This is a genomic window from Barnesiella sp. WM24, assembly GCF_004570975.1.
In the GTDB taxonomy this organism is placed as follows: domain Bacteria; phylum Bacteroidota; class Bacteroidia; order Bacteroidales; family Muribaculaceae; genus Muribaculum.
The window spans coordinates 1-91752 of record NZ_SPPC01000014.1 but is presented as its reverse complement, the minus strand read 5'-3'; the positions used below and the strand labels follow the sequence as shown (position 1 = coordinate 91752).

The 91752-nt window shown below is 50.9% G+C and carries 70 protein-coding genes, 3 tRNA genes and 2 pseudogenes; 26 read left to right on the top strand and 49 right to left on the bottom strand.

The features are described from left to right. The first annotated feature begins 162 nt into the window (after window positions 1–162). From E4T81_RS13880 to E4T81_RS13815, 14 genes are all read left to right on the top strand, one after another. Window positions 163–1470 (top strand): hypothetical protein, encoded by a 1308-nt coding sequence (locus tag E4T81_RS13880; protein WP_135045617.1) that lies wholly within the window; start codon window positions 163–165, stop codon window positions 1468–1470. A 41-nt stretch (window positions 1471–1511) separates the two neighbouring features. Continuing rightward, window positions 1512–2660, top strand: a complete 1149-nt coding sequence (locus E4T81_RS13875; RefSeq protein WP_135045615.1) for an imelysin family protein — start codon at window positions 1512–1514, stop codon at window positions 2658–2660. Then, window positions 2657–4093 (top strand): di-heme oxidoredictase family protein, encoded by a 1437-nt coding sequence (locus tag E4T81_RS13870; protein ID WP_135045613.1) that lies wholly within the window; start codon window positions 2657–2659, stop codon window positions 4091–4093. The genes E4T81_RS13875 and E4T81_RS13870 overlap by 4 nt, the downstream gene beginning before the upstream one ends. A gap of 73 nt (window positions 4094–4166) precedes the next feature. Beyond that, window positions 4167–5354, top strand: a complete 1188-nt coding sequence (locus E4T81_RS13865) for a porin (RefSeq protein WP_371683057.1) — start codon at window positions 4167–4169, stop codon at window positions 5352–5354. A gap of 4 nt (window positions 5355–5358) precedes the next feature. Further along, window positions 5359–6060, top strand: coding sequence for a hypothetical protein (locus E4T81_RS13860; protein WP_135045609.1), 702 nt, complete (start codon window positions 5359–5361; stop codon window positions 6058–6060). Window positions 6061–6066: 6 nt separating this feature from the next. Then, window positions 6067–7224 carry a Rid family hydrolase gene (locus E4T81_RS13855; RefSeq protein ID WP_371683054.1) on the top strand — a complete coding sequence of 386 codons (1158 nt, stop codon included), beginning with the start codon at window positions 6067–6069 and terminating at the stop codon, window positions 7222–7224. Then, the gene (gene ccsA, locus E4T81_RS13850) at window positions 7211–8968 is read left to right on the top strand and encodes a cytochrome c biogenesis protein (protein WP_167761935.1); all 1758 of its coding nucleotides are present in this window, start codon (window positions 7211–7213) and stop codon (window positions 8966–8968) included. The genes E4T81_RS13855 and ccsA overlap by 14 nt, the downstream gene beginning before the upstream one ends. Window positions 8969–9100: 132 nt before the next feature. Continuing rightward, a complete protein-coding gene (locus E4T81_RS13845; RefSeq protein ID WP_135045605.1) occupies window positions 9101–9355 on the top strand; it encodes a hypothetical protein in 255 nt (84 codons plus the stop codon). A gap of 127 nt (window positions 9356–9482) precedes the next feature. Then, window positions 9483–10073, top strand: coding sequence for an SIS domain-containing protein (locus E4T81_RS13840; RefSeq protein ID WP_371683056.1), 591 nt, complete (start codon window positions 9483–9485; stop codon window positions 10071–10073). A 15-nt stretch (window positions 10074–10088) separates the two neighbouring features. Next, the gene (locus E4T81_RS13835; RefSeq protein ID WP_135045603.1) at window positions 10089–11105 is read left to right on the top strand and encodes a PfkB family carbohydrate kinase; all 1017 of its coding nucleotides are present in this window, start codon (window positions 10089–10091) and stop codon (window positions 11103–11105) included. Between the two features lie 5 nt (window positions 11106–11110). Beyond that, on the top strand, window positions 11111–12103 hold the full coding sequence (locus E4T81_RS13830) for a hypothetical protein (RefSeq protein ID WP_135045601.1): 993 nt from the start codon (window positions 11111–11113) through the stop codon (window positions 12101–12103). A gap of 64 nt (window positions 12104–12167) precedes the next feature. Continuing rightward, window positions 12168–12647 (top strand): 6,7-dimethyl-8-ribityllumazine synthase, encoded by a 480-nt coding sequence (gene ribH / locus E4T81_RS13825; RefSeq protein ID WP_135045598.1) that lies wholly within the window; start codon window positions 12168–12170, stop codon window positions 12645–12647. Window positions 12648–12674: 27 nt separating this feature from the next. After that, a tRNA-Tyr gene (locus E4T81_RS13820) sits at window positions 12675–12757 on the top strand. Window positions 12758–12776: 19 nt separating this feature from the next. Further along, window positions 12777–12849: transfer RNA gene (locus E4T81_RS13815), tRNA-Gly, on the top strand. Between the two features lie 110 nt (window positions 12850–12959). Here E4T81_RS13815 and E4T81_RS13810 read toward each other — a convergent pair. The 6 genes from E4T81_RS13810 to E4T81_RS13785 form a co-directional block, all read right to left on the bottom strand. Beyond that, window positions 12960–14264 (bottom strand): Fic family protein, encoded by a 1305-nt coding sequence (locus E4T81_RS13810; RefSeq protein ID WP_135045596.1) that lies wholly within the window; start codon window positions 14262–14264, stop codon window positions 12960–12962. A gap of 335 nt (window positions 14265–14599) precedes the next feature. After that, window positions 14600–14998 carry a very short patch repair endonuclease gene (locus tag E4T81_RS13805; protein ID WP_256371520.1) on the bottom strand — a complete coding sequence of 133 codons (399 nt, stop codon included), beginning with the start codon at window positions 14996–14998 and terminating at the stop codon, window positions 14600–14602. Between the two features lie 45 nt (window positions 14999–15043). Continuing rightward, complete coding sequence (locus tag E4T81_RS13800; protein WP_135045592.1) at window positions 15044–16033, bottom strand: alpha/beta hydrolase; 990 nt, start codon at window positions 16031–16033, stop codon at window positions 15044–15046. Further along, window positions 16034–18469, bottom strand: coding sequence for a glycoside hydrolase N-terminal domain-containing protein (locus tag E4T81_RS13795; RefSeq protein ID WP_135045590.1), 2436 nt, complete (start codon window positions 18467–18469; stop codon window positions 16034–16036). A 51-nt stretch (window positions 18470–18520) separates the two neighbouring features. Then, the gene (locus E4T81_RS13790; RefSeq protein WP_135045588.1) at window positions 18521–19792 is read right to left on the bottom strand and encodes a glycoside hydrolase family 28 protein; all 1272 of its coding nucleotides are present in this window, start codon (window positions 19790–19792) and stop codon (window positions 18521–18523) included. Window positions 19793–19824: 32 nt separating this feature from the next. After that, on the bottom strand, window positions 19825–20676 hold the full coding sequence (locus E4T81_RS13785; RefSeq protein ID WP_135045586.1) for a rhamnogalacturonan acetylesterase: 852 nt from the start codon (window positions 20674–20676) through the stop codon (window positions 19825–19827). A 256-nt stretch (window positions 20677–20932) separates the two neighbouring features. On the opposite strand from E4T81_RS13785, the gene E4T81_RS13780 reads away from it, so the two are divergent. Further along, entirely contained in the window at window positions 20933–23959 is a 3027-nt protein-coding gene (locus tag E4T81_RS13780) for a LamG-like jellyroll fold domain-containing protein (protein ID WP_135045584.1), read from the top strand. A 255-nt stretch (window positions 23960–24214) separates the two neighbouring features. Here E4T81_RS13780 and E4T81_RS13775 read toward each other — a convergent pair whose 3' ends face one another. From E4T81_RS13775 to E4T81_RS13680, 20 genes and pseudogenes are all read right to left on the bottom strand, one after another. Further along, window positions 24215–24886: a bifunctional 4-hydroxy-2-oxoglutarate aldolase/2-dehydro-3-deoxy-phosphogluconate aldolase gene (locus E4T81_RS13775; protein WP_135045582.1), complete on the bottom strand. Its 672-nt coding sequence runs from the start codon at window positions 24884–24886 to the stop codon at window positions 24215–24217. A 40-nt stretch (window positions 24887–24926) separates the two neighbouring features. Further along, on the bottom strand, window positions 24927–25946 hold the full coding sequence (locus E4T81_RS13770) for a sugar kinase (protein ID WP_135045580.1): 1020 nt from the start codon (window positions 25944–25946) through the stop codon (window positions 24927–24929). A gap of 39 nt (window positions 25947–25985) precedes the next feature. Further along, window positions 25986–27491 (bottom strand): NADPH-dependent glutamate synthase, encoded by a 1506-nt coding sequence (gene gltA, locus E4T81_RS13765; RefSeq protein ID WP_135045578.1) that lies wholly within the window; start codon window positions 27489–27491, stop codon window positions 25986–25988. A gap of 5 nt (window positions 27492–27496) precedes the next feature. Beyond that, window positions 27497–28255 (bottom strand): sulfide/dihydroorotate dehydrogenase-like FAD/NAD-binding protein, encoded by a 759-nt coding sequence (locus tag E4T81_RS13760; RefSeq protein ID WP_135045576.1) that lies wholly within the window; start codon window positions 28253–28255, stop codon window positions 27497–27499. A gap of 3 nt (window positions 28256–28258) precedes the next feature. Then, a complete protein-coding gene (kduI, locus tag E4T81_RS13755) occupies window positions 28259–29182 on the bottom strand; it encodes a 5-dehydro-4-deoxy-D-glucuronate isomerase (protein WP_135045574.1) in 924 nt (307 codons plus the stop codon). Window positions 29183–29258: 76 nt separating this feature from the next. Next, the gene (locus tag E4T81_RS13750) at window positions 29259–30662 is read right to left on the bottom strand and encodes a PTS galactitol transporter subunit IIC (protein WP_135045571.1); all 1404 of its coding nucleotides are present in this window, start codon (window positions 30660–30662) and stop codon (window positions 29259–29261) included. Continuing rightward, the gene (locus E4T81_RS13745) at window positions 30662–31456 is read right to left on the bottom strand and encodes a gluconate 5-dehydrogenase (protein WP_135045569.1); all 795 of its coding nucleotides are present in this window, start codon (window positions 31454–31456) and stop codon (window positions 30662–30664) included. Before E4T81_RS13745 ends, E4T81_RS13750 begins: the two co-directional genes overlap by 1 nt. A 36-nt stretch (window positions 31457–31492) precedes the next feature. Continuing rightward, complete coding sequence (locus E4T81_RS13740) at window positions 31493–32710, bottom strand: DUF4861 domain-containing protein (RefSeq protein WP_135045567.1); 1218 nt, start codon at window positions 32708–32710, stop codon at window positions 31493–31495. Window positions 32711–32738: 28 nt separating this feature from the next. Then, window positions 32739–33512: pseudogene (locus E4T81_RS13735) on the bottom strand (alpha/beta hydrolase); the annotation flags it as partial. 99 nt (window positions 33513–33611) lie between these two features. Then, window positions 33612–34826 (bottom strand): MFS transporter, encoded by a 1215-nt coding sequence (locus E4T81_RS13730; RefSeq protein WP_245207084.1) that lies wholly within the window; start codon window positions 34824–34826, stop codon window positions 33612–33614. 55 nt (window positions 34827–34881) lie between these two features. Next, window positions 34882–34958, bottom strand: a tRNA-Asp gene (locus E4T81_RS13725). Between the two features lie 315 nt (window positions 34959–35273). After that, a complete protein-coding gene (locus tag E4T81_RS13720; protein WP_135045563.1) occupies window positions 35274–36017 on the bottom strand; it encodes a hypothetical protein in 744 nt (247 codons plus the stop codon). Between the two features lie 379 nt (window positions 36018–36396). After that, the gene (gene gldN, locus E4T81_RS13715) at window positions 36397–37518 is read right to left on the bottom strand and encodes a gliding motility protein GldN (protein ID WP_135045561.1); all 1122 of its coding nucleotides are present in this window, start codon (window positions 37516–37518) and stop codon (window positions 36397–36399) included. An 18-nt stretch (window positions 37519–37536) separates the two neighbouring features. Continuing rightward, window positions 37537–39105, bottom strand: coding sequence for a gliding motility protein GldM (gene gldM / locus E4T81_RS13710; RefSeq protein ID WP_135045559.1), 1569 nt, complete (start codon window positions 39103–39105; stop codon window positions 37537–37539). Further along, window positions 39095–39976, bottom strand: coding sequence for a gliding motility protein GldL (gldL, locus tag E4T81_RS13705; protein ID WP_135045557.1), 882 nt, complete (start codon window positions 39974–39976; stop codon window positions 39095–39097). The genes gldM and gldL overlap by 11 nt, the downstream gene beginning before the upstream one ends. 30 nt (window positions 39977–40006) lie before the next feature. Further along, on the bottom strand, window positions 40007–41431 hold the full coding sequence (locus E4T81_RS13700) for an SUMF1/EgtB/PvdO family nonheme iron enzyme (RefSeq protein ID WP_371683055.1): 1425 nt from the start codon (window positions 41429–41431) through the stop codon (window positions 40007–40009). Between the two features lie 21 nt (window positions 41432–41452). After that, entirely contained in the window at window positions 41453–42433 is a 981-nt protein-coding gene (locus E4T81_RS13695) for a type IX secretion system membrane protein PorP/SprF (protein ID WP_135045553.1), read from the bottom strand. A gap of 8 nt (window positions 42434–42441) precedes the next feature. Further along, on the bottom strand, window positions 42442–43176 hold the full coding sequence (locus tag E4T81_RS13690) for a porin family protein (RefSeq protein ID WP_135045551.1): 735 nt from the start codon (window positions 43174–43176) through the stop codon (window positions 42442–42444). A 48-nt stretch (window positions 43177–43224) separates the two neighbouring features. After that, window positions 43225–44019, bottom strand: a complete 795-nt coding sequence (locus tag E4T81_RS13685) for an SDR family oxidoreductase (RefSeq protein WP_135045549.1) — start codon at window positions 44017–44019, stop codon at window positions 43225–43227. A 55-nt stretch (window positions 44020–44074) separates the two neighbouring features. Continuing rightward, window positions 44075–44401, bottom strand: coding sequence for a hypothetical protein (locus E4T81_RS13680; RefSeq protein ID WP_135045547.1), 327 nt, complete (start codon window positions 44399–44401; stop codon window positions 44075–44077). Window positions 44402–44567: 166 nt separating this feature from the next. On the opposite strand from E4T81_RS13680, the gene E4T81_RS13675 reads away from it, so the two are divergent. The 7 genes from E4T81_RS13675 to E4T81_RS13645 all read left to right on the top strand — a co-directional run bounded on the left by E4T81_RS13675 (window position 44568) and on the right by E4T81_RS13645 (window position 53170). Further along, window positions 44568–45365 (top strand): M48 family metallopeptidase, encoded by a 798-nt coding sequence (locus E4T81_RS13675; RefSeq protein WP_135045545.1) that lies wholly within the window; start codon window positions 44568–44570, stop codon window positions 45363–45365. Between the two features lie 172 nt (window positions 45366–45537). Beyond that, on the top strand, window positions 45538–47154 hold the full coding sequence (locus tag E4T81_RS13670; protein ID WP_135045543.1) for a CTP synthase: 1617 nt from the start codon (window positions 45538–45540) through the stop codon (window positions 47152–47154). Continuing rightward, window positions 47154–49256: a membrane protein insertase YidC gene (gene yidC, locus E4T81_RS13665; protein ID WP_245207083.1), complete on the top strand. Its 2103-nt coding sequence runs from the start codon at window positions 47154–47156 to the stop codon at window positions 49254–49256. Before E4T81_RS13670 ends, yidC begins: the two co-directional genes overlap by 1 nt. A gap of 80 nt (window positions 49257–49336) precedes the next feature. Then, on the top strand, window positions 49337–50512 hold the full coding sequence (locus E4T81_RS13660; protein ID WP_135045541.1) for an iron-containing alcohol dehydrogenase: 1176 nt from the start codon (window positions 49337–49339) through the stop codon (window positions 50510–50512). After that, on the top strand, window positions 50512–51453 hold the full coding sequence (locus E4T81_RS13655; RefSeq protein ID WP_135045539.1) for a GNAT family N-acetyltransferase: 942 nt from the start codon (window positions 50512–50514) through the stop codon (window positions 51451–51453). The genes E4T81_RS13660 and E4T81_RS13655 overlap by 1 nt, the downstream gene beginning before the upstream one ends. A gap of 108 nt (window positions 51454–51561) precedes the next feature. After that, window positions 51562–52509, top strand: a complete 948-nt coding sequence (gene cysK / locus E4T81_RS13650; protein ID WP_135045537.1) for a cysteine synthase A — start codon at window positions 51562–51564, stop codon at window positions 52507–52509. A 16-nt stretch (window positions 52510–52525) separates the two neighbouring features. Beyond that, a complete protein-coding gene (locus tag E4T81_RS13645; protein WP_135045535.1) occupies window positions 52526–53170 on the top strand; it encodes a response regulator transcription factor in 645 nt (214 codons plus the stop codon). 122 nt (window positions 53171–53292) lie between these two features. On the opposite strand, the gene E4T81_RS13640 is transcribed toward E4T81_RS13645, so the two are convergent. Genes E4T81_RS13640 through E4T81_RS13630 form a run of 3 tightly spaced genes read right to left on the bottom strand, consistent with a single transcriptional unit; the run spans window position 53293 to window position 60406 of the window. Next, entirely contained in the window at window positions 53293–55638 is a 2346-nt protein-coding gene (locus E4T81_RS13640; protein WP_135045533.1) for a glycoside hydrolase family 3 N-terminal domain-containing protein, read from the bottom strand. A 39-nt stretch (window positions 55639–55677) separates the two neighbouring features. Next, window positions 55678–57417 (bottom strand): hypothetical protein, encoded by a 1740-nt coding sequence (locus tag E4T81_RS13635; protein ID WP_135045531.1) that lies wholly within the window; start codon window positions 57415–57417, stop codon window positions 55678–55680. 16 nt (window positions 57418–57433) lie between these two features. After that, the gene (locus E4T81_RS13630; protein ID WP_135045529.1) at window positions 57434–60406 is read right to left on the bottom strand and encodes a tetratricopeptide repeat protein; all 2973 of its coding nucleotides are present in this window, start codon (window positions 60404–60406) and stop codon (window positions 57434–57436) included. Window positions 60407–60768: 362 nt separating this feature from the next. Here E4T81_RS13630 and E4T81_RS13625 point away from each other — a divergent pair, with 362 nt between their 5' ends. Continuing rightward, the gene (locus tag E4T81_RS13625) at window positions 60769–61770 is read left to right on the top strand and encodes a hypothetical protein (protein WP_135045527.1); all 1002 of its coding nucleotides are present in this window, start codon (window positions 60769–60771) and stop codon (window positions 61768–61770) included. 148 nt (window positions 61771–61918) lie between these two features. On the opposite strand, the gene E4T81_RS13620 is transcribed toward E4T81_RS13625, so the two are convergent. The 15 genes from E4T81_RS13620 to E4T81_RS13550 all read right to left on the bottom strand — a co-directional run bounded on the left by E4T81_RS13620 (window position 61919) and on the right by E4T81_RS13550 (window position 78531). After that, window positions 61919–63139 (bottom strand): aminotransferase class V-fold PLP-dependent enzyme, encoded by a 1221-nt coding sequence (locus E4T81_RS13620; protein ID WP_135045525.1) that lies wholly within the window; start codon window positions 63137–63139, stop codon window positions 61919–61921. A 3-nt stretch (window positions 63140–63142) separates the two neighbouring features. After that, entirely contained in the window at window positions 63143–64504 is a 1362-nt protein-coding gene (gene sufD, locus E4T81_RS13615; protein WP_135045523.1) for a Fe-S cluster assembly protein SufD, read from the bottom strand. A gap of 2 nt (window positions 64505–64506) precedes the next feature. Then, window positions 64507–65277: a Fe-S cluster assembly ATPase SufC gene (sufC, locus tag E4T81_RS13610; RefSeq protein ID WP_135045521.1), complete on the bottom strand. Its 771-nt coding sequence runs from the start codon at window positions 65275–65277 to the stop codon at window positions 64507–64509. A 51-nt stretch (window positions 65278–65328) separates the two neighbouring features. Beyond that, the gene (sufB, locus tag E4T81_RS13605) at window positions 65329–66804 is read right to left on the bottom strand and encodes a Fe-S cluster assembly protein SufB (RefSeq protein ID WP_135045519.1); all 1476 of its coding nucleotides are present in this window, start codon (window positions 66802–66804) and stop codon (window positions 65329–65331) included. A 74-nt stretch (window positions 66805–66878) separates the two neighbouring features. Beyond that, entirely contained in the window at window positions 66879–67397 is a 519-nt protein-coding gene (locus E4T81_RS13600) for a CvpA family protein (protein WP_135045517.1), read from the bottom strand. 106 nt (window positions 67398–67503) lie between these two features. Further along, entirely contained in the window at window positions 67504–68232 is a 729-nt protein-coding gene (locus tag E4T81_RS13595) for a biotin--[acetyl-CoA-carboxylase] ligase (protein WP_167761933.1), read from the bottom strand. A gap of 5 nt (window positions 68233–68237) precedes the next feature. Further along, the gene (locus tag E4T81_RS13590; RefSeq protein ID WP_135045513.1) at window positions 68238–68456 is read right to left on the bottom strand and encodes an immunity 17 family protein; all 219 of its coding nucleotides are present in this window, start codon (window positions 68454–68456) and stop codon (window positions 68238–68240) included. Between the two features lie 2 nt (window positions 68457–68458). After that, the gene (gene tsaE / locus E4T81_RS13585; RefSeq protein ID WP_135045511.1) at window positions 68459–68896 is read right to left on the bottom strand and encodes a tRNA (adenosine(37)-N6)-threonylcarbamoyltransferase complex ATPase subunit type 1 TsaE; all 438 of its coding nucleotides are present in this window, start codon (window positions 68894–68896) and stop codon (window positions 68459–68461) included. 18 nt (window positions 68897–68914) lie between these two features. Continuing rightward, entirely contained in the window at window positions 68915–70456 is a 1542-nt protein-coding gene (locus tag E4T81_RS13580; RefSeq protein ID WP_135045509.1) for a bifunctional response regulator/alkaline phosphatase family protein, read from the bottom strand. An 11-nt stretch (window positions 70457–70467) separates the two neighbouring features. Then, the gene (locus E4T81_RS13575; protein WP_209308207.1) at window positions 70468–73653 is read right to left on the bottom strand and encodes a tetratricopeptide repeat protein; all 3186 of its coding nucleotides are present in this window, start codon (window positions 73651–73653) and stop codon (window positions 70468–70470) included. Window positions 73654–73700: 47 nt separating this feature from the next. Continuing rightward, entirely contained in the window at window positions 73701–74516 is an 816-nt protein-coding gene (locus tag E4T81_RS13570; RefSeq protein ID WP_135045507.1) for a metal ABC transporter permease, read from the bottom strand. 20 nt (window positions 74517–74536) lie between these two features. Further along, the gene (locus E4T81_RS13565; protein ID WP_135045505.1) at window positions 74537–74971 is read right to left on the bottom strand and encodes a phospholipase; all 435 of its coding nucleotides are present in this window, start codon (window positions 74969–74971) and stop codon (window positions 74537–74539) included. Between the two features lie 3 nt (window positions 74972–74974). Further along, window positions 74975–76231, bottom strand: coding sequence for a 3-phosphoshikimate 1-carboxyvinyltransferase (locus E4T81_RS13560; protein ID WP_135045503.1), 1257 nt, complete (start codon window positions 76229–76231; stop codon window positions 74975–74977). Between the two features lie 27 nt (window positions 76232–76258). Then, complete coding sequence (locus tag E4T81_RS13555; RefSeq protein ID WP_135045497.1) at window positions 76259–76990, bottom strand: glycoside hydrolase family 25 protein; 732 nt, start codon at window positions 76988–76990, stop codon at window positions 76259–76261. Window positions 76991–77058: 68 nt separating this feature from the next. Further along, window positions 77059–78531: a nicotinate phosphoribosyltransferase gene (locus E4T81_RS13550; RefSeq protein WP_209308206.1), complete on the bottom strand. Its 1473-nt coding sequence runs from the start codon at window positions 78529–78531 to the stop codon at window positions 77059–77061. Window positions 78532–78616: 85 nt separating this feature from the next. Between E4T81_RS13550 and E4T81_RS13545 the strand changes: the two genes are divergently transcribed. Continuing rightward, a complete protein-coding gene (locus E4T81_RS13545) occupies window positions 78617–79171 on the top strand; it encodes an AraC family transcriptional regulator (RefSeq protein ID WP_167761931.1) in 555 nt (184 codons plus the stop codon). 1350 nt (window positions 79172–80521) lie between these two features. Here the strand turns inward: E4T81_RS13545 and E4T81_RS13540 are convergent. Then, the gene (locus E4T81_RS13540) at window positions 80522–84520 is read right to left on the bottom strand and encodes an Ig-like domain-containing protein (RefSeq protein WP_135045492.1); all 3999 of its coding nucleotides are present in this window, start codon (window positions 84518–84520) and stop codon (window positions 80522–80524) included. A gap of 1012 nt (window positions 84521–85532) precedes the next feature. Between E4T81_RS13540 and E4T81_RS13535 the strand changes: the two genes are divergently transcribed. Continuing rightward, window positions 85533–86777 carry an SO_0444 family Cu/Zn efflux transporter gene (locus tag E4T81_RS13535; RefSeq protein WP_135045489.1) on the top strand — a complete coding sequence of 415 codons (1245 nt, stop codon included), beginning with the start codon at window positions 85533–85535 and terminating at the stop codon, window positions 86775–86777. A 100-nt stretch (window positions 86778–86877) separates the two neighbouring features. Here E4T81_RS13535 and E4T81_RS13530 read toward each other — a convergent pair whose 3' ends face one another. Together E4T81_RS13530 and E4T81_RS13525 are read right to left on the bottom strand one after the other, a co-directional pair. Next, window positions 86878–87561: a TonB-dependent receptor plug domain-containing protein gene (locus tag E4T81_RS13530; RefSeq protein WP_135045487.1), complete on the bottom strand. Its 684-nt coding sequence runs from the start codon at window positions 87559–87561 to the stop codon at window positions 86878–86880. A 48-nt stretch (window positions 87562–87609) separates the two neighbouring features. Next, window positions 87610–88842 carry a site-specific integrase gene (locus tag E4T81_RS13525; protein ID WP_135045485.1) on the bottom strand — a complete coding sequence of 411 codons (1233 nt, stop codon included), beginning with the start codon at window positions 88840–88842 and terminating at the stop codon, window positions 87610–87612. Between the two features lie 140 nt (window positions 88843–88982). Between E4T81_RS13525 and E4T81_RS13520 the strand changes: the two genes are divergently transcribed. Further along, a complete protein-coding gene (locus E4T81_RS13520) occupies window positions 88983–89906 on the top strand; it encodes an ORF6N domain-containing protein (RefSeq protein WP_135045483.1) in 924 nt (307 codons plus the stop codon). Window positions 89907–90187: 281 nt separating this feature from the next. Here the strand turns inward: E4T81_RS13520 and E4T81_RS13515 are convergent, their stop codons facing one another. Both E4T81_RS13515 and E4T81_RS15950 read right to left on the bottom strand, forming a co-directional pair. Continuing rightward, window positions 90188–91561, bottom strand: coding sequence for a site-specific integrase (locus tag E4T81_RS13515; RefSeq protein ID WP_135045468.1), 1374 nt, complete (start codon window positions 91559–91561; stop codon window positions 90188–90190). An 86-nt stretch (window positions 91562–91647) separates the two neighbouring features. After that, window positions 91648–91752 (bottom strand): annotated as a pseudogene (locus tag E4T81_RS15950) (IS982 family transposase); the annotation flags it as partial.

Genomic DNA, 91752 nt, shown 5'->3' with positions numbered 1-91752 from the left:
GTTTGCGGGTGGCGGGGGGTGGTTGTTTGCCCGTGAAATGTGGCTGTTCACTATTTTTGGTTAATTGTTGTTTAGAATCGGTCTAAAAATCATCAATTTTAAGTATTTCGTGATTTTTGGGTGTGCGGTAATTTTGCAACCGATAAAATTAACCAAAATCAGATGAACGGAAAAAGTAAAATCACAGGTGCATTGCTTGCGCTGCTTGCCGCCCTTCCTGTCACGGGACAGGAGGCAGCCGACACGGCAGGCTATTCAAAATTCAGGTTTGGCGGTTACGGCGAGATGGTAGCGTCGTTCAAGGACTACGGCATCAACCGTTTTCAGAAAAACGGTGTCACCAAGGAGCGTCGCAACACAGTGGCAATACCGCGGTTTGTGCTTGCATTTGACTATAAGTTTACTCCCAAATGGATACTCGGCGCCGAGATTGAATTTGAATCGGGCGGCACCGGTATCGCCTACGAGATAGAAAACAGCGAAAATGGCGAGTATGAGACCGAAGTCGAAAAAGGCGGCGAAGTGGCACTCGAACAGTTTCACCTCACGCGACTTATCGTCCCGGCGTTCAACGTCAGGGTAGGTCACATGATAGTGCCGTTCGGGCTCACCAACACCCACCACGAGCCAATCAATTTCTTCGGGACGGTTCGCCCCGAGAGCGAGACCGTGATGCTTCCGAGCACATGGCACGAGACCGGACTCTCACTGTTCGGAACATTCGGGTCGGGACATGGCGTGTTTGACTGGCAGGCGATGGTGGTGGCTGGTCTAAACGCCAACGGATTTGACCGCGACACATGGATCGCCGGCGGCAAACAGGGATTTTTCGAGACCGACAATTTCACCTCGCCCGGCTACGTAGCCCGCATCGACTACCGCGGCGTGAAGGGACTGCGCACGGGAGTGTCATTTTACTACTGCCACAACGCCGGCGCCAACTCCGACAAGTCGCAGACCTATGCCTCCGACGGCAGAATACCGGTGACAATGGCGAGCTGGGACGGACAGTACCGCAACCGCTACGTGACGGTGAGAGCCGATGTGGTCTACGGTCACATAGGCAACACGGCATCGGTTAACGGCAAAAACAACAAGCTCCCCGGCGCGTCGCCTTACAGCCGCCTGCTCCCGGTGGCAAAAAATGCCCTCAGCTATGGCGCGGAAGTAGGGTTTAACCTCGGCAATGTGTTAGGCGTCAAGAAGATGCCTGTCATCTACCCCTTTGCCCGCTACGAGTATTTCAATCCGCAGAAGTCGGTAGAGTCGCCCGCGACCGCCGACCGCCGCCTCGAAGTGAGCAAGTGGAGCGCCGGTGTAAACTGGTATGCGCTACCCAACCTTGTTGTCAAGGCCGACTACTCCAACCGTCAGATAGGCACCTCCAACCCCTTCGGCAGCGGACCCTACAACAGCGAAAACGAGGTGTCGATAGGCATCGCCTACATAGGATGGTTCCTGCGCCGCTGACCCTCCCACGTAATGATTAAACAATAAAAAACAGTTATACAATGAACAAAAAATCTTACTCTGCAATCGCTGCCCTCGCTCTGGGCTGCACAATGGTCGCCTGCAGCAGCGACGACCCCAATAACGATAATTCAGGCGTGTCGGCAAAAGATCTTGACTATACAGCCGAAAACGCCAACGCATGGCACAACTACTCTATCCAGGTGGCAAATCTGCTGAAGGATGACGCCAACAGCCTTTATGAGGCATGGGCGGTGTCATATGACGGAGGCGACGCTTACGCCACAACATTCCGCCGCCATGACAACTCGACCTATTCCAGCGCCTTCAACTGCATCGAGGAGATACTTGACGGATGCAGCTCAATAGCCGACGAGGTGGGCAACGCCAAGATAGGCGAACCCTACAACTACTACAAGAGCGGCAAGCATGAGGAAGCTCTCTATGCCGTCGAGTCATGGTATAGCTGGCACTCACGCGAGGACTACACCAACAATATCTACTCGATACGCAACTCTTACACCTGCACCTACGGCAACAACCGCGGTCAGCACTCGATGTCGGCTCTCGTGAAGAGCATCGACCCCGCGCTTGACGCCAAGGTCAACGCGGCTATTGAGACCGCAGCGTCATCGATACTCGCCATTACCGCGCCCTTCCGCAACAATATCGACTCGCAGGAGGCACGCGACGCCATGGACGCGTGTGCGGCGCTCGACGAGGTAATCAATAATGACCTGAAGCCGTTTTTCAGCAATCTCAACGGCTATGACGCGGAGCTTGACGCGATAGTCAACGACTATGTGGACTACGTGATACTCCCCACTTACAGCGACCTCCGCGACAAGAACGCGGCCCTTCTCGCCGCTGTGCGTGAACTGAGCGACAAGCGCACCGACGCTGCATTTGAGGCGGCATGTGCGGCGTGGCTCGACGCCCGCGGACCGTGGGAGATGAGCGAGGCATTCCTCTTCGGACCTGTCGACGCACTCGGCCTTGACCCCAACATGGACAGCTGGCCCCTCGACCAGGATGCAATCGTAAATCATCTTACCTCGGGCAACCTCGGCGACCTGGAATGGAGTGACTCTGATGATGACAGTAAGGTGGAGAGCGCGCAGAACATACGCGGATTCCATACCCTCGAATACCTTCTGTTCAAGGATGGCAAGGCAAGGACAGTGAAATGATACTACGTAAGATATATCTGACAACATTCATTACAGCGATAGTCAGCCCTCTCGTGTCGTGTGACCGGGAGGGTCTTGACGTGCTTGATGTAGAAGTGCCGCAGGGATATGAGCTCTCAGCCGGCACCTCCACCATATTTCTGAACTCGTCAAAGGCGTTTGACACCCAGGCCGACTGGGTGACCGGCGCTAACTCGACCCGATTTTTCAGAGGTGACAAACTCTATGACGACATGCGCACATCGTCCAACGGCTATGGCGGCGGCCTCGGTCCGGTCTATGCCGGATATTCCTGCGGAAGCTGCCACAGCAACGCCGGACGCACCAAGCCGGCGCTCTGGGCCGACGGTGGCTCGGGCAGCTACGGATTTTCGGCGATGCTCGTGTATGTGACGCGCAAAAACGGGGCGTTTTTCAAAGACTACGGCAGGGTGCTTCACGACCAGGCTATATATGGCGTAAAGCCCGAAGGCAAGCTGAAAGTCGACTGGCATTACGAGTCGTTCACCTTCCCCGACGGCGAGCCTTACGAGCTGGCTTATCCCACTTACACGATAACCGACTGGTATGCCGAAGAGATAAGCCCCGACGACCTGTTCTGCACGGTGCGCATCCCGTTGCGTCACGTCGGCATGGGACAGATGATGGCACTCGACCCCGCCGAGATAGAGGCGCTCGCGGCAAGAAGCAATTATCCGGAATTTGGCATCTCGGGACGATGCAACTATGTCACCGAGCGCGGAGTGAAGTGTCTCGGAGTGTCGGGCAACAAGGCGCAGCATGCCGACCTCACGGTTGAACTTGGATTTTCAAGCGACATGGGTGTCACTAACAGCCGCTACCCCGAAGAGATATGCGAGGGGCAGATTCAGATGTCGCAAGGGTCCATGATGGGGCTTCTCTACGACAAGCTCGACGTGTCGACCGAGGAGATGGAAAATGTCGACCTGTACATGCAGTCGCTCGGTGTGCCGGCGCGCAGAAATGTCGATGACCCGCAGGTGAAACGCGGCGAACAGATGTTTTACGAAGCCAAGTGTCACCTCTGTCACGTGACCACGCTCCACACCCGTCCGCGCGGTTCGACACTGCTCAACGGCACTCAGCTGCCCTGGCTCGGCAATCAGACGATTCACCCTTATTCCGACTATCTCCTCCATGACATGGGGTCGGAGATAATGGGTGTCGGTCTCAACGACAATTATGTGTCAGGACTTGCCCAGGGCAACGAATGGCGCACAACGCCTCTCTGGGGCATAGGGCTTCAGGAGAAGGTCAACGGTCACACATATTTCCTTCACGACGGGCGCGCACGCAACTTCATCGAGGCTATAATGTGGCATGGCGGCGAGGGCGAGGCGTCGAAAAATCTTTTCAAAAAGATGTCGCGTGATGACCGCGAGGCTCTTGTGGCATTTTTAAAATCGTTATGACCCGTTTTTTAATTCAACATTAATCAGTAACTTTGTTATGTCAAGAATAAAATCAATCTTATCAGCAATATTGATGGTTTCGCTACTTCCGGTTGCCTCTTCGGCGCAGTATGAAGCCGATACAGAGAATGGAGTCGTGTCGCTCGCAGGGCGTGACGGCTTCTCCTGGAGTACGCGTAACGGCGATTTCCTCTTCAAGCCGTATCTTCTCGTGCAGACCTCGGCAAACTTCAACTACTACGACAGCGAAGGTCTTGACCCCGCTTACAATCAGGATAATGTGGCAAACACGGGCTTCGCCATACCCTATGCCGTGCTTGGATTCACGGGCAAGGCATTCGGCATCGTGACCTACAACCTGTCAATCAACGCGGCTGCTTCGGGAGGCGCGCTACTGCAGCAGGCATGGGCTGACGTAAAGGTGCGCGACGAGTTTGCCGTGCGTATCGGTAAATTCAAGACACCTTTCTCCCACGCTTATCTGACGACGCTCGGCGAGACGCTGTTTCCTTCGCTTCCCGTGTCGCTCACGGCACCCGTGATAATGCCTCATTCGCTCAATGCCGTCACTCCCAATATAGGCACCGGCTTTGACCTCGGAGTCGAGGTTCACGGCATGATAAACGGCAAGTGGGGCTATCAGGCGGGACTGTTCAACGGCACCGGCGCGTCAGTCAATACCGCGACAAAGACATTCAGCGACGACTGGCACATACCCTCGCTGCTTTATGCCGGAAGATTTACCTTCCAGCCCAAGGGGGTGATGCCCGCCACCCAGGGCAATCCGCGCCAGCTGAATCTTGACAAGATGCTTATCGGGGTGTCGGCATCGCTGAATGTCGAGAGCGAGAACGAGAGCACCAATGATTTCCGCGCCGGAATGGAGTTTGCATGGATAAAAAACCGTCTTTATCTCGCCGCCGAGGCTTATTATATGAGAGTGGGTTTCACAAAGCGCCAGAAGATACATGACTCCTACGACTACCTCGGAGGATATGTCCAGGCGGGATATTTCATCACCGACTGCCTCCAGGGCGCATTGCGCTATGACCTGATGGACCGTAACGGTCTTGACCGCGGAGGAATGCTCAACATGCCTTCCGTCGGAGTCAACTATTTCTTCCGTGGAGCGGGACTGAAGCTTCAGGCGATGTACCGCTATACCGGCAGGACAGGTCATGCGACACAGCTTGACCGCGACAACGACGACCTCGGGCTTGCCATGCACTCGGCGACAGTACTTCTGCAATATTCATTCTGAAGCCATGAGAGTTGACTATCTGATATTATCCTCTGTACTTGCCGTGGCTGCGGTAGCCTGCGACGACGGCAAGATATATGATGACGCGGGGACCGGCGGCGATGACGGCGTCACCTCGACAGTGAGGTTTACGGGTGAAGTCACCGGGCTGGACAGCTGGAGCGGAAGCGACTACACGGTTGTCGTGGCGGGATTTGCCGACAGCGACTATGCCGAGGTGTCGAAGCCTGTCACGGGCGGCGACATGGAGATGGGTGGCGTGACCGACGACGTGACTTCAGTCGAACTGTGTGTCATCAACCGTCTCCGCAAGCGAGTGGTCACGCTGGCGTCGACTGAGCCTGTGAAAGCAAGCGACGGATATATCCACTTCGATGCCGGAAAAGTGGACGGCGGCATGTATGGAGCCGTACAGACATCGGTGTTTGACGCGGCGTGCGTGCAGTGTCACGGCGGCAGCAACCATGCGGCGGCATCGCTTAATCTCGTCGCATCGGAATCTTACGACGCGCTCGTCAACAAAGAGTCGGTGAAATCGCCCGACATGATGCGTGTCAGTCCGGGCAACGCGCAGGAAAGTGTGCTTTGGCGCGCTCTCGCGACTGACATGTCGGATGACTGGGCTTATCGCCACCAGACAATTATTTCCAACACTACCTCTGTCGACCTGGTGAAAGCCTGGATCGATGCAGGTGCTAAAAAATGATTAGCCATGATACTTGAAGAAAAGACAGGACGTAAAATGACAACATATTATACCAACGGGGCTTCGACTACCGTGTCGGCATTTATGGACGGCAGCGACGCGGCGGAGTTTCATGCGATAATCAAGTCGACAGCCGCCGGCGAGACCTTTGCGACACAATTGGCGACTGTAATGACCGCCTACAATGCCTTGCGTGAACGGCTTGGCAAGGATGTCGTGCCGGTGTTTAAACGCTATTTCCTGAGCGATGCGGCAAATCAGCAGCCTCAGTTGCCAAGGGAAGAAGAGTGTGCGGTGTCGATTGTGGAGCAGTCGCCGCTCGACGGTACAAAGATAGCCTTGTGGGTGTATTTTCAGGAGGGTGTCGGGGTAAGCAACCTCTATAACGGACTTTACTCGGTGACCCACGGCAGCTACACCCACTTCTGGCAAGGGAGTGCTTGCACTCCCGACGTGCGCTCGGAGGTTGCCACCCGCGCATTGCTTTGCGACTATGCCCTCCGGCTTGAGGACGAGGGGTGTACGATTGCCGACAATTGTGTGCGCACATGGTTTTTTGTCCATGATGTCGACGTCAATTATGCCGGAGTGGTCAAGGGACGTAACGAGATGTTCATGACCAATAATCTTACATCCGAAACCCATTTCATCGCCAGCACCGGTATCGGCGGACGTCACGCCGACCCGCGTGTCACGGTCGAGATGGACACATATGCGGTGAAGGGTATCGAGCCGGGGCAGATGAGTTATCTTTATGCGCCGGAATATCTGAATCCCACTTATGAATACGGAGTGGCGTTTGAGCGCGGCACCTATGTGGATTATGGCGACCGCCGTCATGTGTTCATCTCAGGCACGGCAAGCATCAACAACCGTGGCGAAGTCGTGCATAAAGGCGATGTCAAGGCTCAGACAAAGAGGATGTGGGAAAATGTCGGCGCACTTCTTGACGAGGCGGAGTGTGGATGGCATGATGTGTGCCACATGATAGTCTATCTGCGCGACATCGCTGATTATGCGGCGGTCAACGCCATGTTTGAGGAGCGTTTCCCGGGAGTGCCGCGCGTGATAGTGCTTGCTCCGGTGTGTCGTCCAGAGTGGCTGATAGAGATGGAGTGTATGGCGGTGCGCCGAGTGTCGGGTAATGGTTATGCGTCTTTCTAAACCGGCGTGGCTGTTACATATAGCCTTGCTGCTGGTTGTCGCCGGCGGTGTTGTCACCTGGCTTACGGGTGACCGCGGGCAGGTGTGGCTCGGCAGCGGGGAGACGGTCTACGGCTATATGTCGGCGACGGGGAAGGAGGCGACGTTTCCTTTCAGCCTGTCGCTCGACAGTTTTAAGGTGGATTATTACCCCGGGGGAGAGGTGCCCCGTGATTTCATCAGCTATCTTGCAGTTGATGGCGAAAAAGCTGTGGTGTCGGTCAACAATATTGTTTCGGTTGACGGTTACAGACTGTGCCAGATGTCATATGACAGCGAGGGTCACACTGTGCTTGGTGTCAACCATGACCCTTATGGCATAGCGCTGACTTACACCGGTTACGCGCTTTTTGCCGTTGCCGGTCTATGGCTGATGGCAGCGCGTGGATCGCGCTTCAGAAAGAGCGTCAGGAGTCTTGCCGTGGTTGCGCTTATGATTGCCGGCGGCGGGGGCGATGTCTTTGCCGATACGATCGCGGGAGTCCCGAGGCAACAAGCCGACTCGCTCGCCTCAAAGCAGGTGATGTATAATGGCAGGGTGATGACATTTAACTCGCTTGCGCGTGACTTTACAAAAAAAATCACCGGCTCGTCGAGCTACAGAGGGCTGTCGGCGGAGCAGGTGATGGTCTCGTGGCTGCTTTATCCTGAACAGTGGCAGGGCGAACGCGCGATTCTTGTCAAGGAAGAGTCGTTGCGTCGCCGGCTTGGCGTTGAGGGAAGATATGTGTCGCTCGACGATCTGTTTTCTGATGCGGGCGATTACAGGTTGCAGTCGATGTATGGCAGCGGCGACAAGACGCTTGACCGTGCCGTAGAGGAACTGGACGAAAAGGTGGGGTTGCTGATGCAATTGCTTGGCGGCAATCTTATCGCTCCCGTGCCTGACGGTTGCCACCAGTTGTCGGAAGGTAGAGTTGAGGCCGAACTGATATACAATCGTGTGCCGTTTTCGATGCTTGTCTTTATAACCCTTTTCGCCGGTGCCGCCATGGCTTTTGTCGCGCTGCTTGGGCGGCGAGGGTTTAATGTCGCGGCACTGACGCTGCTTTGGGCTGCACTGACGCTGCAGGTGGTCGCCTACCTGCTTGAATGGTATGTGGCAGGTCACATCCCGCTTGCCAATACCGGGGAGACGATGGAGTTTCTTCTTATCATATTGCTGCCCTTGCTCCTGGCATTTCACCGGGTCTCGTCGTTGTTGCTTCCTGCCGGGATGCTTCTTGCCGGGGCTGTTGCGCTCGTCTCCCATCTTATCGGCGCCAATCCGGTCATGACCCCGTTGATGCCTGTGCTTGCCTCGCCCTGGCTGAGCATACATGTCACTCTTGTCATGACCTCTTACGCGCTCTTTGCCTTTATCGTGACATGCAGCCTTATCTCACTGTTCTTGCCCTCGGTGGCTTCGCGCATGATGGCGCTCGACAGGGTGTTGTTATATCCGGCTATATATCTGCTCGGTCTGGGCATAATCACCGGCGCTGTGTGGGCCAACATATCGTGGGGCAGATATTGGGCATGGGACCCTAAGGAGACCTGGGCGCTGGTCACATTTGTGATATATGCCGTCGCCATGCACCGTTCGATCAAGCCATTGAACCGCCCGATGGTATTTCATATTTACATGCTGTTTGCGTTTCTTGCCGTTGTCATGACCTATTTCGGAGTCAATGCACTCTCCTCGCTGCACTCATATTCAGGTTAAGGCAGTTGTTAAATATGATTAAAAAGCGGTCGTGTCGAGTGCTGCGGCTGAATGTGTGCGGTGGTTGATGGTGACTTTTATACCATGAAAGGTGTTATAGTTATTGAATGTAAAAGAAACAATGAGATGACTATGACACAAAATCGTATACATCCCGCCGATGATGTGCTTGTGGAGCTATATTTCGACGGAAAGAAGATTGACACGTATGAGGGCTCGGGCTTTCATACGATAGAGGAGGCGGTGCGCAACGCTTATGACGGGTCGGAACGCGCGAATGTAAATATCGAGGATTATGTGTTCCGCGTCACAAATCTTGCCGACAAGACCTCGGCACGCTATCGCGTCAATGCCGGAGGCAATGTGAAGATACTTCCTGAGGAGTAAGGCATCAGGCGATGGCGCGGATGGAGGAAAAGCAAGAATTTGCAATCGTGAGGCATGGTTTGCATAAAAATAACTATCTTTGTGTTTAAGAAACAATTCTGAGAATATGACAGATATACAGCAATCCATGCGCGACATCCTCGATTGTGAAAGCCGCGCGATATCCAATATACCGGTGACTCCGGCATATGACGAAGCGGTGAGGCTTATACTTGAGCATGTCCATCGCCGTGGAGGAAAGGTGGTTACGTCAGGCATGGGAAAGGCAGGGCAGATAGCTATGAATATCGCCACTACTTTCTGCTCGACCGGCACCCCGTCAGTCAACCTGCATCCCGCGGAGGCGCAGCACGGCGACCTTGGCGTGATTCAGCCAAACGACGTGATGCTGCTCATATCCAATTCCGGCAAGACGCGGGAGATTATCGACCTGGTGAGTCTTGCCCATAACCTTTATCCCGGACTTCCGCTGATTGTAATCACAGGAAATCCCGACAGCGAGCTTGCAGCAATCGCCGATGTCACCCTGTCGACCGGAGGGTCGCCAGAGGTGTGTCCGCTTGGACTGACACCTACCACCTCGACCACCATGATGACTGTGATCGGTGATGTCCTTGTAGTCAATGTCATGCGCCTTTCAGGATTTACCCGCCGGGAATATGCCTTGCGCCATCACGGCGGCTACCTTGGCTCTAAATCGCGTGCTGACGAATCATAATTAACCTTTGACGAGATGAGAAAGATTATAGCAATAGGCGAGTGTGTACTCGACATTCTGTTTGACGGCGATGTGCCCCGCGCATCATTGCCCGGAGGGCTTATCCTTAATGTCGCAGCCAATCTCGGACGCATAGGCAGGGAAGTCAGTTTTGTCGGCGAGGCTGCCCGTGACCGGGTAGGCGACATGATTATCGACTCGCTGAAATCGAGTCGTGTCTCAGTCGACCACATCGACCGCTATACGGAGGGTGTCACGCCTTCTTCATTCATATTCCGTGAAAGTGACGGGATGCCTCAGATTGTGCGCTACGGACGTTACAACAATGACAGCTTTGACGTGGTGTGGCCCCGTATCGACAAAGATGACATCCTGATATTCGGTGGTTTTTATGCCATTGACCCGAGGGTGAGGCCTCATCTTTTCGAGATAGTGAAACACGCCTCCGAACGCAAGGCTATCATCCTGTATGTGCCGGGGTTTGCTCCTGAAAAGGAACCGCGCATAACCAGGGTCATGCCGGCGATTCTTGAAAATTTTGAGATTGCCGATGTCGTGATTACCCGCAACAGGGACCTGAACACAATATTCCGCACTCCCGATGATGCCGCGGCCTATAAGAATCATATCAGCTTTTATGCCCATGACTTTATAAACATAGACCGCGACAATGCCCGATTGCGTTATTATCATGACAAGGAGATGGTCGAGACCGGAGTGGAGATGGGCGACAACCGCTTTGCATGGAGTGTAGGGGCGATTACCGGCGTTATTGACGCGATGATTAAAAACGATATAACCCGGTTTACCCTCAGCGGAGAGGGTGAGGCGGTGATGCATACACTTACCCAGCTTGCCCAGGAGACCGGACAGCCTGTAGCTCAGTTGCTTTCGCAGCTTGAGGGAAAACATGGCATGCTGAATGAACGCATAAGCCGGGAGACGATGATGGCTGTGATTGACGAGGCGTCGGAGATGGCGGCTAAGGCATCGCGGACATTTGACGGGCTGCTTCCGATAAAAGAGTCGTGACGCTTATGAAATCGACATCGCTTGAATCAGGATTTATAAACAGGGGGCTTGTCGACAGCAGCCGGCTTTGCGGTAAAAGTGTCGATGAAGCCTGCCGGCTTCTCGAATCAATGTCATTTGATGAGGCATATAACACGGTAAGTGCATATATGCGTCAGGCGATTGACGCCGGGAATGCCGATGATGCCATCGGGTTTATTACGGCAATCGCCTCAATCGACCGCAGTGGCGATGATATTGTGGTGCGTGCGGCTCTGATGCAGGTGGTTGCGGCGGCATTGATAGAGCTTGGCGACTCCGACAGGGCGCTCGCCGGCATAACCGATGCTCTCCGGCTTCTTGCCGGCGTGCAAAAAAGAAAAGACGCCGGTTTTAAGAGCGTGCTTGCCGCGCTGCTTTACGACCTCGCTTTCCTGCATGCCGCCCGAAATGAATATCGTGCCGCCGAGCGCATGCTTGACAAGGCGATGACGCTCTATGCCTCTCTTGCCGAAAACTCACCGGAGCGTTATGCGTCGGCCCATGTCAACGTGATGAACGCGGCTACATCCATCTATCGCTCGCGCATCAGGCAGGTCAATATGCTTGCCCATTATCAGGTGGCGACCTCCACTTATCTGGCAAATGCCGCCACAGGCGCGCCTGCCGCAGTGAACAGGCTTGTCGATTCGCTTGTCAAGGAGGCCGACACTTTGCTGAAACTTGACAGGTCGAGGGAGGCTGTGCGCTATCTGAGCCGTGCGCTGAAATATCTTGACAAGGTTGATGACTCATTTACGTCCCGTAAATTAAATGTGTCGGTGATGCTTGGCGATGCGTTGTCACGCAATTTCTCGACAAGGCAGAAAGGTGTGCATCTTCTCCGGTCGCTTCTTCAGAATGTGCGTAAGTCGGGCGATGAGGTTCAGATTGCGCGCATAGAGCATCTTATCGACGAAAAGACTTTTTCGCTTAACGATTTTCTTGCCGGCTGGCACAAACTGTTTTCGCGCAGCTGAGGCGGATGGATGTCGTAAAGCGTTATCGTGAATAAAAAGTAGAAAAATAAAAATTTAATAGATTATGTCAACAGCATTAGCTTCCGGCGCTCCTCATGGAGGACTGCCCGTACTGGATAAGAATACAAAGGTGGCGATAGTGACTGCCGAGTGGAACTCTCACGTTACCGAGGCGCTTACCGAGGGCGCGGTGGCGCTGCTTAAAGAAAACGGAGTTGCCTATGATTGCTATCATGTGCCGGGTGCGGTCGAACTTACCTATGGAGCAGCCGCGCTTGTCAAGGAATATGATGCCGTAATCGTGTTTGGATGCGTGATACGCGGTGGCACTCCTCACTTTGACTACGTGTGTGACAGCGTCACGCAGGGCGTGACCCGACTGAATGCGAAGGGCAAGACTCCCGTTATTTTCGGGGTGCTTACAGTTGATACAGAGCAGGATGCTATCGACCGCGCAGGTGGAAAACTCGGTAATAAAGGCACCGAAGCTGCGGAGGCTGCAATAAAAATGATAGATTTTTCTTGCAAAGTAAGAAAGTTATAACTAACTTTGCAATCCCGTTAAGGGAATGGGCGAATACCAGAGTGGCCAAATGGGGCAGACTGTAAATCTGCTGGCTTATGCCTTCGGTGGTTCGAATCCATCTTCGCCCACGCTACTACTATTATATCTGCGGAAGTAGCTCAGTTGATAGAGCATCAGCCTTCCAAGCTGAGGGTCGCGAGTTTGAGCCTCGTCTTCCGCTCAAAAAAGGTCCAGCCGAGAGGCTCGACCTTTTTTGCGTTATATACCCCGCTCCATCGCAGCCCATCTACCCTCGCTGTTTCAGATTGCAGCAAAATTTGCGATAACGCCTTATCTGATTCTACTCACCATCTGTTCAAAATTGGAAGAGCGTATATAGCCTTTTGTTCTGCCGTTCAAGCTGATTTCACTCAGATAACCTTTTTCGGTCAGGTTTCTTAAATCTGATTTCGCGGTATTGTGTGTAACCCCGAATTTACCTACAATATCAGTTGAGACAAGCACAATATCAGGGTTTTCTATATAGATACTCAAGATTTCAGCCTGACGTGCCGTAATGTTGCCAAGATGCAAAAGTTTTTCAGATTTCTTTTTCTCGTTATTTTTGCGTTTGATATATAGACTAAGTGCATCAAAAGATTTAAGAAGCACGTCTAAATTGTATTGTACGAAATATCCTATATCATTGCCATCAGATTCAGAATAAAGAAATGCCTTCTCATAAGCTCTCTTGGAGCCTTTAATAATGCGGGAAATAGATAAATATTGCACGAGCCAATAATTTGATTTCATCATATACCAATAGAACAAAGCTCTTGCGGTGCGACCATTGCCATCAGCAAAAGGGTGGTAATAGCCTACAAGGAAGTGTACTGTTATTGCCTTAATTATCGGATGAATGAAAATCTCAGTATTGTCATCATTGAAAAAAGTGCATAAATTGTTCAAGAACTCATTTAGGCACTCTGCAGCCGGGGGTGTATGTACGATTTCGCCTGTTATGCCGTTGCCAACCACAATGTTTTCATCTTCTCGTCTTAGACGACCGGCTGCATCCTGAATATCAAACGCGTTTTCTGTCATCATCCCATGGATTTGCATTATAAATGTAGGGGTCAACGATTCTTTTGCATGATCTCTAATGAAATTAATAGTATTGTAGTTGTTTAAAATCATGCGCTGACTTTTATCTTTGGGAGAAATCTTTTTACGGAGCATCTCCTTTGCTGCTTCACGTGTTGTGGCGGCACCCTCCATTTGGCTTGAGGCGATGGCCTCCTCCATAATGGAACTGATGAGATATAATTCCTGTGTTATCTTATCGTCCGGGAAAATCTTGGAAGCACCCCATGAACCGCCAAAATTCATATCAAACTCATGGCATAGCTTCTGCATTGTATTTGTCAGAGAGAAATGAATATTATTTTGAGTCCACACCTTGACATCTGTTAGATTTCTCACTGATTTAACTTTGCTCCATAATTCAATATCCGTCATGCCTGAAGGCATACGATATTTGACATCGCTCCAATATAGATATCTACTGTTGATTGAGGAAATAAGATTCTTCAATTCCTCAGATTCATTAGAAGTGTCTGTCGTATCTGTCGTAGTATGAGGAGGTTGTTCGATCATAATAACATATTTGGATGCAAATATAGCAATTTATCGCAATTTATCCAAATTTGCGATAAATGAAGGAGGATTTGTTTGATATATAAGACTTTATATGAGGCTTTGTTTCGGTTAGTCGCAAAACTAATCCGGTCACTGTTATTATGTTTCATCATTAGTCAACAATGTTTTACTTCTGCGTGACTCTGCAATCAACGATTAAGCCGAAGAATCCAAATAAAAACTGTGCGTTTCTATTTGGATTCTTCGAAAATATCGCTGATTTGGGCTGGCTGCGTTGTCTCGGGTGAATATGGAGATTTGTCGTCAGTCAGGGGTTGAGCGTGGTGAGGGGTTCAGCTGCGGTAGAGCGATTCGAGGCGCGTCGAGGCGGTGGATTGTGGGCGGATTTCACACTCCCACACTCTGATTACACGCCAGCCGAGTAGACGCAGCTCAACGTTGGCGCGGTAGTCGCGCGCGATGTTCATGTTGATTTTGTGACGCCAGAAGTCGGTGTTGCTTTTGGGTAGCTTGAATTGTCGGCATCCTTCATGTCCGTGCCAGAAACATCCGTCGATAAAGATGACTGTGCGGTATTTTTTCAGTACAATGTCGGGAGTGCCGGGCAGATTTCGGTTATTCAGCCTGTAGCGCAGACCGCGGGCGTGCAGAAACCGGCGTACGATTAATTCCGGTTTCGTGTCGCGCCCCTTTATTGCAGCCATGCATTTATGGCGCTGTTCCGGTGTCATCACGTCAGTCATGTCATGATTATAACGTGGCGGCAGGCTTGTTTGTTATTTCAGATGCCTGTCAAGGAAATCGACGGTGAGTCTTACAGTCGGTGCAAACCATCTTTCAAAAAACCAGAACGGATGGATGTCAGAGTCAAGTTCATGGGTCTCGTGGTCTATGCCGAGATTGTCGTAGATTTCGCAGAGCGGGTCGCGTCCGTCGTGGTAGCGCGGAAGCCGGCTGTTGATAAAGCATATCGGCGCGGAGCGGCGGGTGACCCATTTTATTGCCGAAGCCTCTTCCCAGTTGGCTGTGGCGTTGTCATACATGCCCCCGAGCCAGAACGCGTTTACCGGCATTTCCCCTTTCTTGCGGAGACGTTCGGCTGCATCGGCGATATTTTCAGGTGACACGAAAGTGACAATGCCGTCGATGTTGACTATCGCCTGCACGTCGCTCGTGACGTCATAGTCGCCTCCTTCATGTCTTTCAGAGCCGTTGGTTATTCCTGCAAGTGCCGCGAGCTGTCCGCCTGCCGAGCATCCCGATACTGCGATTTTGTCGGGGTCTATGCCATATCGGTCGGCATTGGCGCGGAGCCATCTTATCGCCGCCTTTACGTCATGTAATGCCGCAGGATATTTTGCCTCAAGGCTGAGACGGTATTCCGCCGGCACGGTGACATATCCCTCTTTAGCTATGTGCATGGCAAGGGGGCGTTGCAGTTCGCGTGAGCCTGAGCGCCATCCGCCACCGTGAATCATCAGCAGCGCCGGATAGCGGTTGTCGTCGTCGGGGCGATATATGTCGACATGCAGGTCGCGGTCGCCATAGGGAGTGTTGTCAAGATGACGGTAAGTTATATCTTCCATGGCTTTTACACCTTCGGGCAGCAGCGGCTCTACGAGACGTGCCTCCGGATGATTTTTCTTGACCTTGATATAGGTTGAACGCGCGGTGAATGAGGTGTCACGCGGAATTTCGCGCGACTGCGCGACTGCAAAAATAGCAGTCACGCAGAGCGCAATTGATAATAGAAGTCTATGATTCATTTACTTACGATATAGTTTGACTGTCTGTCCGGGGACAGTGGTTACGTCATATTCATATACGCGGTTTATTACCGGCCACTGACGTGATGACTCTTCGCTTACTTTTACCGGCTTGACGGTAGAGTGGGCGTAAAGAGGATTGGGACATTCGCCTGTGGCTGTGGTCAATCCGTCGCCGGTAAGCGGAACGTAGGAACGCACACGCAGCACTCCTCCCGAACGCGAGGTCACTGACGCGTATTTCAGCTGTCCGTCGTCCCATGTCATGTCGACGTCAAAGTTGCCGCGCGCACGCAGCCCTTTCACTTCTCCCGACTTCCACGCGTCGGGGAGAGCGGGCAGCAGATGCAGCGCACCGTCATGACTTTGCAGCAACATCTCGGCAATGCCGGCGGTGAGTCCGAAGTTGCCGTCGATCTGGAACGGCGGATGAGCGTCAAACAGATTGGGATATAGCCTTCCGTCAGGATATTCAGCCGTTTTGCTGTCATCGGGCAGCAGCGACATGAGGTTTTGTATAATCTTGTAGGCATGATTGCCGTCGAGCAGTCGCGCCCACAGATTCACCTTCCAGCCGATGCTCCATCCGGTAGCCATGTCGCCGCGTTGAGTCAGCGTGTTCATCGCTCCCTTGAAAGCCTCGGGGGTGGAGTAGGGCGAAATCTGGTTTGACGGGTATAGCCCGTACAGGTGTGACACATGGCGGTGTTGGTCGGTCGGGTCATCGGCGTCTACGAGCCATTCCTGCAACTGTCCGTACCTGCCCACCTGCATGGGGGGAAGCCTGTCGATGGCAGCACGTAGAGAGTCAGAGTAAGATTTATCGGCTATGCCGAGTATTTCACCCGCCTTGAGGGCGTTTGACAGTGCGTCAAAAGCAATCTGATTATCCATCGTGCATCCTGCGGTGATGGATGATTTTCCGTAGCCATGTTCAGGTGACATGGAGGGGGCTGTGACGAGCCAGCCGTAGCGAGGGTGTTCAGTGAGATGGCTGAGATAAAAATCAGCGGCACCCTTCATTACAGGATAATAGCGTTTCAGGAAATCCTTGTCGCCTGTAAACAGGTAGTGTTGCCAGAGATGAGTGGTGAGCCATGCGCCGCCGTTGGGCCACATTCCGTAACGCGCTGCGTCCACGGGACCTGTCGCGCGCCAGAGGTCGGTATTGTGGTGGGCTACCCAGCCATTTGCGTCGTAAAGGGTCTTTGCTGTCGCGACTCCTGTTTTTGACAGGTCTTCCACCATGTCAAAGAGCGGTTCATGAGTCTCCGGCAGTGCCGTCACTTCGGCAGGCCAGTAATTCATCTCGGTGTTGATGTTGATTGTGAATTTGCTGTCCCAGGGGGCATATTCACGGTCATTCCATATGCCTTGAAGATTAGCCGGCTCGCCTCCGGGCTGTGAAGAGCTGATGAGCAGATACCTGCCATATTGGAACATCAGTGCGACAAGTGCCGGGTCATTGTCTTTGGCGAAGTTTACGAGCCTGTCGCGTGTATCGGTAACGTCAGATACCGACGGCAATGTAAGGCTTACGCGGTTAAACTGCTTGGTATAAGCTTTTATATGCTCGTCAAGCAGCGATTCGTAGGGCACCTTTGCCACCGATGCTATCGCGCTGACGGTTTTCTTGGTCTCGTTGCCGCTTACATCGTCATAGTTGACGAAGTTGGTTGCCGCTGTGATATAAAGCGTAGCCTCGCCGGCTCCTTTTACCGACAGGCGTCCGCCGGAGCCGCTCACCTTGCCGTCAGACACGGCTTTGACCCTTATCTGGGCACGCAGTGCCGACTTCACTCCTTCATGGTCGGCTCCGTCACATTTAGCCACGAGGGTGTTGCCTTTGGCCGAGACTTCCGAGGGAAGCGGTGACGTATAGCCGATATTAAAGTCGAGAGCCCCCTTGCGGCTCGCAGTGATATGGATTATTATGGCATTGTAGTTGAGGGGTGCAAACGATGTGCGTGTATAGGTGACGTCGCCTATAGTGTACCGGGTGGTGGCTACAGCGTCGTTAAGGTCGAGCACGCGTGAATAGGATGTCGCGTCGCCACGGTCGCCGAAATCAAGGCGGAGACTTCCCGCGGGGAGATAGCGCATGCCGTTGATCCCTGTAAAATACGTTTCTCCTATCAGCTTTTCCGCCTCGCTGAACTTGTCGTCAAATACAAGACCGCGTATCTCGTCAAGATGCTGAAGCCCTCTTTCGCTATTGTTGTTGTAAGGACTGCCTGACCAGAAGGTCTCTTCATTGAGCTGGATTTCATCGGAGTCGACACCTCCGTAGATCATTGCTCCGAGACGCGAATTACCGATAGGGTAAGCCTCCACCCATGTCGAGGCAGGGGTGGAGGATACGAGTCTCAGATTGTCATCGGCGCGGGACTGGAATGTCACCGCCAGCAATGCAATAGTAAGGATTGTTTTTCGCATACCTTTGTAAACTAAGAATTTAATGATTGTATAATATTAATGCAATGAAATTCACTGATTGCTTTTTGCCGGATTGCTGACTTTTTTGCCGTTGATTGTCACATTGTCAAATACAATCTGCGGATAGGCGCATACAAATTCCGGGTCGGTGGCACGGATATTTACGTTGCGGATGACAAAGTCGCTTACGGTGTCATCGGGGTTTCCTGCTATGTGGCCGAAGCTCTTGCAGTCGACGTCAATATTCTCGACAAGGATATTACGGACTGTGCCGACCGGTTTTTCGTCGGTGCCTTCAAGGTCAAAAAACTGCTTCCATGGACGCATTTCAATCACTGTGGAGCATGTGCCGGTTATATCCTTTACCGTGATGTTCTCGTAGGTCTGATATGTGTCGGGGCGCATCTTCAGACGTAGTATCGAGCAGCGGGTCTGCAAGGTGCAGTTGCGCACAGTCACGTTTTTGGCGTGTATACACTCGCTTCCGAGTGTCAGCACTCCGTGGAGATTTGGACCGAATGTGCAGTTTTCGACAAGGATATTTTCCACGATACCGTTTTCAGGCGAGATGTGGGCAAACACTCCTTTGCCGCCTTTAAGGCAGGCACCGTCGTCATCACAGTTAAGATAGCAGTTACGCACGGTCACGTTGCGGCAGGCGTCAAGGTCGAGGGCGTCGCTGCTCGGGGCGCGTACGGGTTCTCGCGGAGCCTCCATGCGGGTGTTCTCGATAAGCACATTGTTGCACTGGTAGAGATGGGTTGTCCAGAACGCCGAGTTGCAGAGGGTGGGTCCGTCGATGTGCAGGTTGTCGCAACCCCACAAAAAGACAAGACGCGGACGGTGTACTTCGAGGTTGGTGCATTTGGGCTTCACCTTACGGAGTGCCCAGAATTCTTCCCAGAATTTCAGCGCATTGCCATTGACGGTTCCCGGTCCCGTTATCTCGAAATTATCGACATAATATGCGTTTATAAGCGCGGCGTAATAATATATGCTTCTTCCTTCCATGCGTGAAGGCAGGAGGGGGTAGTCGTTGATGTCGTCGCTTCCTTTTATCACAGCGCCTTTTTCAAGATGGAGCTTTGTGCCCGGTTTGAAAAACAGTCCTCCCGACAGGAATGTGCCTTCGGGAATCACAATTCTGCCGCCGCCCGAGGCTTCTGCCGAGTCTATCACCGCCTGGATGGCTGCTGTCTGCACTATGGTGCTGTCGGTCACTACTCCGAAATCCGTGATTTTAAAGTCGGTAGCCGATGCGGAAGCGGCTGTTATTATACACGATGCTGCAATTGCTCTCAGCTTGCTGAATCTATGAATCATGATTGGTCAATTAATTTATTATAAGGTATAGATTATTTAATATCGGGGAGTGAGAGTATTCCGGGCTTAATATATGGCTTTAATCCGGGCACCGCCTCTGCGATTGCTTTGGCTGCGATGGCGGCTACCACTTTTCCACCGTAAATGTTAAGATGGGTATTGTCGATTTTTCCGTCAGGGCAGAATTTATATGTATTTGCCGGAATCCACATGAAAAGTTCCTTTGATTTTTCCCTGCCGAGGCTCTGTACGAGACAATGGGTGAGGGCGTTAAGGTCGACAAACGGAGTGCCGAGCTCCTCGGCTACCGTGCGGGGTGAAATGAGGTAGGCACCGTGGGTGTCGACAAGAATGTCACCCTCGACAGCGTTTTTGGTGGGACCTGTGGCGCTCGGCGGGTTATCATCGCGGTCTTCAGCTTTTTCTGCGATATTAGCGGGGAAATTGCGTCTGACGATTGAATTCATCAATATGGGGGTCGCGCCTTTTTCAAGCGCTTTCTGCGCAAACATCCTCAGGTTGTCGTCAAAGGTGCTTCCGGGGTCGGTGTGACGTTTCTCGCCCGGTTTCTCGTCGTTATGTCCAAATTCGATTACCAGATAATCGCCGGGACGTATAAGTTCAATCACTTTATCCCATCGTCCTTCATTTATAAAGGAGCGTGAGCTTCTTCCGTTTACGGCGTGATTGTCGACGCGTATTTTGCCCTGGAGCATCATAGGTAACATCTGTCCCCATCCACGTTCCTGATTTTCGTCTTTAAGAGGCTTGTTTGCCATTGTGGAGTCACCGATCATGAACACAGTGATTGAGTCGGTCGGTTCCTGTGCCATTATCAAAACAGGCAACATGACAAGGAGCATCAGTGATGAAATGATTTTCATGAAAAGTATTGTTTAAAGTTAAATTTAGGCATTAGCAAAACAAAGTTACTAAATACATATTAAAATAGAGGTGCAATAATCGGTTTTCATGTTGAAAATTTTGATTTTGAACGGTTTTCTTTGGCATTTTGCTTGTCTAAAATCGAAAATATGACTGAATTTTGATGAAAAATCCATCTTGAATGGATTAATCATCATTATCTTTGTAGACGTGTAATTTTGCATATTTTTAACTGTAATCTATACCTAAAACTCAATGTTGAAAAAATCGATTTTAGTAATGGCGCTTCTCGGTGCATCAATTGGTGCCGGGGCGCAGCAAGCTGAGTTTCTCGATCGTGGAGTGGTGGCTGTAAATACCGAAAACGGTGTTTTTGTTTCTTGGCGAAGTCTTGCCGACGACAGCAAGTCGACCACATTTGATGTGTATCGTGACGGGGTGAAAGTGAATGTCGAGCCGATTAAGGGCGGCACTAACCTGCTTGATGCCGAAGGCACGGTTTCATCCAAGTATGTTGTAAAGCGTAATGACACTGATGAGTCAAGCAAGGAGGCGTCAGTGTGGGGTGACCCGTATCTGCGAATAAAGCTTGACCGTCCAGCTTCAGGCGTGTCGGCTAAGGGAGGTAAAAACTCGATGAGCAAGACCGAGGACTACACCTATACCTACACTCCTAACGACTGTAGCGTAGGCGATGTCGACGGTGACGGCGAGTATGAGATTTTTGTAAAGTGGGATCCGAGCGATGCCGCCGACAACTCTCACCGTCGCAACACCGGAAATGTCATAATCGACTGCTATAAACTTGACGGAACCAAACTGTGGCGTGTCGATCTCGGGCGGAATATCCGTGCAGGAGCCCATTATACGCAGTTTATGGTATATGACTTTGACGGCGACGGAAAGGCTGAGATGATATGTAAGACAGCACCCGGAACAATCGACGGCAAGGGAAATCCCGTGCTTATGGGCGATGACAAGGTGACTGATGACTACCGCACCAAGTCGGGTGACAATACCGGTATTGTCGTGAGCGGTCCGGAATACCTTACGGTGTTTGACGGTCTGACAGGCGCCGAGATTACTACTACAAGCTATGTGCCGTTACGCTCAGTTCAGAGCAACAGCAGTTGGGGCGACTCTTATGGAAACCGCTGCGAGCGTTATCTTGCCTGCGTGGCTTATCTTGACGGCAAGAAGCCGAGCGCGGTGTTCTGTCGCGGATATTATACCCACAGCTATCTGTGTGCGTGGGACTTCGACGGCAAGGAACTGAAGCAGCGCTGGCTTCACGAGTCGACCACAAAGGGGCAGGGCGCTTATGGAGAAGGTGCCCACTCGCTTACCGTGGGTGATGTCGACGGCGACGGCTGCGATGAGATCGTATATGGCGCTGCATGTATTGACCATGACGGCAAGCTCCTTTACCGCACAGGCGCCGGTCACGGCGATGCGCTCCACCTCGGAGATTTCGACCCTGACCGCGACGGACTTGAAGTGTTTATGGTACACGAAGAGAAGTCATCGGCCTATAAATGGGACTGCGAGTTCCGCGATGCAGCTACCGGAAAGATTCTTTGGGGAGAGGCACAGTCGGGCAACGACATAGGCCGCGGTCTTGTCGGTGACCTTAGCGAGAACTGGCGCGGCTATGAGGTGTGGCCCGGTTCGCGTTTTGTCAATGGCACAAGGGTAAATGCGACATTTGACTGTCAGGGAAATGTCGCTGCCGACGGCAAGGTGCCGTCAAGCTGTTTCCGCATATACTGGGACGGTGACCTGCTTGACGAATTGTTTGACGGTAAATACAACAAGGATAACGAAAAGTCTTATCCTATTATAGAAAAGCGCAATTCTACGCTTACAAGCAGCACTACGCTCATGTCGTTCAGCAAGTGGAACGCTCAGTCATGCAACACCACCAAGGCTACTCCGTGTCTTTCTGCCGACATTCTTGGCGACTGGCGCGAGGAGATAATCCTTTGGGATGGAGAAAACAGCACTGACCTGCTGGTGTTCACAACCACAATCCCCTCTGAATACAGGGTTCCGTGTCTCATGCAGGACCATAATTACCGCATGGCTATTGCTTGGCAGAATGTGGCTTACAACCAGCCTCCCCATCTCGGATATTATCTTGCCGACCGTTTTTCCAACGCGCCGCGTATCTCGGTAAAGTCAGGCAGCATGAAGCAGTTGATTGAAGTAGGTGACGCCATTCAGGAAATCACCGGTCAGGCGATTGCTGCAAACACTCTTGTTGCCGAAGGCCTTCCCGAGGGTGTAACACTTGATTTTAATGACAATACAGGCATATTCACTATCACCGGTGTCCCCGCTGAAATAGGCTCTTATGAGCTGACTCTTGTCGCAACAGGCGAGGAAGGCGCGGAAGCAAAACTTACCGGAACGATAGATGTTGTCGCAAAGGTGGTGCTTACACCGATTGCAAAATATTCGTTTGAGACGCTTGGAGAGACCACTCCCAATGAAGTTGAAGGAGAGGCTGCCGTAGTCGGCAACTCTGCATCACTTGTAAAGGGCGTGAGCGGTAATGCCGTGGCTCTTGCCGGAGGCTCTTATCTGAAGCAGGGCGCTTACGATAAGATTCAGTTTGGCGACCGTGATTTCACAATAGAGTTCTGGTTCAAGTCAAAGTCGTCGGGTGCATATATTTTCCATAAAGGAAGTATAGCAGCCAACTCTTCCACCGGCGATAGCGGCAATTGGGTAGGTATCGAATATAAGAACGGTAATCTGCGTTTTGCGGTTGACGACGACAAGCAGAAGAGCGAGGCGTCGGCTGCGGCTTCAGAATGTTTTGACGGCAAATGGCACCATCTCGTGTGTGTGCGTGAAGGCAAGACAAAGCAGTTGAAACTCTTTATCGACGGAGAGCTTGCCGCTGACGCTGCTGATAACACATCGGCTGTCAACGACAATAAAGAGGCTCTTGTAATCGGCAACGTGAATGTCAATTACGACAATCCTTTCGCCGGTGAAGTCGATGAGCTGATTATATATGAGGGAGCGATGAGTGCAGCAAAAGTGGCTAAGCGCTATGAAGAGACCAAGCCCGATCCTGCCGGAATCGACGATGTATTGGTAAATGCCAATATCACAGAGGGCAATCTTACGCTGATTGACGCTGTTACCGGTATAGTGGTTGCCAAGGGTTACGGCACGCCTTCTGTAGTTACAGAGAATGCTGCCCCGGGCGTTTATGTGCTTGTGATTGAAAATGATTCTCAGAGCCAGTCTATCAAGTTCTTCAAGAACTAAGGAATAATTTTCTAACTTACCTTCAATAATAATGTTGGAGGGTGTGCCAAAAATGACTTTTAACGTTTTGGCATACCCTCTTTTTTATGCGGCGACTCCGGGTGATTATGTAACGACAATACCCGCGTCATCAGCAGCTATCTCCTTTGTTATATCACCTCATTAATAATCGCCGCTATAGCAGATTGGAAGCTAATAAAAAGGGGAGCTGCGGATGACTCCACAACTCCCTTTCTGTTATCGGGATGTCGACGATTACTGCTCGCGGGCTGCTTTTACATAGCCGAGAGCCTCGCGGCACTTGTCGGTTACATACTGCCAGTCCTGAGCTTTCACGCGGTCGCCGGGGAAAAGCTTTGAACCCATGCCGACGCAATATACGCCTGCCTTGATCCATGAAGTGATGTTTTCCTGTGTAGGTTCAACACCGCCGGTCACCATAAGCTTTGACCAGGGCATCGGAGCCTTCAGACCTTTGACAAATTTCGGTCCGAGAACATCGCCGGGGAATACCTTGCAGAGGTCACAGCCTACTTCCTGAGCGGCGCCTACCTCAGAGATAGTGCCACAGCCCGGAGTGTAGGGCACGAGACGACGGTTGCACACCTTTGCAATCTCAGGATTGAAAAGCGGTCCTACAACGAAGCATGCGCCAAGCTGAAGATAGAGGGCAGCGGTCGCGGGATCCACGATTGAGCCTACACCCATTGCCATCTCAGGACATTCCTTTGCTGCATATTTAACTACTTCAGCAAACACTTCGTGAGCGAAGTCACCGCGGTTGGTAAATTCAAACGCGCGTACACCGCCGTCGTAGCATGCTTTTACTACCTGCTTTGCCACTTCTGCATCGGAGTGGTAAAATACGGGAACCATACCGGTTTCACCGATTTTGGCAAGCACTGCCTGTTTATCAAATTTTGCCATCTTTATTTTCTTGTAAAAAGTCGGTTATTCAATCTTGTCATTAACGCTGAACACGACCATTGGCGTTACCGCCTGCGAGTGATTCTACCTCTTCTACCGAAACAAGGTTGTAGTCACCGTTGATAGTGTGTTTAAGAGCTGATGCCGCAACTGCAAACTCAAGAGCCTCTCCCTGGTTGGGCTTGGTGAGAAGACCGTGGATAAGACCGCCTGAGAAAGAGTCGCCACCGCCTACGCGGTCGATAATCGGGTTGATGTCGTAACGCTTGCTCTGATAGAACTCTTCACCATTGTAAATCATAGCCTTCCATCCGTTGTGGGTTGCAGAGAATGATTCGCGCAGGGTAGAAACGACATACTTGAAGCCAAATTCCTTCATCATGGCAGCAAAGATGCCCTTGTAGCCTTCAGCATCGGTGTTACCGCCTTCTACGTCAGCGTCGGGCTTGAAGCCGAGGCAAAGCTCTGCGTCTTCTTCGTTACCGATACATACATCTACATATTTCATCAGGGGACGCATGATTGACTGAGCCTTTTCCTTTGTCCAGAGCTTCTTGCGGAAGTTCAGGTCAACCGATACAGTCACGCCGTGACGCTTTGCAGCTTCACATGCAAGGCGGGTAAGCTCGGCTGCCTTGTCGCTGATAGCGGGAGTGATACCGCTCCAGTGGAACCAATCGGCGCCTTCCATTATAGCGTCAAAGTCAAAGTCGCTCGGGTCGGCCTCTGCTATCGCTGAGTTGGCACGGTCATATATTACCTTTGAGGGACGCATTGACGCTCCGGTCTCGCAGTAATAGATGCCGACGCGGTCACCGCCGCGTGCGATATATTCTGTGTTCACGCCGTAACGACGGAGTGAGTTAAGAGCTGCCTGTCCTATTTCATGTTTCGGCAACTTGGTTACGAAGCAAGCCTCGTGACCGTAGTTGGCACAGCTTACTGCTACATTAGCTTCACCGCCACCCCAGATTACGTTGAAGTTGTCAACCTGTACGAAGCGGTTGTTACCTGCCGGTGAAAGGCGGAGCATAATCTCGCCTAAAGTGATGATTTTCATGTGATAAAATGATTTATAAGTGTAACAATATGGATTAATTTATAATTCAAGTGACTGTAGTCTGCGTTCAAACGCCTCTGCCATAGCGTTGGCTGCGCGTCGACCGTCGCCCATGGCGAGGATTACCGTGGCGGGACCTCTTACGATGTCGCCGCCGGCATATATCGCCGGTGACGATGACTTCATTGAAGAGTTGTCGACTACTATTTCGCCCTGGCGTGTCATTTCCAGGTCGGGGAGAGAAGTCGGGGGGTTAGGAAGGGAGCCTACACTTACCACTACGAGGTCGACAGGAATCTCTTCCACGGCGCCGGGGATAGCCACCGGCGAGCGTCGGCCTGAAGCGTCGGGCTCGCCAAGCTCCATTTTTTGCAGGCGCATGGCTTTCAGGAATCCGCTGTCATCGCTGATGTATTCCACCGGATTGCTGAGAGTCATAAACTCCACTCCCTCTTCACGGGCGTGGCGTATCTCCTCGGAGCGTGCCGGCATTTCCGCCTCGCTGCGCCTGTAGACAATCATCGCTTTTTCAGCGCCCATGCGCAGGGCAAATCTTACAGCGTCAATCGCTGTGTTGCCACCGCCTATTACCGCGACGCGTTTTCCTGCAAGCGAAGTTGAGTTTTTGCCGTAGGCCTGTGAGTCAAGCAGATTCAGGCGTATGAGATATTCATTTGCGGTCATTACTCCCGGCAGGTTTTCTCCCGGCACACACATGAAGCGTGGTTTTCCTGCGCCGGTAGCTATGTATATGCCTTTGAATCCGAGAGCCTGTAGTTCCTGATAGGAAATTGTCTTGCCGACAAAGCTGTCTTTCACAAATTCGATGCCGAGTTTTTTCAGCCTCTCTATTTCATAATCGACTATCTCGTTGGGCAGGCAGAATTCGGGTATTCCGTATTTCAGCACTCCGCCAAAGGTGTGCAGCGCTTCAAATACCGTTACCTTGTATCCGCGCTTCGCCATGTCACCTGCGAAAGCAAGCCCTGAGGGACCGGAGCCTATCACTGCTATCTTTATGGAGAGCGGGAGAGCCGACTGTGATGCAGCATCGTCTCTGACTGTCTTGTCGTCATTCTGCTGCTGACGCTCGCTTTCACGGATGAAGTCAGCCACAAAGCGTTCAAGATGTCCGATTGCCACAGGCTGTTTCTTCATCTTGTTATATATACATGAAGCCTCACACTGCTTTTCCTGAGGACATACTCTTCCACACACGGCAGGCAGGACGCTTGTCTCGTTTATGACTTTCAGCGCTTCTGAAAAGTTGCGGCGCTCGATATTTTTTATGAACCCGGGGATATTATTGGCTACAGGACACCCTTTCACACATCCAGGGTCGGGACAGTCAAGGCAACGGCGCGATTCAAGCACAGCCTGCTCTACACTTAGCCCCTGGTTGACCTCATCGACACATGTCACGCGATACCCGGGGTCGACCTCAGGCATTTTCACACGTGGAAGTGATGTGCGTTGTTTGGTGGAATGAAGCTGTCGTAGCTCTTCCCGCCATTTTTCGTTACGGTTGGTGATGCTTTCTGCCATGTCGTTTATACATAGAGGCGCTGACGGTTCAGCAGCTGGTCAAAGTCAACTTTATGCGCGTCAAATGACGGTCCGTCGATACAAGTGAGTTTGCGCTCGCCGTCAACCATGACGCGGCAAATACCACACAGACCCACTCCGTCGACCATTATCATGTTAAGTATGCATACGGTGGGAACTCCCGTCGTACGTGTCAATCCGGAAATCTCTTTCATCATTAATGTAGGACCCGAAATAAACATCTTGTCGATTTTGCGACGCTGCATAATCTCATCGACCACTTCAACGGCTTTTCTGTCACGGACATCGATTACTTCGCTGTATTCGCTTACCTTGCCTTGAAGACATGCCGTCTGTGATGATTGTTCGGAAAACACGGAGATTACGTGATTGCCTGCTTTTTTCAAAGCCCTTACGTTAGGGAGCAGCGGAACAAAGCCCGCGCCGTCGCCACAGCACACGACTGTGCCGTAGTTTTTAATCTCTATGGCTTGACCAAGAGGACCGAGCAGGTTAGGCAGGCAGTCGCCGGGCTGAAGCGAGGCAAGAGCCTCGCTCAATCCGGCAGCCTTATGGATTAAGATGTTTATAGTCCCTGCTTTTTCATCGGAATCCACGATTGTGAACGGAATGCGCGCCCCGTCCTCGCTGAATCTTACAATCACGAAATGTCCCGGACGGCATGATTTTGCAACGGAGGGAGCATATACACGCAATTCAGCCGTGTATTCCGAATAGTGAACTATTTCACGGATTTCATTCATCGCTTATTTCATTTCAAGATAGGAAATCTTGTCCATGTCGCTATAGTCAAGATTTTCACCGCCCATGCCCCAGATAAACATGTAGTTGGAGGTTCCGGCGGCAGCGTGTACCGACCATTCGGGCGACATTATCGCCTGCTCGTTGTGAAGCCATACCATGCGGTTTTCCTGCGGCTCGCCCATAATGTGGCATATGGCGTTGCCCTCGGGCACATTGAAGTAGAAATATGCCTCTACGCGGCGGTCGTGAGTGTGGGCGGGCATTGTATTCCACACACTACCCGGTTTAAGTTCTGTCAGACCCATCTGGAGCTGGCAGGGACCCTCTTCAAGCACATTGTTTACGATAAGCTGGTTGATTACGCGGTCATTGCTCTCTTCCATCTTGCCTGCGGCAAATGAATTGGCTTTGAGAGAGCCTTTGCGTCCGTCAATTGTAATCAGCTGGGTCTTGTAAGCTTTGTGGGCTGTGGTTGAGTTGATATAGAACTTCGCGGGATTGGAAGCGTCCTTGCTGCGGAAGGTCACGTTTTTATTGCCACGTCCTACGTAAAGGGCATCCTTGAAGTGGAGCTCATACTCTTTTCCGTCGACAGTCACTATGCCGTCGCCGCCTATGTTGATTACACCAAGCTCGCGACGCTCAAGGAAATACTCTGATTTCAGCGGGTCGATGGTCTCAAGGGTGATTTCTTTTGTTACGGGCATTGCTCCGCCGAATACAAGGCGGTCATACATCGAGTAGGTGAGAAGCACCTTGTCGGCTTCCATGACTTTCGGCATGGCGAAACGCGAACGGAGCTGTTCGGTGTCATAATGCTTCACGTCTTCGGGATGACATGCGCGTTGTACTGTATATTCAGGCTTTTGTGCCGACATTGCAAGTGTTGCCATTGCGATTGAGAGTGATAATATTATTTTCTTCATTGCTAATTTTTTTCGTTAAGGCAAAGTTAGGATGTTTATCCTGTATTAGAGTGCCATTTTATTCAAATCAGGGTGATTATTTATCATTATGTTTTATTGCGACATTCTGGTCTTTGATAATTTTGATGCGGTTCCATATTACAAGACCGAGGGTGGCTGCCGTAAGGAGTCCGGCGCCTATCCACTTCAGATTGTAGCTGCACTGGAATATGAGCCATGCGAGCGGGGAGCCTGCAAAGTCGAGGCTGCCGCCTTCAAATCCCTGCGGAATGGCAACCGCGCCGTCGCCCGTGTTGGCATATACATCATGAGCGGCTTTGGTAAATTCAGGAGCAAGATTGGTGACCATGAACAAAGCGAGCACGATTACAACGAGTCCTACGATAAATGTCTTCACCACATTTCCCTTGGTATAGGGGAGTACAAGCGGGAATACATAGAACATGCCTGCAAGCGATGCAAGCGGAAGAAACTCGTTGCCGGGCAGGATTACTGCGAGGAAGAGAGTGACGGGAATCAGCAGCAGCGATACGACAAGAGTGGTGGGATGTCCGATTACAAGCGCCGGGCTCATACCGATTGAGAGTCCCTCGGCACCCTTGAATTTGCGGGCTATCAGCTCGCGGGTTGCATCGGAGATGGGTTTCAGACCTTCAATGAAAAGGACTGTGACACGTGGAATAAGTTCCATTACAGCTCCCATCTTGATACCGAGTCCGAGTATGTAGGGGATTTTGTCGACAATCTCTTCCGCTGAGGTGCAGGTGAGGCAGCCTATCGCCACGCCTACCACGACGCCAAGGAACAGGGGTTCGCCAAGAAGTCCGAACTTCTTTTTAAGGCCTTCGGCATCAATCTCCAGCTTGTCCATTCCGGGTATCTTGTCAAGCACTTTGTTGATACCCCATGCAAAGGGTGCGAAACCGGCACAGAATGGCTGTGGTATAGAGATGCCTTCCATGTCCTTATAATATGATTGGAACCTGGCTGCTGTAATGTCGGCAATCACGAGGGTTATTATGTAGCAGATGATTGCTGCGAAAAATCCCCATAATATCGAGCCGCTCGCGAAGTACACGACAGCTCCGATAAACGCGAAGTGCCAGTAATTCCACAGGTCGATGTTGACTGTGCGTGTGCCTTTAAGAAGAAGCAACACGATATTGACTCCGAGACACACCGGGATTATGAACGCTCCGACTGCGGTGTTGTAGGCAACGGCGGCTGCGGCAGGCCATCCCATGTCAAACACTTTAAGCTGGAGATTGTAAATGTCTACCACGCTGTTGAGTGCCGGACCGAGTGACGAGGTGAGCAGTGCGGTGATTACCGAGAGTCCCACGAATCCGACACCGACTTTAAGTCCGCAGTTAAGGGCTTTGCCAAACTTGATGCCGATACAAAGTCCGAGCACGGTAAAGATGATAGGCATCATCACTGCCGCGCCCAGACCTATGATATAGGAAAATACCTGTTCCATTATTTAGGCTGTTTTCCGATGTAAGCGAGAATACCTCCGTCGACATAAAGCACGTGTCCGTTGACAAAGTCAGAGGCGTCGGAAGCGAGGAATACTGCGGGACCCATAAGGTCTTCCGGTGTGCCCCAGCGGGCTGCGGGAGTCTTGGAGATGATGAACTGGTCAAACGGATGGCGGCTGCCGTCGGGTTGCAGCTCGCGCAGGGGTGCGGTCTGTTCGGTGGCGATGTAGCCCGGTCCTATGCCGTTGCACTGGATGTTGTGTTCGCCATATTCAGAGCAGATATTGCGGGTAAGCATTTTTAGACCGCCCTTTGCCGCAGCATAAGCCGACACTGTCTCGCGTCCGAGCTCGCTCATCATGGAGCAGATGTTGATAATCTTGCCGTGACCTTTCTTGATCATTCCGGGGATTACCGCCTTGGCACAGATGTAGGGAGCTACAAGGTCGACGTCAATTACGCGGCGGAAGTCTTCGACAGCCATCTCTTCCATAGGGATGCGCTTGATGATTCCGGCGTTGTTGACAAGGATGTCGATGGTGCCCACTGTCTTTTCAATATCGGCGACCATAGCTTTTACTGCCTCTTCGTCAGTGACATCGCAGAGATAGCCCTTGGCGTCGATGCCAAGCTCTTTGTAGGCCTGCATGCCGCGGTCAACAGTCTCCTGGCGTGAGCAGTTGAATACTATTTTTGCTCCTGCCTCGGCATAAGCCCTGGCGATAGCGAGTCCTATTCCATAGGCGGCTCCTGTAACGAGCGCCACTTTTCCTTCTAATGAAAAATTTACCATTGCGATTTATATTTAGATGATTTTTAGGTTAATCGGTCACTTTATTTCAATGATGCAGGGAGTCGACAGCTCTTTGTGCCACTTCCTGAGATTGTCAAACCAGCTTTCGGCGCTCTTGAAGCCGTCGGCTTCTCTTTCAGCCCCGATGTTGACGGTATAGTGGATTTTACCGTTGCTGTCGGGGGTGAGCATTGCAAGATAGTTGTATTCATCTTCGCTCATGCCGCCATTGTTGACCGGGGAGACGTGCAATCCGAGTCCGAGTGTCTCCGGCAGCTCGGGATGCTTCTTGTCGGGCACATTGCTGCCCCGGCTTCCTGCGAGCCCGTCGGCTTCGATGAATCCTTCGTTGTCAGTCTCCAGTTTCTGGATTCCGGTGCAGAACAGGTCGTCGGCGGTGATTCCGGTTATTGTCACGTCGACATCAAAGTCATGACGGCGGGCGTAGATGGTGTAGCGCTGTTTCATCTGATGGCGCTTGCCGTTATATATCCAGTCTTTGTCGGTCACTTCCACGATTGAGCGAAGCGGACCGGTGACGATTACCGACTGTCCGCGCGATGCCACGGTGTCGATGGTGCAGGGTGCCCCGTTACGGTAGCCGCGAAATGAGCCTGCCGCCACTGATTTGCCCGCCCACAGGATGTCTCGTCCATATCCTTCGGCGAGCTGTTCGGGAGTCGTGTAAAAGCCTGTCACGTCAAGCTCGAGGCGAGGTGTGGATTTTCCGTAGAGGTCGATGCTCTGTCGGTTGTCCATATATATGCGTAGGGCGTTGTGGAGCCCCTCCATTACCGCTCCGTGACCGTAAATGGAGTTGTAGGTGGTCTTTACATCGATGTCGCCAGGGAAAGATATGGCGTCGACTTTCACGTGGGTCTTCTTTTCGTCACGCAGTTTTATATAGGCGTAGGTAGCCGGCTCATATTGTGACTGAGTCCCTTCGGTGTCAAGCGTTACGTTTATCGTGGCAGCGTCGTTTGCCGGGATGTCGATGACCATTACAAGCTCGTCGGCTATGCCGTCGTTGTCGAGGTCGTCAAGCTGGGTGGCTATTTCCCTGCCGCCGATTGTCGCAGTCGCTTTGGTTATGTCCAGGCCGGCGGCGTGCTTGTCAAGGTCGACTATCACGGGATGACCCTGACGGTCAGTGTCGAGAGTGTTGGTTACGGTCACGTCGAGTGAGCGTGATTCAGCCACGGCAATGAGCGACGTGGCGGCAAGAAGTGATGATGATATAGCTCTTAGGTTCATGGTCGATGGATTATTAACTGCTTTGTCAGAAGCTTTCAAGCCACGCTTTAAGGTCAGCTTGCATTTCGGCTTTATACTTGAATCCTTCACGTATGCCCCATCCGTGACCGCCGGAAGGATAGATGTGGATAACGGCGGGTACTCCGTTGTTGTGAAGTGCAGCGTAATAATTGATGCCGTTCATAGGGGGCACTACCGTGTCGTCGTCGCTGAATGCGATGAACGCACGCGGGGTTTTGTCGGTCACCTGCTTTTCGTTGGAATACAGTAATTCCTGTTCCGGGGTGGCGTCTTTGCCTATGAGGTTGTCATGAGAGCCGAGATGGGTATAGCTTTTGTCCATCGTGATTACCGGATAGAAAAGTATCTGGAAGTCGGGACGCGACTCAGAATCGGCGTGAGTGGCCACGGTCGAGGCAAGATGTCCTCCCGCCGATGAGCCCATTATGCCGATGTCAAAGGGGTTGATGCCCCACACCTCGGCACTGTCGCGCATGATTTTTACAGCATTGGCGGCGTCGGTGACAGGAAGGTCGGGGTTGCCTTTGGGGAAACGATAGCACACAACTGCATAGGCAATGCCGAGCTTGTTGTAAAACGGCGCCCAGTCATATCCTTCGTGGTCTTTTGCGAGATGGGTGTAGCCTCCTCCGGGACAAGCCACTACGGCGCGTCCCGTGGCTATTGCCGGGTCGGGAAGATATACGCGCATTGACGGGCTGTCAAGCTCTATGGTGCGTGACTGACAGCAGACTGATATTGTCGCGGTTATTGCTATTAGTGTGAAGAATATTCGTTTCATGATAAATCCGGATTTAGGTGTTCACTAACAATCAATGCGTAAAGTTACGAAAAAAAATTCACGTAGCGCAATTACTTCGCTTAAAATGGATTTTGCGGTTCAATCGTCGTGTAGCTTTCTGCTGATAAAGAACCGGCGTGTCGCCAGAAGAAAGAGCATAGCTCCTGCCGCCTGCATCACGGCGGTTACACGGAAAGCCGCGCCATAGCTGATATATTCGGCGAGAAAGCCTCCGACAAGGATGCCGATGCCCATACCGAGGTCCCATGATATGAGTATCGATGAATTTGCCGTGCCTCGCTGGTCGTGGCGCGCCACTTTTATAAACATATTCAGGAATGCGGGATACATCTGTCCGTTGCCGAGACCGACAAACAGGGCGGAGAGATAAAATGTCCACTGGTTGATAGAGAGGGCGAAGAGGGTGTAGCCGACAAGTGACAGCAACACTCCTCCGGCACAGCTTTGGGTGAGACGCCCGGCGCGCAGTGCGCGTGACCCGTAAAGGCGGGAGGAAAACAGACCTAACGACAGGATGGCAAAGAAGACGCCTGTGCCGTCGGTAATGCCGAGCTCTTCCTGACCGTAGATTGCGACATAATTGCTCATTATGCCCCAGCAGAGTCCGAACAGGCAGATGTTTATTGCCATTAACCATGCCCTGCCGAGGAAAAAATGGTCGAGGCTCAGCTTAGGCTTGTTTTTTATAATTTCGCGTTGCGGAATCTTTACGGAAGAAGCGGTGCAGAATCCTGCAAGGGCGAGCATGAGTGCAATCCAGAAAATCGCCTGGAAGCTTCCTGTTGCCGAGTGTATGTATATGCCGGCTGACGGGGCTATCGCCATGGCAAGGTTGTTGCTCAGTCCGTAGAAGCCTATGCCTTCATTGCGACGTGACGAGGGTAGCACATCTATCGCCACGGTGCTGTTGGCTACTGTCGCCGCCCCAAACGGTATGCCGTGCATGGTTCTTACGATGGCAAACATCAACAGGGTGCCTGCTCCGATATATCCGGCAAACAGGATGAAAAACGCAAAGAAACATATCATCAGCACTTTCTTGCGGTTGAAGCTGTCGACAAAGAAGCCGCTGAACGGTCGGATAAGCAGTGTTGCCACCACATATCCCGACAAGACGATGCCAATCATGTCTTTGTCGGCGCTGAACTGCTCGTTGAGATATAGCGGAAGGAGCGGTGTCAGGATGTAAAATGCAAAGAATAGAAGAAAGTTGCTGCACATCACCTTGATGTAATTCCTGTTCCAAAGCCGCTCGCTTTTCGCAGGATTTATCGCCGATTGCATATTATCCATAATTCAGACAGATGAAATCCCATATAAAAGTAAAGCAGCTCCGTGAGGAGCTGCTTGGCGGTGCGTACGGGACTCGAACCCGTGACCCCGTGCGTGACAGGCACGTATTCTAACCAACTGAACTAACGCACCTCAGTTTGGTGTCGCAAAGTTACGACATTTGCCGGTAATATGCAAGCAGATTGCGCGAAAAAGTTTAAACCCGTCTTAATTAAAGTAATTAAAATTCTTGCACACCAGGAATCCAGGATTCACCGCGTAGCTGTAGGGGCGACTGGAAGGTCGCCCGCGGATCTGCTATTGCACTCGATGTGATGCTGTCCCCGGTTGACCTACTTGTCCCCCATTCAGCAGCGCGATAGTGATAAGACTTATTTTGATATACGTTAACCAGTAACCTAAAAGACTGATTGCGGTATTGTTATGTTAGATTAAAACGATATTGAATTATTTTAATACGCTTTCAAGTGATTCAAAAGCTTTGTGAAAATCTATAGCTTCTTCTGCATCCATTGATTTTGACCCATTGACGCCTGTATATGCAACAAGGATTCCTCCTATAGATGAGTTATATTGCATTGCTACACCATAGTCAACTTGAGGGTCGCTAATTTTGCCATAGCAATGAAGAAGTGTTGCAGAGTAATTGTCAGTATCAACTTTTACCGGTATATATCTTTCAACGAGAAAATCTCCAAGTTGAGATGCAGCAGAAACTTTACATACAACTCCGCAAGTGGACATTTTTCCGTTTTCAAATATAAATAGCATAATCGGGGCATTATAGTCAGAGGTTTGATATATTAGACTGTTTGTGTCCTCTGATTGTGGAGTTCCGTATTTTGCTTTTATTGTTGCTTTTGAAGCTCCCCATTCTAAAAGCGGTTCTTCATAAGTGTTGTATTTTGGCTTAACTTCAACTGTAAATGATAGATTGTTTGTCGCAGATTTTACTGTGGTTTTACCAACATACTGCCCTGTAATTACATTGTTCTTAATCGTAGCAACAAATTCATTGTCTGATTGCCATGATATATCTGACAGATTGTTCCCTTCGATGACTTGAGTGCCCTCATGATACATTGTGTAGGATGTCTGTGATAAATTGGTGTTGTCAGGCTCATCATCGCCACAAGCGGTGAACGTGACCATAGTTGCGAGTAGCAACATTAGCGAAAATACTTTTTTCATGTTGTCTTGTTGGTTTATTATTGGTTTTGTGCATTATTGCCATCATGTCGTTTGACTTGGTATGCACACTTGCCAATAAAACAAAAGCGCAGACTTTCGTCATACGCCTCTTGGCTCACCACAAGCCTAAATACACTATGAGAAAGTCCGCACCGTAAGGCACGTTCTCAATGTGTATTGTTTTAGCTCGTTACATTCCGAGGTGGTGATTCAGAGGCGCTTGAGCTTATATGTAAAAGTGCAATATCTTCAAAAAAAGATATTGCACCCCAAATTTATATATATTTCAACGATAAACAAAGAATTATGCGCATTTTGTTTTGTCGTTTGCCATAATTTGTTGTTTAATGGGTATTTAATTGTTTGTTCAGATTTATGGTTACTTGCGGCGGCGCACTGATCTTGTCGCTGAGCTTGATGACGACGTTTTCGGCTTTGCCTCCTTTACTTTTTTTGCTTTCGGGGCTTTTGTCTTTGTGGCTTTTCTTGCCCTTGACGACCTGGCGGGGCTCTTCTTGGCGGTAGCGTTGTCCTCGCGTGTCGCGATTGTGTCGCCGGCAGCTATGCGCTCGCGCTCTTCACGCTGTGCGATTATCTCTTCGCGAGTAGGCACCCACATCTTTTTCTCATAGTTGACGAGATAATTCTGGATGCTGTCCTGGGCGTGTTTCAAAGAGTCGGGATCAGGATAAAGCTGCATCATCGACTTGTTGCGAAGGTTGCGGGTCTTGTATATGTCGCCTTCATAGAGCGACAGCTGGAAGAAATCGTCGTAGTTGTATTTGGCAAGGTTATTGTCGTCATCGACAAATATGGACTGCTGGGTAAGATAGGGGCGGAGCGCATCCATCTTTATCCAGAACATCGGATACTTGACAGCTTCGCCGCCGAAATCGCCCGAACGGTGCAACACAGGGCATATCGCCTCGACGGTGGTGCGCATGCGGTTGGAGCGCTTGTCTACTTCCCAGCGCTCAAGGAGGTAATAGGTGAGCACTTCATTGGCGGGCACGTCGCTCTCCTCGATGTTAAACTTGGGATTTTTCTCTGTCGAGCCTTTCGCGTCGGTATAGAGGATGTGGAAGCGGTCAAGCATGTCGCGCACATTGACTTTGTACTGGTCGGTGAACACCTCTCTTCCGTCAAGATACTCGTAGGCGTTTACCTCTCCGTCGGCAAGGAGCCGGAGAATTATGCGAAACAGGTTTTCCTGACCGTCGATTACCTCTTCGGGGTAGTAGAGCGGTGCATTTTTCACCTTGTCAAGGTCAATCTGCCTGTAGACGATTTTCATCCACTGCGCGTCAGCATCGCTGCGCTCAGGCTCGTTGAAAAACTGTTGCATTCGGTCAGTGACGCGTGCCGATTTTTCGGTAGTCTCTTTCTTGGCGTCTCTGCCGCCTTTGCGCACTACCGAAGAGCTTGACGACTGCTGTGCCAAGGCTGATGCAGTCACTGAGATTGCAGCTATCGTGAAAATGATATGTCGTAAAAGTCTCATGACAATTTGTTTTGATGCTTAGTTAACAATTACCTCCATAGGGGCGAGGTCGCGCTCTATGCCGTCGGGACCCACAGCCCTGACGCGTGAGATGTAAAAGCGTTTTCCTCGTGACAGCCTGCGGAAAGAGTCTTTCTGGCGCTGTGAGAACTGGGAGCCTGCCGATACCTCGGGGATGGCATTGCCCATTGAGTCGAAAAACACGGTTTCAAAACTGAGTACCTTATAGCTCACGTTGAGCAGGTCGTCGTCGATTGCCGCCTCGATGCCGGGAGCTGCGAGGAGAAGTGTCTTGGCAAACGGTTTTGAGCCTTTGTAGCGCTCCTGATGACCGTTCTGGTCGGTAAACGCGATGTAGGGAGTGGGGTCGGGCAGCTTTCTTACACGGAATGTGGTTGATGCCACAGTCTGCTGGCGTCCGTCGATATTTGCCGATACGGTCACCACTGCTTCAGCGCCTACTTTTGCAGGACGCGCCACCCATGAGTCGCCGTGACGGGTAAGGCTTCCGTTGGTCATGGTTGCGGAGATAGCTCCGGGCGCCACTCCCGGTACAGAGATGCTCATCGGATTGTCGATGCCGGCATATAGCACATTCATCATTGTCGCTGAGATGGTGGCGGTAGGCTCAATCACCGTGTAGCTTGACGAGAAATCATGGCGAGTGACAGATCCGTCGCCATGAGGCACTTCGAGGTAGCCTTTGTAGTCAAATGTGCCTGTTGCCCCGGCAATCGTTTCAAATAGCCCATGGTCGTTTTCGAGCTGCTTGCCGTTGATGTATATCGCCGGGCGCTGTGTAGTGTCGACGGCGGCAAGCACGATATTGGCGGAGTATTTGCTGCCTCTCATCACATTGCGCGATTGCGGGATTACAAATGCGTTAAGCTCGTTGACTCTCACGTCGCCGGCGTCGACATTGGACAGGAGCGTGGCGAGAGCCTCACCTTCGGCATAGCGGATGTCGCTTTGCAGCTTGGTAAGAAGCGTGATTGCGGCGACTACCGGCTTGTTGTCAAACATAGCCTCTTCCCATGACACAGGTATCACCGTGCCCTTTCTCGTGATGTCGGCGGTAGAAAGCGCTTTGCGTATATTGTCGCTTTTAACCGAGTCGGTCATGAATGATGCGATATACTCCGTGTAGCCCTGAACCTCTTTTTTCAGATGCTTCCCTTTGGGAGAAACTGCTCCGAGCATTACTACCGATGCGGCTTCAAGATCGTCTTGATTGAGGATGTTTTTAACATCGGCCTTTTTGCCGTCGGCACGCACTGCTATCGCAAGTTTCAGAGAGTCAATCAGCTGGTAGAGGCGTCCGGTTGTATTGCGCACATCGGTAGCCTTGTCATACCATATGCCTCCCTTGCCCGGATTCTGCTCGTTGAAAGCTTCCAGGCGCCGGTAGAGCGCCTCGTTGCGCTCCGAAATATTTTTGTTGGATCGCGAAAGACCGTCTTCCACCTGACTGAAACCTTCCAGCACATCGCTTGACACATTAAGTGCAAGCATCGCCGTCAAGACGATGTACATGAGGTTAATCATCTTTTGGCGTGGTGATAGTCCGCGTGTATTGTTACTTCCCATTTACCTCGTTTGAAACAGTGGTTCCCTCGGGCATTCCTCCCATCGGGCGATACATGTTGATTGTCATTGCATGGAGCATCTTCTCATATACCTGGTTGAGCTGCTGCATGTAGCGAGCCATCTTCTCGGTCTCTTCACAGTAGCGCTCGCTCATAGCCGACGACTTCTCATACATGTCGCGGATGTCTTTGATGCCCTTGTTTACGCGGTCGATCGAGTCGAGCTGGGAGCTTACGCTCTTCAGCTGGATTTCATATATTGTGTTGAGTCCCGCTATATTGCGGTTGAGCGACTGCATTTCTTCAACATATCCGCTTGAACTGCGTGTGATGTTTTCGGAGTTTTCAGTGATAGCGCGGTAAGACTCAAGAAGCACCTCCGAGACGTGGTTGAGTGATTCGGTGGTCTTGCGGAGCTGATCCATCTGTTCTGACAGTGCCGACATCTGAGCCACGTAGCGTTCCGAGGGAGTCGCATCGTCAGGAATCAGTAGCTCTGCCGCCGACCGTGGAGGCAGTTGCGCTCCGCTCTGCTGCACTGCGGGAGTGCCCGTAGTCATGCCGGGGAATACGCCGCCGCCGTTAAATTCGGGACGGTCTTCAGGATTTTTGGAAGAAAGCACCGGAAACACCTCTTCCCAATGATACTCGCGCGGAGGACGGTCAAAGGCTGTAAGGATAAACATAAGCACCTCTGTACCCATACCGATTGACAGCAGCATGTTGCCGCCGGGCAGGTGGAGTATCTTGAAAAGGGCACCCCATATCACGATTGCGGCACCGATTGAATAGGCGAAGTTGAAGAAGCGCTGTCCCTTCTCTCCCGAGAGGAAGCGTTCGACACTGTTCTTATATCTTTTGATTTTTCCCATTGCTCTTGATTGGTAGTAAGTATAAGGTTTTTATTTCTTCTGTCCTTTGGCAAAGCCTATCTGGGTCCTGACGTTGCGGAATCCGATATAGCTTCGCTGTTCATTCTGATATTCCCACATGCGTATGTCGCTTCTTACGTTGTGGGCGACATCTTTCCACGAACCGCCTCTGACAATCTTGCGCTTCATGCGGTAGGGGTCTTCTACAGCCGCGTCATAGCGGTATTCCGGATTCAGGTCGCTCGTAAGCTTGCCTACACTTTCCGTATAGGCTGTGGAGGTCCACTCGCTGACATTTCCCGCCATGTCGTATAGTCCGAAGTCGTTTGGCGCGTAAGTCCCGACACGTGACGTGATTATGTGGCCGTCTCTGACATAGTTTCCCTCAGCGGGCTTGAAGTTGGCGTAGAAGCATCCTTTATCTTCCGTGAGCGGAAGCTCCCCGTCCCAGGGATACATGTTCTCGTCTTTACCGGCACGTGCGGCATACTCCCATTCCGCTTCTGTCGGGAGACGGTAAGGCTCGATATATATGCCGTCTTTGCCGAGCGACCTGCGCAGGAAGTCGGTGCGCCAGTTGCTGAACGCGTTGGCCTGTTCCCAGCTTACACCTACGACAGGATAGTCGCTGTAGCCTCCGTGGGAGAAATAGAGTCTCACATAAGGCTCGTTGTAAGCGTTGTCAAAGTCGTTTATCCATGCGGTGGTGTCGGGGTAGACATTGACAATGTATGTGTTGAGGAAGTCGTAGTCACCGGTCAGGGCGCGTGTGATGGTCTCGCGCACAATCTCACCCTCGTCATTTATATAGGCTGTGTCTTTTGATATGACGGGAAGGTCGGTTGGCACAGGTTTGTCGGTATTGTATTCGCGACGTGCCGGGTTCAGACGGTTTTTGCGCTTTGCCGCTTCTGTGTGGTTATACACTTCATATCGGTAAGTCAGCTGCTCCGGGTCAAGCTCCTTTACACCTGTGATAGGATTGACGCGGTACAGGCTTTCGATAGCCCGCGCTTCGTCTTCGCCGGGATTGCGCCAGGGTATCGGCTTGTTCCAGTTAAGATAGGGCCCGATAGGGTTTCCTTCCCTGTCTTCTTCTATTTTATAGGCTTCGTTGCCGCCATAGGCAGGGTCGGCGAGGCGTTCGCGGATAATAGAGTCCCTTACCCAGAATACAAATTGCTTGTATTTGCTGTTGGTGATTTCGGTCTCGTCCATCCAGAATCCGTCGACCGAGATGCCACGGGCATCGGCACGGAGATTCCACGCGCTGTCGGCTTGCGACGGTCCCACTTTCATGGAGCCGCGGTCAATGAGAACCATTCCGTAAGGTGTCGGCTCGGTCCAGGATGTGCCGCCTACGCCGGTCACTTCTCCACCCGAACTGCTCCTGCCTCCTACGGCGCATGACGCCAGCATGGCGCAGGCGAATATGGTCATAAACAGATGTTTCAGATCTTTTCTCATATTGATTGGTTACATTATGCGTATGCTTTTATGCTTATGCTTGTTTTTCTCTCCAAGGTCGAGTTTCAACCGGTAGCCCGCCCATATCTCGTGGCTTCCGTTGCTGGCTCTCGATATGGCTGAAGTGGCGTAATCGTAGCTGTAGCCCAGAAAAAAGTTTTTAAATTCAGCACCCAGTATCAGCGAAATGGCATCGTTAAGCCGATAGCCGAGTCCGGCGGTGAGAAACTTGTTGTAACGCACTCTCGCCGTGACCTCGCCGGTAGTGAACGTGAAGTCGCTTTTCACAAGAAATGACGGTTGTATTTCAAATAACGTGTTTTTTATAGGAATATTGCCGCCGGCGACGAAATAAACCACGCGTCCCGCCTTGAATTCATATTCTTTGCCGTCAGTGCCGTCGGTCGACATGGTGATCGAGGGCTCGTTGACATGGGTTGCCGAAAGTCCCGCCCAGAAATAGCGGTGGGTGTACCATACTCCGAGTCCGAGGTCAAATGATGTGCCGTGGACATCGGTGGTGGGGATGCCCTCGTCTGTGCCTTGATGGTAGTCGTCGCCGTCGGGCAGGATTACTTCCGAGCCCTTGAATGACTCGTCGATAAATCCGAGCTGCAGGCCTATGCTGAGCTCTCCTTTGAATAGTTTAAGCTTGTAGGCCGCCTGTGCGCCAATGGTCATGTTTTTGTAAAGACCCATGCTCTCCTGCTGCAACACAAGACCTACTCCGAAACGCTTTTCCAGAAGCTTGAAGGGCATGTCGCCCGTGACAAGAAATGTCTTCGGCGCTTTAGGTATGCCTACCCACTGCAGGCGTGAGCCGCCGCGAAGCCTTACGAAGTCAGATGTTCCGATAGCTCCGGCGTTATAGTAGGATGGCACTTCATAATACTGCGTGAACTGGGCGTCGACCTGTGCCGATGCCCGCCCGGGCAATATCATTGCTATGGCGATTATTATAAACAGCAGTATGTGGTGTAGTCTTGCCATCGGTTATGTCATTCAAAATAAAATGTAAGCACGACCATCTGTGTGGTTGCCTTTTTTAATGATTGGGTAAACTTGAATCCGTCAGGGTCGTCGACAAAATCAGGACGGTCATGTTTTATCACGTCGGTCAGCCCGAAGCAGAATTTGACTTCGGGACACAACTTGAAAAATGGCAGGTAGAAGTCGCAGCCAAATCCTGCCGTAAGCAGAAAGTCGGTGCTTTTCAGCTGTAACAGGTCGCGAGGACGACGCTTTGACACGTCAAATGTTACCATGGCTCCGGCAATGAGGTAAGGACGCGAGTTGTGGTAGCGCTGTGCCGCAAATTTAATGTCGACCGGTATTACCACAAGGTTGGTCTTGAGATTGTGCTGCTGAACTCCGCCGCCGGTCGTGTCGTGCATCCTGATTAACCGGTTGCCGAAATACATGCCGGGTGTAAACCTGAGGCTGAAATATGAGTTGAGCCTTAAATCAAAAAGTCCGTTGACGCAGAATCCCGGTGAGAAATCAGGCTGTTCCATAAACCATGTCTCGCCGTTTTCAGTGACAAAGCCGTTGTGGGTAAACTGCAGGTCCTGGGTGTGAACGCCGATTGAAAATCCGAGATGCCAGGGGCGCAGGTCGGAATAGGGACGGTTAAGCAGCTTGTCGTTACGCTGTTGCGCATGGGCAGGCGCTGCCGCTGTAAACAGCGACAGAATCATTATTGCAAGAAATTTATATGTGCGGCTTACATCCATTACTTAGTCATAACGGATGTAAGCCGGCTTTTATTATATCAGTTGTCGTCAGTTCTCTGCGAGTTCGGCGTCAATTTCGGTCTGCTCCGGGCTTGCCTCACGGGAAATTGAGAGCGGAATCCTTATCCACAGGAATCCGGGTATGAGCCTCCAGAATGCCACTGCCGTGGCCCATCGCCAGTCGACGATAGCTATGCGCGAGCGCTTCTTGATTGCCTTTATGATTAACGGCACAACTTTCTCCTCTTCCATTGTCATCGGATATATGCGGTCATTGTCAAGCAACGGGGTGCGCACCCATCCGGGACGAATATCGGTAAATGCTACATCCACGCCTTCGCTGTGGGCGAGCTGTTCGAGCGCTTCAAGATAGGTGGATTGATATTTCTTTGATGCCGAGTAGCTTGCGAGCTTTCCGATGCCCTTTGTACCTGCGACTGATGATATTACGGCTATGTGACCGTCGATGCCCTTCTCGCTCATCTTGCGGAAAAAGCGGTATACGGTGTCAAGCATGCGGGTATAGCCGACCACATTGGTCTCCACGGTGGCTATGTCCTTTTCGGTGTCAAGTTCGGGATTTTCATAACCTATGCCCGCTGTGTGGAGATATACGTCCATTCCGCCAAGCTTTCTGATAAGTCCGAGGAGTTTTTGAGGCGCTTCATTTTTATTGATGTCAATTTTCTCCCATTCAATCTGTTCGGGAAACATCTCTTTCAACTTTTTCATCGGGACTTCTTTTCTGCCGGCGACGCCGACCTTCCACCCCATAGCCGCATAGGTCTCTGCAAGGTGCAGCCCTATGCCGGAGGTGGCTCCCATAATTACGATTTTGTTCATGTAAAGGTAGCGATTAAATATTATTAATTGATTATATAGTGTGTTGTCATTATTGTCATTGCCTTGCAATGAAGTAGGTGTCGGTTGCCTGATAATGGGTGGTGTTGAAATCTATCATTATCACGCGGTCGGTTATCGCATCGTTAAGGATAGCGTCAATTCTGAGTATGTCGCTCCGGTCAAGCTCTTCCCACTGATACTGTTCCGAGCCGTCGCGCGACAGCTTTCCGTCATCTTCGGCCAGTGTCAGTATATTGTCGCAAATGTCCCGGAATCCTACACCGTCATCGCAGGAGCGTAGGTATCCGATTACTTTTGTCTTCAGTTCGTCGTCGGTATAGGTCACATGCAGAGACGTTGTGCCAAGCTTTATTCGTGTCATAGCTATATATGTATTAGTCGTTTATCCTATAACACCGGTCGATGCCAAATTGTTAAACTTATGGATAGGTGGCATGATAATTTTGCGGTTAGCATAATTTTAGTTTTCTTTGCAACTGATTTATAAAAACATTTCTCTTTGCAACATTATTTTTTTTAGTAAAATCATGAATCGAATTGTAAAGTTTTTTGCTATTGTGTGCTGCCTTGCGGTGTCTTTTCCCGCTATGGCACAATTTAATCTGAAAAAGGCGGTTGGCGCCGCTACCAAGGCTGCCCAGGCTGTGACTCTTACCGATGCACAGATGACCGCTTATGTAAAGGAGTATATCGACTGGATGGATACCCACAATAAGGTGTGTGAGCCTGACCATCCTTATACACAGCGTCTTGACAGCCTCACAAAGGGGCTTACCTCTGTGGAAGGCATACCCTTGAACTTCAAAGTGTATTGGGTGGTTGACGTAAACGCTTTCGCATGTGCCGACGGCAGTGTGCGTGTATTTGCCGCACTGATGGACATCATGAGCGATGAGGAGCTGCTTGGCGTAATCGGTCACGAGATCGGTCACGTGGCTCACCATGATTCAAAGAAGGCATTCAAGCAGTCGCTGCTTACTTCAGCTCTGAAAGACGGAATCGGTGCTACCAACGGCACAGCCGCAGCCTTGACCGACTCTCAGCTTGGCGACCTCGGTGAAGCTCTTGCCGGAGCCACTTACTCTCAGAAGCAAGAGAAGGATGCCGACGACTACGGCTACGAATTTCTCAAGAGTCACGGCAAGAACCCCTGGGCAATGGCTCTTTCATTCAAGAAGCTTAAAGCCCTTCAGGAAGAAGCGGGCGCACAGAAGGAAAGCAAAATCAATCAGCTGTTTTCTTCTCACCCCGACCTTGACAAGCGTATCGAGCGCATGGAGAAGCGTGCCACTCAGGAAGGCATAACTCCTCCCGAATCGAAGTAAGAATAAAAAGAATTAATGTGACGGGGCGGAGACACCATGACGGTGTTGCCGCCCTTGTCTTTTTAGCAAGTCGTCTTGCCTGATACACCATTCTGAAGCCGGCTGCTAAATTTATTTCAGATTGTGGATTAATTTATGTAACTTTGCGGCTTGATAAAAATAACCAACCGGCGTGGAAACAAAATATATCTTTGTGACCGGAGGAGTTGTGTCATCCTTAGGAAAAGGAATTATCTCCTCTTCGCTTGCCTGCTTGCTTAAAGCTCGCGGTCTGCGTGTTACCATCCAGAAGTTTGACCCGTATATCAACATCGATCCGGGAACTCTTAACCCCTATGAACACGGCGAGTGTTATGTCACCGTCGACGGACATGAAGCCGACCTGGACCTCGGTCATTACGAGCGCTTTACAAATGTCCCGACTACACGAGCCAACAACGTCACCACAGGGCGCATCTATCAGAGTGTCATAGACAAGGAGCGCAGGGGCGACTATCTTGGCAAGACTGTGCAGATAATCCCTCACGTGACCGATGAGATAAAGCGTAATGTCAAGCTGCTCGGCAACACAGGAAAATTTGACTATGTAATCACTGAAATCGGCGGAACTGTCGGTGACATCGAGTCGTTGCCTTATCTGGAAGCTGTCAGGCAGCTTAGATGGGAGATGGGGCAGAATGCTCTTTGCATCCACTTGACCTATGTGCCCTATATCCGTGCGGCAAAGGAGCTGAAGACAAAGCCTACCCAGCACTCGGTAAAGCAATTGCAGGAGGTAGGTATACAGCCCGACATACTGGTGTTGCGCACCGAACATGATATACCCGCCGACATGCGCCGCAAGATTGCGCAGTTCTGTAATGTGTCGCCCGACGCGGTAATCCAGTCGCCCGATGTGCCCTCGATTTATCAGGTGCCGTTAAAGATGCATGAGCAGCACCTTGACGAGATCGTGTTGCGCAAGACCGGGGTGCCCGTCGAAGGAGAGCCCGACATGTCTTCATGGCTTAAATTTCTTGACCATATGGATAAAGCCGAGGAGACGGTGACTATAGGTCTCGTCGGGAAGTATGTCGAGCTTCAGGATGCCTACAAGTCAATCAATGAATCGCTCTTTCAGGCGGCGACATACAATGACCATAAACTCAACCTGGTATATGTTCATTCCGAAAAGCTTAACGACGACAATGTCAATGAAAAGCTTTCAGGGATGGATGGAGTGATTATCGCCCCCGGTTTTGGACACCGTGGCATTGACGGCAAGTTTGTCGCGCTGAAATGGTGTCGCGAGCATGATGTACCGACATTCGGCATCTGTCTTGGCATGCAGTGCATGGTGATTGAGTTTGCGCGCAATGTGCTTGGCCTTGCCGATGCCAACTCCACCGAAATGGACACCACCACTCCTCATAATGTCATTGACCTTATGGACGAGCAGAAGTCGGTTACGGAAAAGGGAGGCACGATGCGCCTCGGGGCTTACGACTGTGTGCTCGCTCCCGGTTCACGGGCAGCAGCGGCCTATGGCAGCACCGAGGTCAAAGAGCGTCACCGCCATCGCTTTGAGTTTAACAACGATTACCGTGAGCGCTTTGAGGCGGCAGGAATGAGGTGTGTCGGAGAGAACCCTGACACTCATCTTGTGGAAGTCGTTGAACTGTCTGACCACCGCTGGTTTATCGGCACACAGTATCATCCTGAATACTCATCGACAGTGCTCAGTCCCAATCCCATATTCCTTGACTTTATTAAAGCTGCAATCACATATAAACACGATAAACAGAAATAATGGATAAAAATACGATGCTCGGACTCCTCCTTATGGGAGCAGTCATCCTCGGCTTCATGTGGCTTAATAAGCCCGAAGTCGACCCAAATAGCCCGATGCCTCAGGAACAGCTTACCTCAGGAGAGGAGAAAGCGATAACCGACAATGAGCTTGCATCGCCTGCCGACAGCCTTACCCAGGCTGAGTACAACATGCTCGCCGGAGCTATCAAACAGTATGGAGTCGCCGACTCAACCGGACGCGCTATGTTTACCACAACCGATATGAGCCTCTCTTCCGACGGTAGAAACATTCAGGGTTACGTTAAGGTAGACACTACTCAGATAAACATAAATTATCTGCTGACGCCTGAACTGAGCTCGGTGCAGCTGCCTCCGGCTCCGGTGATGAACAAGGCTATTGCTGCGGTAAAGTCGAAGCTGCGTGACCTGTCACAGTATCGTGGCTTTGCCCGCTATCTTCATGGAAGCGATACAAAAGTAAAGCTTGAAAACGAGCTTGTCTCGATCGACCTGTCAAGTAAGGGTGGAGCGATTGCGCGTGCCGAGCTTAAAAAATATGACTCTTATCGCGGCGGCAATGTGGTTGTCTGCACTCCTGACAATGACAGCTATTCATTTATATTGAACTCTTCCGACCGCGAGTTTGACACCCGTGACTTTTATTTTAATCCTGTACAGGAAAGTGACTCTACCGTATTGATGAGCCTTGACCTTGGCGGCGGTGCTTCCTTCGGGTTGCGCTATACGCTTGTCCCTGACAGCTATATAGTAAAGCTTGACGTGGTTCAGAAAGGCATGGAGTCGGTCATTCCCTCAAGCGTGGTGACTATGGATTTCCTCTGGCATCAGAAGATGACCCGTCAGGAGAAAGGACGCATGTTTGAGGAGCGCAACTCCGCGATATATTACAAATATGCCGGCGGTGATGTGGAAAACCTCAGCGAGGCTAAAAATGACGATGAGGAGGTCAACGAGCGCATAAAGTGGATTGGCTTTAAAAACCAGTTCTTCTCAATGGCGTTTATTGCCAAGAACCATTTTAACCGCGCCGACCTGAAGTCGCAGGTGCTTGACAAGCTCGACCCCGACTATCTGAAAGAGATGGATGCCGTGGCGACTGTAGACTACTCTGCATCGGAGTCCAATCCTGCATCATTTGACATTTTTGTAGGCCCTAATCTATATCCGATGCTCTCCTCTCTGTCTGACAATCTGCAGCCCGGTGACGACCTTGAGCTTACCCGTCTTGTGCCGCTTGGATGGACACTGTTCCGCTGGATTAATACATGGATTATCATCCCGGTGTTTGAGATTCTCGGCAAGTGGTTTACCAACTACGGAATAATAATTCTCTTGCTTACTATATTTATAAAGCTGATTATATTCCCGTTCACCTATAAGAGCTACATGTCGCAGGCAAAGATGCGTCTTCTTAATCCGGAGATTCAGGCTATCAACGAGAAATATCCCGGACAGGAAAATGCCATGACACGCCAGCAGAAGACGATGGAACTCTATTCGCGTGCCGGAGCCAATCCTATGGCGGGATGTCTGCCGATGTTGCTGCAGATGCCTGTGCTTATCGCGATGTTTACCTTCTTCCCGTCATGTATAGAGTTGCGCGGCGAGTCGTTCCTTTGGGCGAAAGACCTGTCGGCTCCCGATGCGATAATCTCATGGACCGGACATATTCCTCTGGTGACTGAATATTTTGGCAATCATCTGTCGCTTTTCTGTCTTCTCATGACAGTGACCAACATTATCTATACAAAGATTACCATGGCAAGCCAGGCTTCGAGCAATGCCATGCCGGGTATGAAATGGATGATGTATCTGATGCCTTTGATGTTCCTTGTGTTCTTTAACAACTATGCCGCCGGACTTAGCTATTACTACTTCCTGTCGCTTCTTATCACGATTATTCAGACTTATGTGTTCCGTCATGTCGTAAGCGAAGAGAAGATGCGTGCCAAGATGGCGGAGGCTGCCAAGAAGCCGCGTAAGAAGTCAGGTTTCATGGCTCGTCTTGAAGAGGCGCAGCGCCAGCAGCAGGCTGCGTTGCGTGAACAGCAGAAACGCCAGAAGGGCAACCGCCGTTAATGATAACCTGCAGTGCATGGTTCATGACCATATTTGATGTGGTCATGGATTATGCACTGTTTTTTTAGATATATAACATTATGGACAACTTCACATTCTGGAGTCCGACAAAATTTGTGTTCGGGCGCGACACTGAATCCTTGACCGGAAATCTTGTAAAGCAGTTTGGAGGCAACCGCGTGCTTCTTGTATATGGAGGAGGCTCGGTAGTGCGTAGCGGATTGCTCGACCGTGTCAAGAAATCGCTTGATGAAGCGGGAGTGATGTGGGAAGAGATGGGCGGTATATGCCCTAATCCTACCGACGACCGTGTGTATGAAGGCATCGATATGGTTCGTGACCATAAGATAGACTTCCTGCTTGCCGTGGGCGGCGGCTCGGTTATCGACACCGCAAAGGCGATTGCCTGCGGAGTGCCTTATGACGGTGACTTCTGGGACTTCTATTGTGGTAAAAAAGTTGTTGAGAAGGCTTTGCCGGTGGGTGTTGTCCTGACGATTCCCGCCGCCGGCAGCGAGGGCTCTGGCAATTCGGTCATTACAAAGAAAGATGGACTGATAAAGCTCAGTTTGCGCACAGAGAGTGCATTGCGCCCGCGATTTGCAGTGATGAATCCGGAGCTTACATTTACATTGCCTCAATATCAGACCGGTTGCGGCATTGTTGACATGATGGCTCACATTTTTGAACGTTACTTCTCAAACACTCCTGATTGTGAGACCACTGACAGGCTGGCTGAAGGACTTCTTACCGCTATAATTAATGAAGCGCGTAAGATAATGGCTGATCCTTATGATTATGAGGCGAGAGCCAATATCATGTGGAGCTCGACGCTTGCCCATAACGGGCTTTGTGGCACCGGCAGGGCTGAGGATTGGGCGTCACACTTTATGGAACATGAACTAAGCGCCATATATGATGTGGCCCACGGTGCCGGTCTTGCTGTCGTTAATCCGGCATGGATGAGTTATGTGAGCCGCACCAATCCGGCTAAGGTGGCGCAGTTCGCGATACGTGTCATGGGTGTGTCGCCCGACAATCGCACTGAGACCGAGATTGCAGAAGAGGGCATAAGTAGACTGAAAGAGTTTTACCGGAGCATAGGGATGCCTGTTACTCTCGGAGAGCTTGGCATCGACTCTCCCGATTTTGAGCGTCTTGTGGCAAAACTACATGAACACAAGGGCAATCCTATAGGCTCTTATGTGAAACTTTCGCCTGCCGACACGGCTGAGATATATAAGATGATGCTCTGATGAGGGTTGAGCGTTACACTCCTGCCGACAGGACGATATGGGATGAATTTGTCGGTAAATCCAAGAATGCCACCTTTCTGCTTCAACGCGGTTATATGGACTATCATGCCGACCGCTTCCCCGACCATTCGCTGATGCTGTATGATGACAGCGGAGAGCTTGTCTCGCTTCTGCCTGCGACAGTAAAGGGTGATGTGCTGTCATCCCATGCCGGACTGACTTATGGCGGTTTTGTGATGACTGAGCGCACTTCAGGTGTCGATCCCCTTGTATGGTTGGATGCGGTGACCGGATACTGTCGCAGTCAAGGATTTTCCGGACTTGTCTATAAACCTGTACCTCACATATATCATCGCATTCCCGCCGACGAGGATTTATACGCGTTGTTTCGCAACGACGCGCAGTTGACCGTCCGTAATCTTGCGACGGCAATTGACATGCGTAGACCTGTGGCTTCAAGCCGCCTCGGAAAGCGTGCGGCAAAGCGGCAGCGGCGGTTTGGTATCTCGGTGGAAGAGGTGGATGACGTGAACCTGTTCTGGCAGATTATAGTAGATGACAGGCGTGTGCGTCATAACACTGTTCCTGTCCACACTGCTGAAGAACTCGAGTCGCTTCACGCTCAATTTCCGTCGGAGATACGTTTTTTCATCGCGCGTCATGAAGGCGAAATCGTTGCCGGTGCGGTGATTTATGTGTGTAACGATGTGCTGCATCTGCAATATGCTGCATGTACGCCTGAGGGCAAGGCGATTTACGCTACCGATGTAATATACCATGACATAATTTTCAACAGGATTACCGATGCGGCATATTTTGACTTCGGGACATCCAATGAGGATGGCGGACGCTATCTTAATGCCGGCATGGTTGCCCATAAAGAGGAGTTTGGTGGTCGGTCAGTCATATATGACACATATTTCTTGAGCTTCGCAAAATAATATCTCTTACGTGTTGTTGAACAATTTGATGTCTTTACCATGTTTATGGTATTGTATCTTAATTGTTTCATTGCTATTTTTGCAAAATCAACAACCAACAGAATTATTATGGCTAAGATTTACAAGTCTCTTACCGAACTTATAGGCAACACACCGTTGCTGGAAGTCAGCAATATTGAAAATAAAAGGCATCTTCACGCGCGTGTCCTTGTCAAGATTGAATATTTCAATCCCGGTGGCAGTGTCAAAGACCGCATAGCTTTCGCTATGATTGAAAATGCCGAGAAGGAAGGACTGTTGCTTCCGGGTGCCACTATAATCGAGCCTACGAGTGGAAACACCGGTATCGGTCTTGCCTGGGTGGCCGCCGTCAAGGGGTATAAGCTTATATTGACGATGCCCGACACCATGAGCGTTGAGCGCCAGAGTCTTCTCAAGGCGTTGGGCGCAAACCTTGTCCTTACCCCGGGCAGCGAGGGAATGAGCGGAGCTATCAGAAAGGCTGCCGAGCTGAAAGCGGAAATCCCCGGGGCTTATATACCGCAGCAATTTGAAAATTCTGCAAATCCGGAGGCTCATTATATGACTACTGCGGAGGAAATATGGCGTGACACTGACGGTGATATAGATTATTTCGTAGCCGGTGTGGGCACGGGCGGTACGCTTTGTGGCACTACACGGCGGCTGAAAGAGCTAAAGCCGTCGGTAAAGGCTGTCGCCGTGGAACCTGCCGGTTCCGCCGTCATTTCCGGTGAAAAGGCCGGGGCGCATAAAATACAGGGAATTGGCGCAGGTTTTGTGCCGGCAAACTACGACAGCTCTTTAATCGACGAAGTTATAAAGGTGAACGATGACGATGCCATACGGTCGTCACGGCTTTTGGCTAAGGAGGAAGGACTGCTTGTGGGCATTTCATCGGGAGCGGCGTTGTATGCGGCACTGGAGATTGCTTCACGTAAAGAAAACGAGGGTAAGACCATCGTTGCGGTTCTGCCTGACACGGGCGAACGCTATCTGTCGACCGTGTTGTATGCCTTTGACGAGTATCCGCTCTAAGCCGGAGTGAAGAAATATGGATGGAGTGGATGCCGCTGCAGTAATTATCGCCGACCGTCAGGCGGTGACACGTATCGGGCTTGTCGCTCTTATGGAAGGGCGTAATGTCGATATGGTCTGTGTCGACAGCAAGGCTGAGCTTGTCGATGCACTGATGCTCCGGCGGAATGTGGTTGTATGGCTCGATTATGCTATCTTTGACATTGGTAGTGTGGACTCCCTCCTGATTATGATATCACGTTTCAGCATGGCTCGCTGGGTTATGTGGTCGTCAGAGTTCAATCCCGGTTTTGTAAGGCGGCTGAGTGATTGCGACAGGGTGAGTTTTGTTGAAAAGACGGCTGATATTGACGAGCTGAATCATGCGGTAGAGTCAACCCTTGCAGGCAAAAATGTAAGAAGCCATGTCGCAGATATAATAGCGCGTCACGGTAATAAGGAAGACGCGTCGCCGCTCACCAATACGGAGATTGAGATATTGAAGGCGCTCGCCCGCGGATTGACTGCAAAGGAAATTGCTGAGGCAAGATGCTCAAGTGTACACACAATCGTGACTCATAAGAAAAACATATTCCGAAAACTTGAGATAAGCACTGTGCATGAAGCCACACAATATGCTTTGCGTGCAGGGATTGTGAATCTCATAGAATATTATATTTAGTAAACGACCGTATAATCGTATATAAGTGTTATTGAATCGAATATTGATGATTGACCGGAAAGCCGGTCATAAATGAAAAAGGAGGGAAATTCCCTCCTTTTTCATTTATGACGGTTGATTGTTTAGTCGCGGTTGGGCGTGTCCCATTTCTTAGTCTCGGTAGCTCGGACATTGATTACCTGGTCGCCTACCTGAATGCGGAAATCACCTTTTTCAAGCACCCACTTTTCGTCGTAGCCGACAAATGCGAGGTCGTTGGCCGGTACGCTGAGATTTACTGTCTTTGTCTCTCCGGGCTGCAGGTCTATTTTTTCAAACTGGCGAAGCCGGCGCACATCGGGTGATGTAGAGGCAACGAGGTCGCTTGAATAGAGAAGCACACTCTCCTTGCCTGCCACACTTCCGGTATTTGTCACCTCAAGGCTGAATATAAGTGTGTCGCCGGCCTTGAATTCCGGCTTGTTGACGCGAAGATTGGAGTATTTGAATGTGGTGTAGCTCAATCCGGTGCCAAACATCCACTGCACGTCAACCACGGCGTCATAGTTATAGGCTCCCGACATTGTCTGTGAGCTTTCGCCCTTCTTGTAGTCGTAGGTGATGAGAGCCGCGCTGTGTTTCGGATAAGTGATGGGAAGTCGGCCGCTGAAGTTCTTGTCGCCTGAGAGCAGAGAGGCGAGAGCGTCGCCCCCGTAATTGCCGGGAAGCATGATGTCGACCACGGCAGATGCAAGAGGCTCGATTTCACTGATGAGGCGCGGGCGTCCTTCATTGAGTATAAGCACTATGGGTTTGCCTGTTTTTGAAAGCTCTTTTACGAGCTGTATCTGATTGGCAGAGAGGTTGAGGTCGTTGATATTGCCCGGAGTCTCGCAATAGCTTGTCTCTCCTATGCAGGCGACAATGATGTCTACATTCTTTGCCGCGTCAACTGCCTTTGAGATTCCTGACGCATCTTCCGGGCCGAAGTTTCCGCCCCACTGGTAGTCAAGATATTTCACACCTTCCTCAAACACTACGTTTTCTTTGCCGAAGCGCTCGGTAAGGCTTTCATAGATGGTATTGTGCTGCTCGGCAATCTTGTCGGTGTACTGTCCCTGCCAGGTGTAGGTCCATCCTCCGTTGAGCGAGCGCATGGAGTTGGCGTTAGGTCCGGTGACGAGTATGCGTTTGCCTCCTTTTATAGGCAAGATTGAGTTGTCGTTTTTCAGCAACACCATAGACTCTTCTGCTGCCTGGCGTGAAGCGTCGGCAAACTCTTTCGAGCCAAAAAGCGGATAGTCGGTCCATTTCGTGTCGGGATATTCAAAAAGACCGAGGCGCATCTTCAATCTTAATATACGGGCACATGCGTCATCGATGCGGCTCATCGGCACTTCTCCTTCTTCTACAAGCTCTTTCAGCAGAGTGCAGAAGTCCACGTCATACGGCTCCATCGCCATGTCAATGCCTGCGTTGATGGCAAGGCGTATGGCGTCTTTCTTGTCGGCAGCGACATATTCACGGGTGTACAGGTTGTTGATGTCGGCCCAGTCGGTGACAATCATGCCGTCCCATTCAAGCTCGTCCTTGAGCCATTGGGTAAGATACTTTGCATTTGCGTGAAACGGTATTCCGTTGTTGGTAGTGGAGTTTACCATTATCGACAGCGACTTTCCGTTGCGGATTGCTTCAAGATAGGGAGCGAAGTGCTTTTCTCTCATTTCCTGCTCGCTGATCGAGGAGTGAGTGCGGTCTTTTCCGCTTACCGGCACGCCATAGCCCATGAAGTGCTTGAGATTGGACGCTATGTGGTAGCGGTCGATATGGTTGGGGTCGGGACCCTGCATGCCGAGCACTGTCGCGCTACCCATCTGTGCGCTCAGATAGGCGTCTTCGCCATAATTCTCCCATATGCGCGGCCAGCGCGGGTCTCTTCCGAGGTCGACGGTGGGATTGTAAGTCCAGGGCACATCGCTTGCGCGGGTCTCGTAGGCGGTGATTTCACCTCCGCGGCGAGCAAGCTCTCTGTTGAAAGTGGCACCCATGTTTATATTCTGAGGAAACAGAGTGGCACCCATCGTGTAGCTCGCTCCGTGGTTCATGTCAAGACCGTAGATACAGGGGATGCCGAGATGTTCCATAGAGTAAGCCTGAATCTGTGATACTATCGAGTACCATTCTTGGGGCGTAAGTGCAATGTCGGCTACATTAAGGATTGAGCCTACCTTATATTTGCCTATGATTTTATCAAGGGAGTCGGCAGCGATAGTGAAGTCGCTGCGTGTCGCCGGGTCAAACGGACCGCCGAGCACACCGAGTGTCAGCTCTGCCATCTGTCCTACCTTTTCTTCGAGCGTCATTTTCTTCAAGAGTTGCTCGATACGCTGTTCCATGGCTTCGTCACGAGGTATTACCGGCGACGAGTGCAGTGTCATGACACCACAGGTTGCCACAAGTGCCGTGGCAATGAGTTTTGTCAGTTTCATCGTGTTGGTGATTAGGTTTAGTATTTGTTGGTGTTTGGATTAGAATTTGTATCCGATGCCGGCGAGTCCGCTTACCCCTTTTGACGGTATGCCATAAAATGTATCCCACTTTTCGTTAAGGAGGTTCTCTACGCGGACTCCTACGGTAAACGCCGGGGTTATCTGATAGGCTGCGCCTAAGTGCAGATTGTTGACGTCACCGAGTTTTACGCGGCGCGTATATAGATTTTCGCTGAACTGGGCGACACCGAGTCCGCTTGGCGAGATTTCGTAGGCTGAGCGTCCGGAGCGGAGCCGGTAGCCGAGTTCAAGGTCGAGGGCTTTGACGGGATTGACCGTCACTTTGGCTTCGACTACATGCTTTGCGCGGTCAAGCCACGCGGCATTACCCTTGTCATAGTCTTGCGGCGCTCCGTCATAAGACACTCTTATCGCGAACAGGTCGCGGTAACGGTAGTTGAACGCTCCGCCATAGTGATAGTCGGAGAAATCGACCGGCTGATAAAATCCGGCAAGATAATCCTGACCGTTGAGCAACGCGGGCATCAGGAGATTGTTGACTTTGCCGCCTCCACCGTGAACCTCGATACTTGCTCCGGCAAAGGGACCGATTATGAATCCGGCGTCGACATTCCAGCGGGTGTGGCTGTCACCATAGGCAAGCGATGGATTTATGTAGTGGTTGGCTGTAAAGAGTGACGACAGGTCGTTGAGCGACGGATTGCCTCCGGTAAAACGCGCGTAGATGGCAAATTTGTCGCCTGAGCGCCAGTCGGCACGCAGGTCGGGTGCTATTCTGAAACCATTGTCTCCGCCCCAGGTGTCATACAGCTGAAGACCGAGTTTTATAGAGTAGGAGGTGCCTGCATGACGGTAATATGGCGTGACGGCGACATATCCGTGGCTGTAATTGCCTCTCGGCTCGATGACAAATGTAGAGCCGCCCGCGGCTGTCGTTATTGTATTTGATGCGCCGGCAAAAGCTGTGTTTATGTCAGCGCCCACAAAATTACGGTTGTCAAATCCATAGGCTCCCCCAAGATTGATTTTCGCGTGATTCTCAGTCAGAGGCTTCAAGGATGATGAGCCCACACCTCTGTCATGACCTTCCGTGAAGTTGAAAAATCCGTAATCGACAGCTGCGTTGTAGCTGAAATTGCCGGCAGCGCCATGCCATCCGATGCCGGCAAGAATGGTGTTGGATGCCTGTGAAACGCCGTCACCGGGTATGATGGGGAAGTTAAATGACGCGAGCCTGTAGGATAGGTGGGCGTCAAGAGTTCCGGCTCCATCTATGCTGTGGCTCAGGTTCATCCCGATTGTTGCCGTGTGGTCGCGCATGTCGATTTTGTCGCCGGCGCGGTTATTGCGCTTATAGCTGCTTCCGTTATATTGCAGCCATGCTCCGAGGCGAGTCGCTTCTTTGTCAACAATGCGGTATCCTGCCGATACGCCTATCTCAAGCAAAGGGAAATAACCGGCGTCAAGATAGCCGCGGTAAGGCGACTTCTCCATCGTCGCCTCATAAGCCGCAGGAGGAAGGAGGGTGATGTCGTGGGTGACCGGAGCGTCGATGCCGCGGTAGGTCCACTTCAGGTTTTTAGTCTCGATAGCCGGAAGATTGAATTGCGGGAGCAGCAATAGCTTCTGTGCTTCGCGTTCCTGCAACACTATGTCTTTCTCCACCGTGATTTCTTTAGTGAGGTCATCGGCGGTTGCCGTGTGAGATAGGCTGATTGCGGCGATTAAAGCCGCCATGTTATATGCTGTTTTTGCCATTGTCGTGAGTGTGGTGTTACTTTAGTCGCTCGTCAATCATGTTGAATATGTCTTTCTCATTGCCGGGATAGTTTTCCTTGAGGCTTTTGAGATATTCCGTAGCCTCGAAGTCGCTGCCCTGTCTCTTGCAGATGTCGCTCAACAGTATGTAGCCTCTGGCAAGCCAGTAGCTGTGAGGCGTATTGGAGTCGATAAGCTTCTCGACCGCACTTTTTGCCTTCTTTGTGGCTCCTGTGTCAAAGTAGTGCTGTCCGAGGTAGTAGGCTGATTTGGCTCCGTAGAGGTCATCGGTGTTTTTAGCGAGTTTTTCCCACTCCTTGACAGCCTCATCGCCTCTGCCCGACCGGGAAAGGGCATAAGCCTTGGAGTAGATGATTTCGTTTTTCTGCGCTGTGCCGATGGCTGTGGATTTTAACAGTTTGTCGGCAATGTCGATTACATCGGAGTGACGGTTCATGTCGCGCGATACACGTAATATGCCGAGGCGTGCGGTGACAATGTTGCGCGATGCCGACGCCCGCGATTCAAGACGCTTGAATGTGGCGAGTGCAGCCTCTCCGTTGCCGAGGTCATACTCTACGCTTCCCTTGATGGCGAGCGCGTCTTCCGCAGCTTCCGAGTCGGGATAGCGGTCGGTGAGCATCGTGGCATATTTTAATGCCTCGGCGGGATTGCCTGATTCAAGCGCTGATTGTGACAGATAGGTGAGTGCCTGGGTCTCGTAACGGCCTCCGGGATATTGGGTGATATAATCTTTGAGTCTTGTCGTCTTGCTCTTGTCGTTGAGGTAGGTGCGTTCAGCCGCGTGGAATGTCAGTTCGTCGAGTTCCGATGTCTCAAACTTCGGCGCGTTAGGCACAGAGGCTATGAACCGGCTGAATTCGTTGAGCCTTCCCTCGTCGGCCATGAGCCGCTTCAGGTCGTCGGAGGCAACGCGCGCCTCCTCGCTTGTCGGGTAATTGCGTATTACGGTCTGATATGACTGGATGGCTTTTTCTGTATTCCCTTGCGCGAGCTGCGTGATTGCAAGCTGCAGATAGCCGTTTCTGCCCTGGGAGGTGGTGGGATAGCGTTTTACGAGCGCTTCGTAGACTACTGTCGCATCGCCGGGACGGTTAAGCGAGACATAGCTCTCCGCTTTTTCAAGCATTGCCGCCGGCACGAGTCCTGACGAGGGATAACGCTCCATCATGTCGTCAAGCGACTCGATCTTGCCGCGATGATTCTTGACAAGGCCCTTCATCATGGCTTTCTGGAACAGGGCGTAGTCGCCCGCCTCCGGATTGAGAGAGTAGGCGCGGTCATAGTTTGCCGATGCCGAGTTGAAGTCTGACTGGTAATAATGGCAGTCGCCGAGACGGTTGTAGGTGTCGGCGATGACCTGCTCGTCAAGGTTGCCGGGTGTCTTGACCACACGTTCAAAGTCAGCGCGTGCGTCTCCGTAGCGTTTTTCGGCAAAGAGGGCATACCCGCGGTCATAATAGGCGAGCGGACGGTTGGCGTCACTTGCCTTTGATGCTTTCAGGTAGTCGTTGTAGGCGCGTGTGGCTCGTTGATATTCGCCTTGTCGGTAATAACAGTCGCCGAGCCAGAGGTCACACTCGGTTGCGATGGCTTTGCTCTGCGAGGCAAGTGATTTAGCCTCTGTGAACCGGGTTATCGCCCGGCTTACGCGCCCCGAGGCGAGGTCGCGGGTGCCGAGGGTGTAGAGTACACGCTGTTTTGCGGTAAGTATCTTTGCCGACGGGCGACGTATCTTTTGGATTGACTCGAGCGCTTTTTCGTAATTGTTGTCGGTCATGTAGCCGGTCACGAGGTATTCCTCCACCTCGGGAGCGTAGCGTGAGTCGGGATAGCGCTTGAGGAAGTCCTCAAACATGGTTACCGAGCTTCCGAAAGGTGTCTTTCCTCCTTCTGCCTTTGCCACGGCATAGTTGTAGAACGCCGTTTCCTGCACATTCTTGTCGTAGTCCATGCGATAGGCTTTTTCGAGGGCGAGAAGGGCGGCGTTCAGGTTGCCGAGCTGTAGATAAGACTGTCCGATATAGAGATAAGCCGACTGACCCATGGCATCGTCACATTTCGTTACGGGCTGCAGCGTATAGATTGCCGCCTCATAGTCATCGTCCTTATATTGGCTTACTCCTAATATGTACATTGCCGACGGCTTGGGGTTGGTGACATCGCCGGTGTACTCGGCTATGTATGGCATCGCTGCCTCTTCGTTTCCGAGATTGTAGAGCGACTCGCCCGCTATGCGCTGCATCTCCGACTTATATTCCGGGATGTCGTTCATGTGGGTTTTCGCAAGCTCGGCGGCTTTTTCATAGTCGCGGTCTATATAGGCTATCTGGGTAAGATAGTAGGGCGCACGGTTGCCCGGCTCGGTGCGGGTGTTTACTCCTGAAAAATATTTTTTAGCCTCGGCATAAGCTCCTTGGGCGTAATAGATGTAGCCTTGATAAAAGCGCGACGCGGCTCCATAACGGCTTGAATCCTGAAGAGCCCTGAATCCCTGAAGGGCTTTCTCGTAGTCGTCAAGCATCATGCGGCAATATGCGGTGCGGTATTCATAATTTTCCTGAGAGGCAAGGTCGAGCCCGCTTTGGTCGATGGCACGGTAGAGCGAAAGCGCCTTCTTGTAGTTGCCTTCATAAAAATCACAATCGGCGATTGCCATGCGGGCGTTGAGGCGGTGGGGCGATGCCGGATATTCGCTTACAAACTTTTCAAGAGCCTCTCGCGCCTCGGCAATCAATCCCGACTGCAGGTAACTTAGCGAGGTGATATAATCCGACTCTTCTTTGGCAAGCCCTGTTGAAAGAGAGTTGGCAGCCGATGTCAGCTGGTCTATGGCTCCTTGATAATTTGTGTCACGATACATCAGTTCACCACGGATCCTGTAACCGTCGGGAGCCGGGGAGTTGACCTGTGGATGTGCGCTTAGTGCAATTGCAAGCGCCGCAGGCAATATAACAATCTTTTTCATCTATTGCAGGTTTTATTTCGACAGGTCGCTCCGATAGAGTCATCCCTCAATGATTGACCTCCCGACTATTACAATGCAAAGATAAGAAAAGTTTATATAAGGATATAATTATAATGTGATTTGGTGGGAAATAGTGCCGTAGGGCACCTCAACGAGATGTAAGGTTGGGGAGGAGGAAGGAAATTGTAAATGGTGCAGGATGAAATACGCCTGATTTGGCATGTGATTTTTAGTCACGGGAGGCAAAGTGTAAGAATAAGATAAAATAGTATAATTGCGAGGCGCTAATTGTGCTTATATTTGCGATACCTTAACATAAAAAGAATTAACTAACCTAATTTAATAACCTAAATCAAACATTTATGATTAAAAATTTACTCTCTTTTGCTGCTGTCGCAGCTCTTGCAGTGTCGTCAGCTAATGCTGAAACTCTTGACCTTACATTAGAAGACCTTGGTTCCGGATGGGGTTCTACTTACAATCCGTCCACAAAGACAATTACATACGAATCTGATTGGTCTGGTCGCGGTTGGTGGCTCGGTGATGTTGATTACAGTGCTTATGATGAAGTTGTAATTGAATTTGAGCCGGTAGAATTTAATATTCAAGTTGTAGTGCAATATAATTATAAGCCTGAAGGCGCTACTGAAGGAGTGTCAGAAGCGACTATGGGAGAAGCTGGAGCTACTCAAATTGTGGCGCCGCTTAATGAAGAATATAAAAACTCTATAATGCAAATTTATATTCAGTCATCAAAGGCGGGAGATGTTACTCTTAAAAGCGCTTATCTTCAAAATGCGGAAGTTGTAGATCCCGATGCTGTTAAAGAATTATGGAGTGGAGATCAGGCTCTTGACTGGTGGGATCATGCGATTAAGGTACCCGTTTCAACTTTTGTTGCCGCTAAAGTTAAGGAAGGTGACAAGCTTAATGTTTCTTATGTAAATACCGGTGATGCTGCAGCCGAGAAGTATTGCAACCTGAAGGTTCAATTGTTGTTGGCTAACTGGAGTCAGGAAATACTTCCGGGATTTGCACTTTCAGAAGGTTTTCAGGAAGAGTATGGAACTGTAAATCTGTCTGAGGCTTCCGGCGTATTTTCAATTGAACTTGGCGAAGACGATGTAAAGGAACTTACTGATGCAACAGCAAATCAGAGCTTGATGTTTGTAGGTGAGAATATCACTGTTACTCAAATTGATCTTGTACCTGCAACCGGTACAGTAGGTATCGACAATGTTGCTGTTGATGAAAATGCTCCTGTTGAGTATTACAATCTTCAGGGTGTAAAGGTGGCTAACCCCGCCAATGGTATCTACGTTGTTCGTCAGGGCAACAAGGTAAGCAAGGTGCTTGTTAAGTAATGCTTATTTAGTTATCTCAATAAAAAATCAGGGGATGCGTTCAGGCGCATCCCCCTTTTTATATAAATACAGGTAAGGTGATTCCGTTAATGTGTTGCATTTGCGGTGAAGTCGTGTGGCATGCTCATGGGGAATACCCATCGGGATGTCAACCGAGCATCATCGCCACTCGTTTAAGTGCTGCGATAAAGATGTCACACTCTTCAATCGTGTTGTATAGTCCGAAAGAGGCTCTTACAGTGCCCTCGATTCCGAGGCGGTGCATGAGCGGTTCGGCGCAGTGATGACCTGTGCGTACAGCTATGCCGAGTTTGTCGAGCAACATTCCTGTGTCGTAGTGATGGGCGTCGCCGATGAGAAATGATATGATTGCGTCCTTGCCCGGCGCGGTTCCGAATATCCTCATTCCGGGAATTTCCATCATCTTTTGAGAGGTGTATTCAAGAAGCTTATGCTCATGAGCCGCTATCGCTTCCATGCCTATCGGTTCAAGATAGTCGATTGCGCTTTTAAGCGCGGCGATGTCCACAAAGTCGGGGGTTCCCGCTTCAAATTTATAGGGAAGCTCGGCAAAAGTGGTGTGTTCAAAACTTACATTGCCTATCATTTCGCCGCCGCCCTGATAGGGAGGCATCTTTTCCAGAAGGTCGCGTTTGCCATAAAGCACTCCTATCCCCGACGGTCCATACATCTTATGGGAAGAGAATGTGTAAAAATCGCAGTCAAGTGCGGTCACGTCGACACGTTGGTGGGCTACAGCCTGCGCTCCATCGACAAGCACCGGCACGCCATTGTCATGAGCAATCCTGATAATCTCGTCGACAGGATTGACTGTGCCGAGAACATTGCTCACATGCGCTATCGCCACCATAGCGGTGTGGCTGTTGAAAAGCTTGGCGTAAGCGTCAAGATCCAGCACCCCCCTGTCGTCCATAGGGATTACGCGGAGCTTCACGTTCACTCTGCTTTGCAGGAGCTGCCATGGCACGATATTGGCGTGATGCTCCATGACGCTGACTATTATCTCGTCGCCGTCATGAAAAAAACTGCCGTATGACGATGCCACGAGGTTTATCGCCTCTGTGGTGCCGCGGGTGAAGATTATCTCGTCGGTGGAAGCGGCGTTTATCCATCCTCTCACTCTTTCGCGTGCCGCCTCCTGCAAGGCGGTCATCTCCTGGGAGAGGGTGTGGACGCCGCGGTGTACATTGGCTTTTGAGTTATAATATATATGCTCGATGCTTTCCACGACCTGTCGCGGGGTCTGCGACGTCGCGGTGTTGTCAAGATATACGAGCTGCCGGTTATATATTTTCCGGTCAAGACCGGGGAAGTCGGAACGTAACCGGTTTACGTCATAATTGTCCATAATCTACTGTTTTTTTACCGATGCACATCCTGAGGCGCAGTCACCGCAGAATGACTGCTGACCGTGAAAGCGTTTTTCGACAAGCATGTGGAGACGCTCGCGCAATCCCTCCATCCTTACTGTGTCGATAACCTCCGACATGAATGCCTGCATAAGCATCGTGCGTGCCATCTTCTCTCCGATTCCGCGGGAGCGCATGTAAAACAGCGCTTCCTGGTCGAGCTGACCGGTTGTCGCTCCGTGGCTGCACTTCACGTCGTCGCAGTATATGAGCAGCTGCGGTTTGGTGTGCATCTTCGCTCCGGTCGAGGCGAGCAGATTGCGGTCGCTCTGATAGGCTTCGGTCATTACCGCGCCTTCGTTGACCACGATTCCACCTTCAAACGCACCGGAAGCATCGTCGTCAAGCACATATTTGAACAGCTGGCGGCTGTGACAGTGGGAGCCACGGTGATTTACCGAAGAGTTATTGTCGATGTGCTGATGTCCGGAGGCTATGGCCATTCCTGCGAGCAAGGTGTCGCAGCCGTCGCCGGCAATCTCGATTGCGTAGTCATTGCGGGTGTTGCCGCAGCTGAGTGTCATGCCGTTGATGAGCAGCGACGAGCCCGATTCCTGACGGGCATATATTGACGAGCATCGCGCTGTGCCTTCGCCTGATTCCTCAAGGTCGTAGTAGTCGAGACGCGAGTTGGCGTTGAGTGCAATCTCCACTATCTGCGATGACAGATATTTCTGAGCGCAGTCCTGTGTGTGGTCACACACGAGCAGTTGTGCCGAAGCTCCTTCTTCCATGACAATAAGCACCCTGCGTATTGCCATGAGCGGAGTGGGGGAGCTGAATATGTTTACAAGCTGCAACGGCTTTTCAAGCGCGACGCTCTTGGGCACATATATGAATACGCCGTCCTGGACGAGCATTGTGTTGAGCGCCGTGGTCGCGGAGTCAAGGCTTGCGACTTTTCCGTAATATCTGCCCACGAGTTCAGGATGTTCTGCAGCCGCTTTTGCAAGCGAGCCATAAATCACCCCGTCAGGCAGCCGCGACAGCATTGTGCCTACGGGATGAAATGAATCGTTGACCACGATTCCGAGCAGAGTACTCATGTTGGGCACCCCGCAGTGAAACGAAGCCGCTACGTCAACCGGAATATTTACGCGGTTGATGTTTAGCCCGAAGTCGGGAGCCATCATTTCTTCTATCGAGGTCTTTTCGTAGCCCTCTGTGTGCCTGTCGGGAAGCTCTTTCCCTTTCAGTGCCTCGTAAGCCTCGGCACGCATGGCGTTTATCACCGGATCCGAGTGGCCGTCAAGAGCCTCGCGGTGGTCACGGTAGATATCGGTGTATTGTGAAAGACTGCCCATGGTCAATCCTGATTTTCGTTTTGCTTTAGCCAGTCGTAGCCTTTTTCTTCAAGTTCAAGCGCCAGTTCCGGACCCGCAGTCTTGACGATGCGGCCTTTGTACAATACGTGTACGAAATCGGGCTTGATGTAGTCAAGCAATCGCTGGTAGTGGGTTATCACGATGGTCGCGTTGCGGTCGGTCTTGAGCTTGTTGACGCCTCCCGCCACTATGCGAAGGGCATCGATGTCAAGACCTGAGTCGGTCTCGTCAAGGATTGACAGGCGCGGTTCAAGCACCGCCATCTGAAATATTTCATTGCGTTTTTTCTCACCGCCGGAAAATCCTTCATTTACCGAGCGCGATGCGAGTTTGTTGTCAAGCTCAACGATGGCGCGTTTCTGGCGCATCAGCTTGAGGAAGTCGCTTGCCGACAGCTGCGGCTCGTTGAAATACTTGCGCTTCTCGTTGACTGCGGCACGCATGAAATTGACCATTGACACTCCCGGTATCTCGACCGGATACTGGAATGAAAGAAACAGTCCCTCATGACTGCGGTCCTCGGGCGAAAGTTCAAGCAGTTGCTTTCCGTGGAAATCAACGCTCCCCGCGGTAACCGAGTATCCGGGAGCGCCTGCAAGCACCATCGAAAGGGTGGACTTTCCCGAGCCGTTGGGTCCCATTATGGCGTGAACCTCGCCCTCGTTCACTCTCAGGTTGATGCCTTTCAATATCTCTTTGCCGTCGACCGATGCGTGCAGGTCGTGAATGTCAAGTAATATGTTTTTATCCATTTCGGTTATGTTTTTATCTATTGTTGAATGAATGTAGGCAGCCCTCCCGCATTAGCCTACCGACCCTTCGAGGGTCACTTGGAGCAGGCGCTGTGCCTCGACAGCAAATTCCATCGGCAGCTTGTTCATCACCTCTTTGGCATAGCCGTTGACGATAAGCCCGATTGCCTCCTCTGTGGGTATGCCTCGCTGGTTGCAGTAAAACACCTGGTCTTCGCTGATTTTGGACGTGGTCGCCTCATGCTCCACGACTGCAGTGTCATTGAGCACGTCGATATAGGGAAATGTGTGGGCGCCACAGGTTGAACTGAGAAGAAGGCTGTCACATTGGGTGTAGTTGCGGCATCCGTCGGCGTTGGGCAATACCTTTACGAGCCCTCTGTAAGAGTTCTGGCTATGTCCCGCCGAGATTCCTTTGCTCACGATAGTGGAGCGGGTGTTGCGACCTGCATGTATCATCTTGGTGCCTGTGTCGGCTTGCTGGTAATTGCGGGTCACGGCGACTGAATAAAACTCGCCTACCGACCCTTCGCCCTGCAGGATGCAGCTCGGATATTTCCATGTAATCGCCGAGCCGGTCTCAACCTGGGTCCATGACAGTTTGGAGTAATCGCCACGGCAAAGACCGCGCTTGGTGACAAAGTTATATACACCTCCGTTGCCGTCTTTGTCGCCGGCATACCAGTTCTGGACTGTCGAATATTTCACTTCGGCACGGTCTTCAACCACGATTTCCACGATTGCAGCGTGAAGCTGGTTTTCGTCGCGCATAGGAGCGGTGCATCCTTCAAGATAACTTACGTAGGCATCATCATCGGCTACGATAAGTGTACGTTCAAACTGACCTGTTCCGGCTGCGTTTATACGGAAATAGGTCGACAGTTCCATCGGACACCTCACTCCCTTGGGGATATAGACAAATGAGCCGTCGGAAAATACCGCCGAGTTAAGCGCCGCAAAGAAGTTGTCGCGGTAGCTTACCACGCTGCCGAGATAGCGTTTCACCAGATCGGGATAGTCCTTTACCGCCTCGGAAAAGGAGCAGAATATCACTCCAAGTTCGGCAAGTTTCTCCTTATGTGTGGTCTTTACCGACACAGAGTCCATCACGGCGTCTACAGCCATTCCTGAAAGAGCCTTTTGCTCCTGCAGCGGTATTCCGAGTTTGTTAAACGTGTCAAGCAGCTCGGGATCAACCTCGTCAAGGCTTTTCGGGCCCTCTTTCTTTCGCGGTGCGGCGTAATAGCTTATCGCCTGGTAGTCGATCGGGGGGACGTCGAGATGTGCCCACTCCGGCATTTTCAGTGTAAGCCAGTGGCGGTAGGCTTCGAGTCGGAACTCAAGCAGCCATTCCGGCTCGTTTTTTTTCTTTGAGATAAGCCTTACTACATCTTCGTTCAGCCCTTTCGGGATGACATCGGTGTCGATGTCGGTGACAAATCCATACTTGTAATCGTCACCGGTGACATTTTTTATGATGTCATCATTATTGCCCGGCTTGTTTATATTTTGGTTATCTTCACTCATTTTTCAGTATTTGATATATTGGGGAAATATATATGTTAAGTGATAACAATCACTATTGTAGAATGTTGTGGCTGTTAAGTAATATTATTGATCATCTCGCCTACCGGCTCGGCGATGATTCCGAATAATCGGGGGGCGAGCTGCATCACCATGACAAACAGCTTGCCTGAGGCGAGCGACGATGAGTGGAAAATAATGCAGTGAGGCGCTATCATGTAAAACAGATTGAGAAACACGCTCGTGAGTATCATCCACTTGAATACACTGAACACTCCGCCGAGCAGATGGTCGAGCCAGCCTGCCATCAGGGTGTCGGTGATTCTTCTGAGTAGTGAGGCAAATGCGCCTACGCCGAAATATACCACCAGATATACGGTGATTCCTCCGGCAATGTTTGCCAATGTCTCGTTGCTGAAAGTGTCGGGCATCCACGACATGTAAAGACTGCCGGCATCATCAGAAAAGAAGCGGCAGGCTATTATGCCGAGCAAAACACCGCCAATGGAGGCTATCTGGGCGATTATTCCCTTGTAGAGACCGAGCACCAGAGAGGCACCGATGACTATCAGTAATATTATGTCAATTGTCGTCACTTGTCAGTAGCTTTTTTATCGTTGCAAAATTACAAATTTTTTGCCATATTTTCAATAGGTTCTGTCGCTTGCGGCAACTGCTGTCGTGCCATGCTGAGGAAGCCGGCTATAATATCGCCTGCACCTCCTTGAAGGCGTAGAGGCGGTGGTTGCAAAATGTGTCAAGCAGCGACAGGTGTCCCGTAGAGACGACTCCGGTTATCACGGCGTGAAATTCCTCGCCTGTCGACATGTCGCGGTAGGTTCCGCCAAGGCGGCGCCACAACGAGTCCATGTAATCGGCGTGGCGTGCCGCTACAGGTTGCGACAGACGGAGGTAGATGGCGTCGACCACTTCGTGAAGCAGCCGGTCAAGAGGCAGATGCTTGCCGGTGAGCATGACGGTTGACACGGGGTTGGGCGCGTCGCTTTTAAATTCCTGCTGATTCACGTTGATTCCTATCCCTGCGATGGAATGTCCGATTGTGTTGCCCGAAAGACTGTTTTCTATCAGTATGCCGCATATTTTTCTGTCACCGGCATAGATGTCGTTGGGCCACTTGACTGTCACTTCCTGTGAAGGCAGATGGTTCATAAGGGCGTCGCGGATGCCGAGGGCTACAGCCTCAGAGATGTAAAACTGGTCATGGGCGGCTATCGCCTCGGGTTTTATGAGCAGTGAAAATGTAAGGTTCTTTCCCGGCTCCGCCTCCCAGCTGTTGCCGCGCTGTCCACGTCCCGCTGTCTGCGAGTCGGTGACCAGCACGGTTCCGTCAGGCGACTCGCGGGCGATTTCGGCAAGTGAGCTGTTGGTCGACCGACATTCTTTGAGCCTTATGATATTGTAAGATTCCATAAGAGTTATACAGTCGTGAAAAGATAGCAGCCCATGCCTATGATGGCAATCCCGAGCATGAAGTACAGGCAACGGGCGTGGCTGCGCTTCATGCGTGAAGTGAGCACCCTTACATTCATGTTGGTGAAAAACCATTCCCATCCGGCTATTGCCGCAACGATCGAGAAGGCTCCGCAGGCAATGAATATAAAGGCGAGTATATAGGTTGCCGTGACCGGGCTCATGATTATTCCGGCTTGGTGACAGTCAGTTCGCGTGACCCGTCGGGAAGTTCCTTTATGTCGACGCGCACGGTGTCGTCGGGGAGTATGTCGGCTATTCGTTCAGGCCACTCGATAAAGCATAGCGCTCCTGAATCGAAGTAATCCTCTACACCTATGTCAAAGGCTTCTTCAAGGGTCTCAAGCCGGTAGAGGTCAAAGTGATAGATGAGTTCAGCCGTAGTGTCGGAGCGATATTCGTTGATTATGGCAAATGAGGGGCTGCTTGTAGGGTCGTCCTCTACTCCGAGAGCGCGCGAAAGCGCGGAGATGAACGTGGTCTTGCCGACACCCATGTCTCCGTAGAATGCAAACACGGTGTAGTCGCCCATTATGTCGATAAATTCACCGGCAGCCTTTTCAAGGTCGGCTGTAGAGGGGATTAGAATCTTTGTGGTTGCCATGTCGTTTTTTTGATGTTTTTATTTAGCAGTTAATGTAATTAGCGGTATTATCATCTCTTCAAGAGAGATGCCTCCATGCTGGAAAGTGCCGGAGTAATACTGGACGTAGTAGTTATAATTATTGGGATAAGCGAAGAAGTCATGTCCTGACGCGAAAATGTAGGTTGACGAGATGTTGGGCGCCGGGAGTCCATAGCGTTCCGGATGCTTTATCTCATAGACCTGGCGTGGATTGTAGCTCAGATTTTTGCCTACCTTATAACGTAGATTTGTGTTGGTGTTGCGGTCGCCGATTACTTTTATCGGGTTGTTGACCTGGATTGTGCCGTGGTCGGTGGTGAGTACAATCTTGTAGCCCTTTTCCGCTATTTTGCGAAATAGTTCAAGCGCCGACGAGTGGCGGAACCACGATTCGGTCAGTGAACGGTAGGCGGCATTGTTGGCGGCGAGCTCGCGTATCATCTTTGATTCGGTGCGGGCATGTGATAGCATGTCGATAAAGTTGATCACCAGTACATTAAGATCGTTGCTCTCCAGATTGGAAAACTCGCGTATCAGTTTCTCTCCTGTCACCGAATCGTTGATTTTGTTATAGGAAAACTTCACTTTGCGGCGAAAGCGTTCAAACTGTGTGGCTATCAGCGGCGATTCGTTAAGGTTCTTGCCTTCTTCCTCGTCTTCGTCAACCCATAGGTCGGGAAACATCTTGGATATGTCAAGCGGCATAAGCCCGGAGAAGATGGCGTTGCGGGCATACTGGGTGGCGGTGGGGAGAATTGATGTATATAGTTCCTCTTGGAACGTGAAGATGTCGGAGAGTAACGGTTTTACCGACCTCCACTGGTCAAGCCTGAAATTGTCGATTACAATGAAAAATACCTTTTCACCATTGTCAAGCAGGGGGAAAACACGCTTTTTGAATATCTCCTGGCTCATGAGCGGATGTTCGCCTCCTGTTACCCAGCTTTCATAATTTTTGCGCACAAACTTGTTGAAAGCGGAGTTGGCTTCATCTTTCTGCATGCGCAGAAGCTCTTCCATGCCTGAGTCGGCGGCAGCGAGCTCAAGCTCCCAGAACACGAGTTTCCCGTAAAGGTCATACCAGTCTTCGATTGTGCGGCAATCATTTATAAGCGACGATATGTTGTTGAACTCCTGACGGTAGTCGGTTGCCGCCTGTTCGCTCACAAGGCGTTCGGAGTGAAGATTTTTTTTGATAGATAGAAGTATCTGGCTCGGATTGACGGGCTTGATAAGATAATCGGCAATCTTGTTTCCGATAGCCTGGTTCATGATGTTTTCTTCTTCACTCTTTGTAATCATTATGATCGGAGTGAGGGGGGCTATCTGCTTTATCCGGGCAAGCGTCTCCAGTCCTGTGAGTCCGGGCATGTTCTCGTCAAGGATGATGAGGTCAAAGCGGTCGGTCTCTACGAGATCGAGGGCGTCTCTTCCGCTGTTGGCGGTGGTTACGTCATATCCTTTGTTTTTTAAAAACAGTATGTGGGGCTTCAGCAAGTCAATCTCGTCATCAGCCCATAATATATTGTACCGGTTCATAACTGGGTCGTTTAGTCTAATAAATCGTCATCGCCCTCTGAGCCGGAAGGATATTCCGGATAAGTCACAGCCGGCTTGGGTGCGGGCCGTGGTGCCGGTTGTGGTTCCGTGATGATTGTCGCCGGGGTTGTTGCCTGAGGCTCTGTCGTCGCCGGGGTTGTGACAGGCTCTTCAGCCGGCATCGGGTCAATGACCGTCGCCGGGGTTGCCGCCTCGGTTTCAGCAGGCAATGAGTCGGGTTGATTATCAACCGGGACGTCCTCAGCCGCGTCTTCGGTCAATGTCGCAGCTTCCTGATTGTCGACATCTTCCACGGGGGCGATGTCGGCATCGGGCTCCTGACTCTCCACCGGCTCCTCAGTCTCTTCGGTCTCTTCGGGGCGGTCGCCAGCGATGGCCTCAAAGTACATGTCATCGGTCTCGACATCGCCGGGAGCCGTGACTACCGGCGCCTCTGCCGCCTGCTCGTCGACATAGCGGAAATAATCCTCAAATGTGCTTCCGTGTTGCAGTAGGGTTTCAAAGTTCTTTTCGCTTATCATCACCGGTCTTACCTGTGGGGGCAACACAAGCTCTGCATCGCTGTCCATGACTTTACGGTAATGATTAAGCTCCTCAAAGTTAGCAAATCCTTTTACAAGAAGCAAGCCGAGGCGCCCGAAATTCATAGGCTCAAGGTCGAAGTCTTTTACTATGAATGACCCGAAGTTGTGGCGTGCGATGTCAAAGAGCAGTTGGTTGCCTGACACTTCGTCGGTAGGATATACGAGCACAAGCAGCTGCGGGTCGGCGGGATTGAGGTCAAACACGATTGAGTCGGTGTCAAGCGAGGTGGAGTCGTTTCCAAGTCGCAGGTCCCATATCATTCCTCTCATGTTGGTGGCGCCGCTATTGAGCTTTTTCCCCTGCGCGAGCCCGCGAAGGTAGGATGAGGCTATCAGTGTTATGTCGGTCTCGGGATAACGCTCCAAAAGCTCTTTCAAGGTGGAGCGGAAACTTTCCTGATTGTTTTCCGAGACATAGCTGAGAGCGTCGATAAACATGAATTTGGGCATTATCTTGCTCAACGGATACTTTTTCATCATCTCGCGGTAGGCGGCGTGTACTTCGCTGTTGCGGTTGTCAAGATATGCTTCATAGGCACGTTCATACATGCGCTCCTGGGCGGCTTCCATGTCGCGCAGCTTGTCAAGATAGTCGGGGTCACGCATTGCCTGCCCGTATTTTGAATCAGGGAAGTGCTCAAGCATCAGGGCCCTGTAATGTTCGGCAAGCTTCCTGTTGCCGGAACGCATGTACATGAGATACATGTTGTAGTACACGTCCATGCGGTAGATATTGTCGGGATAACGCTTCAGCAGGTCGTTCCATTCATCTGACGCGTCGCCATAGGCTTCCAGCTGGTCCTTGAGTATGAGTCCCATGTTATACATGCCCTCTTGTATCACATCGTTTGCCGTAAGCTTCTCTTCGGGCGTGGACGGAATCTGGCGCAGGTAATACTCCGGGTAATGTGGGTCATTCTGCTTTTCTGTCTGTTCTCCCTGCTTGTTTTCTTCAGCCGCGCCTTCTTCATTATCATTTTCCTCGTCGTCAGAGCCGTCGTTTTCAAAGTCGCTGAAGCTGAATGATGCCTTGTTGCGGCGTCGCCAGTCATCTTCAAGCTTTCGTGAGCCCCAGCGCTTCTGGAACTCGGTCTTGCCGGCGTTGCGGGTGGCAGTATTGTAGAAGTACCATGAGTCATCGTTGTTCATGGTGAATGTCGTCGGAGCCGACGCGGCGTTTCCCGAGTTTTGCACGTTGTTGGCTCCCTGCTGAGAGGCAAGGTATTCCTCGCGTCTAAGCTTCTCGGCTTCTTCAGCCTCCTTCTTCTTCAGCTCGTCTATGATTTTATTGACTACGGCAAGCTGCTGCTCTTCGGGCATTTCCGAGAGTCGCAGCAGGGAGTCGTTGAGGGTGACATTCTGAGAGTACAGGGCAAGCTGGTCAAGCACGTCGCTGCGCTTGCGGAGTGAGTCGATGCCGGGATAGCTTTCGGGAAGCAGCGGGACAGCCTCGGCATAGCACGGCTGTGCGAGGTCATAGCGGTGACGGTCAAAGTAAAGCGAGCCGAGTTGCAGCTGGCTTATCGCCTTGTCGATGCCGTTGCGCGTTGATTTCTCGGCGGCGAGTTTATAGTTGTCGATGGCTTTCACCGTGTCGCCGCGTGAGAGGTAAAGATTTCCTATGGCATAGTATATCTGGTCGAGATATGGCTGGTTGCGGTCATAGCGGGTCATGCGCCGCAGTGCCTTTACTTCCGGTTCCACGTTGCTTCCTGAATATACCTCGCTCTGTTTTATGCGTGCGTTGAGTTGCGCGCGATATGACACCTGCGAGCTTGCCGACTTCTTATATGCCTCGTAAGCGGCGTTTTTGTTGCCTGCGCGCGACTGGAGCTGTCCGAGCAGAAAATACAACCTTGATTTCTGTATGCCGGAAGAGTGGCGTATCGTGTTTTCGACATAGGGTATCGCCTTCAAGGGGTCATGGGATTGCAGATGCATCATTGCCGTCACCATGTTGTACAGTCCTCTCAGGTCACCGTTGACAAGCGCCTTTTCCGGAATTTTTGTGATTATGTTTTCTGCCTCGTAGTCCCAGCCCATGGCAAGATAGGAACGCGCCTGCCATAGTTTAGCCTCCGTGACGGTGTTTGGCAGCCAGGTGAAATGCTTGACGATATAATAAAATGTGGAGGCGGCGCCAAGGAAGTCGCCGTTGTTATACTGTGCCCTTCCCATCTGCATCCATGAGTTGTGGATAAACGGGTTGTATTCATCGCGCTTCATCCATGCCTTATACTCCGGGTCCGATGATTTTCCGGGCTTTTTTGCCGGCTTCTTTTTTATTGATCTCAGCTGGATTGCCTTTTGGGCTTTTTCGATAGAGCGGGTGAAGTCGCCCGACGGCTGTGGCGCGTCAGGGTCTTTGCGGGCGTCGACGGGGTGAATGAACAGCAGTCGTGAATAGTCGTCCTCATATCCCCGCTCAAGCGATTTCATCGTTTCTTTATAATGCTCATCACCATTGTAGTAGATGTTGTAGCGGGTGATAAATGCCTGATAATTGCGGGACATGGCTGTGTTTTTCCGCGGGCTGCACGACACAGCGACCACCGAAAATACAAGCAGGATTATCAGTGCTGACTTTTTCACGTTTTTTTATAATGCCTTACGATTACAATAACGTCGTGCAGGCTCGATTATTGCGCAAGTTTCCTGCTAATTATGTCGTTGATGACTCTCGCTAAAGCATACACCGTGATCTGGAGCAGTACGATAATTGCCGAACAGGGCACATCCACCACCGTGGCAAGGAATAGCCCGGCTATCGAACAGGCGAGTGACACAGCCATAGCCACAATCATTATCGACATGAATCTTTTTCGCCATACCTCGGCGATGAGCACAGGCACTGTAAGCATGGAAAGAAGCAGCATTATGCCTATGAGGCGTATGGTAAGCACTACGCTGACCGCGACAAACACGGTCATCACGTAATTGATGGTCTTGACGGGGAGTCCTGCGACCTTGGCGAAGTCCCGGTCAAAGGCGCAGGCGACTATCGTCCGGCGGAAAGTAAGGAAAAAGGCGATAAGCAGGATTGTGAACAGGGCAAACAGCCATAGGTCGGATGACGTGATTGTGAGTATGTTGCCGAAGAGGAAGGAGTTGAGCTCCGGCACATATCCAGGCGTCAGAAAGACAAAGAGGATGCCGACAGCCATGCCGAGCGACCAGATTACGGCAATTGCCGAGTCTTCCCTTACGCGATAGCGCCCGGCTATCCACTCTACACCGAGTGACGAGACTACGGCAAATGCCGCTGCCATGGCGACCGGGCTGACTCCGAGGTAATAGCCGAGTCCGAGCCCGCCGAAACAGGCATGGGTGACGCCGCCGGTGATTGAGACCATGCGGCGGCTTATGATATATGTGCCGATTATGGCGGCTGCTATGCTGACGATGATTATGCCGGCAAGCGCGTTGCGGAAAAAGGCGTATTGAAGATATTCCATCTCTTGCTGCTTGGGGGTTATCAGGCGGTTGTGTTGACATGAGGCTCGCGTCTTGCCTCAGCTACTATCATCAGGAGCTCTTCCTTTACCGGAGTCGGAAGCTCGATGCCGCGGAGCTGGATGCTTCTGCCCCAGCCGGCTATGTCTTCAGGCAGCAGTGTCAGCAATATGTCGCGAAACTGCTCGATTTCATCGTCGGTGTAGTCGTCGGCGTTACGTCCTTTGTATGCGTCGAGTTCCTCGTCGTCGTAATACTCGATTTTGTCGCTTACCGAAGCCAGCAGCGAGTCGCGCTCACAGGTGATGTGCATTCCGCAACATTCTTCCTCCGGTTCGTTATAGGCAGGCTCGGTTATGCCCTGCGACTCAGCTTTCCTGCGCGAGTGGCGGTCATGGAGATAGAGTATTATGCCTGCAGCGACAAGCGCGCCAATGATTATCAGACTTACCTCCATCGGCTATTCCTCCACTTTTGACGGGGTGATTTCTTCAAGGGTGAAGCCTGTCTTGCGCATGTCGTTCCAGAATTCAGGATAAGACTTGCTCACGACTTCCACGTCGCGTATTACGATTCCGGGCAGGAAGAGTGCTACCGGGGCAAATGCCATTGCCATGCGGTGGTCGTCGTATGTGTCGATCGCCAACGGCACGTCGGCGTTGACCGGGGCGCGGGCGCCTTCCCATTCAAGGGTGCTGTCATCGGGCTGTCCGATGATGAACGATAGTTTGCGCAATTCATTGCACAGGGCGGCAATGCGGTCGGTCTCCTTGATTTTGAGGGTCGACAGTCCGGTTATGCGGAATGGAAGGTTCAGCACGCAGCAGGTTACTATGATTGTCTGCGCGAGGTCAGGACAGTCGGTGAGGTCGGCGACAAGCCGGGGGGTAATGTCGGGCGACGCGTTCAGTTCAAGCGCCGATTCATTGTCCCATTGCGCTTCGATGCCGAAGTTGTTGAACAGTGACATTATGCGGCTGTCGCCTTGAAGAGAGCGTGACTCCAGTCCGAGTAGTTTTATGTCGCCGAAAGAGAAGGCTGCTGTCTCAAACCAGTAAGACGCCGCCGACCAGTCGGCTTCTACGGTGAAATCCGTGGCGCGATAGCTTTGCGGAGCGATAGTGATGGTGTTGCTCGCAAATTCGCTTTCCACGCCCCATTGCTCCATTAGCCCGAGGGTCATGAGTATGTAGGGACGCGATACAATATCGCCTGTGAGATTTATGGTCAGTCCTTTTTCCATACGTGGCGCCGCCATGAGCAGGGCCGAGATGTATTGGGAGCTTGTCGAGCCGTCGACTGTTATGGTTCCGCCGGTGAGTTTTTTGCCTGTTATGCGGAGCGGGGGATAATTCTCCTCCCGGGCGTAGCTTATGTCGGCGCCGCAGTCGCGGAGAGCGTTTACGAGCACTCCTATCGGGCGCTGTCTCATGCGCTCGCTTCCGTCAAGTGTTACCGTACGTCCTTCCTGCATGGCGAAAAAGGCTGTGAGGAAGCGCATTGCAGTCCCTGCCGCGCCTATGTTGATTTCATCACTGTCGCTGTCAAGTGCGCGGCTCATGGCGTCGGTGTCGTCACATTTCGCCACTTCCGCTATCGTGCCGGCATTGCCTGAGAGCGCGTTGATCATCAGTGCCCTGTTGCTGATGCTTTTGGATAGCGGCAGTTTTATGATAGCGTCTACAATTTCTTCGGGGGGAAATATCTGATAGTCCATAACTTTTCGTTTATTAGTGTCGATTGCCTAAAATGTTGATGATTTCAGCCAGGCAAGCCACTCTTCATGGCTGCCGTTGAATGTGTTCATGTCTACTTCTGAATTGCATGCCTCGGTCCATCCCTGATGGCTGTATTGCCATAGCGACCACCGGTCGTTGCCGTCGTCGAGAGGCGGGTCGGTGAACGAGCAGATCCATAGCGGATATTCGTCAAACCGTCCCTTCAGGAATCGCTCGTAGCCATCCTTGTTTGTATAAAACATGACATTGTGACCGTTGCGGTGGAGACATTCTATCATGGCTCTGAGCCGCTTTACGATCTCTTCGGTGGGGATGCCTGAGGGGTTGCTCCATTCTTCCAGGTCTATTACTGCCGGGAGGTCAAGGGTCTTGCCTCGCAGTGAGTTGAGGAAGTTGATCGCCTGCATCTCGCCGTCGGTGTCAAATCGGAAGAAGTGGTAGGCGCCGACAGCCTTGATCTCTGACTTGCGCGCCTGAAGATAGTTGGAGTGAAAGCGCGGGTCCTTGAAGCTTGTCCCTTCTGTGGCTTTCAGCATGATAAAGTCGATGGAGTCGGCGGCGATACGCGAGAAGTCAATCTCTCCGTTGTGGGACGACAGGTCCATGCCGCGTACCGGAAACATCTTTTCATCGACGACTACCGACTTGACCGGTCTCCGTAAGTTGACATAGACAAAGCATGCGGCGATTATTCCCGCCACAAACACTATTGCCGCAATCCATGTCTTTATTTTCATCACGGCAAAGGTAGTGAGAATTAATGAAAATCGCTAAGAATCTGTTTAAATAGTGCAGGTTGACCGCGTTATTGCCGCCGGTTCATGTTCTCGGTTTTTTCGAGGAGGTCGACTTTCATGTCGTAGTAGGAGCGCGACATAAGCAGCGGATGGCTGTCGGGATTGTAGAAACGCTGCTCCTCGCTTCTTACCTCGGTCGACAGCTGGCGGTTGACGTAGTCGCGTATGTCTGACAGCGAGGTCTTGGGGTAAAGACGCTTGCCATGTTCCATGACCTTGACCTGGAGCGGCTTGAGATGACATCCGTCGAGGTTTACATGTTGCCAGGGCTTGTCGGGCGACACGCAGTCGAGTGTCGCGAGGTCGGGCATAGTGTCGCTGTGGTGGGTGATCAGCTCGCCTACGCTTGCCCCTTCGCTGTTGTAGATGCGGTATACGCTTTTCAGTCCGGGGTTGGTGATTTTTGTCACGTTGTCCGATATTTTTATTTTCGGCTCCCACTGTCCGTTGCGTTCAAGTGCCGTCAGCTTGTAGACTCCGCCAAATGTAGAGTCGCTCTTTGCCGTAATCAGTCGTTCTCCGACACCGAATATGTCGATACATCCGCCTTGTGACAGAATCGAGCCGATAGTGCCCTCGTCAAGGCTGTTTGAGGCCACGATAAGGCAGTCGGTCATCCCGGCGTCATCGAGCATTTTGCGTGCTTTCTTTGATAGTGACGCTATGTCGCCCGAGTCGATACGTATGCCGTGCAGCCGCTCTCCGCGTGGTTGCAGCACTTCGTGGAATACCCGGATGGCGTTTGGCACTCCCGACTCCAGGGTGTTGTAGGTGTCTACCAGAAATATTGACCTGCTGCCGTAGATTTCGGCATAAGCGCGGAATGCCTCGTATTCCGACTCGAAAGCCATGATCCAGCTGTGGGCCATTGTGCCTGTCACGGGGATGTCAAACATCTCGCCGGCTATGACTGTGGCTGTACGGCTTACTCCGCCTATGTAGGCGGCTCTTGCCCCGTATATTGCCGCGTCGGCGTTATGGGCGCGCCGAGCTCCCATGTCGGCTACCTCTTTGCCGCGAGCAGCCCTTACGATGCGGTTTGCCTTGGTGGCTATTAGCGACTGGTGATTGAGCTGCGACAGCATTGCTGTCTCGATTACCTGCGACTCTATGAGTGGGGCGATGACGGTGACAAGCGGCTCGTCGGGATAGGCGATTGTGCCTTCGGGAAATGCGTAGATGTCGCCGGTAAACCTGAAGTCGCGGAGAAAGTCGAGATACTCTTCTGAAAATAGATGGAGTCCGCGCAGGTAATCAATGTCTTCCTGCGTGAAATGAAAACACTCGATAAATTCAAGCACCTGTTCAAGCCCGGCGAAAATAGTGAATCCTCCGTTGTCGGGGTTTCTCCGGTAAAACATGTCATATACGCTCTTTTCCTTGCCTTTTCCGAGAAGGAAAAATCCATTGGTCATTGTCAGTTCATACAGATCCATGAGCATGGATATATTGCGTTGTCCACAGAGTGAGTTGGCTTTCATTTCAATAGGTTTTAATAGTCTATTGTTTAACAATGAAGGTGCCCCGGTTTGTTCAGACAGGAAAATTTTGTTAGTTTTGCAGCTGATGGAGATTGCGGTAAAAAATATGGTGTGTGACCGGTGTGTGTCGGTGGTGACAGGCATCATGCGCTCGTTGGGCTATCCTGAAGCTGTAGTTACGATGGGGCGCGTGACTCTTGACCGTGACTTGTCGGGAGAGGAGCTTGACCGCATCGACCGTTGTCTTGTCGCCGAGGGTTTTCAGTTGTTGCGTGACCGCGGGGCATCCTTGGTCGAAAAGGTGAAGGCGGCTGTGTTGCGTCTTGCCCGCTCGCGCGACGATGACAGGAAAGTGAAGCTGTCGGTCTACCTCTCCGATAAGCTTGGTGTGGACTACCGGACACTGGGGCGACTGTTTGCCGAGCATGAAAACCGCACCATAGAGCGCTATTATATAGCTCAGAAGATTGAATATGTCAAGGAACTGCTTGATTATGGAGAGATGACAGTGTCGGAAATTGCCTGTATGACCGGCTACAGCAGTGTGGCGCATCTTTCTCGTCAGTTCCGTGAAGAAACCGGCATGACGCCTACCGCCTATCGTGAAACCGGCAAGCGCATCCCCCTTGACAAAGTATAACCCCACGAATTGTACATCAACGAAATACACAGGGATTACATCAACAAAAATGCACCACGGTTTACATCGCCCCTACATTGCATATTGTAAATCAATAAAATACGGCGCGGATCACATCAACAAAAATACACCACGGGTTACATCGCGTAGCTGTAGGGGCGACTGGGAGGTCGCCAGCCACATCCGCATGGCGCACCCACGTGCACATTCCGGGGTTGCTGTCACCGCGGGCGAGCTTCCACTCGCCCCTACATTGCATGTTGTACATCAACGGAATACGCAGGGATTACATCAACAGAAAATGCACCACCGGTTACACCGCGTAGCTGTAGGGGCGACTGGGAGGTCGCCCGCCCATCCGCATGGCGCACTCACGCGCATATTCCGGGATCACTGTCACCGGGGGCGAGCTTCCACTCGCCCCTACATTTCATGTTGTAAATCAATAAAACACACAAGGATTACATCAACAGAAAATGCACCACCGGTTACACCGCGTAGCTGTAGGGGCGACTGGAAGGTCGCCCGCCCATCCGCATGGCGCACCCACGCACATTCCGGGGTCGCTGTCACCGCGGGCGAGCTTCCACTCGCCCCTACATTGCATGTTGTACATCAACGAATACGCAGGGGTTACATCAACAAAAATACACCACGGGTTACATCGCGTAGCTGTAGGGGCGACCGGGAGGTCGCCCGCCACACATGCAATGCGGACACGCAATATATCCCCGACAGGGGATAATCCATGTTTAGCCGTGGGTTGAGCGCAGCGATACCCACGGTAACCGCACCCCAAAATATCGTTTCCGCAGGAATCGTCAATCCACGTAACATGATGATTCCTTACGGAAACCACACGCGTGGTACATATTTCTCCGTGGGTATCACTTCGTTCAACCCACGGCTACAAGAAAGATCATCCCCAAGGGGATGCAACCCATACCGCATCAATCCCACGCGCTTATTCCGTGGTTGCTGTCACCGCGGGCGAGCTTCCACTCGCTCCTACATTGCATGTTGTACATCAATAAAATACGGCACGGATTACATCAACAGGAAATGCACCACGTGTTACATTGCGCGTTGTAAATCAACGAAATACACAGGGATTACATCAACAAAATACACCACGGGTTACATTGCGCGTTGTAAATCAACGAAATACACAGGGATTACATCAACAAAAACACACCACGGTTTACATCGCGTAGCTGTAGGGGCGACTGGGAGGTCGCCCGCCACACATGCAACGCGGACTCGCAATATATCCCTGTGACCCATAATATGCACAAGGGCTGCACCGGTTTCCCGGCACAGCCCTTGTGGTTGCATGTGTTAATCGTAATTTTAATTGATTACAATCTTCTGTGTCGTGTTGTCCACGACCACGATGTAGAGTCCGCGAACAAGGTAATACGATCCACGGTTTTCGCCGGTGTAGATTACTGCGCCATCCTGGCGTACGATTGTCACCTTTGCGCTTGGGCGTGACGTCTCGACGGTCAGTTCGGTGCCGTTGACGGTGATGTTGATATCATCGTTTTCTACATATACTATTCCGGTCACGATACCTTCGACGGTGACATTACAGCTTGCCGAAACCTCGCCGCAGGTTGCGGTGATTACAGCCTCGCCTTCGGCTATCGCGGTCACATTTCCATCTTCGTCCACCTTGACGATGGTGTCATCGGATGAGGTCCAGGTGACGGTCTTGTCAGTCACATCTTCGGGGAGGACTGTTGCGGTCAGCTTGTCGGTCGCACCGATAGTCAGCACGAGTTCTGTGCGGTCGAGGGCGATGCTCTCGGCAAGTATCGGGTTTACGGTCACCTTGCAGGTTGCAGACTGCTCGCCGCACGCTGCCGTGATTATAGCCTCACCGAGTGCGAGTGCCTGGATGTTGCCCTCAGCATCGACCTTGACGATGGTGTCATCAGATGAAGTCCAGGTCACGGTTTTGTCGGTGACATCCTCAGGGAGGACGGTTGCAGTCAGCTTGTCGGTCGCACCGATAGTCAGCACAAGTTCTGTGCGGTCAAGGGCGATGCTCTCTGCAAGTATCGGGTTTACGGTCACCTTGCAGGTTGCTGACTTTTCACCGCAAGCAGCGGTGATGGTCGCTTCACCGAGCGCGAGCGCCTGGATGTTGCCCTCTTCATCAACCTTGACGATGGTGTCATCGGAAGAGGTCCAGGTGACGGTTTTGTCGGTGACATCCTCGGGGAGGACGGTTGCAGTCAGTTTGTCGGTCGCACCGATTGTAAGCACGAGCTCTGTGCGGTCAAGGGCGATGCTCTCTGCGAGAATCGGGTTTACGGTCACCTTGCAGGTTGCCGACTGCTCGCCGCATGTTGCGGTGATGATAGCCTCACCGAGCGCGAGCGCCTGGACGTTGCCCTCTTCGTCAACCTTGACGATAGTGTCATCAGATGATGCCCAGGTGACGGTCTTGTCAGTGACATCCTCGGGGAGGACGGTTGCAGTCAGCTTGTCGGTCGCACCGATTGTAAGCACGAGTTCTGTGCGGTCAAGGGCTATGCTCCCGGCAAGTATCGGGTTTACGGTCACCTTGCAGGTTGCCGACTGCTCGCCGCATGTAGCGGTTATGATAGCCTCACCAAGCGCGAGTGCCTGAATGTTGCCCTCTTCGTCCACCTTGACGATAGTATCATCTGAAGAAGTCCAGGTGACGGTCTTGTCGGTGACATCCTCGGGGAGGACGGTTGCAGTCAGCTTGTCGGTCGCACCGATTGTAAGCACGAGTTCTGTGCGGTCAAGGGCGATGCTTTCTGCGAGTATCGGGTTTACGGTCACCTTGCAGGTCGCTGATTGCTCGCCGCATGTTGCGGTGATGATAGCCTCACCGAGCGCGAGTGCCTGAATGTTGCCCTCTTCGTCAACCTTGACGATAGTGTCATCAGATGATGCCCAGGTGACGATTTTGTCGGTGACATCCTCGGGGAGGACGGTTGCAGTCAGCTTGTCGGTCGCACCGATAGTCAGCACGAGTTCTGTGCGGTCAAGTGCGATGCTTTCTGCGAGTATCGGATTGACTGTCACTTTGCAGGTTGCCGACTGCTCGCCGCAAGCTGCTGTGATGGTAGCTTCACCAAGTGCAAGCGCCTGGATGTTGCCCTCTTCGTCGACCTTGACAATAGTGTCATCGGAAGAAGTCCAGGTTACGGTCTTGTCGGTCACATCCTCGGGGAGGACGGTTGCAGTCAGTTTGTCGGTCGCACCGATTGTAAGCACGAGCTCTGTACGGTCAAGTGCGATGCTCTCTGCAAGTATCGGGTTTACGGTCACCTTGCAGGTTGCAGACTGCTCGCCGCATGATGCGGTGATTACAGCTTCACCGAGCGCGAGCGCCTGAATGTTGCCCTCAGCGTCAACAGTTACGATGGTGTCATCAGATGAAGTCCAGGTGACGGTCTTGTCGGTGACATCCTCGGGAAGGACGGTTGCAGTCAGCTTGTCGGTTGCGCCGATGGTGAGCACGAGTTCTGTGCGGTCAAGGGCGATGCTCTCGGCAAGTATCGGGTTGACTGTCACCTTGCAGGTTGCCGACTTCTCGCCGCATGTAGCGGTTATTGTAGCTTCACCTTCAGCCATAGCTGTCACATTGCCCTCTTCGTCTACTTTCACGATAGTGTCATCTGATGAAGTCCATGTGACAGTGTTATAGGTGACATCATCAGGAAGAACCGTTGCCGTGAGTTTTTCAGTGGCACCTACAAAAATAGAAATATCGGTCTTGTCGAGAGTGATACTTTCAGCAAGTATAGGTTTGCCCGTAACAGTAATTATTCCGACAGGACCGTCGTCAAAGAATGTGGTGGCACGGATTTCCACATCCGGCATGTCAGGAGTCATAGGAATCTCATAGGTAATAAGACCATTGTGATCAACCGAAACCACATCCGGATTGCTTGACTCCCAATAAATATTATCAACAGTTACATCCTCGGGAAGAAGAGTGCAACTAAGCTGTACGCTCTTGTCGCCTTGCCGATAAATGACCTTCTGCTGAGAGGGAATCACTTCGGTAGGATATATTATGGACTTAATAGTATTGAACTGATTCCAATAGTTCTTGGAACTATAAACATTGCGTACTGATTCATCAACATAAAGCGTAGCGTAATTATATTGAGATGTTGAAAACGAAACAGATGATATTATCGGTGGAGTCTTTGCCGTTACGATTATATTTTTAAGTACAGAACAACCTCCAAACGCATTTTCTCCAATTGAAGTCACGGAGTTAGGTATGGTTACAGCAGTTAATCCACTGCAGTAGGAGAATGTGCTGTTACCGATAGAAGTCACGGAGTTAGGTATGGTTACAGCAGTTAATCCACTGCAGTAGGAGAATGTGCTGTTACCGATAGAAGTCACGGAGTTAGGTATGGTTACAGTAGTTAATCCACTGCAAAAACTGAATGCTCCTAATTCAATTGACGTAACTGATTCGGGAATATCAATAGAAGTCAAACTGATACAGTTAAAAAATGCTTCTTTTCCTATTGATGTAACCGATTCCGGAAATTCAAATGACTCCAGACTCTTGCAGCTATCAAAGGTCCACATTGGGATAGAGTTTATTGAATCCGGAAGTTTTACTCCCTTTAATCCGGTGCATTGAATAAAAAGTCCCCAACCTATTTCAGTCACCGAATTAGGAATTTCAATATACTCCAACTTTGGACAAGCACTAAAAGCCGCATGCTCTATTACTGATACCGAATTCGGAATCTTAAAGTCTGTAAGGTTTTCACATGCATAGAATACATTATTCCCTATTTTGGTTATTGAATTAGGAATCTCTACAGAGGTAAGGCTCGCACAACTTGCAAAAGTAGCAAATTCCAAAGTCTCCAATGAGTTAGGTATATGTATCGATTTAAGAGATCTACATTCATTAAAGGCGGTATTACCTATGTAGGTTATTTCATCCGTAAGATTTATTGAAGTAAGATTGCCGCACCCATTGAATGCCCATTCTCCAATATAGGTTACAGTAGATGGAAGTTCAACAGTTGTTAAATCAGAAGAGTCAGTAAATCCACCATTGCCGATTCTGGTAACGGTGTATTCCTCTCCTCCGTTTATGACTATTGAGGGAATTACCAAATTGTTGGGAGGATAGTTCCCCGGTTTAGTATAACTATCACCATATAAACCACCATTATATTCTGCTACTCCAGCTTTTGTCTGGCATGTCTTTGCTTCTTCATCGAGGACTGTATAAATCAATCCGTCGTAGGTAAATTCGTCGCCGACGGCAGCCGACAGATGCGGCAACGACACGAGGGTGATTAATAGGATTAGTAAAATTTTTTTCATTGCATTGTGATTGATAATGTTTTTAATTTCATAGAATATTGTTTAAAGCGGAATTGCGGTGTGGGTTCAGGTTATTCCAAAGGTAAAATAAGGGATGTAGCACTTCATAATATCACGGTGTGTGGTGTTTCTCATCCTCCATCGAAACGGTTGATAATAAGATACAAAAAAAAGGTGTGAGGATTGTATCTTGTTTTACCCGTAATTCAGGTCTTCGCATTACCTATCAGCATGGATAAAACAATAGCCCCACACCGATATTGCCATATAGTCTGCCGGTCAGGGCAGGGTATAAGCAACCGATGCAGGCGCTATTGCCAACCTTATCTTCTTGCTGATAATCAAAGTTGCGAAGTTTGAATTACGAAGATAAAATTTCAATAACACCTTTTTAGTAAAAAAGCTGATTCACAGCGCCAACTCTATGACGGAAATGTGAACCGATTGCAAAACTACTAAAAAAATGTTATAGTGGAGCTATAAAAGAGAGCAAATTTCAAAAAATGTTGCGGATTTTATGATTTTATTTTGATGATTCCTACGGAAACATGCCCCCGGGCACATTTTTCAACAAAATACACCGGGGTTACATCGCGTAAAAATGCACCGGGGTTGCACCGCGTAGCTGTAGGGGCGACCGGGAGGTCGCCCGCCCATCCGCATGGCGCACCCACGCACATTCCGGGGTTGCTGTCACCGCGGGCGAGCTTCCACTCGCCCCTACATTGCATGTTGTAAATTAGCAAAATACGCAGGGTTTACATCAACAGAAAATACACTACGGTTTACATCGCGTAGCTGTAGGGGCGACTGGGAGGTCGCCCGCCACATCCGCATGGTGCACCCCACGCCCATCCCAGGGTTGCTGTCACCGCGGGCGAGCTTCCACTCGCCCCTACATTGCATATTGTACATCAATAAAATACGGTGCGGATTGCATCGCCATGCAATGTGCAACATTTTTGCAAAATTGTGTAACGTGGCGGCGGAACGGATGATGTAATTTTGCGGCATGGAAATATTGAAGACTTTATTTTATATGCTTAACGAGATGTCGCCCTACATCTTGCTTGGCTTTTTTATCGCGGGACTGCTTCATGCGTTTGTCCCGGCAAGGGTCATGAGCCGTCATCTCGCCGGTACGGGCTGGCGCTCTGTGGTGAAGGCGGCGCTGATAGGGGTGCCGTTGCCACTATGTTCATGCGGAGTGTTGCCGACGGCTGTCGCCATGCGTAGGAATGGAGCCTCCAATGCTGCCTCGTCATCATTTCTTATCGCAACTCCGCAGACCGGTGTTGACAGCATAGCTGCGACATATTCGCTGCTTGGACCGGCTTTTGCGGTAGTGCGTCCGGTAGCCGCGCTTGTCACAGCCTTTGCCGGCGGATGTCTTGTCGGTAAGGCTGAGAAGGCGACAGCTGACACCGGGAGCTGCCGGCTTGATGCAAAGGATAGGGCTGACGAGGCTGAATTGCTGACATTTGCCGGAAAAATGAGGAGTGCGTTATATTATGGGTTTTTCCAGATGGTTCAGAGCATAGGGAAGTGGCTTGTGCTGGGGCTTGTGATAGCGGCTCTCATCACAGTGTGTGTGCCTGCCGAATTTTTTGTGTCGCTTGCCGACCGTCCGCTTCTCGCCATGCTTGCCGTGGTGGTGATAGCCGTGCCGATGTATGTGTGTGCCACAGGTTCCATCCCTATTGCGCTGTCGTTGATGCTGAAAGGGCTTTCGCCCGGCACGGCGTTGGTGCTGCTTATGGCGGGGCCGGCAGCTAACTTCGCTTCAGTGACCGTAATTTCACGCACGATGGGACGCAGGAGCGCCGTCGTCTATCTGGGGTCGATTGTCGCCGGTGCGATATGTTTCGGACTTGCCATAGATTACATGTTGCCGCGTGAATGGTTTGTCGCCCCGCTTACGGCGATGCATGGCGCCTGTCACGGAGCGGTGTCTCTGTCAGTGTTTGACACCGTTTGCTCGGTGATATTGGTCGTGCTTCTCGCGATAGCGTTTGCCTCACAGATATATAACCGTAAACATCAAAATATAAAAGACATGACAAAAGAGTATCATATCAAAGGAATGAGTTGTGCCCACTGCAAAGCTACAGTCGAGAAAAATCTTGCACGTATAGCCGGTGTGACGTCGGTGACGGTCGACCTGTCGTCGGGCGTGGCTTACGTGGAAGGCGAGCATGACCGTGACGCCGTGATTGAGAAAATAGGCGAAATAGGCTTTGACTTCGTAGAGGCTTAGCGCAAGGAAGGCCTGATGGCTTGAGGTGGCTGATATATAATTGCCCTGTCATAGAGCGGGCGCTTATATATCAGCCACTTCTGCTATATGCAGCCGTGGGTTACGGTCGGCCTCTTTTGGTGATTACGATTATCGCGCCGTTGGCACCCCGCGAGCCATAGATAGGGGCATCCTTCAGCACTTCCACGCGCTCGACATCATAGAGGTTTATTCCGTCGAGGGTGCTTACCGGCAAGTCGTCGACAATGTAGAGAGGCTCGTTTGACGAATTGATGCTGTGAATGCCGCGTATAGTCACACTCCTGTCATTGTTGCGCGGGCTTCCACCGATATTGAGTCCGGGCACAAGACCTCTCAGCGCGGTCAAAATATCGGACGCGCCTGTGGCACGTAGTCTTGCGCCTGTGATGCCCGAGCTTGCGTTGATTCGCTCCCGGCGTTTTACATAGCCATATCCCAGCTCCATTATCTCCGGCTCCTCGCTGACTTCCCTTACACCGGTGTCGATGACCGTTATCTTAATGGATTTTCTTCCGTCAACGGCAATGCGGTATAGCTCTTTCTTGATTCTCAGGCTGAGGGTGTCGGTAGGGTTTATGTCGCTCAATCCGAAACGCCCGAGCTTGTCGGATGTCGCGTAACACGCTTCGTCGCTGACCCAGACTCTTGCGTTTTTGACCGGGTTGCCAAACCCGTCGACAATAAGCCCGTTGAAGGGGTGGTCTTCTCCATAAACGGCTAAGGATGACAGCGCGAGAGTTAAAAAGCAGGCTATGTATTTCATGATAAACGATATTTTTTACAAATATAAGTATAAAAGCTTAAATTACCGTTATAAAGAAGCCAGTATCCGGGAGTTGGCACGGTCTACTACCGAGGTGTCGAGCGATGCGAGATATATCCGGGTGGTGGTTTCCGAGTCATGTCCCATGCCTTCGCTGATTACCCTTACGGGGATGCCCTTTGTCTTGGCTGCAGATGCCCAGCTATGGCGTGCGACATACATTGTGAGCCGTGTTTCGATCCCTGCCAGCCGGGCTATTATTTTCAGGTTGTGGTTGATGTTGTAGCATGTGTTGCGGTAGACGCTGCGCTCATTCTTACACGGTGACTTGATTATGGGGAGAAGATAGTCGCTTTTGTTGATGGGATATTTGTCAAGAATCATTTGCATCTCCTTGGTCCACTTGACGGTAAGTCTTTGTCCTGTTTTGCGTCGGCGGTATGTGAGATAGCTGTTGCTGAGGTCGGATTTTCTTAGAAACGCCATGTCGATAAAGCTCATCCCCCGGAGATAGAAGCTCAATAGAAACATGTCGCGGGCATAATCGAGTTTAGGCTCCGTCGTCAGGTCGAGCCCTTTGATGCGGCTTATCGCCTTTATGGGCAATGCTCTCTTTACGGTCTTGCCAATACCGGTGTAGACGTGACGGAACGGATAGCGGTTGTCGATGATGTCATTGTCCACGGCGCGGTTGTAGACCGCACGCAGGATGCGTGTGTAAAATGAAATCGAGTTTTGGGTGATGCCCCTGACGAGCAGCCATGACTCGTAGCTTTCCATCAGTTCGGGGGTGATGCTGTCGAGCATGACGTCATCCTTCCTGTCGCCTGCCTGTCGGGAGATATGGACAGTAAGAAATTTGGCGAAACTGTTGAGCGCCGCCTGATAGGTCTCGGCTGTGCGAATCTTTCCGCTCTCTTTCAGCCGGGCGATTATGCTCTTCGTGAAAGAGCTGATTGAGTATTGGCTGAGGTAATAGTTGTATTCATCGATGATGTCGTCGACAGAATAGGAAAAGCTGTCGCAGTCAAGCTTGCTCGCGATTCTTTTGAACCGTTCAATATCACGTAATATGCACTGACGTATTGCAAAGAGCCTTTCGCTGCGCTTGCCGTTTAAGACGAGGGTCACTATGGCGCGGTTGGAGTTCCACTCCTCGGGAAACACTTTGTAAGGAGTAAGCAGCTGACGCACTTTCCGGTTGAGAATTATCTGATAGTAGATCGAGCCTTCGCGACCGGCAACAGTCGACGGGCGGAATTTTGCTTTTATAGATACCATCGGTTTAGAGTTTTTTGCTCCAAGTTACGGCAATAGCCCTCATTCTTGAAAATCTAACGGAGGCTTTGCCGTGAATCGTGCTGTAAATCTCTGATTTACCGATTATTTTTATTAGCTTTGTAAACAGAATGTCAACCTCAATGAAAGAAAAGGAAAATAATATACTTGAACCTGTCAATGGCGGTGATAATTCTCTATTGCTGCCGATAGAGAGTCTGATTCATGTAATTCGCGGACAGCAAGTAATGCTGGACAGCGATTTGGCTCGGTTGTATGGCGTGGAAACACGTGTGTTGAATCAAGCGGTAAAACGCAATATTGAACGTTTTCCCGAAGATTTTATGTTTCAGCTCACTAAAGAAGAATGTTTAAAATCACAAATTGTGATCTTAAACACAGCCCGTGGTCAACATCTTAAATATATGCCATATGCTTTCACTGAAAATGGTGTCGCGATGCTAAGCAGCGTGCTCCGTTCAAAAACGGCTATTGAGGTAAATATCCGCATTATGAGGGCATTTACTTCGATGCGTAGTTTTCTGATGAATAATGCCCACGTCTTTCGGCGTCTGGAGGCAGTTGAACATCATCAATTGCTATTACAGAAGCACCTGTCGGAGCATGATAAAAAGATTGAAGAGGTGTTGACTCGCCTTGACAATAAGGACTCTGAGCCTATTGAAGGATTTTTCTTTGAGGGACAGATATTTGACGCCTACACCCTTATATCCGACTTAATCAGAAAAGCCACAACGAGAATAATTCTCATAGATAATTATGTGGATGACCGCATACTGAAAGTGTTGACAAAACGTAAGGAAGGCGTAGCGGCGACAATCTATACCGACCCGCGCCATTCTCAAATCAACAATGACCTTCGCCGACACAATGCCCAATATCCACCTATAGAAGTCAGGAACTGCACAAACGTGCACGACCGGTTCCTCATTATAGATAATACTGTGTATTTCATAGGAGGCTCAATAAAAGACCTTGGGAAGAAAATCGTCGCATTCAGTCAGATGCAGCAGAATCCGGATGACATTCTTTCAAGACTAAGATAATTTATAGGTCGCAATTTGTGACATCAATGATGTGCTGATTCTCTGAAATTACCATAATAATGGCGCAATGTAATGGCGTCATGTCTACAATCTGTCTACGTCAAAAACATCAAATCCCCGCAGCTCGATGAGCTACAGGGACTTGCGTTGTTTTGAGCGGAGAGGGAGGCTGTTAAACCTATTTTTTCAATTATTCCCAACCGTTACCAATTATTCTCATATTCTCATACTTAAGGGGTAACGGTTGTTTCATTGGTAAGACCTACTATCAAACATTAACGCTAATTTCGGGTACTTTTTTGGGTACCCGTTTTTTCTTCGTCGTCCGGGTTGGAACGATTGACATCAAAAGAATTAAAGCGTTCCATATTTTCAACCTTTGCGACATTGACTATTTTAATATAAGGCTTCATAGCCTTAAAGTCGCTGTGCCCTGTCCATTCCATAATAACAGGCGCGGGAATACCGAGCCGAAGGGCATTTACTATAAACGTCCGGCGTCCGGCGTGAGTGGTAAGAACGGAATACTTCGGCACTACTACCTCGGAACGCTTACTACCGACATAGGACACAATATTAACGGGTTCGTCTATTCCGGCGACTTCCGCCGCTTCGTGAAGGTTCTCGTTCATTTTGACGTTACTAATTACGGGTAACGCCTTATCATTGGGAAGCCCTACGCCGTCGTATTTGTCAAGAAGCGCAAGGGCATACTTATTTAATTCTATGTGTAGCCGCGCCGTCGTTTTCTTTGTAACTATTGACATATAAGGCGGCGTTTGTTCCCGGTGGATATCGGAACGCCGGAGTTTGGCAACGTCCGAATAACGAAGCCCGGTAAAACAGCAGAAGCAGAACACATCGCGCACCGCCGGAAGGGAAGGCTTATTAGCCGGAAATTCAAAGTTAAGGAAGTGTAGCAGTTCTTCCCATTCCAAATATATAACTTCTTTGCAGTCCAAACCCTTAAACCGGGGCCGATATTGAAGATGTGCCATGCCGGAATAATACCCGTTGGCAGCCGCCCAACGCAAGAACCAACGAAGGAAGCCTACGTTTTTGGCTACCGTAGTATTTAATTGCCCTACCGAGGTTTGAAGATAAGCGACAAAGCCAGCAAAGGAAGCCTTATCGAAATCTTCCAAAGTAAACCTGCTTTTCTTATTATAATTTATTAAGTGAGTTTTAAGGCTACTGAATTTCGTGTAGGTTGATTTAGTCCAATTATTAGTTATACCCATTTCCCCTGTGAATAAGTCGAAGACTTCAAAGAAGCCCAAAGGCTTTTGTTCCGGCTCTGCTTCTTTGGGTGTGGCACGACCCGCCGCCACGTCGAAGGCTTCCTTAAATTCAGTCACAGAAGGCGGCCGTTTGTTGTCAAGTTCAAACCGCGTTAAGACTTCTTCAACAAGTCCGCATAGCGATATAACGCCGCGATTGATAGCTCCGGCTGTTTCGCCGTGGCTGTTCTTATTGCCAAGTTTGACACAGCAATTAGCCGAATCCCATTTAGTAGGCGCAATAACATAGCCGGAGCGGATATCGCACCGAAGACCGGCCCACGATACCCGAAGCCTAATACCGACTTCTTCCGCTACTTCCTTCCCTTTGTTATTGGGTTTAATGTGAAGACCTACTTTAATTTTAAACTTCATACGGTAAGCATTTTTCCGCGCCCTGTTAATAGCCACTTTGCCGAAATCGGATAGTTTGCTATTAAACGTGAGTTCGATATAAGCAATCAGAACAAAGTTAGCTGGTTATCTGTCACAAACTCCAAAGAGATAGACGGTTTCTTTGGAAAAAAACAGTAAGCAGCGATAGCACTCAAGGCATTGGTGATGAA

What these genes read in the sequence shown, in the direction of transcription:
- ccsA (WP_167761935.1), top strand. Translation starts at nt 7,211, where the DNA reads ATGCGTCTTTCTAAACCGGCGTGGCTGTTACATATAGCCTTGCTGCTG.
- E4T81_RS13690 (WP_135045551.1), bottom strand. Translation starts at nt 43,176, where the DNA reads ATGGATGTAAGCCGCACATATAAATTTCTTGCAATAATGATTCTGTCG.
- E4T81_RS13595 (WP_167761933.1), bottom strand. Translation starts at nt 68,232, where the DNA reads ATGGAATCTTACAATATCATAAGGCTCAAAGAATGTCGGTCGACCAAC.
- sufD (WP_135045523.1), bottom strand. Translation starts at nt 64,504, where the DNA reads ATGGGCAGTCTTTCACAATACACCGATATCTACCGTGACCACCGCGAG.
- tsaE (WP_135045511.1), bottom strand. Translation starts at nt 68,896, where the DNA reads ATGGCAACCACAAAGATTCTAATCCCCTCTACAGCCGACCTTGAAAAG.
- cysK (WP_135045537.1), top strand. Translation starts at nt 51,562, where the DNA reads ATGGCTAAGATTTACAAGTCTCTTACCGAACTTATAGGCAACACACCG.
- sufC (WP_135045521.1), bottom strand. Translation starts at nt 65,277, where the DNA reads ATGGATAAAAACATATTACTTGACATTCACGACCTGCACGCATCGGTC.
- E4T81_RS13555 (WP_135045497.1), bottom strand. Translation starts at nt 76,990, where the DNA reads ATGAAAATAAAGACATGGATTGCGGCAATAGTGTTTGTGGCGGGAATA.
- E4T81_RS13620 (WP_135045525.1), bottom strand. Translation starts at nt 63,139, where the DNA reads ATGGACAATTATGACGTAAACCGGTTACGTTCCGACTTCCCCGGTCTT.
- E4T81_RS13675 (WP_135045545.1), top strand. Translation starts at nt 44,568, where the DNA reads ATGAATCGAATTGTAAAGTTTTTTGCTATTGTGTGCTGCCTTGCGGTG.
- E4T81_RS13625 (WP_135045527.1), top strand. Translation starts at nt 60,769, where the DNA reads ATGATTAAAAATTTACTCTCTTTTGCTGCTGTCGCAGCTCTTGCAGTG.
- yidC (WP_245207083.1), top strand. Translation starts at nt 47,154, where the DNA reads ATGGATAAAAATACGATGCTCGGACTCCTCCTTATGGGAGCAGTCATC.
- E4T81_RS13635 (WP_135045531.1), bottom strand. Translation starts at nt 57,417, where the DNA reads ATGGCAAAAACAGCATATAACATGGCGGCTTTAATCGCCGCAATCAGC.
- E4T81_RS13720 (WP_135045563.1), bottom strand. Translation starts at nt 36,017, where the DNA reads ATGAAAAAAGTATTTTCGCTAATGTTGCTACTCGCAACTATGGTCACG.
- E4T81_RS13855 (WP_371683054.1), top strand. Translation starts at nt 6,067, where the DNA reads ATGATACTTGAAGAAAAGACAGGACGTAAAATGACAACATATTATACC.
- E4T81_RS13770 (WP_135045580.1), bottom strand. Translation starts at nt 25,946, where the DNA reads ATGAAAATCATCACTTTAGGCGAGATTATGCTCCGCCTTTCACCGGCA.
- E4T81_RS13630 (WP_135045529.1), bottom strand. Translation starts at nt 60,406, where the DNA reads ATGAAAAAGATTGTTATATTGCCTGCGGCGCTTGCAATTGCACTAAGC.
- E4T81_RS13515 (WP_135045468.1), bottom strand. Translation starts at nt 91,561, where the DNA reads ATGAAGTTTAAAATTAAAGTAGGTCTTCACATTAAACCCAATAACAAA.
- E4T81_RS13535 (WP_135045489.1), top strand. Translation starts at nt 85,533, where the DNA reads ATGGAAATATTGAAGACTTTATTTTATATGCTTAACGAGATGTCGCCC.
- E4T81_RS13560 (WP_135045503.1), bottom strand. Translation starts at nt 76,231, where the DNA reads ATGGACTATCAGATATTTCCCCCCGAAGAAATTGTAGACGCTATCATA.
- E4T81_RS13835 (WP_135045603.1), top strand. Translation starts at nt 10,089, where the DNA reads ATGAGAAAGATTATAGCAATAGGCGAGTGTGTACTCGACATTCTGTTT.
- E4T81_RS13810 (WP_135045596.1), bottom strand. Translation starts at nt 14,264, where the DNA reads ATGATCGAACAACCTCCTCATACTACGACAGATACGACAGACACTTCT.
- E4T81_RS13565 (WP_135045505.1), bottom strand. Translation starts at nt 74,971, where the DNA reads ATGGAGGTAAGTCTGATAATCATTGGCGCGCTTGTCGCTGCAGGCATA.
- E4T81_RS13785 (WP_135045586.1), bottom strand. Translation starts at nt 20,676, where the DNA reads ATGAAAATCATTTCATCACTGATGCTCCTTGTCATGTTGCCTGTTTTG.
- E4T81_RS13550 (WP_209308206.1), bottom strand. Translation starts at nt 78,531, where the DNA reads ATGAAAGCCAACTCACTCTGTGGACAACGCAATATATCCATGCTCATG.
- E4T81_RS13530 (WP_135045487.1), bottom strand. Translation starts at nt 87,561, where the DNA reads ATGAAATACATAGCCTGCTTTTTAACTCTCGCGCTGTCATCCTTAGCC.
- gldL (WP_135045557.1), bottom strand. Translation starts at nt 39,976, where the DNA reads ATGGGAAAAATCAAAAGATATAAGAACAGTGTCGAACGCTTCCTCTCG.
- E4T81_RS13865 (WP_371683057.1), top strand. Translation starts at nt 4,167, where the DNA reads ATGGTTTCGCTACTTCCGGTTGCCTCTTCGGCGCAGTATGAAGCCGAT.
- E4T81_RS13680 (WP_135045547.1), bottom strand. Translation starts at nt 44,401, where the DNA reads ATGACACGAATAAAGCTTGGCACAACGTCTCTGCATGTGACCTATACC.
- sufB (WP_135045519.1), bottom strand. Translation starts at nt 66,804, where the DNA reads ATGAGTGAAGATAACCAAAATATAAACAAGCCGGGCAATAATGATGAC.
- E4T81_RS13845 (WP_135045605.1), top strand. Translation starts at nt 9,101, where the DNA reads ATGACACAAAATCGTATACATCCCGCCGATGATGTGCTTGTGGAGCTA.
- E4T81_RS13840 (WP_371683056.1), top strand. Translation starts at nt 9,483, where the DNA reads ATGCGCGACATCCTCGATTGTGAAAGCCGCGCGATATCCAATATACCG.
- E4T81_RS13780 (WP_135045584.1), top strand. Translation starts at nt 20,933, where the DNA reads ATGTTGAAAAAATCGATTTTAGTAATGGCGCTTCTCGGTGCATCAATT.
- E4T81_RS13540 (WP_135045492.1), bottom strand. Translation starts at nt 84,520, where the DNA reads ATGAAAAAAATTTTACTAATCCTATTAATCACCCTCGTGTCGTTGCCG.
- E4T81_RS13545 (WP_167761931.1), top strand. Translation starts at nt 78,617, where the DNA reads ATGGAGATTGCGGTAAAAAATATGGTGTGTGACCGGTGTGTGTCGGTG.
- E4T81_RS13730 (WP_245207084.1), bottom strand. Translation starts at nt 34,826, where the DNA reads ATGGATAATATGCAATCGGCGATAAATCCTGCGAAAAGCGAGCGGCTT.
- E4T81_RS13520 (WP_135045483.1), top strand. Translation starts at nt 88,983, where the DNA reads ATGAAAGAAAAGGAAAATAATATACTTGAACCTGTCAATGGCGGTGAT.
- E4T81_RS13525 (WP_135045485.1), bottom strand. Translation starts at nt 88,842, where the DNA reads ATGGTATCTATAAAAGCAAAATTCCGCCCGTCGACTGTTGCCGGTCGC.
- E4T81_RS13800 (WP_135045592.1), bottom strand. Translation starts at nt 16,033, where the DNA reads ATGAATCATAGACTTCTATTATCAATTGCGCTCTGCGTGACTGCTATT.
- E4T81_RS13590 (WP_135045513.1), bottom strand. Translation starts at nt 68,456, where the DNA reads ATGAGCCCGGTCACGGCAACCTATATACTCGCCTTTATATTCATTGCC.
- E4T81_RS13580 (WP_135045509.1), bottom strand. Translation starts at nt 70,456, where the DNA reads ATGAACCGGTACAATATATTATGGGCTGATGACGAGATTGACTTGCTG.
- kduI (WP_135045574.1), bottom strand. Translation starts at nt 29,182, where the DNA reads ATGAAGAAAATAATATTATCACTCTCAATCGCAATGGCAACACTTGCA.
- E4T81_RS13830 (WP_135045601.1), top strand. Translation starts at nt 11,111, where the DNA reads ATGAAATCGACATCGCTTGAATCAGGATTTATAAACAGGGGGCTTGTC.
- E4T81_RS13655 (WP_135045539.1), top strand. Translation starts at nt 50,512, where the DNA reads ATGAGGGTTGAGCGTTACACTCCTGCCGACAGGACGATATGGGATGAA.
- E4T81_RS13880 (WP_135045617.1), top strand. Translation starts at nt 163, where the DNA reads ATGAACGGAAAAAGTAAAATCACAGGTGCATTGCTTGCGCTGCTTGCC.
- E4T81_RS13860 (WP_135045609.1), top strand. Translation starts at nt 5,359, where the DNA reads ATGAGAGTTGACTATCTGATATTATCCTCTGTACTTGCCGTGGCTGCG.
- E4T81_RS13685 (WP_135045549.1), bottom strand. Translation starts at nt 44,019, where the DNA reads ATGAACAAAATCGTAATTATGGGAGCCACCTCCGGCATAGGGCTGCAC.
- ribH (WP_135045598.1), top strand. Translation starts at nt 12,168, where the DNA reads ATGTCAACAGCATTAGCTTCCGGCGCTCCTCATGGAGGACTGCCCGTA.
- E4T81_RS13875 (WP_135045615.1), top strand. Translation starts at nt 1,512, where the DNA reads ATGAACAAAAAATCTTACTCTGCAATCGCTGCCCTCGCTCTGGGCTGC.
- E4T81_RS13660 (WP_135045541.1), top strand. Translation starts at nt 49,337, where the DNA reads ATGGACAACTTCACATTCTGGAGTCCGACAAAATTTGTGTTCGGGCGC.
- gltA (WP_135045578.1), bottom strand. Translation starts at nt 27,491, where the DNA reads ATGGCAGAAAGCATCACCAACCGTAACGAAAAATGGCGGGAAGAGCTA.
- E4T81_RS13760 (WP_135045576.1), bottom strand. Translation starts at nt 28,255, where the DNA reads ATGAATGAAATCCGTGAAATAGTTCACTATTCGGAATACACGGCTGAA.
- E4T81_RS13790 (WP_135045588.1), bottom strand. Translation starts at nt 19,792, where the DNA reads ATGATTCATAGATTCAGCAAGCTGAGAGCAATTGCAGCATCGTGTATA.
- E4T81_RS13775 (WP_135045582.1), bottom strand. Translation starts at nt 24,886, where the DNA reads ATGGCAAAATTTGATAAACAGGCAGTGCTTGCCAAAATCGGTGAAACC.
- E4T81_RS13795 (WP_135045590.1), bottom strand. Translation starts at nt 18,469, where the DNA reads ATGCGAAAAACAATCCTTACTATTGCATTGCTGGCGGTGACATTCCAG.
- E4T81_RS13740 (WP_135045567.1), bottom strand. Translation starts at nt 32,710, where the DNA reads ATGAACCTAAGAGCTATATCATCATCACTTCTTGCCGCCACGTCGCTC.
- E4T81_RS13645 (WP_135045535.1), top strand. Translation starts at nt 52,526, where the DNA reads ATGGATGGAGTGGATGCCGCTGCAGTAATTATCGCCGACCGTCAGGCG.
- E4T81_RS13695 (WP_135045553.1), bottom strand. Translation starts at nt 42,433, where the DNA reads ATGGCAAGACTACACCACATACTGCTGTTTATAATAATCGCCATAGCA.
- E4T81_RS13745 (WP_135045569.1), bottom strand. Translation starts at nt 31,456, where the DNA reads ATGGTAAATTTTTCATTAGAAGGAAAAGTGGCGCTCGTTACAGGAGCC.
- E4T81_RS13570 (WP_135045507.1), bottom strand. Translation starts at nt 74,516, where the DNA reads ATGGAATATCTTCAATACGCCTTTTTCCGCAACGCGCTTGCCGGCATA.
- gldM (WP_135045559.1), bottom strand. Translation starts at nt 39,105, where the DNA reads ATGGGAAGTAACAATACACGCGGACTATCACCACGCCAAAAGATGATT.
- gldN (WP_135045561.1), bottom strand. Translation starts at nt 37,518, where the DNA reads ATGAGACTTTTACGACATATCATTTTCACGATAGCTGCAATCTCAGTG.
- E4T81_RS13870 (WP_135045613.1), top strand. Translation starts at nt 2,657, where the DNA reads ATGATACTACGTAAGATATATCTGACAACATTCATTACAGCGATAGTC.
- E4T81_RS13805 (WP_256371520.1), bottom strand. Translation starts at nt 14,998, where the DNA reads ATGACACCGGAACAGCGCCATAAATGCATGGCTGCAATAAAGGGGCGC.
- E4T81_RS13750 (WP_135045571.1), bottom strand. Translation starts at nt 30,662, where the DNA reads ATGGAACAGGTATTTTCCTATATCATAGGTCTGGGCGCGGCAGTGATG.
- E4T81_RS13640 (WP_135045533.1), bottom strand. Translation starts at nt 55,638, where the DNA reads ATGAAACTGACAAAACTCATTGCCACGGCACTTGTGGCAACCTGTGGT.